Below are 114,170 nucleotides of genomic sequence, written 5' to 3' on the forward strand. Positions count from 1 at the left end.
TATCGGACCGCTGATCGCCTCACTGAGGCACCACCCCGTTGAACTGATGGAAGCGCCTGGCCAGCAGATGCTACGCAGCGCCGACGGGCTGGTGATGCACATTAAGGTGGATACTGCCAATCGCCACATCGACGTGCTGCGCCTGCAGCACGCCAACGGCAATGGCATCGCCCGTAGCAAGGGCTGGCTGGCGGACAGCATGCTGAAGATACGCGTGTCCCATCCACCCGCGCAGCAACAGGTACGCAAAAGCAAAGGACAACGATCATGAACCCTGAAAAAATCAGCGTATCGTGGGTATCGTTCAATAACGATCCCTACCGCCGTGAAAGGGACGGCTACTATAGCTATCAAAACAACGAGCGTGAAGCCGGTCCAACACTGGAGTTCCTGCTGAATCTGGGCTCTCCTGTGGCCGGCCAGATTAAGAAACACTATTTGCTGGTGCGCCGCCGGCGCACGCCCGAGGCTGGCGGACGGGACTTCCAACCATCTGAGGTGGACGTGGCCAAGGAGCTGATGCGAGAGATAGGCCAGCAGAAAGGCCCCGAAGTGGAGCTGGTCTACTGGGACACGGACGTCGCACCGACTAACCATCAGGAATTGTTCCGCTTTACCGCGCCGGCGCTTGCGAAGATTAGACGCACCCATCCAAAGGCGCAGATCATCGTCAATCTCAGCCCTGGCACGCCGGCGGCGCAGACGGTGATGCTGGTCGCGTTGCAGGCTCGGATATTGGGCGACAATGTCCGCGCCTATCAGGGCATTCCAAGGGATAAGAGGCAAACTGGGGAGGTCCTGCAGGAAGTTCACTGGAACCTGCTTGCCGAACTAGCAAGGAGCGGCGAAGATGATACTGCCTGTGAAGAATGGAGCATCGCTAATGCTCAATCGGAAAGCCTGCGAAAGGTCGCCGGGCTGGTGCAACGCTACGGTAAAGTGCCGTTTCCAGTATTGATTATCGGCAGCCGCGGATCCGGCAAGACCCATATCGCCGAAAGCCTGCGCCAGAACTATCTTGAGTGGAAGATGAAGCCCGTAAAGGAGTGGCACTACCAGATGAACTGTGCCGAGTTCCGTGGCGATCCGACGATACTGCGCAGCAGCCTGTTCGGCTATGCCAAGGGTTCCCACAGCACCGCCAGCAAGGACAGCAACGGCTTGCTGCAGCTGGCCCAAGGTGATTGCGTGTTTCTGGACGAGATCCACTGGATGGACCCACAGGCGCAGGGCGCCCTGCTGCTCGCGCTGCAACGCAACGGCAGCTTCCGCAAGATAGGCGGTGAGGAAATCATCAAGTCTAACTTCCGGCTTATTGCCGCCACCAATAAGTCGCGCGGCGCGCTGCGGGAGGTCCTAGCGCCGGATTTCCTCGACCGTATCTCGGAACTGGTCATCGAGTTGCCAGACTTGCGCGATTGTCGCGAGGATCTGGAAAACATATGGAAATCCGTGGTACGCCGCGCCTGTGAACAACTGGTGGAGCGCGATCCGGAGCTGGTGGTCAAGAGCGACAGCAGCGCCCCACTCATCAGGGACTACATCGAACAGTTCCGTCCGCACCAGCACTATATCGCTCGAGCGCTCCGGTCCATGCGGCTGGAGGGCAATTTCCGGGATCTGGAACGGCTGGCCAGACGCCTACTGGTGGGTGGTTTGCAGGAAGGGCGTCTGCTGTCGATTAGCCGCGAACTGGTCAATTCAGAATTGGAAATTCTAAGAAAGGAAGAGCTGGCCGAGGATGAACAAAGCGCTCGATCGCCCGTGTCACTGCAGGATGAGCTACCCACCATCTCTCGTTGTACAAGCTACCTGGGCGAAATGCGAGACAAAGGCAGGGTGCTGGCAGGTCCGGACTTGGTTGCAGAATGGGAGCGGCGACTGCTAGTGGCAGCCCAAAAAGCCACTAGCAGCGGCACGAAGGCTGCAGAGCTTCTGGGCATGAATCCCCGGACTTTTAATGCCAAGATGAAGGAGATCCAGCAAGACTGATTGTGGTGCCATACCGAGGATATGGGAATCTCACAGCTGGGTGGTCCGGTGTTTTTGGTCATCCCCCCTGTGTCAGCATAGATGTCGCGTCACTTGAATCACTTAATCCATCCGGGGGCGGAACAAAGACATGCAGTGAATCAGTATCCAGCCGAACGCAAGGAGGCCATCCTTCGGCAAATGATGCCGCTACACAACAAGCCGGTATCGACCTCGCAATTTGGAATGTAATGAAGTTGTAGCTTTCTGCCAAACGGAAAAACGTGCGCCAGCGTGACGGACGCAGAATCCACGGCTACTAGGATCACGTCAGGCTATTCTCCGGCGGAACTGTAAAGGTCGAGGAACATGTCGCCGTTGAAATGGATGAGGTGAGTCTGGTCGGACGAAAAGTTCTTGTTAATCCGTTTTATCACCGATCCGGTAGTACCGGCGGCAGTTATAAGTTTTTGTCGAACCGTATTAAAAAAATTTTAGCTGCGGCGTTTCATTAAATGTTTGATTTATAAGGAACTGCGTTGTCAAACCGTTTTAATTGTCCACATCTGGCGGCGTGGTGCTGCCAGAGAGGCGCTCGTCACACCGGATGCTCAAGGGCCTGGGCCGTTGTGGGAACGGTACTGCTCGATCCACTTGACGGATTGTGCGATGCCGCCGAAGGGAAAGAAATGCAGGCTGACCTCGCCGTGTGCCGCTGTCAGCCCGGCGGCCAGGCGCTCGACAAACAGGTCCGGCCCCGCCGTGCCGAACAGCTTGCCGATGGATACGCCGTACTTGGACCACATCGATGCGCAGGCGCTCACGCCGCACACTGCGGCATAACGGGCCAGCACCGCGATGCTGGCGGGACCCGGCACGCCCACGCGCACGGGATGCTCAATGCCGCGCGCGCGCAGCGCTTTGAGCCACGTCAACACGATGTCGGCATCAAACGCAAATTGCGTGACGGTCAAGGGCGTCATGCCGCGCTGCGCGATGCTGCGGCACTTGCGTTCGAGCACATCCCACTGCTCGGCCTTGTTCATGACCGGATGGCCTTCCGGGTGACCACCCACGCCGATCACCTTCATGCCCGCGCGCTCGAACACGCCTGTGTCGATCAGCGCGGCACTGTCGGAAAACGGCCCCATCGCGGTGGATGGATCGCCGGCGATCACGAAGCAGCGCTCGACGCCCGCTTCGGCGACGGCGCGCTGGATGAATGACTCAAACTCGGCGAACGAGGCAATACGACGCGCGGACAGGTGCGGCATGGGTTCGAAGCCGAGCGTGCGCACGGTGCGGGCCGCGGCCAGCCGCGCGGCGTCGTCCTCGCGCGGCAGGTAGGGAATGGCAATGGTGGACGCGGGCGCTATCCGCGGCGCCGCCGCGCTCAACGCCGGCATGTCCTTGGCACTGACTTCCAGGGAATAGGCGTGCGTGATGTTGCCGGCGGACCCGAGCTGAGCGGGATGCATCAAGAGATGACCCATGGCGTCGCTGCGGTCACTGCGCACTGGCGCTGGCAGGCTGGCGCGCCAGTGCGATGAAGGCGCGCACGTAGTCGATGGCGGTGTCCGTCTCGCGTGCTCCCAGGAAAATCTGCTTGGCGATGCCGCGCTCGCCCAGCCGCACAGGCACCACGTCCATCTTGGCTGCGTACTCCTCGACCAGCCAGCGCGGCAGGGCGGCCACGCCGCGGCCGCTGGCCACCATCTGCAGCATGATGTCGGTGGTTTCGATGGCTTTGTGGCGCTTGGGTGTGACACCGGCCGGCAAGAGGAACTGGTTATAGATATCCAGGCGTTCGATGTCCACGGGGTAGCTGATCAGCACTTCCTGCGTCAGTTGCTGAGGCTGCACATAGGCCGCCGCCGCCAGCGCATGGCCCTTGGCCACGACGAGCACCTGCTCGTAGTCGAACACGGGTTCGAACGTCAGTCCCGGCTTGTACAGCGGGTCGGGCGTGACGAGCAAGTCGATCTCGTAGCCGAAGAGCGCGCCGATTCCGCCGAACTGGAACTTCTGCTTGACGTCCACATCCACGTCGGGCCATGCGGTCAGATACGGCGACACCACCTTCAGCAGCCACTGGTAGCAAGGGTGGCATTCCATGCCGATGCGCAGCGCGCCGCGCTCGCCCTGCGCGAACTGGCCCAGGCGTTCTTCGGCCAGGTCCAGTTGCGGCAGCACCCGGTTCGCCACCGCCAGCAGATACTGGCCGGCCTGCGTCAGGCGCAGGTTGCGCCCTTCGCGCAGCCAGACGTCGGTGCCCAGTTGCTGCTCCAGCTTCTTCATGCTGTGGCTCAGGGCCGACTGGGTCAGGTGCAGCACGCCTGCGGCGGCCGTCAGCGACCCTTGTTTCTCGACCTGCTGGACGATGCTGAGGTGGATGCGTTCAAGCATTGAGATGAGCCATGTTCATGGATGTATGAAATAAGACCATTATACTTCATCGATTCCCGCCGCTATCATCGATCCCCTTGTTGCCTGCACTTTTACGGCCCTGGCGCATCCATTCACATGAAAGCAAACATGACACGTCCACTTCGTTTAGTCGCGGTTTCCGGCGGGCTGCAACGCCCTTCCAAGGCGGCCGCCCTGGCCGAGCACCTGATGGACCTGATCGCCGAGGAAGTGCTGTGCGAACAACGCCTGGTCGAACTGGGCCAGCTCGCACCACAGCTGGCCGGCGCGGTCTGGCGCTCCCACCTGCCCGAGGCGGTGGAGCGGGACCTTGTTGCCGTCGAGCAAGCCGACATCCTGGTGGTGACAACGCCGGTCTACCGCGGTTCCTACACGGGACTGTTCAAGCATTTCTTCGACTTCATTCATCAGGATGCCCTGATCGACAAGCCCATCCTGCTGGCGGCGACGGGCGGCAGCGAGCGCCATGCCCTGATGATCGACCACCAGTTGCGTCCGCTGTTCAGCTTTTTCCAGGCGCGCACATTGCCGCTGGGCGTGTATGCCACCGACAAGGATTTCGCCGACTACCGCGTGCAGGACGAGGCCCTGATCCAGCGGGCCGCGCTGGCCGTGCAACGGGCATTGCCATTGATCGCATTGACGCGCCATGCGAGCCCGGTCACCGCTGAAGAGGTGGTCGCAGCCTGATACGCATCGCCACGGTCACCAAGCAATTACCCCATTCATCCTTTCGCAGAATTCAGGACACCAGATCACCATGAGCAAAGATTTTGCATTCAGCATTAAAAGCATTATTTTCGATGAAAACTATCATCCATCGGACAATACGCGCCTGACGACCAACTTTGCCAATTTGGCCAGGGGAACGAGCCGCCAGGAGAACTTGCGCAATACCCTGAAAATGATCGACAGCCGCTTCAACAGCCTGGCGCATTGGGATAACCCGAAGGCGGACCGCTACTCTGTCGAGCTTGAAATCATTTCCGTCGAATTGAATATTGATGTCAAAGGCGGCAATATCCCCTTGATCGAGATATTAAAGCCGACCATCATCGACAAAAAAACCGGCGAACGCATCGCCGGCATTGCAGGAAATAACTTTTCCTCTTACGTCCGCGATTACGACTTCAGCGTGTTGCTGCCAGAGCACAACAACAATCAATCTGCATTCAGCGCACCGGAGGATTTCGGCGATTTTCATGGCAAGCTGTTCAAGCACTTTGTCGGGTCAAATACTTACAAGGAACACTTCAACAAGGCGCCCGTGATCTGCATCAGCGCCTCGAGCAGCAAGACCTACCAGCGCACTGAAAATCAGCACCCCATCCTGGGCGTCGAGTATCAACAAAATGAATTTTCGTCGACGGATGAATATTTCGAAAAAATGGGGATGCAAGTTCGCTATTTCATGCCGCCAAACAGTGCCGCGCCCCTGGCTTTCTATTTTATCGGCGACCTGCTGGGCGACTACAGCAATCTTGAGCTGATCGGCACCATCAGCACGATGGAAACGTTTCAAAAGATTTATCGGCCCGAAATCTACAATGCCAATTCAGCGGCGGGAAAAGTTTATCAGCCTAGCCTGAAGAATCAGGATTATTCGCTGACGCAAATTGTCTATGACCGCGAAGAGCGCAGCCAGCTGGCCGTCAAGCAGGGAAAATATACGGAAGAGCATTTCATCAAGCCGTACAAGCATATTCTGGAACAATGGGCTGCCAATTACGCTCTCTGATTAATCAAATACACGACATCAATCATCATGAAAAAATTATTGCCTACTTCAACTGCCGGCAGCTTGCCCAAACCTTCCTGGCTGGCGCAGCCTGAAAAGCTGTGGTCGCCCTGGAAATTACAGGACGAGGAATTAATCGAGGGCAAACAGGATGCCTTGCGTTTGTCGCTGCAGGAGCAACAGTATGCCGGCATCGATATCGTCAGTGATGGCGAGCAAACGCGCCAGCATTTCGTCACCACGTTTATCGAGCATCTGAGCGGCGTCGATTTTGACAAACGCGAGACCGTCAGAATCCGCGACCGCTACGATGCGAGCGTGCCGACCGTCGTTGGCGCCGTAAGCCGTCCGAAACCGGTGTTTGTCGACGACGCCAGGTTTTTACGCCAGCAAACCACGCAGCCGATCAAATGGGCGCTGCCAGGCCCGATGACGATGATCGATACGCTGTATGACAGCCACTACAAGAGCCGCGAAAAACTGGCCTGGGAATTCGCCAAGATCCTCAATCAGGAAGCCAGGGAACTGGAGGCGGCCGGCGTCGACATCATCCAGTTTGACGAACCGGCATTCAATGTTTTCTTTGATGAAGTCAATGACTGGGGGATTGCCACCCTGGAGCGGGCGATCGAAGGGCTCAAATGCGAAACGGCCGTGCATATTTGCTATGGTTACGGCATCAAGGCCAATACGGACTGGAAAAATACGCTGGGCTCCGAATGGCGTCAATATGAGGAATCGTTCCCCAAGCTGCAGCAATCGAATATCGACATCATCTCGCTGGAATGCCACAACTCGCGTGTGCCCATCGACCTGATTGAACTCATCCGCGGCAAAAAAGTGATGGTCGGGGCCATCGACGTGGCCAACAATGCCATTGAAACGCCGGAAGAAGTGGCCGACACCCTGCGCAAGGCGCTGCGGTTTGTCGATGCCGACAAACTCTACCCGAGCACCAACTGCGGCATGGCGCCCTTGTCGCGTCGCGTAGCCAGAGGCAAGTTGCATGCGCTCAGTGCCGGCGCGGACATCATCCGCAGAGAACTCTCGGCCTAGCCGCGCCGTGTCAAACTGGATTGTTGATTGACATGGATCAGGTCGCGTAACAGGAAGCAGCCCATGCTGCATGACGCCACAGGCGCCGAGAGGCACCTGTGGCGTTGCTGTCTTAGAACTCTTCCCAGCCGGATGACGCCGTTGCTGCCGGTGCAGCTTTGCTGGCGGCCGGCATGCGCAGGGCGACGGCTTGCTGGCGCGGTACGGTTGTCGCGGCGATTGCCGGCTTGCTTGCCGGCGCGCCGGCTTCCAGCTTGAAGGCGCTCACCACCTGCGCCAGGGTAGCCGCCTGCTCCTGCATGGCGGCCGCCGCGGCCGCCGATTCTTCCACCAGGGCTGCGTTTTGCTGGGTGACATTGTCCATTTCGCTGATGGCCTGGTTGATTTGCTCGATGCCGGCCGTCTGCTCCGCGCTGGCGGACGTGATCTCTTCCATGATGTCGGTGACGCGGCGCACGCTGTCGACCAGGTCGCTCATGGTGTCGCCCGCTTGGTGCACGAGCTCGCTGCCGGCCGCCACGGTTTGGGTCGAGTCGTCGATCAGGGTCTTGATTTCCTTGGCCGCGGCGGCCGAGCGGTGCGCCAGGCTGCGCACTTCCGTGGCCACGACGGCAAAGCCGCGGCCCTGTTCGCCCGCGCGCGCCGCTTCCACGGCCGCGTTCAAGGCCAGAATGTTGGTCTGGAAGGCGATGCCGTCGATGACGCCGATGATGTCGGCGATCTTGTTCGACGAGGCGTCGATTTGCCGCATGGTCGCCACCACTTGCGCGATGACGGCGCCGCCGCGCTGCGCCACGCCGGAAGCCGTGTCGGCCAGCACGTGCGCCTGGCGCGCATTGTCGGCATTTTGCTTGACGGTCGAGGTCAGCTCTTCCATCGACGACGCGGTCTCTTCCAGCGAGCTGGCTTGCTGCTCCGTGCGCGCAGACAGGTCCAGGCTGCCCGCCGCCACTTCGGACGAGGCCGAGGCGATCGTTTCCGTGCCGGCGCGCACCGTGCCCACCGTTTGCGCCAGGTTGTCGTTCATGCGCTTGAGCGCCTGCAACAGTTGCCCCATTTCATCGCTCGATTGCACGGTGATCTGGCTGCGCAAATCGCCAGCGGCCACCGTGTTGGCCACCTGCAGCGCCGTGGTGACGGGGCCGGTGATCGAGCGCGTGATGCCATACGCCAACGCCGCCGCGATGGCCAGCGCCGCCAGCGACATGCCGATCAGCAAGGTACGCGTGTTGGCATAGGTGGCATTCGCGTTGTCGCCCGCCGTGTTGGCCAGGGTATTTTGCAAGCTGATCTGTTCAGCAATCAATTGTTTGTAGACGAGCAATACGGGGCGCAGCTGGCCGTACAGGTAGGCGCTGCTGTCGTCCGGCGTGCCGCTACGGATCAGTTCAAGCAAGGCTTCCTGCCCCTGCGCATAGCGCGTGTTGGCGTCGTTCATCTTGGCCAGCAAGGCGCGTTCGCGGTCGGAATCGAGCATGCGGGCGAGCTTGCCGAGATTGCCGGCCGCCGCCTGGCGCGCGGCCAGGATGGCGTCCGTTTGCTTGCGCTGGTCGGCCGGATCGGCGCTGAGCATCATGTTGCGCAGCGCGATGGCGATGTCGTTGATGTTGGCCGACACGCTGTTGGCGAGCTCGATCTTCGGCATGCTGTCATGCACGATATGGCCGGTGCCCTGGTTGATCTTGCCCAGCATGGCGATGCCCAGGCAAGAGATGATGATCAGCATGGCGCCGATGGCGCCAAAGCCTGTGGCGAGGCGTGTGCCGATGGTCAGGTTGGATAAAAACTTCATGGCTGTCTCAATACGGAGGGAATGGTGAAAAGGTCGGCGGCGTGCAGATGGGTGCCGCGCCGCCAAGCGGACGACGATCCTAGACCTTTTTGAATGATATTTCCATAGGGCAATATGCCTAGTCGCGCCTGGAGGCACACGCCAGTTCCGCTGATCCTGTGGCTTGCCGGTGTTTTCAGCTATATTGGCAGGCACCCGCCGGGCGGCACGCCATGACCGGCGCCGCCGCCAGTCCGGCAGTTTTTCTCATTTTCAGGCATAGGTCCGCATGACTTCTTTCCGTCTCCGTTTCTTCCCTTTCCTGCTGGCATTGTTGCTGGCGTGCTCGCTATCCGCGCCGCCCGCCTGGTCGCAGCCCGTCGATGACGCCGCCACGGCCGACCAGCGCCTCGACGGCTTGCGCAAGCAGATTACCGGCATCCAGAAGGCGCTCGATGGCGAGGCCGATCTCGATGACGCGACCCTGTCGCAGATGCGCGCCGATGCGCTGGCGGCCAGCACCGAAGCGGACAAGGTGGCCGATGCGCTCGCGCCGACATTGTCGAGCGTGCAGGCGCGGCTGGCCGAGCTGGGCAAGCCGGCGGCGGGGGTAAAAGATGCGCCCGACGTGGCGGCGCAGCGCAGCCAGCTGGACCGCACCAGCAGCGCGCTCGATGCGCAGGTGAAACTGGCGCGCTTGCTGGCCGTGGAAGCGGCGCAGGCGTCGGAGCAGGTGTCGACGGTGCGCCGCGCGCAGTTGCAGGCGCGCCTGGGCGAGCGCACGGCGTCGATTTTGGCTGGTTCTTTCTGGAAACAGCTGCATGCGGAATTGCCGCAGAACTTGCAGCGCCTGCGGGCGCTGGAGCTGGAGTTGGCGAACGCGGCCAGCGCCACGCCATGGTCGGCCTGGGGCGGCTTGCTGGCCGCCATCGTGGCCGTGATCGGCGCCAGCGTCTGGGCTTCGCGTTACCTGCTGGTGGTGACGGCCACGCGCGTGCCGCATGGCCGCCTGCGCCGTTCCTTGCATGCGCTGGCCGTGCTGGTGCTGGCGCTGGCCACGCCGGGACTGGTGGCGGAATTGCTGGCCATGGGCTTGCGCTGGGAGGGCGGCCTGTCGGACAAAACCTCGACTTTCCTCAGCAGCTTGATCGGCATCATCTGTTTTGCCGGTTTTACGGCGGGACTGGGTCACGCGCTGCTGTCGCCACGGCGCGTGTCGTGGCGTTTGCTGCCCCTGCCCGACGCGCTGGCGCACCGCATGCGCAACTTCCCATCGATGTTTTCCTTCATCGTCGTGCTCGTGTGGGCGACGGAACGGGTCACCATCGTCATCAATGCGGGCCTGTCGACGGCCGTGGCCGTCAACTGCATCGTCGCCCTGGTGATGAGCACGACCATCGCCTACGGCTTGATGCGCGCCGAGCGCTGCTGGCGCCAGTTGCGCGAGGCCGATCCCGCCACCCTGGTCACGCCGCTGTGGCTGCGCTGCGTCACGGTGCTGCTGTGGCTGGCGCTGGCGTCCAGCGTCATCAGCTTGCTGGTCGGCTATGTGGCGTTCGGCAGCTTTGTCGCCAAGCAAATCGCCTGGGTCATCGTGGTGCTGTGCAGCACCTATCTGCTGACGGTGCTGGTCGACGATATCTGCATGCTGCTGGCTTCCACCCCGCCGCCGCCGGATGTGGCCAACCCCGTGCTGGCCACGCCCAAGGCGCGCGACCAGGCGGCCGTGTTGCTGTCGGGCATAGGCCGCGCCATCGTCGTGCTGCTGGCCCTGATGCTGCTGCTGGCGCCGTTCGGCGAAGGGCCGGGCGAGCTGTTCCAGCGGGTCGGCAAGCTGCAGGATGGCCTGGCCATCGGCGAGGTGGCGATCCGCCCTGCCGCGCTGATCCAGGCCCTGCTGGTGCTGCTCGCCGGTTTTGTTGCGCTGGGCCTGTTCAAGCGCTGGCTGCAAAACAGTTACTTGCCGACTACCAACCTTGATTCCGGCATGCAAGTGTCGTTCATCACGCTGTTTGGCTACATCGGCGGCGTGCTGGCCGTGGCGCTGGCCCTGTCGGCCGCCGGCATCGGCCTGGAACGCATCGCGTGGGTAGCGTCGGCCTTGTCGGTGGGTATCGGCTTCGGCTTGCAGGCGGTGGTGCAGAACTTCGTCTCCGGCCTGATTTTATTGGCCGAACGTCCGGTGAAAGTGGGCGACTGGGTGTCACTCGGCGGTGTGGAGGGCGACATTCGCCGCATCAACGTGCGCGCCACGGAAATTCAACTGAGCGACCGCTCGACGGTGATCGTGCCGAACTCGGAATTCATCACCAAGACGGTGCGCAACGTCACCCTGGCCAATCCGCTGGGCCTGGTGCAAGTCAAGCTGCCGTTGCCGCTGGGCACGGATGCGCAAGCGGCGCGCGCGCTGATCCTGTCCACCTTTGTCGACAATCCCGATGTGCTCGACACGCCGGCGCCCAGCGTACAGCTCGATGGCATCGACAATGGCTTGTTGCTGTTCAACGCCACCGGCTATGCCTCGTCGCCGCGTCTGACCTCGGGCATCCGCAGCGCGCTGCTGTTCGAACTGCTCAAGCGCCTGGACGCGGCGCATATCGCGATCGCCAAGCCCAGCACGATGGTGCTGAGCACGGTGCCGGCCCAGCCCGAGGCGCCGGCCATGTCGGCGGTGGCAGCCGCGCCGGCGCCCGCACCCGTGCCGCCGCTGACGTCCTAGCGGACCGTCGACCACAGCAGCGCCGCCAGGTACAGGCCGATGCCGAACGCCGTGTGGGCCATCAGGCTGCGCAGGCGGGCGGCCGTCGGATGCGGCGTCTTGCTGGCAGCCAGGCCGGCGCCCATGCCCGGCTGCAAGATGCAAAACGGCGCGGCCACGCTGACGAGGCCCGCCAGCAGGGCTGGCGCGAACGTCGGCGCTTGCACCCACTTCTCCCCTACCAGCGCCAGCAGCACGGCTGCAAACAGCACGCCGATCGCATAGTGAGCCGTCCAGCCCAGGATGGCTTCATCGCGCACGGGCGCCGCCTGGGCGATATTGGCGTGGGTAAAAGTGCCGCGCGGCAGATGGCCCAGCCAGCGTCCCACCATCGCAAAGTTCAGCGAGGGAATGCACCAGAAGCGTTTTAACGCCACCGCCCACACATCCATGACCGCCGTCGCGCCCACGCCGATCGCCAGCGCATCGAGCCAGAGTATTTGCATTGCTGTTCCTAACATTCAATTGATTGCTTGAATGTTATAAGGGTGCTAGCATCGTGTCAATGAAAAATGCCGATATCGAACTTCTCACCGGTTCCGCCGGGTTTGCCCATATTTTAGGCAGCGCGCCGCGCCTGCGCCTGCTCGAGCAGATCGTGCACGGCGAGTATGCGGTGGAGCAATTGGTGGAGTTGACGGGCCTGTCCGTGGCGAATACCTCCCAGCATTTGCAGCAGTTGCGGCGCGCCGGTTTCGTGCTGGCGCGGCGCGACGGCAAGCGCGTGCTGTACCGGCTGGGCAGCGGCCCCATCGTGCAACTGCTGGCCGCGCTGGACGTGTATGCGCAGCACCAGCGCAGCGAATTGCAGGCGCTGGGCCGGGGCGACCACGTGGAAGCGATCACGGGCGACGAGTTGCTGGAACGCATGCGTGAAGCCAGCATCACCGTGCTCGACGTGCGGCCGGCGCAGGAATTTGCGGCCGGCCATTTGCCCGGTGCGGTCAATATTCCCTTTGATGACTTGCAGCGCCGCCTGGGCGAATTGCCGGAGAATGCAGAAATCGCCGCGTATTGCCGCGGCCCGTATTGCGTGCTGTCCGTGCAGGCCGTGGCGGCCCTGCGCCAGCACGGCTTGCATGCGCGCCGTCTCGGCAGCGGCTACGACGATTGGCAGGCGGCCGGCTTGCCGGTGGTGAAGGCGGCCTGATGGCGATCCCCGACAGCAAGCAGGCACTGATAGCCGCCATCGACAGCACGTATGCGAAGTTGATGCAGGAACTGGCGCGCGTGCCGCCCACGCTGGCGCGGGAACCCGTGCTGGAAGGGCAAGTGGCGGGCACGCGCATGAGCGTGTGCGACTTGCTCGCCTACCTGGTCGGCTGGAACGAGCTGGTCTTGCACTGGCACGCGCAGCTGCGCGACGGCAAACGCATCGAGGACATCGCCTTTCCCGCCGAAGGTTTCACGTGGAACGCTCTGGGAAAACTGGCGCAGCGCTTCTATGCCGACTATGCTGACTTGAATATGGACGACTTGCTGCAGCGCCTGGCACGGGCGAAAGACCAGCTGCTGGCGCTGATTGACAGCCACGACGACGCGCAATTGTATGGCCAGCCCTGGTACACGCATTACACGATGGGACGCATGATCCAGTTCAATACGGCGTCGCCGTATGCGAATGCGCGCACGCGCTTGCGGGCCTGGCTCAAGACTTTGTAGCACCCTGATCGGCAGGCTTGCACGATTGCATCAGTACGCTCAGAAAATTTTTCAGGCAGGATAGTGGTTTCAAGCGTAACCAATGAAGGATCGCCATGCTGACCATCGCCCTCGCCCAGATGAATCCTACCGTGGGCGACTTCGACGCCAATTGTGCCGCCATCATCGCGCGCATGGGCCGCGCCAGCAGCGATGGCGCCGACTTGCTCGTGTGCCCCGAGTTGTCGCTGTGCGCGTATTACCCGGGCGACCTGTTCGAGGACGCCGCCTTCCTGCGCGGCATGCAGCAGGCGCTGGATCAGCTGCTGGAAGCGTCCACGCGCTGGCCTGCACTCGTCACCGTCATCGGCACGGCGCGGCCGAATCCCGGCGTCGGCAAGCCCCTGTACAACGCCCTGCTGGCGATGCGCGACGGGCGCATCGTGGCCGAATACTACAAGCAGCTGCTGCCGACCTACGGCATCTTCGACGAGGGCCGCCATTTCGAGCCGGGGCCGCCCGGCGCCTGCACCCTCGATATCGCCGGCTGTAAAGTCGGTTTCATGATTTGCGAGGATGGCTGGAACGACGATGGCCGCGCCTACGCCGTCAACCCGTTCGACGCCCTGCACGCGGCGCTGCCCGACCTGGTCGTCAGCATCAACGCCAGCCCGTCCGACATCGGCAAGCGCGCGCAGCGCCATGCCGTGTTTGGCGCCGCCTGCGCACGCGTGAACTTGCCTTTGCTCTTCGTCAACCAGGTGGGTGGCCAGGATCAACTCGTGTTCGACGGCGCCTCGTTCGCCATCTCGCCCACCCTCGGCGTGCAATTCGAGGCGGCCCGCTTCGTCGAGGATGATCCATTGCTGCGCTTTGCCGACGGCCGTTTTACGCGACCTGATGGCGCGGCGTTTCCCGTGCCCGACCCGGACGGCATCCCCGCCGTGGAATTTGCGCGCCGTCAAATCGTGCTCGGTTTGCGCGACTATGCGCGCCGCTGCCGCTTTGCGAAAGTCGTCGTCGGCTGCTCGGGCGGCATCGATTCGGCGCTGACCCTGGCCCTGGCCGTGGAAGCCCTGGGCGCGGACAACGTGGTGGGCATCACCATGCCGTCCGTGTTTTCCAGCGCCGGCTCCGTCACCGATTCCGTCGCCCTGTGCGCCAACCTGGGCATCGTCCTGCACACGCATGCCATCCGCGACATCGTGGCGCAATACGAAGCGGGCTATGCCCAAGCCTTCGACGGCAAGCTGCAGGGGCTGCCGCTGGAAAACCTGCAGGCGCGGGTGCGCGGCACCATCCTGATGGAATACTCGAACGCCTTCGGCGCCCTGCTGCTCACCACCGGCAACAAGAGCGAAATCTCGGTGGGCTACTGCACCCTGTATGGCGACACGAACGGGGGACTGGGATTGATCGGCGACCTGTATAAAACGGAGGTGTTCGCCCTGTCGCGCCACCTCAACGCCAGTGCCGGGCGCGAGCTGATCCCCGTCGCCGTGCTCGACAAACCCCCGTCGGCGGAACTGGCGCCGGGCCAGCGCGACACCGACAGTTTGCCGCCCTATCCCGTGCTCGATGAAATCTTGAAATGGCATATCGAGGGACGTCGCCTGCCGGCGCAAGAAAGCGCGCAAGCCTTGACCCTGGTCGACCAGCTGCGCGAGACGGACGAGGGGCGCGCACTGGTGACGCGCATCCTCGGCATGGTTGCCCGCAATGAATACAAACGGCGCCAGGCGGCGCCCATCATCCGCGTGCGTTCGCGCGCCTTTGGCAGCGGGCGTCAATTGCCGATCGCCGCCCACTACCCCACCGGAGACGACGCATGAGCTCATCCTATCCTGCCGACGCGGCCATCCTGATCGGCCGCTTCCAGCCTTTTCACAATGGCCATGCGGGCTTGCTGCAAAAGGCGCTGGCCACCGCCGCCAGCGTCGTGGTGGTGCTCGGTTCCGCCTTCCATGCGCGCAGTCCGAAGAACCCGTTTACGTGGCAGGAGCGGGCCGCCATGATCGCCGCCACCCTGCCCGAGGCGCAGCGCGCGCGCGTGCATTACGTGGCCGTGCGCGATTACTACGACGATGGCCTGTGGGCCGATGCCGTGCGGCGCGCCGTGGCGGGCGCCGTGCCCGCGGTGCAGCGCGTCACCCTGGTGGCCTGTTTCAAGGACGCCACCAGTTACTACCTGCACCACTTCCCGCACTGGCAGTTGCTCAACCTGGAGATCGATCCCGGTGCGCCCATCGGCGCGACGGCGATCCGCAACGTGCTGTTCGAGGCGGAGGACGTGGACGTGTCGCTGAGCGCCGTGGCGCAGCTGCTGCCGGCAGCCATCGGCCAGTATCTGAAGGCGTGGACCTTGCTGCCGTGGTACGCGCCGCTGGTGCAGGAATACCGCGCCATCGAAGCGTACAAGGCGCGCTGGCGCACGGCGCCGTATGCGCCCATCTTTTGCACCGTCGATGCGCTGGTGCAGACGGGCGGCCACGTCTTGCTGGTGCGCCGCGGCGGCTATCCGGGCAAGGGCTCGTGGGCGCTGCCGGGCGGCTTCCTGGAGCCGCGCGAACGCCTGCTGCAGGGCGCCCTGCGCGAACTGGCGGAAGAAACCCAGCTGGGCGTGCTGGCGCCCACCCTGGTCGAGGCGCTGGTCGGCGTGGCCGTGTTCGACCATCCGGACCGCAGCCAGCGGGGGCGCACCATCACGCATGCGCATTACTTCGACTTGAAGACGCGCCAGCTGCCGGCCGTGACGGCGGCCGACGATGCGGCGCTGGCGCAGTGGGTGCCGGTGAGCGCCCTGCCGGCCATGGAAGAGCAGTTCTTCGAAGACCACTTCCACATCCTGAACCACTTCCTCAAGCTCACGCACGAGGGGCGCTGACAGAGCCATCCCCTCGCCGCGCGTCAGGACGTGATGCGCTCCCAGCCATGTTTGATGGCCGCCTTGAAGTTGTCCCACGCCGATTGCGGATACGTGTGCTCCCACGTGGAACGCAGCTCCGCTTCCACTTCATCCCACGGGCGGCCCCGGTAGCTGTCGCTGTTCGCCATCGAATGGCCATAGCGGTAGGCGGGATCGTAGTCCTCGAAGCGCGCGCCGGTGGCGACATAGGTGGCGCTCCAGTGGTTGCGGTAGTACTGTTCGTCGTCGTAGCTGGTGCCCGGCAGGTTGTCGGCGCTGGGGTAGCGGCGCGCGTTGGCGCCCGCGCCGGATGACGGCGGCGCCATGCCGCCCGCAAATTGCTGCGATGCTGCCGTCTCGTTCAGGTTGCCGGCCGACGCGCCCTGCTGCATGCTGGCGCCCTGGCGCCGCGCGCTGTCGTCTTGCGGCGCGCCCTGCCAGCCGCCGGTGCGCCAGTGCTCGGCGTGCGCATCGATGTCGAGCGGCGCGTAGCGCTCGACGAGGTCGGTGGCGCGCTGGATATCGGCGTCGCTCGCCCCTTCCAGGGTCAGCACGACATGCCCGCGCCGCACGGCTTCCGCATAGATGTGGCGGTCGGCGTGGCTGCCGAACAGGTCCGTGAAGAAATGTTTGACGCTGTCGAGCAGGCTGTCGCTGTCGTCGCGGCGGATGTTTTCCGTGGCGGAAAAGTCGTCACTGCCCGCATCGTGCAGGCGGATGTTGGCGCCGGGAAAGCCCGCCGTGATCAGGTCGTGCCGGGCGCGCTCGGCCATGTCGCGCACGGCGAAAACTGCTGCCAATGTATGTGCCATGATGGTCTCCAATCGGTGAACAACGTCCTTCCAGTGTAGGCCGTGAAAAGCGAAATGGGCGCTCGTTTGCCCTTTGGAAATCGTTGTATTCAACAAGTATTGACGACGTGACATGGGCGCCGTGGCGCCACGTGAAACCTCAGGCGGGCGTGCCCACGAACGCGCGCAAGAAGTCGATAAACGCGCGCACTTTTTCCGCAATATGCTGGGTGTTCGGATACACGGCATACACGCCCTGTTCCGGGAAGACGACGTCGGGCAGCAGGCGGCGCAAACGTCCCGCGCGCACGTCCCCTTCCACCTGCCATTGCGGCAGCAGGGCCACGCCGCAGCCGCCCAGGGCAAAGCCCAGCAGGGCCGAGGCGGAGTCGGAATGGATGGCGGCGTCGTCCTGCGCGACGAAGACGGCGGGGCCGTCGGGCGTGTGCACGTCCCAGCGCAGGGGCGTAGCGAGGCGGCTGTGCGCCAGCCAGCGCGCGCGCTGCAGGTCGGGCAAGGTGGCGATGTCCCGGCCGGGCAGGCTGGCCAGGTAGGCAGGCGAGGCGACGGGCCAGATCGCATACGGCTCGATCAGCGCGGCGCGGTAGCTCGAATCGTTGAGGGAACCCATGCGGATGGCCAGGTCGTAGCCGCCCGAGATCAGGTCTTCATGCGAGGACGACGAGGAATGCTGGATCTGCAATTGCGGGTGGGCGGCGGCAAAGGCGATCAGCGCGGGGATCACCGTGCGGCTGCCGTATTCGACGGTGGTGGTCAGGCGCAGGGTGCCGCGCAAGCCCTGGTGCCCCTGGCGCGCCGTCTCGATGGCGCCCTGGGCTTCGCTCAGCACGCGCTGGCAATCCTCATAAAAGCGCCGCCCCACGTCGGTCAGCGCCAGGCTGCGCGTGCTGCGCGTCAGCAGCGACACGCCCAGCTCCGCTTCCAGCTGTTTCAAGTTAAAACTGACGACGGCTTTGCTCTGGCCCAGCACGGCGGCGGCCGCCGTCAGCGAGCCGGCGTCGACGATGGCGATAAAAATACCCAAACGGTCAAGACTGATCATAAATAAATATGAGGATACATGCGGGTTGCGGGAGTTTGTCAAAATTTCTTTGACAGTGTAATCGGGGCTGGCCCGTTACGCAAATGGCGCTAGGCGCTTAAGCTGGCCGTTTGCCATTCGGAGCACCATGGACTATCGCAAAAAGGTCGCGGCCATCTATCTGCTGGGGTTTTTCGTCGACCTGATCAACATGTTCATCACCAGCGTCGCCTATCCCGACATCGGCCATGCCCTGCACGCCTCGGTGGCGCAGCTGGCCTGGATCAGCACGGCCTACATCCTTGGCCTGACCATCGTCATCCCCGCCAGCGCCTGGCTGGCTGCCTATTATGGCAGCAAAACCGTGTTCATGGCATCGTTGCTAACATTTTTATGCGCCAGCATCGGCGCCGGCCTGGCGCCCTCGATCGAGGCGCTGATCGCCTGGCGCTGCGTGCAGGGCCTGGGCGGCGGCTTGCTGATCCCGCTGGGGCAAAGCATGACTTACCAGCTGTATCAACCCGCCGAGCGTCCCGGCCTGTCCTCCGTCATCATGCTGGTGGGCTTGCTGGCGCCCGCCCTGTCGCCCGCCTTGGGCGGCGTGATCGTCGACAGCCTGTCGTGGCGCTGGATTTTTTATCTGAACGTACCGTTTGCCGCGCTGGCGCTGCTGCTGGCCGCCTGCTGGCTGCGCCCCGACCCGCCGCGCGCGCAAGTGCCCCGGCTCGACACGGGCGGCCTTGTGGCGGGCAGCACAGCCATCCTTTTGCTGTTGCTGGGCTTGACCATGATGGGTACACCGGGCGAGCTGCTTGCCGGCGCCGGTGTGCTGGCGCTGGGCGCCGCCTGCGCGTGGGGCTATGTGCGCGGCGCGCTGCGCAAATCCACGCCCCTGCTCAACCTGCGCCTGGCTACCGAACCGCTGCTGCGCATCGCCATGCTGATGTATCTGCTGGTGCCGGGCGTGTTCATGGGCGTGAGCCTGCTGGCCATGCTGTATTTGCAGGGCGTGCTGGGCATGTCGGCATCGACGGCGGGCGCGCTGATGCTGCCGTGGGCGCTGGCCTCGTTTGCGGCCATCTCGCTCACGGGGAAAAGCTATCGCCGCGTGGGACCGCAACCGCTGTTCATCGCTGGTGCGCTGCTGCAGGCGGCGGGCATGCTGATGCTGCTGCGGGTGGATGCGGCGGGCCAGTTGTTCTGGTTGGCCGGCGCGTATGCCGTGATGGGCTTTGGCGGCGGCTTGTGCAGCAGCACGGCGCAAAGCACGGCCTTCCTGCGCACGCCGGACGGGCAGCTGAGCCAGGCCAGCGCCGTGTGGAATATCAACCGTCAGCTGGGCTTTTGCCTGGGCGTGGCGCTGCTCAGCGTACTGCTGAATGGCTTGCTGGCGGCGCAGGGAATTACGTCGCTCGACGACCCCGCCCAGCACCTGCGCGCGGCGCAGGTTTTTCACTGGTGCTTTGCGCTGGCCGCCAGCGCGTGCGTGCTGCCTTTGGCGCTGTGCGCGCGCATCGATAACCGCGCCGTTCTCGACCTTTTACATCACCATGGAGCAGCAAAAAAATGAAGACAACGAACCCCTGTTTTGACGACGTGTTATCCACGCATGTGCTGATCCGCGAATGGCTCTCCGGCGTAGCCACGGCGCCCGAACATTGCGCCGATTTGCTCGCGCGTTTTTCGCCCGGTTTCACGATGGTGTCCCCCGGCGGCAAGCAGCTCGATCATGCCGGCTTGACGGCATTTTTCCAGGGCGCCGGCGGCAGCCGTCCGGGCCTCATCATGCGTATTTCCGACCTGGCATTGATCCAGGACAACGCCACCGGCGCCACCGTGTCCTACCGTGAGTTCCAGTCGCTGCCGGGCGCGGAAAACACGGAGCGCCTGTCGACCGTCGTGTATGAGAAGACACCGGCTGGAACGCTGCTGTGGCGCCATTTGCACGAGACGTGGAGCGCTTGATCTAACTCAAATCGTGCAAGTCTTTTTGTTGCGCCGGGCCGATGGAAAAGCGGGAAAACACCACCTCCAGGCCACCCCGTTCCGGCGTGCAGCACATGGGGCCGACGCGGTAGCTGCCGGCCTCGGGAAATGGCGCCAGGCGCAGCAGCGGCCAGCGCTGGCCATCGGTCGAATACTGCACGCGGATCGCGCCTTGCGCCACCGTCACGCGCAGCCAGAAACCGTCCGGCATGGCGGGAGCGCTGCTGACGGCCCAGTCGGATTTGTCCTGCGTCAATACCGTGCTCAATAAGAGCTGGCCGTCGGAAAATTCGACGCCGCACTTGATCCAGTTTTGCTCGTCGATGCGCACCATCATGCCGGCCTGGTCGTACAGCGCCGCGTACTGCGCCGCCACGTGCAGCTGCGCCGTGAAATCGCCGTCGATTTGCGTGCCGAAAAAATGGCCGCTGTCGCGGATAAAACCATAGTGAGTCTTGCGCCAGAAATCCGTATTTGCATCCGTCGTCACGCGCAATTGCGCGCCGTCGGCGGACCAGTTTTCCGGTGGATTGAGCCAGCTGCCTTGCGTGAACATCGCGTGCCTTTCCGAGCTAAAAAGATCACATAGTGTGCCCCCATCCCAGCGCCTTGTACAGGGCGATCGCATCGATGTAGGACGCCGTTTCCGCCAGCAGCGCTTCGCGCCGGATATCGTATAAGGCGCGCTGGTTTTCCAGCACGGCCTGGTAGCTGCCGGCACCGCCCGCATAGCGCGTGCTGGCGATGCCGAGGGCCGCGTTGCCGTGGCGCGCCGATTCCAGCAGCGAGGCCAATCGCGTCTGGTTTTCCGCCAGCTGCGTAACGGCGTTTTCCACCTCTTCCTGCGCCAACAGCATCGTTTGCGCATAGCGCGCCAGCGCGCCCTGCGCTTCGGCCTGCGTACCGCGCAAGCGCGCCTTGACGCTGCCCAGGCGGAAGGCCGGATGGCTGACGGAAGGCGCCACGTCGAAGGCGCGCGCGCCGCCGTCGAATACGCCGCTGCCGCGCAGCGCAAAGAAGCCCAAAAAGCCGCCCAGGCTGAGGCGCGGATACAGGTCCGCCGTTGCCGCCCCCACGTCTTCGCTGGAAGCGGCCAGCAGGCGCTCGGCGCGCACCACGTCGGGACGCTGCCTGATCAGGCGGTTCACGTCGCCCAGCGGCAGCTGGCCGGCCAGCGGCGCCTGCTGCCGTGGCTGAGTGGCCAGAGCGATGGCGCCCGGCGCTTGGCCGCTCAGCACATCGAGCCGGTACTGCGCCTGGCGCAAGCCGGCCTGCAACGGCGGCAAGGCCGCCTCGCTGCGCGCCAGGTTGGCCAGCGCGTTGTGGCGCTCTTCCGGCAAGCCGCTGCCGGCGCGGATGCGCGCGTCGATCAGGGCGATGGTGTCGCGCCAGCTGTGCACCTGCGCCTGCGTCAGCGCCAGGTTTTGCTGGTAGCCCAGCGCCTCGTAGTAATTGCGCGCCACTTCGGCGGCGATCGTCAGCTGCACTTGCCGCAAATCGGCCTGCGCCGCGTCGGCGCGCGCCTGCGCCGAGCGGCTGATATGCGCGAGGCGGCCGAACAGGTCGATCTCCCACTGCGCGTCGAAACCCACGCGCGTGCTCGTGCCGGCGGCGCGACTATCGGGGGTGTCTTGCTGCACGCTGCGCTGCCACCCCGCCTGGCCTGTGACGGCGGGCAGTTCGTCGAGGCGGCGCTCGTCGAAGGTGGCGCGCGCGGCCAGCAGATTCGCTTGTGCCTGCGCGATATCGAGGTTGTGGGTCAACGCGCTGGCGATCAGCCGCGACAGGCGCGCATCGTCGAAAAACGTCCACCAGCCAGCATCGCTGGCAGCCGTTTGACCTGGCGCAAACTTCGCCTGCTGCGGACTGGCCAGGGCGATGGCGGGCGTGCCCGGCGTGACGTAGGCGGGGCTGACGGCGCAGCCGGCCAGCAGGGGGAAAAGGGAGACGAGATAGTGGTAATTTTTCATGGGGATTCCTTCAGCGCGTGCGACAGATCGCGCGCGCGCGGCGTGGCATGGTCGGCCGTGTGGCGGCGGGCCAGAAAGGTGTACACGGTGGGCAGCACGAACAGGGTAAAGAAGGTGCCGATCAACATGCCCGAAACGATCACCACGCCCAGGCCGAAACGGCTGTTTGCGCCCGCGCCGGACGCGAACAGCAGCGGCACCAGGCCCACCACCATGGCCGCCGTCGTCATCAGAATCGGGCGCAAGCGGATTTGCGCCGCCTTGCGGATGGCGCTGAGGCGGTCCAGCCGTTCATGCACCTGCAATTCGTTGGCGAATTCCACCATCAAAATCCCGTGTTTGCTGATCAAGCCGATCAGGGTCACGAGGCCGATCTGCGTGTAGATGTTGACGGTGGCGTAGCCCAGCGCCAGCGGGATCAGCGCGCCGCAGATCGACAGCGGCACCGTGATCAGGATGATCAAAGGGTCCGTCAGGCTTTCATATTGTGCCGCCAGCACCAGGTAAATCACGACGACGGCCGCCAGGAAGGCCAGCAGCAGCGCATTGCCTTCCGTGGCGAACTGGCGCGCATCGGATTGCCAGTCGTAGCTGAAGCCCGGCGGCAGGGTTTTCGCCACGCCGTCGAGGAAGGCGACGGCGTCGCCCAGGGTCACGCCCGGCGCCGGCACGCCCTGGAAGGTGGCCGCATTTTGCTGGTTGAACTGCGTCAGCATGTTCGGCTCGATCTGTTCCGTCACCGAGACGACGGCGGACAGGGGCAGCAGGCTGCCATCGTCGGCGCGCACGTACTGCTGCGTCAGGGCCTGCGCCGTCAATCGCTGCTCGCGCGGGCTTTGCGCGATGACGTCGTAGGCGCGGCCATCCATGCCGAAGCGGTTCAGGTAATTCTCGCCCACCAGCACGGCCAGCGATTCGCCGATGTCCTGCATGCGGATGCCCAGGCTGTTCGCCTTGGAGCGGTCCACGCGCACCTTGACGACGGGGTTGTTGTAATCGAGGTCGCTGTCGACGACGGCAAACAGGCCGCTGTCGCGCGCGCGCTGCTTGACGTCTTCCATCGTGCGGAACAGGGTGGCGTAATCCTGCGCGCTGCGCAGCACCATTTGCACGGGCAAGCCGCCGCTCGATCCGGGCAAGGGCGCCAGCTGGAAGGCGAAGATGCTGGTGCCTTCCACGTCGCCCGCGGCGTGCTGCAATTCGGCCTGGATGACGGCCGCATTGCGTGAGCGTTCGGCCCATGGCGTCAGGTTGATGCCGCCGATGCTCGATGCCGGGCCTTCGCCGCCATTGATGATCCAGCGCGAGTCCGTTTCGGGGATATTTTTGTAGATCTCATCGAGCTTGTACGAAAAGCGTTCCACGTAATCGAGGTTGGCATGCTGCGGCGCCTTGATCGCCGTCAAGACGCTGGCCTGGTCTTCCGCCGGCGCCAGTTCGCGCTGCGGCAGCAGGTACAAAAACGGCAGACTGACCATCACCAGCGCGGCGAAACCGGCACTCCACCAGCGGTGGTGCAGCGAGCGATCCAGCAGGCGCGCGTAGCGGCTGGTGAGGCCTTCGAAGAAATGCTCGGCGGCGCGCGCCATGCGCCCTTCCGCTTGTTTCGGCTGCAGCAGCAGGGAGCTCATCACGGGAGACAAGGTCAGCGCCACCACGCCCGACACCACCACGGCGCCGGCCAAAGTCAGCGCGAATTCCTTGAACAGCGCGCCCGTTAATCCCCCCATCATGCCGATCGGCGCATACACGGCCGCCAGCGTGATGGTCATGGCGATCACGGGGCCGGCCACTTCGCGCGCGCCCACCAGGGCGGCCGCCACGGGCGTCTTGCCTTCCTCGATATGCCGGTGCACGTTTTCCACCACGACGATGGCGTCGTCGACCACCAGGCCCACGGCCAGCACCATCGCCAGCAGGGTCAGTAAATTGATGCTGAAGCCGAAGGCCAGCATCAGCGCCGCCGCACCCAGCATCGACAGCGGGATCGTCACGACGGGAATCAGCACGGAGCGCAGGGAACCCATGCACAGGTAGATGACGATGACGACGATGAGCAGCGCTTCGAGCAGGGTGTGCGCCACTTCGTCGATGGACGACTGGATGAAGCGCGCCGTCTCGAATGCCAGCTCGACCTTCACGCCCGGTGGCAGGGTTTTCTGGATTTCCGGCAGCAGCTTCTTGATGCCGTCGACGATCACCAGCGGGTTGCCGCCGGGCGTGGGCGACAGGCCCAGATACACGGCCGGCACGCCGTCCATGATGCCGCTCGTTTCCGTGGCGGCCGCGCCCAGTTCCACCGTGCCCACGTCCTTCAGGCGCACGAGGGCCGCGCTGTCTTTTTCATCGCCGCCCTTCTTGACGACCATGTCGCGAAATTGCTCCACGCTGGTCAGGTCCGTGTTGACGCTGATGTTCGCGACGACGAATTGTCCCTTCACCTTGCCGGGCGCCGCCTGGTAGTTATTGCGCCGCACGGCGTCGGCCACGTCGGCCGCCGTCAAGCCGCGCGCGGCCAGTTTCGCCGGGTCGATCCACAAACGCATGGCCAGCTGCTGGCCGCCATACACGTCGACTTTCGCCACGCCGTCGATGGTGGCGAACATGGGCTGCACCACGCGCGCCAGGTAATCCGTCAGCGCGGGCGCGGACACGCTCTCGCTGGCAAAGCCGACGTACGCCACGGCCGAGGAATCGCCGGCCGCGCGCTCGATGACGGGGTCGAAAGCGCCTTCCGGTAATTTATAGCGGACCTGGTTGACCTTGGCCATGACTTCCGTCAACGCTTGCGTGGAATCGCGGTTCAATTCCATGCGCACGGTGACGGTGCTGCTGCCCTGCACCGACGACGACGTCAGGTAATCGATGCCTTCCACCGACGATACGGCTTGCGCGATGGGCTGCGTCACGAAACCCTGCATCAGTTCCGCCGAGGCGCCCGGATAGTTGGTCGTGACGGTGATGGTGGACGATTCGAGCATCGGGTATTGGCGGATCGGCAGCTGCAGGATGGCGATCACGCCCAGCATCAGAATCAAGGTGCTGATCACCAGCGCCAGCACGGGGCGGCGCACGAATAAATCGGTAAATTTCATGGTGCTGGCCTTTCCTCAAGAACCGGCCTTGGGCGCGGCGCGTTTCGCCTCGTCCAGGGTATTGGCCACGGCCTGCACGGCCATGCCGTCGGCCAGTTTCAGCTGGCCCGAGGCGACCACGCGCTGCCCTTCGCGCAAGCCGTCGAGGATGGCCACGCGGCCCCCGGCCCGCTCGCCCAGTTTGACGCCCACGCGCTTGACGGTGAGCGGCTGTTTTCCTTCCTGCTGCGCCACAAACACCGTATCGCCATACGCGCTGTAGGTCACGGCCGTTTCCGGTACCGTCAGCTGTTGGCCAGCCTCGCGGGCCACGCGCACGTTCGCATACATGCCCGCTTTCAGCGCACCGCGGGGATGGCTCAATGCCGCCTGCACCTGCACCATGCGCGAGCGGGCGACCAGCGGGTCGATGGCGTTGATCTTCGCCGTGAAGATTTCATGCGGATACGCGTCCACCAGCACTTGCACGGCCTGTCCCGGCGCCAGTGTTGCGCTGCTCTGCTCATCGAGGGCGAAGTTCACCAGCAAGGCCTTCGTGTCGATCAGGCTGGCCACCGTGTCGGCCGCGTTCAGGTACTGGCCCGCGTGCACCTTGCGGATGCCCAGCTGCCCGGCGAACGGCGCGCGGATGGTCTTTTGCGCGATCAGCGCTTCCGTCTGGCGCACGTCGCCCAGGGCCGCGTCGCGCGCGGCCAGCGCCGCATCGAGCTGCTCCTGCGTAGCGGCCTTTTCCCTGACCATCTGCACGGTGCGGGCATGGCTGCTTTCCGCGTTTTTCAGCTGTGCGCGCTGGCGCAGCAGCATTGCCTGTTCCTGGGCGTCATTGAGCTGTACCAGCACGGCGCCGGCCGCCACGCTCTGGCCCGATTCGAAGCGGATCTGCGTGACGCGCCCGCCCGTTTCGGCCGCCACCTGCACCTGGCGCGCCGCTTCCAGTTCGCCCACGCCCGCAAAAAAGCGTTCCTGCGTGCCCAGCACGACGGGGACCAGCGCCACCTTGGTGGCGGGGTAGGCGGCGGCATCGGCCGCATGCGAGTTGGCGCGCGGATACAGCGCGGCGCCCGCGACGGCCAGGGCGATGGCCAGCGCGGAAACGCCGACGAGTTTCGTATTCATGATGAAGTCCTTTACTGCATTGAAAGGGAGAAAGAAGAAGAGGCGCAGCGGAGGCTGGTCAGGTCCGCTGCGCGTTGAAAAGTACAAACAGGGCGATGGTCCACAGCAGCAGCACCAGGTGCGTCGTCTGCAAGCTTTCTTGGGCAATCCAGTAACCGAACCACAGGCCGCCCAGGTGCATCAGCAGCAGGAAGGCGGCCATGGCGCACAGGGCCAGGTTCAGCCAGGGCAGCGCTTGCGTCAGGGAAGCGCCGAGCAACAGCGCCACGCCCGTCCAGGCGGCGATGGCGGCCAGCAGTTGCAGCGCCAGCACCGTCAACAGGCTCAGGCGGTGCAGGGTCAGCGAGGTGAGCGCGCGGCGCAGCAGCGGCGTCTGGATGGTCGGGTCCTGGCGCAGCGGGTCCATGCGCATGGTGTTGCCGATGGCCCAGACGGCGCCGTGGAAGGCGTGCAGATTGTTGAGGGCGGCCAGGGTGAGCCAGAGGGCTAGGCCGGTGGCGAGGATGGCGTGAAACAGCCAGATCGAGTGAGACAGTTGCATGGGAAAATCCTGTCAAAAGAGTACCTTGCCGGCATGCGGACGTGGAAACTCCTCGACAGCGGGGAGCTACCGGCCTATTATGCAAGCAATTAGTTGGTTAACTGGCCCCATGATAGTTGAGCGAAATGAATTACACAAGTAAACGTTTGGATAATAGCGAGGCGCCGCAAACGACGGAGCGCATCCTGTATTTCATCAAGACCAAGGGACCCGTCTCCACGGCGACCCTGGCCAAGACCCTGGACATGACGGGCGAGGCGGCGCGCCAGCAAGTGCAAAAGCTGGTGGCGGCGGGCCTCATCGAGGGGCGCCAGGAAGCGCAGGCGGGCGCCGGGCGGCCGCGCCAGAACTGGGTCTTGACGGAGGCGGGCAATGCGCGCTTTCCCGACACGCATGCGCAGCTGACGATCAAGCTGATCGGTTCCGTGCGCCAGCTGTTCGGCGAAGCGGGCCTGGATAAACTGATCACGCAGCGCGAAGAGGAAAGCCGCAGCGCGTACGCACTGGCGTGCTCGGCGCCGGACTTGCCCACGCGCTTGCAGCAGCTGGCGGCCGTGCGCGATGAAGAGGGTTATATGGCGCGCGTGGAAGCGGATGGCGACGACTGGCTGCTGATCGAAGACCACTGCCCCATCTGCGCCGCCGCGCGCACCTGCCAGGGTTTTTGCCGCTCCGAATTGCAGCTGTTCCAGGAAGTGGTGGGACCGAACGCCAGCATCGTGCGCGAGCAGCATGTGCTGACGAATGCGATGCGCTGCATCTACCGCATTTCGCCGCTGCCCGAGTTAAATTAAGCTTTCGGAAACAGGGGCCGCGTGGCCAGCGCCACCAGCCCCGCCAGCCACCACACGACGGGCCAGCTGCTGGCCGCCAGCAAGTGCGGGATGGCGATCGGCGTGAGGAACAGGCCCGCGTAGACGGCCGTGTTCGCCATGCCCAGGGCCGTGCCCGCGTTGGCGCCGCCCGCTTCCGTGGCCAGCTCCGTGTAGGCCACGCCATGCCAGGCGGACACGGCGATGCCGGCGGCCACCACGGCGGCCATCAGCAGCCAGCCCGGCGCCTGCAGCCAGGCGATGCATCCCAGCACAATGAACGACGCCAGCGCCACCAGGGCCGAGCCGCGCAGATAGGCGGGCCGGTTCGCGTGGCGGTCCGTGTGGCGTCCGCTCCAGATGCGCATCACCATGGCGCCCGCCTGCAGGGCCACCATCACGGCCGTGATGGCGGCCAGGCCCAGGCGGCCATGGTCGTGCAGGAAGACGGTGGCATAGCTGAGCACGGCAAACTGGGGCACGCACAGCAAGCCGATGGCGGCCACCATGCGCCACACTTTGCGGTTTTTGAGTGGACCTTGCAGCGGCGGAGGCGGCTTGATCCCAAACAGGCCCGTGGACGCGTTTTGCGGCTCCGTGGCGGCCTCGGCAGAGAAATCGGGCTCATGCATCCATCGCCACGTAAAAAACGCCGACAGGCCGCATACGAGGGCCAGGGCGCCAAACACGGGCATGAAGCCGTAACGTGACGCCAGGCTGGGCAGGACGAGGGCGCCGAGGCCGCCGCCGAGCGGCACGGCCGTCTGGCGGATGCTCATGGCGAAACCCCGTTCGCCCGCGCCGAACCAGCGCATCACGGCGCGCCCGCTGGCGCCATTCACGCTGCCGCCCAGCACGCCGACCAGCGCCAGCCCGGCCGCCAGCGCCCATAACGGCGGCACGGCGCCGTCAGCGGGTGTGATCCACAGCAGCAAGGTCAATAGGGCCAGCATGGTGCCCAGCAAGCCTGTCAGCAGCACGGGGCGGTCGCCCCAGCGGTCGGTGGCCATGCCCCATGGCAATTCTGTCAGGGCCACGCCCAGGCCCATGGCGCCCAGCGCCACCCCCAGTTGCGTATTGCTCAGGTGATAGCCGCTGCGCAGCCAGATGGCCGTCGTGGGCATGCCGTTGGCGGCGGCGGAAAAGCTGGCATTGGCCGCCACGCCGACGGCCAGCACCTTCCAGCGGTGGGCATCGCCCAGCGCGGGCGCGGTGGCGGGGACAGGAACAGGAACGGCTGGGCAGCTGGTGGTCATGGCAGGGAGGGGAAAGTGGTTGACCCTGACAGTGTTGCGCAGTACGATCGTTCTGAATATCAGATAATTTACCAGTTACCATCCCATAAAACAGGACGATTGCATTTGCGCCATGAGCTTGCTGAATTTTGACATCGCCTTCTTGCGCAGCTATGTGGCTGGCATCGAGCTGGGCAGCTTTGCCCGCGCGGCGGACAAGGTGGGCCGCTCCACCTCGGCCGTCAGCGCGCAGCTGAAAAAACTCGAGGAGCAGGCGGGCATGCCCCTGTTCCGCAAGGATGGCCGGGGCCTGGCGCTGACGCCGGCCGGCGAAGTCTTGCTCGGCTATGCACGCCGCCTGCTGGAACTCAACGACGAGGCGGCCGTCGCCTTGCGCGGCGCGGAACTGGAAGGCTGGATACGGCTCGGTTTGCAGGAGGATTTCGGTGAAGCCTTGCTGCCCGACGTGCTGGGGCGCTTTGCCCGCGCGCATCCGAAAGTGCGCATCGAAGCGCACGTGGCGCGCAACACGGCCCTGATGCAAGGGCTGGCCATGGGCCAGCTGGACCTGGCCCTGCTGTGGGGCGGCGCCTGCATCGCCGACGTGGCCGAGTATCCGCTGCCGCAGCGCCAGCATATTGCCGAGCCGGCCATGCGCTGGATCGCCTCGTCCAGCCTGGCCTGGCAGCCCGAATCGGGCGAGCCCTTGCCGCTCATTACCTTCGACCGCGACTGCCTGTTCCAGCGCTGCGCCACGCAGGCGCTGGACCATGCGGGCATCGCCTGGCGCACGGCGTTTACCAGTCCCAGCCTGGCGGGACTGTGGGCGGCGGCCGCGGCCGGGCTGGGCGTGACGGTGCGCACCAGCCTGGGCTTGCCGTCTTCCGTCTGCGCGCTCGATCACGTGGCGGCGGGCTTGCCCGCCTTGCCCCCGCTGTCGCTGGAACTGCTGCGCGCCTCCAGCGTGTCCAGGCCGCCCGTCGAGCGGCTGGCTGGCCTGATCATCGACGCGTTGCGGGACAGTCCCGCTTGATACCGGCGAGCGGGAACGGGCGCCGTGGGCTATCGGCATGCATCGGTCCCGGTGCAGGTTTACCGAGGCCGTTCCCAGCTTGCTCGCCAATGGAAACAGATTCCATCTTGCATGATCTGCACATCAGCTATGTTCCGCTGCATGCCGCTGTGCGTATCGAGTACGCAAAAATCGCATGACTGAATTTCCTGCTCCAACCGGTCTGCCTCGACGAAAAGCTGATCGTTGGCGGCTTGTTCCAGATTCTTGAACAAGGTCGCGTATGCGGCAAAGGCAGCCGTGGGAAGAAAAGTCCCGAGAACAAGCGCATTCTCGGACAAGACGACAATTTCTCCGAGGATCGTTCCAGAACGATCAGATAGTGTCAGGCTCATAGGGCGATGGACATTTTGGTGCTATCTCAGGTGCGTGATGCGGGGTTTGTCATGGTTCAGTGTTCAGCGCCATCGCTGCGCAGCCAGTATTCAACCACATGGGCGCAGCGCTTGCCATGCGATGCATCAAATGGCGCTTGCGGCAGCGCGCTGCGCGCGGGCGGATTCACGCTCCATCCTTGCGCGCAATCAACACCTGCACGGGCGCCATGGGGAAATCGCTGGCGCTGTATTGTTCCACTTGCCGCCAGCCCGTGTCGCGCAGCAATTGTGCCAATTCTCCCTGCTGGGTTACCGTGCGGCCCAGCATGCGCATCGGCAAGTAATACGGCAGCACGCGCGCCGCGTCGCCGGCTGCCGGGGCGATTTCCGCCTGCACGCAAACGAAGACGCCACCGGGTGTCAACGCCGCATGGATCTTGCGCAAGGCCGCCGCCATGTCGGGCACGAAATGCAGCACGGACGAGCACCAGATGAGGTCGTAGCCGTTGCCGATATCGTCGCTGGCCAGGTCGCCGCCCACAGTCTCCAGGCGGTCAGACAGTTGCGCATGGGCGATGTTCGCGGCCGCCACGGCCACCGTTTCCGGCCAGTCGAAGACGCCGCCGTGCAAGCCCGCATGGGCTTGCGCCAGCGCAATGGCAACCCAGCCCGGTCCGCCGCCCAGGTCGAGCAGGCGCAGCGGCGTGTGGCCGTCTGCAAACGGGGCGATGCGCTGCATCACGGACAGGGCTGCGCGCATGGTGACGGCGCGTTGTTCCTGGCCAATCTGCTGCTGCGCGGCAATGGCCCAGTTGATGCCACTTGCCGTGCTGTAGGGCGCGGCCTTGCCGCCCTCGCGCACCAGCGTGCTCAGCTGGGTGGCGAAATGGCGCAGCGCATGCAGCCGGTACAGCCAGGCGTCGCCGCAAAAGGCCACGGAGTCGCGGCAGAAATACTGCAAGGTGGCGGCCGTGCAGCGGTAGCGCCGCGCATCAGCATCGGCCGCATCGCGTTCCAGCACCTGCATGCTCCACAGTAATTCCAGCAGCAGCGCCGTGTGCGGCGCGTGCAACGACAGGGCGTCGGCCAGCTGCGCCGGCGTGTGCGGCGTGGCCAGCAGTTCGAGAATGCCCAATTCCAGGGCGGCGGCCAGTCCATCGGCCTGGACGGGCGCGACGGCCAGGTCCCAATACGGTTGCAAGGCGTGTTGTGTGCTGAATGGCATGGTGCTTCCTTTCGGTGAGGTGGGCAAGAGCACCTATTTTATGCAACAATGAGAATAATTATCATTTGCATTTGTATGCGACACGGCGCATTTCGTATGCGCGACGGCGCGCGGAAAAACAGGGGGAGCGATGAGGGAACAGGACAGGGAAGCGGCAGGCTGGACGCGGCGCCAGCTGGACCCCGGGATGGGCGAGTGCCGCGCGGACCAGCGCCAGGTCGACCAGGGCTTGCTGCTCGTGCATTCCGATTACCGTCCGCGCCTTGCGCTCGTCGAGCAATCGAAGCATGACGATGCGGGCGGCATGGTGATCACCATCGGCCTGGAAGGCGTGTCCGGCTACACCACGCGCGATGGCGAACAATTGCGTTTCCGGGCCGGCCATACGACGGTGACGGCCTTTCGGCACGTCAGCGGCGAGCGCCGTTTCGAAGCGAATCAGCGGGCGGCGCAATTGCGCGTGCTGGTCGATGAAGACGCGCTGGCGCGCTACTGGCCGCAAGGCCTGGCGTCATTGTTACCCCACGGCGGCGCGCGCCAGCTGGCACATGCGGCCACCACGGCGGCGTCCGCCCAGCAGGCGCGGGCGCTGCTGCGCGCGACGGACCCGCTGGCCGTGCACATCGGCGTGCTCAGTGTCCTGGCGGAACAGTTGCGGGTGCTGCGGCCGGCGCCCGCGCCCGCTTCCATCCCGCGCTGGTCCGAGGCCGAGATGATCAAGCTGGAGCGCGTCCATGCGCTGATGCAGGAGCAGATGGCGCAAGACCTGACGCTCGATTACCTGTGCGCGCAAGCGGGCCTGAGCTTGTTCAAACTCAAGCAGGGATGGCGCTACCGCTACAACGACAGTCCGCAGCGTACCCTGCTGGCGTTGCGCATGCAGCGGGCAAAGTTACTGCTGGAAAATGGTTGCCAGGTGGCGCAGGCGGGCTGGCAAACCGGTTATCGCCATCCGTCCAATTTCAGCGCCGCGTTCAGCCGCTATTTCGGCTACGTGCCGAAGACCGTGGGACGCGCTGGCGCGTAAAAAGCCGGTGTAGAATCGGCGGGCAGCATTTTTCATCTCACTTGAAGGAGACATGATGGCCCGCAAAATATTTGTCAATCTGCCCGTCCAGTCGCTGGAACGCTCCGTGGCGTTTTTCACGGCACTGGGTTTCAGTTTCAATGCCCATTTCACCGATGAAACGGCAACGTGCATGATCGTCGCCGACGACATTTTCGTGATGCTGTTGACGCACGATAAATTCAAGCAATTCACGCCCAAGCAATTGTGCGATACCAAGGTGGCGACGGAAGTGCTCGTGTGCCTGTCGGCGGAGAGCCGCGGCGAAGTCGATGCGCTGGTGGCGAAGGCCGTCCAGGCGGGCGGCAGCATCTACAAGGAGCCGATGGATTTCGGCTTCATGTATGGCCACAGTTTCCAGGACCTGGATGGACATCAATGGGAGTTGATGTTCATGGAGCCGAACGCCGTACCTGGAAACGCCTGACCAAACCTACTGCGCGTCGCGCTTTGCGGCCGGCGATGCTCACCGTACTAGAGTACGGTTGCGCTTCTCGGCCACAAATCACTGCCGCTCGCTACGGTTTTGTCAGGCGTTGCAACAGCCAAGTCAAAACACTTGTTAAGCCCACGCCTTAGCTGGCCAGCGCCAATAAATCGACCACGTCCAGCCCGGCCAGGTCTTGCGTCGTGTTACCCGCAAACGCGGCGCGGCTCTGCTGGCCGTTTTTCAGCCAGGTGCGCGTGACTTCCTTGATCTGGCTCAGGGTGCAAGTCAATACACCCGTGCGGAATTGCTGGCGCACGGCTTCCGTCGTGCCGCGCTGCTGCATGTTCCACGCCGTCAGCGCTTCCGCGTACGGCGAATGGGGCTTGTCGAGGCCCTTGATGACGCAGATGATGGCTTCTTCCACTTGTTCCTGCGAGAAATCGCCGTCGAGGATCTGATCCAGGGTCGTGCCGAAGTCGGCGTACGTGCCGGCCAGGCGCGGATCGCGGTAGGAACTGAGGGTAAACGTGCCGGCGCCGGCCGCATAGCTGGCGCTGCCGCCATACGCGCCGCCTTTTTCGCGCAGGGCCGTATGCAGCACCTGGTTGGTCATCAGTTCGGCGGCCACGGCCAGGGCGGACGCGTCCGGATTGTGTACGCCAGGCACGGCCCAGGACACGAAACAATGGTTGATCTGGCTCGTCGCATGCAGGGCCGTGTTGGCCAGCGGCAAGGCTGCCGGCGCTGGCGTTTCAGTTGCTGCGGCCGCGTCCGTGTTGGCTGCCGGCAATTCCAGCAAGCGGGCCAGGGTGATGCCATCTTGCTCCAGGCCGGCGCACAGCACGGTCGGCTGCTGGGCGATGATGTGCGCGTGCAGGGTGTCGAGCTCGCGCGCGATTTCCTGCAAGCCATCGGAGGTCTTGCTCAGCTGCTGCAGACGGCGGTAGAACGGCAAGGCCGCCGGGCCGCCCACGATGTCGTCGAAGCGGCGCGTGGGCGACAGCGGTGCCGCCGCGGCCAGCATGGCGTAGCGGTTGCCCGATTCGGACAGGCTGCTCAATTTGTCTTGCACCAGGCTTTCGATCAGGAAAGCCAGGCGCTCTTCCTCATCGAAGCGGGGCTTGGCGATCCAGGCCGACAGCACGGCGGCGATCGCCGCGTGTTCTTCGCGCAAGCCGCTGGCCGAGAACGACAATTCCACGCGCATCGCTTGTTGCGGGCGGGGAATGGCTTCCAGGCCGATGTGGAACGATGGCACCATGCTCTGGCGCCAGGCGCTGGCGTCGTCGAACGACATGTCGCCCACGCCCAGTTCCGGCGCCAGGTCCGTGTAGAGGCGCAGCCAGGGCCACGACGCTTCCGGCAAGCCCGACACGTCGTACAGCACGTTGGCATAGCTGATGCCGTTCGAGGCAATGCTGAACGCCACGGCGCCGTCGACGGCCGGGGGAATCGGCAGTGCCGGGCGCGGCAGCGCGCTGACGTCGCCGGGGCGGATGCGCGGCAAGACTTCGGAATTCGACGGCAGCTGCTGATGCGCTTCCAGCGCGGCGGACTCGGCGATGATGTGCTCGCGCTCGGCGTCCGTCAGCTTCGCTTGCAAGGCCGCCAGCCTAGCGTCTTCCAGGGCGGCGCGGTCCGTGAAGTAGGCGCTGTCGGGCACCACGTGGGTCGTCAAACGGGTTGGATTGGCGATCAGCTCGCGCACCAGCTGCTTGAAGAATTCCGGGTCTTCGATCTGCTGTTCCAGGGTTTCCAGGATGTCCGCATTGTCGAAGGCATCCATGACGTTGCCGTCATACATGGCCAGCGGCAAGGCGTGCAGCAGGCGGCCCAGGCCGTAAGGCATGCGGCCGCTGCTGATTTCGCGCTGGCTGTATTTGATATCGCGCAAGGCCGCGTGCAGCACGGCGGCGGGGATGCCCTCTTGCGCCGTCTCTTCCAGGGCCGTCCAGATGCGCTGGTGCGCGTCGGCGATCTGTTCCTGCGTCAAGCCTTCCATGCCGATGTGGAACACCATCTGGCGGATGCCCGCGTCGCGGCCATTCATGTCCGATGGGCGGCCATAGCCGGCCGATTCCATGGCGCGCATGACGGGCGCCGACGATTCGCCCAGCAAGCCGTGCGACAGCAAATGCGCGTGGTAGTAGGCGATGGGATCGCTCGACTCGCCCATCAGCCAGGCGAATTGCAGGCCGAATTCATCGTCGCGCGCTTCCTGCGATGGAATTTTCACCACGTTTTCCTGCGGCGCCGTCCACGTGGGCGCCAGTTGCGGCAGGCGGCGCGGGCTGAAGCCGCTGAGCTTGGACAGCACGCGTTCGGCCACCTGCTCCTGCACGGCCGACGCTTCGATATTGCCGGCGGTCATGATCACGGCTTGCGAAGGGTGATAGTGGCTGGCGTGGAATTCTTTCAGCATCTCATGCGTCAGTTCGGGGATCACCAGCGGATCGCCGCCCGATTCCACTTCATACGTCGTGCCCTTGAGCAAGGCGCTGGCGATGCCGCTGTCGAGCGCGCGCATGGGGCTGTTGAAGGCGCCCTTCATTTCATTGAAGACGATGCCCTGGTACACCAGCTTGTCGCCTTCGAACGCGTGGCGCCAACCTTCCTGGCGGAAATTCAGATAATCGAGATTCGGGAAGAAGGCCGCGTCCAGGTAGACGTCGAGCAGGTTGAAGAAATCCTTGCGGTCGGTGCTGGCGAACGGATACACGGTGCGGTCCGGGTAGGTCATCGCATTCATGAAGGTGGCCGTCGAGCGGCGCAGCATCGAAAAGAAGGGGTCGCGCACCGGGTAGCGGGCCGAGCCGCACAAGGCCAGGTGCTCGAGGATGTGGGCGCGCCCGTCGCTTACTTCCGGCACAGTGGGAAAGGCCACCAGGAACACCATCTCAGCCTGCTCGGTATGCATGTGGATATGGCGCATGCCCGTTGCTGGCTCGACATATTGCTCGATGGTTGCCTGCAAGACTGGAATGAAGTTGCTGCTGACTTTTTCAAATGTGCTCATGCGGTATGGGATCTCTGCGGTAGGTGATTCGGAGTGTCGGTGGGGCTGCATCACATGTGGGGGCAAAGTGGCGTAATGCCAGGGCCGGGGCCACTTTGATGCCTGTATGAAGCTTTTCTCTATTGTACTAGGAGTATCTGCGCGCCGCCGCCGTGGCTTGCTTGCCGATCGCAAAAGCAACAATATTGCCAGATTGGCTATTTTTTGACAGGTGGCGCCCCGCGATGAACGCTTAGCGTACCATGCGCCTTTTGCACTCCAGACTGAACCGAAGGCGCCCACCTTGTCCCGACTTTCCTTTCGCCAACTGCTATTTGCCGCCTTCATTTTGACGACGGGCATTTTGACGGCCACCTCCGTGCAAGCCCTGCTGACCCTGGAACACCTGGCGCGGCTGGGGCGCGAGACGGCGGCGCAGGCGATTGCCTTGACGGAACAGTCGCAGCGCCTGTCCGAGCGCACGCTGGCCATGGAGCGCAGCGCGCGCCAATTCCTCGTGCTCGACGATCCAGTCTTCCGCGAGCGCTACGCGGCGGCCCGCGACGAAGCGACGGCGGCGCTGCAAGTGCTGAACCGGGCCACGCCCGAGTTCGCCCCGCAGCTGGCCGACGAATGGACGGTGCAGGCGCAAGCGGCGTGGGAAGTCTTGCAAGCGGGTAAGCGCCGCAAGCGCGATGGCCACGCCGTCGTGTACCGCGCGTTTGCCCGCATGACGCAGATCAATGACAGCCTGGCGCGCGAAAGCAAGACGGAAATCGGCAGCCGCAACGACGCCCTGCTGGCCGAGCTGGAACGCCAGCGCCGCCTGCTGGGCGTGCTGGTGGGGGGCGCCGTGCTGCTGGCGGGCGTGCTGGCCACCTGCTTCGGCTTTCTGTTGTCGCGCCCGCTGCGCCGCATCGAGACGGCCATCGAGCGCTTGGGCGACAAGCGCTACGACCAGCCCATCGTCGTCGGCGGCCCGGCCGACACGCGCCGCCTGGGCCAGCAGCTCGACTGGCTGCGCCAGCGCCTGGCCGATCTCGATGCCGACAAGGAACGTTTTCTGCGCCATATCTCGCATGAGCTGAAAACCCCGCTGGCGGCCCTGCGCGAAGGCGTGGCCTTGCTGGAAGACGAGGTGGCGGGCAAGCTCAGCGACGGCCAGCGCGAAATCGCCGGCATCCTGCAGCAAAACACGGCGTCCCTGCAAACCCAGATCGAAGACTTGCTGCGCTACAATACCGCCGCTTTTGATGCCCAGCATTTGGCGCGCAGCAAGGTGGACTTGCTGGTCTTGCTGCAAGATGTGGTGGCCGGGCAGCGCCTGCAATGGCTGGCGCGCCGTTTGACGGTCGAGGTGCAGGGCGCGTCGCTGATCGTGCAGGCCGACCGCGACAAGCTGGCCACGGCCCTGGCGAACCTGCTGTCGAATGCCGTGCGCTTCAGCCCGGAAGGCGGCACCGTGCGTTTCACCCTGTCTGGCGAAGGCGGCCGCGTGCGCATCGATTGCACCGACGAGGGCGCCGGCGTGGCGCCCGAGGACGCCGCGCGCATCTTCGAGCCGTTTTACCAGGGCGTGCGCCAGGCGGCCGGCGCGCGCAACGGCAATGGCATCGGCCTGTCCATCGTGCGCGAATATATCGCCGCCCACGATGGCAGCGTCACTCTTTTACCGCGCCCCGCCGGTGCGCATTTTCGGATAGAACTGCCCTTATGATGACGAGAATTCCCCTGGCCGGCATGGCCGCCTGCGCGCTGCTGCTGGGCGCTTGCGCCGCCAAGCCCCCCACCCAGACGCCCGTGCTGGTGCAGACGCCGCCGCGCGTGGTGGTGGTGGCCGATCCCCAGCTGACGGAACTGCTGGTGTATCAGGGCGCCTTGCGCCTGATGACGCCGTCGGAACTGGTGAAGGCGCAGCTGGACCTGGCGAAGGCCGATCACGCGCCGCACAACACGCTGCGCCGCGCCATGCTGCAGGCGGCCTTGCGCGGTCCCGGCGACCTGGCCCGCGCGCAAGCCTTGCTGGAACCGCTGGCCACGGCCACGGGCAAGGACGCGCAACTGCTGGTGCCGCTGGCGCAATTGCTGGGCAGCCAGTATGCGGAACTGCGCCGCCAGGACGAGGGCATCGACAAGCTCAACACGCAGCTGCGCGACGCCCAGCGCCGCATCGACCAGCTCAATGAAAAGCTGGAAGCACTGAAAAACATCGAGCGCAGCCTGTCCGTGCGCCCCGCCGCGGGAGCGCCGAAATGAGCGAGCACGCCCACATCTTGCTGGTCGACGACGATCCCGATCTGTTGCGCCTGCTGACCATCCGCTTGAAGGCGGGTAACTATCGCGTGACGGCCGTGGGCAGCGCGGAAGCGGCGCTGGCGCGCCTGGCCGTGGAATTGCCCGCCCTGGTTATTACCGACGTGCAATTGCCGGGCCGCGACGGCCTGGCCCTGTTCGATGAAATCCGCCGCCAGCATGCGGCCCTGCCCGTCATTTTGCTCACAGCCCACGGCACCATTCCCGACGCCGTCGACGCGACGGCGCGCGGCGCGTTTGCCTACCTGACGAAACCGTTCGACGGCAAGCTGCTGATGGAAAAAGTGGCGTATGCCATCAACTTGTCCACCGTCATGCCGACGCCCGCGTCCGGCGACGAGAGCTGGCGTGCCGAGCTGATCAGCCGCAGCGCGCAGATGGCCGAGCTGCTGGCCGAAGCCCAGCTGGTGGCCGGGTCCGACGCCAGCATCCTGATTCGCGGCCCCAGCGGCACGGGCAAGGAATTGCTGGCGCGCGCGCTGCACAATGCCAGCCGCCGCGCCAAGGCGCCGTTTATCGCCGTCAACTGCGGTGCCATTCCCGAGCAGTTGCTGGAATCGGAATTGTTTGGCCACGTCAAAGGCTCGTTTACGGGCGCCGTCGGCAACCGCGAAGGCTTGTTCCAGGCGGCCGATGGCGGCACCCTGTTTTTAGATGAGATCGGCGACATGCCGCTGCCGCTGCAGGTGAAACTGCTGCGGGTGCTGCAGGAGCGGGCCGTGCGCCCCGTGGGCGCCGACCAGACGCGTCCGGTGGACGTGCGCTTGTTGTCCGCCACGCACCGCGACCTGGACGTGGCGATGACCGAGGGGCAATTCCGCGAAGACCTGTATTACCGCCTCAACGTCGTAACCTTGACCTTGCCGCCGCTGGCCGAGCGCCGCGAAGACATCGCCTTGCTGGCGAACCATTTCCTGCAGAAGCTGGCGGCCAAGTATGAGAAACCCCTGAACGGCTTTGCGCCCGACGCCTTGACGGCCCTGGTGGCGGCGCCATGGCCCGGCAATGTGCGCCAGCTGGTCAATGTCGTCGAGCAAGTGTGCGCGCTGGCCACGGCGCCGCTGGTGCCCTTGAGCCTGGTGCAGCGGGCCTTGCGCGTGCCCTCGCTGGAAGCGCTCAGCTACAACGAAGCGAAGCAGCGCTTCGAGCGCGACTACCTGATACAACTGTTGCGCCTGACGGATGGCAACGTGGCCGATGCAGCCCGCCTGGCCGACCGCAACCGCACGGAGTTCTACCGTTTATTGCAGAAATACGAGCTGACGCCGGCCCTGTTCCGCGGCGAAGGCGACCCTGTCGCTGAATAGCGACAAAAATAAAGTATTAATAATCAACGACTTATTGTAAAACATTGATATTGTTGCCACAGGCTGTCGCTGGCAGACGACAAAAAGCCCGGATTTTCGGCCCGGAACGCCGCGAAACGGACAGGAAAAATCGAGTCTAAAGCTAAGTCGTTGATTTTGAATGGAAATTAAAAGCTGGCACGGCGCTTGCTGTATGGGTAGATGTGACGCTTCAAAGTGTTGCTTTATCCAAGTAAGAAGCTTTTAACTTCATTGAGAGGAACTACCATGCAAACATCGAAACTGTTCAATACCCTGGTTGCCGCTATCGTACTGTCGGGCGCCTCGATCACCGCTTCGCATGCAGCTGACTCCGCACCAAAAGCACAAGCTCCTGCTGACACTGTCGTGGCCGCCAATGCCGCCGCTGCCGTCCCTGATGAAACCATCACTTCCTCGGCCAAGGCCGCCCTGAGCGCCGATGCGCAAGCCGCTGCCCTGCCCGTCAAGGTAGCAACCCAGCAAGGTGTGGTCGTCCTGTCGGGCGACGTGCCGAGCGCCGAAGCGGGTGACCGCGTCGTGCAGATCGTCGCTTCCGTGAGCGGCGTGAAAGAAATCAAGAACGAGCTGAAAGTCAAAGCCGCCGGCTAAGCCCTCGCGCTGTACTTTACTCCGGGTTGCCCTGTCTGCGGACAGGGCATTTTTTTGTCCGCACGGTTTGACCCGGCCAGCCATGCCGATGCCGCCAGGCAAGGAGCAGGGAAATACAAGTAGAATAGCCAGCACTGGCGCCGCTCCCGGCGCTGTTTGTCATCCCCGGCACAGCATTCTGTTGCAAGGCTGCGCCGTTACCAGGCTACCGCATGTCTTCTTTTTCTCCCGCTGCCCTGTTGCGCAATCTGAAACCCGATAACTTCACCATCGCCCTGCTCGTCACCGTGGCGCTGGCCACTTTCCTGCCCTGCACGGGCCAGACGGCCGTGGTCTTCGGCAATATCACCACCGTCGCCATCGGCGCCCTGTTCTTCCTGCACGGCGCCAAGCTGTCGCGCGAAGCCGTGGTGGCAGGCGCCATGCACTGGCGCCTGCACTTGCTGGTGCTGGCCAGCACCTTTGTCCTGTTTCCTCTGCTGGGCCTTGCACTGCGCCCGCTGGCGCTGACCTTCCTCACGCCTGACCTGTACATGGGCATCTTGTTCCTGTGCGCCTTGCCGTCCACCGTGCAGTCTTCCATTGCCATGACCGCCATGGCGCGCGGCAACGTGCCGGCCGCCATCTGCAGCGCTTCGGCCTCGAACTTCATCGGCATTTTCCTCGCCCCCCTCCTGGTGGGCTTGCTGGTGGCCAAGGGCGCGGAAAGCAAGTCGTCGGTGGACGCCGTGCTGTCCATCGTCCTGCAACTGCTGCTGCCCTTCCTGGCCGGCCAGTTCCTGCGCCGCTGGATCGGCCGCTGGGTCGACCGCCACAAGGCCACCCTGAAATACGTCGACCAGGGTTCGATCTTGCTGGTGGTCTACACGGCCTTCAGCGAAGCCGTCAGCGAAGGCCTGTGGCATACGATTTCGGTGGAAACGCTGGTGGCCCTGGGCCTGATCAGCCTGCTGCTGCTGGCGCTGGTGCTGGGTATTTCGACCTTTGTCAGCCGCCGCCTGGGTTTCAACAAGGAAGATGAAATCGCCATCGTCTTTTGCGCCTCGAAGAAAAGCCTGGCCAGCGGCGTGCCCATGGCCAAGGTGCTGTTTTCCACGCGTTCGCTGGGCATGGTGATCTTGCCGCTGATGCTGTTCCACCAGATTCAGCTGATGATTTGCGCCGTGATCGCGCAAAAGTATGCGCGGCGCGACGAGGCGGCGGCGGTGCGCGTCTAGGGGATGGACGGGGCCTTGCTGCGCACCGGCCACGTCAGCGCGTCAAGCAAGGTGCCCGGCGCCTTGCCCGTGTCCAGCCCCGTCGGGGGATATTCTCCCGCGCGGGGAATATGGTGGGTGCCGAACAGCCAGTCGAAGACGGGGAACAGCCCCGCGAAATTGCAGTTGAAATGCTCGGCTTGCACCGAGTGATGAACGCGATGGTACTGCGGTGAATTGCATAACATCCAGTAACGGCCAAAGCCGACCCGGACATTCATGTGCGGGAAAACATGATACAAGCTCAGTATTCCGTACATTCCCAGAATCACCATATTGGTCTTGAATAAGATCCCCGCCAGCAGATAGATACTGAGTGCCTTGATGCCCGCTTCGGCCCAATAGTGCCGCGTCGTTGTGCTGGCATTCATGGCCGTATCGCTGTGATGGAAGGAATGCATGGCCCACATGGCGGGTACGCGGTGTTGCACGCGATGAAAGACGTATTCCAGAAAATCCATGGTCAGGGCATACGCGAGGAAGGCCGGCGCCAGCATCCAGCCTGAAGAGGCTAGATTGATGAGCCCGCCGCCGGCCGCATTGACAAGCTGTACCGTGACGATGGCCGTGAGCGGGGCCAGCATGGCGCCGCTGGCGGCATAGATGAGCATATACGCAAGATTGAAGCGTGACGCCCCCGAAGGCTGTTGCTGCAGGGGATGCCGCCTCTCGATGAGCAATGCCAGAAGAATGACCGCCAGGAGCATCAGGGGGCCAAGCAGTAGCGCTGCGTATCCCATCGTTTACCCCTGGAAAGTAGTGGATAGTTGTCTCTTGTTAAAAATAGTCCGCCCATTCCCGTCTGTCAATGTCATTGGCATTGCCTTGACCCATGCAATGGCAGAACGCTATATATAAGTGTATATTACGCTCCTTGTTCACCGTTCACTTTACAAGGATACGATCATGCGCCTCACCTCCCTCGCCCGCCTGCTTGGCACCGCCCTGCTGGCCACCGCCGCCACCTCCGCCCTTGCCGGTGAAGTGGTGGTGTCGGCCGCGGCCAGCCTGACGAACGCGTTCAAGGATGCGGCGCAGAGCTACGAGGCGCAGTATCCGGGCAGCAAGGTTTCCCTGAACTTCGCCGCCTCGGGCGTGCTGCTGCAACAGATCGTCAAGGGCGCGCCCGTGGACGTGTTTGCCTCGGCCGACCAGGAAACCATGGATGCGGCGCAAAAGCAGGGCTTCGTCCTGCCGGCCGACCGCATGGATTTCGTCGGCAACAGCCTGGTGCTGATCGTGCCGCACGATAGCAAGCTGGGCATCAAGAACTTGAGCGACCTGACGCACAAGAGCGTGACCCGCGTGGCCATCGCCAATCCGGCCAGCGTGCCCGTCGGCCGTTACTCCGAAGGCGCGCTGAAGAAGGCGAAGCTGTGGGACGCCGTGCAGCCCAAGGCCATCGGCACGCAGAACGTGCGCCAGTCGCTCGACTACGTGGCGCGCGGCGAAGTCGATGCGGGCTTTGTCTACGCCACCGACGCGGCCATCATGAAAGACAAGGTGAACGTGGTGCTGGACGTGCCATTGGACGCGCCCGTGCTGTACCCGATCGCCACCATCAAGGACAGCGCGAACCAGGCTGAAGCGAAGCGCTTCGTCAGCTACCTGCAGACGGCGCCGGCGCAAGCCATCCTCGCCAAGTACGGTTTCAAGAAGCCATAAGGTAAACGAACGCGCATGGATATCGCCTGGACCGCGCTGGCCCTGTCGCTCAAGGTAGCGGCGTGGGCCACGGCGCTCAATTTGCTGCTCGGCATCGGTACGGGCTATGTGCTGGCGCGCACGCGTTTTCCCGGGCGCGAGCTGCTCGACGCCCTCATGACCCTGCCGATGGTGATGCCGCCCACCGTGCTCGGCTATTACCTGCTGGTGCTGCTGGGCCGGCGCGGCACGATGGGCATCTGGCTGCAGGACAACTTCGGCATCAACCTCATCTTTACCTGGCAGGGTGCCGTGATCGCCTCCACGGTGGTCGCCTTTCCCCTCGTCTTCAAGCCCGCGCGCGCCGCCTTCGAAGCGGTCGACGGCCAGCTGGAGCAGGCGGCCCGCGTGCTGGGCATCTCGGAAATGGCGATCTTTTTCCGCGTGACCTTGCCGCTGGCCTGGCGCGGCATCCTCGCCGGCGTGCTGCTGGGCTTTGTGCGCGCGCTGGGCGAGTTCGGCGCCACCTTGATGGTGGCCGGCAGCATCCCTGGCAAGACGCAGACCCTGTCGGTGGCCGTGTTTGAAGCCGTGCAGGCGGGCCAGGACGAGGTGGCCAATACGCTGGTCCTGATTATTTCCCTGGTCTGCATCGTGGTGCTGCTGTCGGCGGGCCGCCTGGCGCCCGGACGCATCGCGCACAAATGATGCAGATGATGACGCCTATGCAACTCGACCTCGACCTCCGCGCCACCTTGCGCTCCGGCAAACGCCGCTTCGACCTGCAGGTGCAATGCACTTCCAGCAGCCAGCGCATCGCCATGTATGGCCCGTCCGGTGCCGGCAAGAGCATGACCCTGAAAGCCATTGCCGGCCTCTTCACGCCGGAGGCGGGCCATATCCGCCTGAACGGGCGCACCCTGTTCGATTCCGCCGCCGGCATCAATTTGCCGCCGCAGCAGCGCAATGTCGCCTATCTGTTCCAGGATTACGCGCTGTTCCCGCACCTGACGGTGCGCCAGAACGTGGGCTTTGGCCTGCGCCGCGGCTGGTTCAACCCGCGCGCGCGCGAAAAATTGCAGAAGGTCGAGCATTGGCTCGACGCCTTCCACCTGCAGGAACTGGCGCACCAGTTTCCCGACGAGTTGTCCGGCGGCCAGCGCCAAAGGGTGGCGCTGGCGAGGGCGCTCGTGGCCGAACCGGCCGCGCTGCTGCTCGATGAGCCGTTTGCCGCCCTCGATCCGGCCCTGCGTGTCAAAATGCGCCTGGAGTTGAGCCAGTGGCAGCAGCGCCTGGACGTGCCCATGATCCTGATCACACATGATCCGGAAGATGCGCGCATTCTGGGTGAACATGTGCTTTACTTGCGTGACGGACAAATTGACAGCATGGAAGAGACATTGGGTGAACGCATTGGATAAATCAGCGGCAGCGGAAATCGGCCTGCAAGGCTCGGTATGGATGACGGTGGGCGGAGAAAACCTGGGCGGCGCCGGCCGGGTGGAATTGCTGGGCGCCATCGCCGAATGCGGCTCCATCACGCAGGCGGCCAAGCTTGTGAAGATGAGCTACAAGGCGGCCTGGGACGCCATCGACGCGATGAACAACCTGGCCGGCGAACCGCTGGTCGAGCGCTTGACGGGCGGCAAGGGCGGCGGCGGCACGCGGCTGACGCCAAGGGGGCGCCAGCTGGTCGACAATTTCCGTATCATCGAGCGCGAGCATGCCCGCTACCTGCGCCAGCTGGGCAGCCAGGCGGAAGGCATCGCCGACGATCTTTTACTCATACGGAGAATGGCCATGAAAACCACGGCACGCAATCAATTCCTGGGCAAGGTGACCGAACTGAAACAGGGCGCCGTCAACGATGAAGTCACCCTGGAATTGCCCGGTGGCCAGCACATCGTGGCCATCGTCACGCAGGGCAGCAGCGCAAGCCTGGGCCTGGTGCCGGGCGCGGAAGCGTTTGCGCTGATCAAGGCGTCGTCCATCATCCTCGTGACGGACAGCCAGGGCGCGCGCTTTTCCGCGCGCAACCAGCTGGCCGGGGTCGTGACGCGCGTGCAGACGGGCGCCGTCAACACGGAAGTGGTGCTGGACTTGCCGCGCGGCGGCACGATTGCCGCCATCATCACCAACCAGAGCAGCACCGACCTGGGCATCGAGCTTGGCAGCAACGTGACGGCCATCTTCAAGGCGTCCAGCGTGATTCTGGGCGTGCCCGCCTGATTTAATCCTGCAGGCGCGACAACCAATCCGCCGCCGCCGCCAGCGCCTGTTCCAGTTCCTGCGCCGTGTGCGCCAGCAGCGCCGGCACCTCGTCCAGGCGGCCCGCATCGATGGCTTCCTCGGTGGCGAACGCGGCGCGGATCAGGCGTTTCGTGCCCAGGGTGCCGACGGAGCCGCGCACGCTGTGCAGGATGCGTGCCACGTCGCTGTGGCGGCCCGCCTGCAACGCCGTTTCGGCCTCGTGCACGGGCGTCATGCCCTTGTTCAGCGCGTCTTCCACCATGCGCCGCAGCACGCCGCGCCCCTTCGCATCGCGTCCCATCACGCGCATCAGCGGCGCCATGGAAAACACTTCTTCATCGGCGACGCGTGCCGGCTCGGCCGTCTGTACTTGCGGGCGCTTGGGCAGGTGGCGCAGGATGACTTCCATCATCTCTTCCACCACCACGGGCTTGGCGATGAAATCGCTGATGCCGGCCGTCATGCAGCGCTCGCGCTCGGACGCCAGCACGCCGGCCGTCATGGCGATCACGGGCAGGTGCAAGCGCAGTTCCGTGCGGATGATGTGGGTGGCGCTGAAACCGTCCATGACGGGCATCTGCATGTCCATCAGCACGATGTCGTAGCGCAGCGCTTCCGTGCGCAGCCGTTCCACGGCTTGCAAGCCGTCGCCCACCACGTCCAGGGTGGCGCCCATGTGTTCGAGGATGCCGCGCGCCACGGCCTGGTTCAGGTGGTTGTCTTCCACCAGCAGGAAATGCACGCCGGCCAGTTCCGTGCCCAGCGGCTGGTGCAGCATGCGCTGCTCGCCGCCGTCGTCCTTGGCGATCAGCGCCTGGTGCAGGGCGTCGAACAGGCTCGATCCCGTGATCGGCTTCATCAGCACGACATCGGCCTCGGCTGCGCTGGAGATTTCTTCCAGGTGGTTGCGGGCGAAGGCGTTGACCATCACGACGATGGGCTGGCGCTGGCCGCTGGCCGCCTGGCGGATGGCCTTGGCCGTGGCCAGGCCATCCATGACGGGCATGTGCCAGTCGGCCAGCACCACGTCGTACGGTTGCTGCTGCGCCAGGCGTTCGCGGTACAGTTCGATGGCGGCAAAACCGGAGTCCACTTCGTCGGCCAGCCAGCCCCACGCCTCGATCAGCTTGACGATCAGTTCGCGCGTGGTGCGGTTGTCGTCGGCCACCAGCAGGCGCAGCTGGCCCAGCGCCGGCGTGCGCCGCGTTTCGGCCGGCTGCGCCAGCATTTCGAAGGGCACGCTGAACCAGAAGCGGCTGCCCTTGCCTTCGCTGCTGGCGACGGCGATGTCGCCGCCCATCATGTGGATCAGCTGCTTGCTGATGGCCAGGCCCAGGCCCGTGCCGCCGAAGCGCCGCGTGATGCTCTGGTCGCCCTGGGAAAACGCGGCAAACAGCTGCTGTTGCTGCAGTTCCGTCATGCCGATGCCCGTGTCGCGCACTTCGAAGCGCAGCCAGGCGCGGCCGCTCTCGCTCTCGGCCAGGCTGACGGCCACCACCACTTCGCCGCTCTCCGTGAACTTGATGGCGTTGCCGGCCAGGTTGACGAGGATTTGCTGCAGGCGCTGGGCGTCGCCCACGAGGCGCCGCGGCACGTCGGGCTCGACGGCGATGGCCAGTTCCAGCTCCTTTTCGCCCGCATTCATCGTCATCGTCGTGGCCAGGGTATTCATGACTTCATCGAGGTCGAATTCGACGGGCGACAATTCCATGCGCCGCGCCTCGATCTTCGAATAGTCGAGCACGTCATTGAGGATGCCCAGCAGCGACTGGCCCGCCACTCTGACCATGGTCAGATACTTGCGCTGTTCCGTGTCGAGCTTGGTATTGCCCAGCAGATACACCATGCCCAGCACGGCATTGAGGGGCGTGCGGATTTCATGGCTCATGTTGGCCACGAAATCGCTCTTCGCGCGGTTGGCCGCCTCGGCCCGGTCGCGTTCCTGTTCCAGCTCCGCCGCGCGCGATTCGAGTTCCTGCTGCAGGCGGTCGCGTTCGCTCATCAGGCCGTTGAACGCTTCCGTCAGTTCGCCGATCTCGTCGCGCTGCTGCACCGGCACGGGCGTGAAGCGGCTGCCGCTGGTGCGCAGGGCCAGCAGGGTGTCGCGCAGGCGCACCAGCGGCGACAGCAGGCGCACGGTGACCCAGCCCAGAACAAAGGCGGCCAGCAGCGAGGCGAGGATGCTCCACAGCACCAATCGGTACAGCACGCCATCGAACGGTTCGAAGGCATCCTCGACGGGGAGCGAGGCGGCCAGCAGCCAGTTCACGGATTTCAGGCGCTTGAAGCTGTTAACGGCCGTGATGCCGCGGCTGTTGGTGCTGACCATGCTGCCTTCGCCATCTTCCTTCAGCAGCCGGGTCGTCGTCAGGTTGGCGTTCGGCTTGCGCGGTTGCAGCAAGCGGCTGGTATCGGGGTGCAGCACGTAGCGCGGCACGGCGCCGCGCGTGAGAATGAAGTAATAGCCGTTCTTGCCGATCTTTTCCGAGCGCAGGCGGCCCAGCAGGTTGTCCTTGTACAGGCGCAGCACGCCGATCACCACGCCGGCCACCTGGCCATCGGCGGCCAGCACGGGCGCCACCATCTGCACGATGGGCATGCCGCTCGACTTGCCCAGCATCGGTTCGGTGATCATGGGCTGGCGCGTGCGCAGGACGGTCTGGAAATACTCGCGCTCGGCGACGTTGATGCCGGCGCGCCCCGCTACCTCCGGCATGTCGGCCACGACGGCGCCATGCGCGTCGAGCACCAGCACGTCATCGAACAGCACCAGCATCGAGCGGCGCGAATAGTATTCGCGCAATTGGGCGGGCCGGGCGATCAATTCCGGCGGCTGCTGCCTGGCCGTCAGGGTGACGATCTGCAGCAGCATGCCCAGCTTGTCGTCGAGCTCGGCAGCGGTGCGGGTGATCAGGGACGATTGCTGGCTCAGCAGTACTCGGGTGAAGTCGTCGCGCATGTGCTGCACCTGGATCATGGTGACCAGCGCGATCATGGCGATCGAGGTCAGGCTGGTGGCCAGCGCGACTTTTGCTTTAATGCCGAGAGGCTTCATGATTTCCTTTTCAGTACCGGGCGGCACAGGCGGCAGATAATGCTGTCAGGAATTTTCCTATCAATGCCCCAGCTTGGCAAGCGCCGCCGCGCAAATTGCCCGTCCCGGATGGGCTTTTGACGATGTTGCCATATAATTAAAGGCTGGACGTCGTTTATTCGCCGAATTTACGGTGAAATTGGCATACGGCAACCCTGTATGCGGCTGTATGCAGTAAACTTGTTGTTGCATTTTCTAAAAGGTACCGACATGACTGAAGCGCTACTCACTCCAACCTTGCCCACCGTGAACGTGGAGGCGTTGCGTGCGCGATGCTCGACCTGCAGCATGCATCAATTGTGCCTGCCGATGGGCCTCGATGTGGGCGATATGGACAGGCTGGATCAGATCATCGGCCGCCGCCGCAAGATCGTGCGCGGCGCCTCGCTGTTCCGTATCGGCGACTCGTTCCAGAACCTGTATGCGATCCGCCTGGGGCATTTCAAGACGTACCAGATCAATCCGGGCGGCGAAGAGCAGGTGACGGGCTTCCAGATGGCGGGTGAACTGCTGGGCATGGACGCCATCAGCGCCGACCGCCACCACTGTAATGCGGTGGCTCTGGAAGACAGCGAAGTGTGTGAAATCCCGTTTTCCAGCCTGGAACAATTGCTGGGCAATATGCCGACCCTGCTGCGCCATTTCCACCGCATGATGAGCCAGGAAATCACGCGCGAGCAAAGCGTCATGCTGTTGCTGGGCAATATGCAGGCGACGCAGCGCTTTGCCGCCTTCATCGTCAACCTGGCGTCGCGCTATGAAGCGCGCGGCTATTCGGGCAGCAATTTCCAGCTGCGCATGTCGCGCGAGGAAATCGGCAACTACCTGGGCCTGACCATCGAGAGCGTCAGCCGCCTGCTGTCGAAGTTCAAGAAGGAAGGCTGGCTGCGCGTCTCCAATCGGGAAATTGAAATCCTGCAGCCGGCCAAGTTAAAAGCCATTACGGCCGGCACGGACGTCTGCAAGTAAGACTTACAGTTCCTCGTCCGCATGCAGCGCGATGCTGCGCTGCAGGGGCCAGGTCCAGATGCCGGACAGGCGCCACTCGCGTTTGTCGTTTTCCACCAGCACTTGCCAGCGGCTGCGCTCGAGCATCGGCAGCGCCACGGAAAAATTGCCGGCTGCGTCGGGCTGCACCAGCACCTTGATATCCTTTTCCGGCAGGGTCGCATGCGCCAGGTGCAGCTGCAAAGGCGCCTGATAGGCCTTGCCGAAGCTGTGCACGGAACCGGTCAGGCGTGCTTGCGCCACGTCATACGACAGGCGCGTATCCATCGCCAGGTCGCTGGCGATCGTGTCGCGCTTCAAATCCTGGTTGATCGCCTTGCCCTGCTTGTAATAATCGCCCACCACCAGCGCATCGGGCTGCGTAAACGCGATATAGCCCATGAAGCTGCCGACGACCACGGACAGGCCGGGGCCGATCATCAGCAGCCATGGCCAGCGATGCTTGTACCACGGTGCAACGGGTGCTTGCAGTTTCAGACTGTCGGACATGGTATTTCTCCTGTGTAAACGGCCAATCCCCGTGCGGGGACCGGCCTTCCTGCAACTTCGTGGCGGCGGCGAGGGCACCCGGTCCCCGTCCGCCTTTCCTTGTTAACGTGGCACGATGAATACCGCGCTTTCACGCACATGCAGCGATGGGTCGTCCAGCGATTGCAATTCGATCGCAATCTTGTTCGAGCCCTTCTCTCCCACGCCGTGCGGCACGCGCAGGCGGATGGGCCAACCCAGCGTTTCCGTCGGCTGCAAGGTCACTTCTTCGCGCGTCAGCAAGGTCAGGCCCGGCAAGCCGGAAGCGCTGATTTTGAAATGCTGGCTTTGCTCCGACGTGTTCATGATCTGCAGGCGGTAGACGTTTTCGATCATGCCGTCTTCCACTTCGCGTCCCATGGAACCGCGGTCGCGGATCACGTCCATTTTCAGGGGCGTGCGCAGGGCCAGCGAAGTACACACGGCGATGATGATCAGGGCCAGGATGGAAGTGTAGATCAAGACGCGCGGGCGCATGGCGCGCTGGCGTATCTGCTTCGAATTGAAGTTGTTTTCCATCGCATGGTCGGTACTGTAGCGTACCAGTCCCCGTGGCCGGTCGACCTTGTCCATCACGCTGTTGCAGGCATCGACGCAAGCGGCGCAACCGATGCATTCATACTGCAGGCCGTTACGGATATCGATACCGGTCGGACACACCTGCACGCACAGGGTACAGTCGATGCAATCGCCCAGCTTGTCGTTGTTGCCGGCCTTCTTGCTCATGGCGCCACGTGGTTCACCGCGCTTGGCATCGTAGGTGATGATCAAAGTGTCCTGGTCGAACATGGCGCTCTGGAAGCGCGCGTAGGGGCACATGTATTTGCACACCTGCTCGCGCAGCCAGCCCGCGTTGCCGTAGGTTGCCAGACTGTAGAACAAGACCCAGAACCATTCCCAGGGACCGAAGTTCAGCGTGGTCACCGACTGCGCCAGTTCCTTGATCGGCGTGAAGTAGCCGACAAAGGTAAAGCCCGTCCACAGGGCGATGGCGCCCCATACCAGGTGCTTGGCCGTCTTCTTGAACGCCTTGCGCACGGAGGGGCCCTGCTTGTCGAGGGCCATGCGCGCACTGCGCGTGCCCTCGATGCGGCGTTCGACCCACAGGAAAATTTCCGTGTATACCGTTTGCGGGCAAGAGAACCCGCACCACACCCGCCCGGCAATGGCCGTGACGAGGAACAACAAATACGCACAGATGATCAGCAGGGCCGCCAGATAGATGAAATCCTGGGGCCACAGCACGACGCCGAAAATGTAGAACTTGCGCGTGGTCAAATCGAACAGCAGGGCTTGCCTGCCATTCCAGGTCAACCACGGCAAGCCGTAGAACGCGAGCTGGGTAAGCCATACGCATACCCATCGCCAGGTAGCGTAGCGTCCTTTGGCCTCGCGAGGGTAGATTTGCTCGCGGGCCGCATACATCTTGATGACTTGAGGTTCCATTTTTACTTTGCGGGTGCCTGCGGATTCGACAGGCTCCAGACATACGCCGACAGCACGTGTACCTTGGATTCGCCGAGGAAATCGCTGAAGGCCGGCATGGTGTTGCTGCGTCCCTTGCGTACGGTTTCCATGATGGTGTCGGCGCTGCCGCCGTACAGCCAGGTCTTGTCCGTCAGGTTTGGCGCGCCCAGCATCTGGTTACCCTTGGCATCGGCACCATGACAGGCCATGCAGGCGCCGAACTTGGCCTTGCCCAGCACGGACTTGACGGGATCCGAGGTCGAGCCGGACAGGCTCAGCACATAATGGGCCACGTTCTCGACATCCTTTTCGGACCCTAGGGCGGCGCCCATCGGTGGCATTTGCCCATTGCGGCCGTGCATGATGGTGGTCTTGATGATGTCGGGTTCGCCGCCATACAGCCAGTCCTTGTCGGTCAGGTTGGGGAAGCCCTTGTTGCCGCGCGCATCCGAACCGTGGCATTGCGCGCAGTAGGTCAGGAACAGGCGCTGGCCGATGGCTTGCGCCTGCGGATCGGCGGCCACCGTCTTCAAGTCCTGGCTCAGGTACTTGTTGAACAGGGGACCGTAGTCGGCTTCCGCCTTCTTCAGCTCTTCCTCGTACTGGCCCGTCGATTTCCAGCCCAGGCTGCCGGCATAGTTGCCCAGGCCCGGATACAGGAACAGGTAGGCCAGCGAGAAGACGATGGTGATGTAGAACAACCACATCCACCAGCGCGGCATCGGCGTATTGAGTTCCTTCAAGTCCTCGTCCCAGACGTGGCCCGTGGTGCCGTCAGCAGGGGCGCCCTCGACCACTTTGATTTTCGACTGCGAGTACAGCAGCACGCCGCAGCCGATGATGCCCAGCAGGGACAGCACGATGATGTAGATATTCCAGAAGCCATTGGTAAAGTCAGCCATGGTTATGCTCCTTCGCCAGGGTCATTTCGGCTTCGGCCGGATAGTCGAGCGCGTCGTCGGCGAACGGCAGGCGTGCCGCCGCGTCGAAGTCGCTGTTGCTGCGGCTGAACGTCCACCACAGGATGCCCACGAACGTCGTAAAGGAAACCACCGTCATGACGCTGCTGGCGCTGTCAAACAGGTTTTCGATTGCCATGCTAATTCCTTGTTTTGATTAATGTACCGAGGCCTTGCAGATAGGCGACCAGGGCGTCTTCTTCCGTCTTGTCCTGCAGCTGCGCGGGGCCGGCGGCGATCTCTTCATCGCTGTACGGCTGGCCCAGGCGTTTCAGGGCGCGCATCTTCGGCATGATGTCGTCAGGCACCAGCTTGGTCTTCGCCAGCCAGGGGTAGGACGGCATGTTCGACTCGGGCACCACGTCGCGCGGGTTGTTCAAGTGCGTGCGGTGCCATTCGTCGCTGTAGCGCGCGCCCACGCGGGCCAGGTCGGGCCCCGTGCGCTTGGAACCCCACTGGAACGGACGGTCGTAGACGAATTCGCCGGCGACCGAATAGTGGCCATAGCGTTCCGTTTCCGCGCGCAGCGGACGCACCATCTGCGAGTGGCAGTTGTAGCAGCCTTCGCGCACGTAGATGTCGCGGCCCGCCAGGCGCAGCGGCGAGTACGGCTTCAGGCCGGCGACGGGTTCCGTCGTGCTCTTCTGGAAGAACAGGGGGACGATCTCGACGGCGCCGCCGATGCTGATCACCACCGTGACCAGGGCGATCAGCAGCCAGGGGTTTCTTTCAATCCATGCATGTGAAAATTTCATTTGCTTTCGCTCCTATCAGGCGTGCGCCGCGTTCAGTTCCGGAATGCGGGCGACGGGGAGTTTGCTGCCGCGCAGCGTCATCCAGGTGTTGTAGCCCATGATGCACATACCCGACAGGTACAGCAGGCCACCGGCCACGCGCACCACGTAGTACGGATACGTCGCTTTCACGCTCTCGACAAAGGTGTAGGTCAGGGTGCCGTCCGGATTGACCGCGCGCCACATCAGGCCCTGCATCACGCCGGCGATCCACATTGCGGCGATGTACAGCACGATGCCGATGGTGGCCACCCAGAAGTGCACGTCGACCAGGCGCGTGCTGTGCATCTGCGTGCGGCCCGCCAGGCGCGGCAGCAGGTAGTAGATCGAACCCATGGTGATGAAGCCCACCCAGCCCAGGGCGCCCGCATGCACGTGGGCAACGGTCCAGTCGGTGTAGTGCGACAGCGAGTTGATGGTCTTGATCGACATCATCGGACCTTCGAAGGTGGCGATGCCGTAGAACGACAGCGAAACGATCATGAATTTCAGGATCGGGTCGGTGCGCAGCTTGTGCCAGGCGCCCGACAGGGTCATGATGCCGTTGATCATGCCGCCCCAGCTTGGTGCCAGGAGGACCAGCGAGAAGACCATGCCGATCGATTGCGTCCAGTCAGGCAATGCCGTGTAGTGCAGGTGATGCGGGCCCGCCCACATGTAGGTGAAGATCAGCGCCCAGAAGTGGACGATCGACAGACGATACGAGTACACGGGGCGCTCGGCCTGTTTCGGAATGAAGTAGTAGACCATGCCCAGGTAGCCGGCGGTCAGGATGAAACCCACCGCGTTATGGCCGTACCACCACTGGATCATGGCGTCCTGCACGCCCGCATAAGCGGAATACGACTTGGTGAACGAGGCTGGCATGACGGCACCATTGACCACGTGCAGAATCGTCACGGCCAGGATGTAGGCGCCGAAGAACCAGTTGGCCACGTAGATGTGCTTGACCTTGCGCTTGATCAAGGTGCCGAAGAAAACGATGGCGTAGGCGATCCAGACGACGGCGATGAGGATGGCGATAGGCCATTCCAGTTCCGCGTATTCCTTGCCGCGTGTCATGCCCAAGGGCAGGGTGACGACGGCGCACAGGATCACCGCTTGCCAGCCCCAGAACGTGAAGGCGGCCAGTTTGTCGGAAAACAGGCGCACCTGGCAGGTGCGTTGGACAACGTAGTACGAAGTAGCGAACAGGCCGCAGATGCCGAAGGCGAAAATCACCGCATTCGTGTGCAGCGGACGCAAGCGTCCGTATGTCAGCCATGGTATGTCGAGGTTCAGGGCAGGCCAGGCCAGCTGAGCGGCGATGATAACGCCAACCAGCATGCCGATGATGCCCCATACCACAGTAGCGACCGCGAATTGCTTCACGATCTTGTAGTTATAGTTCAGCGATTGATCCACAAAGACTCTCCCTGGAATTACTATTTATGATGGTGGCCAGAGAGTAAGTGTTTGACCGGGAAAAAACTTTGATGTGGATCAAAATTCCCCGGATGAAATAAGCGTAGCGAACTGGCATCGAAATAAAGTGATATTTCGATCAAAAAAGCCGGATAAGATCCCTGCAAGCGCTGCTTGACCTGTGTCAAAAGACGCTTGCCGGCGCTGGCGGGCGCCAGCGTATTGCGTGAGAAAAAGTCAGGCCGGCGGTTCGCCGGGTGCTGGCTTGGCCGGCGTATCGTCATCCTGCAGCACGCGCAGGCCAGGTCCGACGAGGTCGTCGAACTGGCCGCTGTCCGAGGCCGTGAAGTACACCCACAGGGCGATGAAGACGACCACGACGCTTAAGGGGATGAGGAGGTAGAGAGCTTCCATTAGACTTTCCGCAGGCGCAGGGCGTTGGCGATGACGACGGCCGAGCTGGCAGCCATGCCGACGCCGGACAGCCAGGGGTTGAGGAAACCCAACGCGGCGGCCGGGATGGCCGTCAGATTGTACAGGGTTGCCCAGCCCAGGTTTTCGCGGATGATGCGCATGCTACGCGCCGCCGTTTTCGCCGTGTCGAGCACGGAAACCAGTTGGCTCGACAGTAGCACCGTGTCCGCATGCGCCTGCGCCAGCGCGGCGCCGGAACCCATGGCGAAGGACACGTCGGCGCCGCTCAGCACGGCGGCGTCGTTGATGCCGTCGCCGACCATCGCCACCACGGCGCCCGTGGCCTGCAATTGCTGGACGAAATCGAGCTTTTCATCGGGCAGGCATTCGCCGCACGCCGTGTTGATGCCCAGTTCCGTCGCCACGCTTTGCGTCAGCGCTTCCTGGTCGCCGCTGAGCAGCACGACTTGCTTGCCGCGCCGGTGGAAATACGCGACGACGTCAGCCGCTTCCGGGCGCAACGCGTCGCTGAGCAGGAAACGCGTCAGCCAGCGCCCCTGCGTGCCCAGGTACAGCGGCGTCATGCCCTGCATGCCGACGGCCGTGTCGCCCAGCGGCGGCCCGGCGAGGGCGGCAACAAAAGCCGCATTGCCCAGGCGGTAGCGCACGCCGTCAACGATGCCTTCCAGGCCCTGGCCTTGCACTTCTTGCAATTGTTCCGCATGCGCGCGCGGCGGCTGTCCTGGCAAGCCCTCTGCCGCTGCCAGGATGGCCTGCGCCAGCGGATGGGCGCTGCCCGCTTCCAGCGCGGCGGCCACCTGCAGGCAAGCGTCCTCGCCCATGCTGCCGAGCCCCTCGGTTTGCCGCAGCACGGGCCGGCCCAGGGTCAGGGTGCCCGTCTTGTCGAAGACGATGTGGGTGGCGCGGTGCAAGGTTTCCAGCACATGCGGCTGGACGATCAGCACGCCGCGCCGCAGCAGGCTGTCGGTGGCGGCCGCCAGCGCCGTCGGCGTGGCGAGAGACAGCGCGCAGGGGCAGGACACGACCAGCACGGCGATGGCCACGGGCCACGCTTGCGACGGGTCATGCCAGCTCCAGAAGGCGAACACGGCGATGGCAAACAGCAGCAAGCCCAGCACGAACCAGGCGGCAACCTTGTCGGCCCATTGGGCGATCTGCGGCTTGCCGCTGCCGGCCCGCTCGATCAGTTTCAACAGGTCGGACAGGGTGCTTTCGCGCGCCGGTTTGAGCACGCGCAAGATGAGCGCCGCGCTGGCGTTGATCGCCCCGCCCGGCACCCGTTCTCCCGTTTTTCTCCGTTGCGCCGCGCTCTCGCCCGTCAACAGGGACAAATCGAGCGCGCTCGTGCCTTCGATGATGACGCTGTCGGCGGCGATCGCCTCGCCCGGTTTGACCAGAATCACGTCACCGACGGCCAGGCTGCCGGCCGGCACCAGGGTGGTGGCGCGGTCGTCCGGGAAGCCCGCCATCAGCGAGGCGGACGCGGGCAAGGCGTGCTGCAGGCGTTCGAGGGCCGAGGCGGCCTTGCGGCGCGCCTGCAGCTCGAAATAGCGGCTGCACAGCAGCAGGAAGATGAACATCGTGGCCGAGTCGTAATACACCTCGCCGCGGCCCGTGAAGGTCGCCACCACGCTGCCGAAGAAGGCCGCCAGGATGCCCAGCGCTACGGGCACGTCCATGCCCAGGGTGCGCGCGCGCAGGCTGGCCCAGGCGCCCTGGAAGAAGGGCATGGCCGAATAGCAGATGGCGGGCAAGGTCAGCAGCAAACTGGCCCAGCGCATCAGGCTGGCCATATTGTCATCCAGCGTGCCATCCTCGGCCAGGTAGGCGGGCGCCACGTACATCATCACCTGCATCATCGACAGGCCGGCGACGAACAGCTGGCGGCCCAGGGTCTTGCTGGCCTTTTGCAGGCGCTCGCCATGGCGCACGGCATCATACGGATAGGCCGTGTAGCCGACCTGGCGCACGGCTTGCAGGATGTCGCCCGGTTCGCATTCGGCACGGCTCCAGCGCACGTACAGGCGCTCCGTGGCGACGTTCAGGCTGGCCGCCTGCACGCCGGGCAGGCGCGTCAATTGACGCTCGATCAGCCAGACGCAGGCGGCGCAACGGATGCCTTCGACGGACAGGGTCGCTTCGCAGCTGCTGGCGTCGCGCGCGAATTGCGCGTCGTCATTGCTGTACAGGCGCAGCTCGGGCGGCATCAGGGTGGCATCAAACGCGTTGACGGCGTATTCATCGCGGTCGCGGTAGTACGCGCTCTGGCCGATGTCGACGATGGTTTGCGCCACCGCTTCGCAGCCGGGGCAGCACATGGCGCGCGGCACGTCGTCGATGGTGACGTTCCAGCTGGAACCACTCGGGACGGGCAAGCCGCAATGGAAGCAGGCGGAGGGTTGTAAAACAGCATTCATAGGTGTGGTTTCATGCGTCTGTTCATGGATGGCCCGTGACGCACAGGGCGTCGAGCCAGCCCAGCGACACGCCATTGGCGGCGCGCAGCAGGCCCAGCACGCCAAAGCCCAGCACCAGCAAGCCGCTGGCGATGCGCACGGGACGGCGCTGCATCTGCGCGCGCAGGCGCGTGCCCAGCAAGCCCATGCCCAGCAGGGTGGGCAGGGTGCCCAGGCCGAAGGCGGCCATGGCGGCCGCGCCGTTCAGGGCCGAGCCTTGCATCATGGCCGTCAGCAGGGCGCTGTAGACCATGCCGCACGGCACCCAGCCCCACAGACCGCCCACGGCCAGCGCCTTGAATGGCGTATCCATCGGCATCAGCGGCTTCAACAGGGGGCGCACGCGGCGCCAGATCACGTTGCCGGCCGCTTCCAGGTGCGCCAGGCCGCGCCAGGCATCCATCAGGTACAGGCCCAGGGCGACGAGCATCAGGTTGGCCAGCCAGTAGCCGGCCACTTGCAGGGACGCCAGGTGCAGCATGCCGGCGCCCGCCAGGCTGCCGGCCAGGGCGCCGGCCAGCATGTAGCTGCCTATGCGCCCGCCGTTGTAGGCCAGCACGCGCAGCACGTTCGTCTGCACGTTGGTCTGCAATGCGGGGCGCGCCACGGCGATGGCAATGACGGGGCGCGCGGGCGCAGCGCCACCGCCCAGCGACAGGGCGCCCACGATGCCGCCGCACATGCCGATGCAGTGCACGCTGCCGGCCAGGCCGACCAGGAACATGGGCACGAGGCTCAGGGCGTTCATCGCGCGGCGCTACACCGTTTTCGAGTAGCGCAGCGGCTGCACGGCGTCCGGCGCCGTATTGGCGCGCGCCAGGGTCAGGTAGCGGTCGAAGACCATGCAGATATTGCGGATCAACAAGCGCCCTTTCGGCGTCACCGTCAGCCAGTCTTCCTCGATGACGAGCAAGCCGTCGCGCGCCAGTTCGCGCAGCTTGTCCAGCTCGGCGGCGAAGTAGCTGCGGAATTTGACGGGGTGCGCTTGCTCGATGGTGGCGATCGACAGTTCGAAATTGCACATCAGCATCTGGATGATGATACGGCGCAACAAATCGTCCGTATCGAGCTTGATGCCGCGCGCGATCGGCAGCACGCCTTCGTCGAGCTTTTCATAGTACGCGTCGAGCGTCTTTTCATTCTGGCTGTACACGGCGCCCACGGAACTGATGGCCGACACGCCGCAGGCGATCAGGTCCGCCTCCGCGCGCGTGGAATAGCCCTGGAAGTTGCGGTGCAGGCGGCCCTGGCGCTGCGCCACGGCCAGGTCGTCCGTCGGCTTGGCGAAATGGTCCATGCCGATGTACACATAGCCGGCGGCCGTCAGGCGCGCGATGCACAGGCCCAGCATGGCCAGCTTGGTGGCGCTGTCGGGCATGTCCGCGTCGAGGATGCGGCGCTGCGGCTTGAACAGGTGCGGCATGTGCGCGTAGTGGTACAGGGCGATGCGGTCGGGGCTGGCATTGATCACCTTGCGCAGGGTTTCCGTCATGGTGTCCAGGTTCTGTTTCGGCAAGCCGTAGATCAGGTCGATGCTGATCGAGCGGAAACCGGCGTCGCGCGCCGCCTGCATGATGGCCACCGTTTCCGCTTCCGGCTGGATGCGGTTGACGGCTTTTTGCACGTCGGCGTCGAAATCCTGCACGCCCAGGCTGATGCGGTTGAAACCTTGCGCGCGCAGCGAAAACACGCGCTCGCGAGACACGGTGCGCGGGTCGATTTCGATCGAATATTCGCCGTCTTCATCGGACGCGAATTCGAAATGCTGGCGCAGGTGCGCCATCAGCTCATCCATCTGCTTTTCGCTCAGGTAGGTGGGCGTGCCGCCGCCGAAATGCAGCTGTTCGATCTGGTTCATGCCGGCAAACAGCTTGCCCTGCATGGCGATTTCCTGCTTTAAATAGCTGAGGTAGGTGGCCGCCTTGCTGCGGTCTTTCGTGATGATCTTGTTGCAGGCGCAGTAGTAGCACAGGGTGTCGCAGAATGGCACGTGCACGTACAGCGACAGGGGACGGCGGCCGCCGCGCATGCGCAGGGCGGCCAGCGCTTCGAGGAAGTTGCCGTAGCCAAATTCCGCATTGAAACGGTCGGCGGTCGGGTAAGACGTGTAGCGCGGGCCGGACTGGCTCATCTTGCCGATGATGACCGGGTCGAATTCGACGACGGCGTCCAGGTCGGCGGAAGCACTGCTGAGTAGTGTAGGCATGATGTGTGTAAAGTCTTGAAAGGTTTAGGCGGCCAGGCGTTTCATGGCGGGCTTGCCGGCGTTCGCGGCGCCAGACTTGCCGCCAGGCATGGCGACGCGGCGCGGTGGCGGCATCTTGCCGAAATTGAACAGGCTCACGGCTTGCGACAGGCTGGCCGCTTCTTCCGCCAGGCGCGTGGCGGCCGCAGCGGCTTCTTCCACCAGGGCCGCGTTCTGTTGCGTCACCTGGTCCATGTGGGCGATGGCCTGGTTGACCTGGTCGACGCCGATGCTCTGTTCGCGCGAGGCGATGGAAATTTCCTGCATGATGGCCGTCACCTGCTTGACGGAGCTGACCACCTGTTCCATGGTGGCGCCGGCGCGGTTGACCTGCAGCATGCCGGCGCCCACCTTGCCGACGGAAATTTCAATGAGTTGCTTGATATCCTTGGCTGCCACGGACGAGCGCTGCGCCAGGTTACGCACTTCGCCCGCCACCACGGCGAACCCCCTGCCCTGCTCGCCGGCGCGGGCCGCTTCCACGGCCGCGTTCAAGGCCAGGATGTTGGTCTGGAAGGCGATGCCTTCGATCAAGCCGATGATGTCGACGATTTTCTTCGACGAGGTGTTGATCTCGTCCATGGTGGTGATCACTTCGGAAACGATCTCGCCGCCCTGCACGGCCACTTTCGAGGCGGCCACGGCCAGTTCATTCGCCTGCACCGAGTTGTCCGCATTCTGTTTCACCGTCGACGAGAATTCCTCGATGCTCGAGGCCGTCTCTTCCAGGCTGGCCGCCTGCGATTCCGTGCGGCCCGACAAGTCCATATTGCCGACGGCGATTTGCTTGGTGGCCACGGCCATGGTTTCCACGTTGATGCGCACGTCGCGGATGGTGGCGATCAGGTTGCTGTTCATCTGTTGCAGCGCGCGCAGCAGTTGTCCCACTTCATCCGTGCTCTCCGTTTCAAAACTGCCCGACAGGTCGCCCGCGGCGATCGCCCGCGCGCCGTTCAGGGCCTTGCCCAGCGGCTTGAGCACGGACATGCGCAATGTGTACCAGAGGAAAACGTTGATCAGGAAACCGAACAGGGTGGCGCCGAAGATGGCGTAATTGGTGATCTGGCCGCCGCTGGCGAACAGGCTGATGACGCACACCAGCAGTTGCAGGCAGTTGACGATGGAGGTGGCGGCCCAGATGCGCAGGTTGAGCGACATGTGCGTCAGGCTGTGCAGCAGGTGCGCCAGGCCCGGGCGCACGATCTGCCCGTTCTTGATGACGATGTTGCCGCCTTCCTTGTTGCGGATGGCCGCGTAGGCTTCTTCGGCGGCCTTGACCTGGTCCTTGTCCGCCTTGACGCGCACGGACATGTAGCCGATGGTCTTGCCCGCTTCGCGGATGGGGGTGACGTTGGCGCGCACCCAGTAGAAATCGCCGTTCTTGCAGCGGTTCTTGACCAGGCCCGTCCACGGCGTGCCGGCCTGGATCGAGGTCCACAGGTCGGCGAACGCTTCGGCCGGCATGTCCGGGTGGCGCACGATGTTCTGGGGCGAACCGAGCAGCTCGGCCTCGCTGAAGCCGCTGACCTGACTGAAGTAGGGGTTCACATACACGATATTGCCGTTCATATCCGTTTTCGACACGATAGCCTGATCGTCCAAGACGAGGACTTCACGGTTAGTCACTGGCAAATTTTGTCGCATGGTCGCGGCTTCCTGATCAGTTAAATAGGCAATTGGTGAGTAAGACTTGCACGATTGCAAGAATGGAGATCAGTGTAAGGAGTCGCCTGCGCAAATTTATTGATGTAGATCAAAATCCTCAAGATTGGTCGTGCTTGCACGCATTTAGCGATAGCAATGCGGCATTGTTTTAAAGATATTGGTTGCCGTCGGCGCTTAATCTGCGCCCGCCGTCAGCGGCCGCAGGCTGCCCACGGCGTAGCCTTGCGCATAGTCGATGCCCAGTTCGCGGATGACGGCCAGGGTGGCTGCGTCTTCCACGTATTCGGCCACCGTTTCCAGGCCCATCACGTGGCCCACTTCATTGATGGCCTTGACCATGGCGCGGTTGATGGCATTGGTGGCGATGTCGCGCACGAAGACGCCGTCGATCTTCAAATAGTCGACGGGCAGGGCTTTCAGGTAGCCGAACGAGGAAAAGCCGCTGCCGAAGTCATCGAGCGAGAAGCGGCAGCCCAGGGCCTTGAGCTGGCGCATGAACACTTGTGCCTTGGGCAGGTTGGCGATGACGGCCGTTTCCGTGATTTCAAAGCAGATTTGCTCGGGCGCAATCGCGAATGCCACGAATTGCTCGGTGATGTAGTCGTGCAAGCCGGCATCGGCCAGCGACATGCCCGACAGGTTGACGGAATACAGGGCCGGTGCGCGGCGCCGGCTTTCCGCCAGCGCGGCCAACGGCGGCAGGCTGTCGCGCACGCTCTGGATATGCGCGCAGACGGCGCGGATGACCCAGCGGTCGATGGACAGCATCATGTCGTAGCGTTCGGCGGCCGGGATGAAGGCGCCCGGCAAGATCAGGTCGCCCTTGCTGTTGCGGATGCGGATCAGCACTTCGTCGTGGTGTTCCGGGCTGTCGCGCAGGTGCACGATGGGCATGGCGTACAGGCGGAAATAATCGTGGACGAACGCTTCGTTCAGGCGCGAGATCCACAGCATTTCGCCATGCCGCTGCGCCAGCATGACGTCGGACTCCTGATAGATATGGATGCGGTTGCGGCCCTGCTCCTTGGCCAGGTAGCAAGCCTGGTCGGCCGCGCTCAGCAGCTCGCTCATGGACTTGCTGTCCTGGCTGATTTCCACGATGCCGATGCTCACGCCCAGCTCGAAGCTGCGTTCGTCCCAGGCGAAACGGAATTCGCGCACGGACTGGCGCAGCTGGTCGCCGATCAGGCGCGCATGTTCGAGCGGACAGTGCGGCAGCAGCACGCCCAGCTCGTCGCCGCCCAGGCGCGCCAGGATATCGCTGTCGCGCATCCGCCCCTGCAGCATCTTGGCCAGCAGCTGCAGCAGCATGTCGCCGGCGCCGTGGCCGCAGGTGTCGTTGATGACCTTGAACTGGTCCAGGTCCAGGTACAGCAGCGCATGCGCGTGGCCATCCTGCTTGGCCGTGCGCAGGGCACCGGCCACCAGGTGTTCGAATTCGCGCCGGTTGATCAGGCCCGTCAGGGTGTCGTGCGTGGCTTGCCACGACAGTTCCTGGCTCAGCTTACGCTCGTGGCTGACGTCGCGGAACACGACGACGGCGCCGAGGATGTGGCCGTCGCGCGACCAGATGGGCGCGGCCGATTCCTCGACGGCGATGCGCCGCCCGTCGCGCGTGACCAGTTGCGAGCGGGGCGAAATGCCGATGGCCTGGCGCTGTTGCAGGCAGCGCATGGCCACGTGCTCGCGCGCTTCGCCCGTGCGTTCATCGGCCAGCGGCATGGTCAGGCCGATGTCCAGGCCCTGCGCCAGCTCGTTGCTCCAGCCCGTCAATTGCTCGGCCACCCGGTTCAGGTAACGCGTCTTGCCCTGCGGATCGGTGGTGATGACGCCGTCGCCGATGGAGCTGAGCGTCACTTCGGCCAGTTCCTTGCGCTCGGCGATCATCAGTTCGCGCGCCATGTGCTCGGTGATATCCCAGATGATGCCCAGGGTGCGGTCGGCCTTGCCGCCGGCATTGACGAAGACTTGTGCCTTGGCCGCCAGCCAGTGCTCGCTGCCGTCGGGCCAGACGACGCGGTATTGCAGGGCGTAGCCGCCGCGCCGGCGCACGCCGTCCTGCAGCACGTTGACCACCTTGTCGCGGTCGCCGGCGTGCACGCAGTCGAGAAAGCTGCGGAATGGCTGCGTCAGCGCGCGTTCTTCCAGGCCCAGCAAGGTGGCGCCCTTGGCCGACCAGCTGACCGTGCCGTCGATGACCTGGCCAGCGACGATGCGCGAATCCCAGATCGCCATGTGCGCCGCCTCCAGCGCCATCTGCAAACGTTTCTGCTGGTCGCCCATCATCCTCTCCCGACATGGATACAGGAATAGACGCGCCGCTGGTGTTTAAGTTCCCGGCAGCTCGGCGGGTGTGCTGGCCGAGGCGCGCGCCACGTCGCGCACGTTCTTTTGCACGGCCACGGCAGCAAACAGGCTGAGCAGGAACGCCATGGCATAAAACCCTTTCTCGCTGTTTTGCAGGGTGGCGTTCCACAGGCCCACGGTCAATAACAGCAAGGCCAGCAGCACGGAAATCCAACACAGGCCGAAATAGATGCCCGTCACGGCGATGCCTTCGCTGCGGTCGCGCACGGATTTCTGCAGCGAGATGGCGGCGAACAGGCCATACATGAGGATGGTGAAGTAATAGCCCTTCTCGTTGAGGGCCATCGTGGCGTTCCACAGGCCGGACAGATAGGTGACGATGCCGATCAGCAATGCCGCCCAGGAGGCGCCGATGAAGGCGCTGCTGGGGCGTGGGGCGGGGGAAGTCTGCATAGGGTCTCCATGGGCAGCGGGCGCCGCCGGCATGGCCGGGGCGGCAGGCACGGATGCGCCTGCCGCTCCATCAGACCAGAAAGCTTATTTGCTTGGCTTGATCATGCGCAACAAAGCCGACACGGCCGTGACGCCGGCCAGCACCAGGCCGCCGGCGATGAGGCCGGCCACCGCGTTGATCAGGCTGGGCGTGACGGCGGCCAGCACGGGGCCGATGCCGGCCACGCCGCCGACGGCTTCCTCGACGTGGTGCAGCATGCCGCTGGCCCACGGCCAGCCGTGCGTCAGGATGCCGCCGCCGACCATGAACATGGCCAGGGTGCCCACCACGGAGAGAAACTTCATCAGTTTCGGCGCCGCCGAGACGAGCATGCGGCCAAAGCCGCGCACGCCGTCCATCAGCGCGCCCGCGCCCTTGCGCGCCGCCAGGTAAAAGCCCGCGTCGTCGAGCTTGACGATGCCGGCCACCAGGCCATACACGCCCACCGTCATGATGATGGCGATGCCGACGACGACGGCTACCTGCTCGGCGAAGGTGGCGGCGGCCACCGTGCCCAGGGCGATGACGATGATTTCCGCCGACAAAATGAAGTCGGTGCGGATGGCGCCCTTGATCTTGTCCTTTTCCAGCGCCACCAGGTCCACCTTCGGGTCGCGCAGCGCCTGCGCCAGCTCGGCCTTGTGGCTGTCGTCCGGGTGCAGGTATTTGTGGGCGATCTTTTCGAAGCCCTCGAAGCACAGGTAGGCGCCGCCCACCATCAGCAGCGGCGTGATGGCCCATGGCGCAAACGCGCTGATGGCCAGCGCGGCGGGCACGAGGATGGCCTTGTTCTTCAGCGAACCGACGGCGACGGCCCACACGACGGGCAGTTCGCGCTCGGCGCGCACGCCGGCCACCTGCTGCGCGTTCAGGGCCAGGTCGTCACCGAGCACGCCGGCCGTCTTCTTGGCGGCCACCTTGGTCATCAGGGAAACGTCGTCGAGGATACTGGCGATGTCGTCGAGCAGGGCCAGCAGGCTGGAGCCGGCCATCTCAGCGCACTCCCGCGGTGGTGGCAGGGAATCGTGGAGCGAGGAAAGTGTTGTTTTTCATGATGTTATTCTTGGTTGTACGGCAAGGGGTGACGTGGGTCAGGCATGACCGCGATCTTACCTCAGGCAGGGCCGGCAGGGCCGCACGGGCCGGGTTAAAATTGCCTCTCGTCCTCATTTTTGGAAACCGCATGCCCTTTGCCACCTGGATCACCTTTGTCGTCGCCGCCTCCATCATCGCCGTCTCGCCCGGCTCGGGCGCCGTGCTGTCGATGTCGCATGGCTTGTCGTACGGGGTGAAAAAGGCCAGCGCCACGATTCTCGGCCTGCAACTGGGCCTGCTGGTGGTGCTGGGCATCGCCGGCGCCGGCGTGGGTTCCCTGCTGCTCGCTTCCGAAGTGGCCTTCAATATCGTCAAGACGGTGGGCGCCTTGTACCTGATCTACCTGGGCCTGTCGCAATGGCGCGCCAAGGTGGCGGTGACGGGCGACCTGCATGCCGACGCCGTGGTGCCGTCCATGGGCCGGCGCGTGCTGACGGGTTTCTTGACCAATGTGACGAATCCGAAGGGCATCATCTTCATGGTGGCGGTGTTGCCGCAATTCATCAGCCCGACGTCTCCGCTGCTGCCGCAATTGCTGATCCTGGCCGTCACCATGTGCACGATCGACCAGATCGTCATGCACAGCTACGCCTTTCTCGCCTCGTCGATGCAGCGCTTCTTCCGCGACGCGCGCGCCGTGAAAAAGCAGAACCGCTTCTTTGGCGGCTTGCTGATGGCCGTCGGCGCCGCCCTGTTCTTCGTCAAGCGCGGCGGCCAGGCGGCCCCCTGAGCCAGAGCAATATGCAAACATTTGTAAGCCCGCTTGCGATGTCCGCCCGATGCGGATGTAATCGGTAGCATGTCATCCTTGTAAGTCCTGCCTGGAGCGCTGCCATGCGTCCGACCCTGTCTTTCCCCTTCTTGAACACCGTGTGCGCCGTGCTGCTGTCGTCGGCGTGCTCCCTGGCTCTGGCGCAGGACCCGCCCGCCCGCGTGGGCCGCATTTCCACCGTCGAAGGGCAGGTGCTGGTGCGCGCCGGCGATGGCGAGGCGCAAAATGCCCTGCTGAACTGGCCCGTCACGACGGATAACCGCTTGACCACCCGGCGCGGCGCGCTGGCGGAGTTGCGCGTGGGCGCGGCCGCCGTGCGCCTCGATGGCGATTCCGAGCTGGAAGTGAGCGAGCTCGATGACGACAGTTTCAAATTGCACCTGGGCTATGGCACGGTCAGCGTGCGCGTACGCAATCCCGATGCGCTGCGCGGCTTCGAGCTGACCACCGCCCAGGCCCGCGTGATCCTGACACAGCCGGGCTGGGTGCGCATCGAGGCGGGGCGTCAGCCCGGCACCAGTGTCGTCAGCGTGCTCGATGGCGCGGCCGACGTGGATGGCGCGACGGGCAGCGTGACCTTGCGTGCCGGCAAGCGCGCCGAGTTGACGGACGAGGAATTGCGCACAGGCGCCTTGCAGAGGATCGCCTTCGACAACTGGCCCGAAGCCTTGCCCGCCGCCGCGCCGGCCTTGCGCTATGTCACGGACGATACCACCGGCTATGAAGAGCTGGACCGCTACGGCGCCTGGCAGGACGATGCGGAATACGGCCCCCTGTGGCTGCCTGCCAGCGTGCCGCTGGGCTGGGCGCCGTACAGCGACGGGCGCTGGACGTGGATCGCGCCGTGGGGCTGGACCTGGGTCGACAATGCGCCGTGGGGCTATGCGCCCTCGCATTACGGCCGCTGGGTGCTGCTGGGCCAGCGTTGGGGCTGGGCCCCGGGCCGTGAGCGCGGCCGCGTGCCCTGGGCGCCTGCGCTGGTGGGCTGGGTGGGCGGCAATCACGCGACAAATCACGGCCAGCATCCCGGCGTGGGCTGGTTCCCCCTGTCGCCGCACGAGCGCTACGTGCCCGGCTACCGCGCCAGCGCGGAGTATGAACGCCGCATCAACCGCGTGGCCGAAGGCCGGCGTTCCGTGGCGGGCGAGCGCGAACGCCGCGAGGGTATGACGATGCTGCCGAGCGAGCGTTTTGGCGGCGCCCGCACGGTCGACGTGCCGCGCCGCAACCGCACCATCATGCCGGCCCCCGTGCTGCAAAGCATGCCCTTGAGCACGCCACCTGCGCCGGCGGGCAACTGGCAGCGCCACGTCGATGCGCCGCGCCAGCAAGATGGATTCCGGCGCGACTGGGTCAACCGCCCTGGCCGTTTGCAGACGGACGATGGCCAGACGCACCTGGCGCCGCGTCCCATGCAGCCGAACCGGCCGCCCGTGCCGCAACAGCCACCGATGCCGGCCCAGCCCCGGATGCCGGCGGTGCCTGCCTTGCCGCCCGTGCAAGACCCGGTGGCCCATCCCGGTTGGCGCGGCGAGGAGCGGCACCGCGCCGAACGGCCGCAGCCGCGGCCGGACGGCAGGGAGCATGCAGAGCGTGGCGGCCGTCGCGAAGTGCTGCAGACGGCGCCGCCGCCTGCCATGCCTGCGCCACCGCCCGTGGCCCAGCCACGGCCCGCGCCGCCGATGCCGGCCCCTGCGGCGCGTCCGGCACAGGAGGCGCGCGGTGGCGAACGCAGCGGGCCGCCACGTGAACGGGGCAATGACAGGGCCAATGAGCGCGGCGGTCCCGGCCGCAATGGCCGGATGCAGGAAACGGAGCGCTGAAGGGGGCGCTGGCGCTGGCCGCCTGTCCGTTCGGGCATGGATTATCGACGTTCAAGCCGCCAAAGCGACCGTTCATCACATGCCGGAGGTAAAGTCGCCGTGTTTTGTCTACAGTGGCGTCATTGCAGCACAGCGCAATGCCTGACTGGCTGACAGCACCGATTTTCCGGCTATTTTGTCCAAACGAAATAGTTTTCGCCAGCTTACAAAGCTGGCTTTTTTTTTCCGCGCCCCTGGTGCCATGGCAACGGCGCAGGCGCTGCCAAAGTTGGCTACAATACGTCTTTACGCAGCCGCCGCGCGCCATGCGCCGCGCCGTCTGTTCTGACCGGCACTGATAGGATTTCCCATGCAAACGACCCCACCCACCGAAGTGACGATTCCTCCCAGCGAATCGCTGATCGAATACCCGAGCGACTTTCCCATCAAGATCATGGGTCCGACGCATGTCGATTTCGCCCCCACCATGCTGGAACTGGTGATCAGCCACGATCCGACCTTCCACGTGGGCCGCATGGAAGAGCGCCCATCGGGCAAGGGCAATTACACGGGCCTGACCGTCACCGTGCGCGCCATCAGCCGCGAACAGCTCGATGCCCTGTACATGGCGCTGTCGGGCCACCCGATGGTCAAGATCGTCATGTAAGGCTGGCTGCCGCCACGCTGGCCCGGCTCTTCGTGAGCAGCCAGACGGCGGCAAAGGCGCCACTGGCCGCCGCCGTCACCCACAGCAACGGCTTTGCGCTGCCGTCCGTGATGGCCGCGATGACGGCGCCGCAGGCGGCCGTGATGAGCATTTGCACGAAGAAGAACAGGCCCGAGGCGCTGCCCGCTTGGGCGCCATACGGCTGCAGCACGGCCAGTTGGCAGGCGGGAATCGCCATGCCCACCGACACCATCACCAGCAGCATCGGCGCCACCAGCGACGCCACGTGTTGCGGCGCCAGAGTCCCCGCCAGCAACAGGCTGGCCGCACCCGCCACATTGATCAGCACCGCCATGCCCAGCATGTAGTCGGCACCCAGGCGCGGTCCCAGCGCGCGGAACAGGCTCGATCCCGCGATATAGCCGCTGACCGTCAGCGCGAACACCAGCGCATACTCGTGCGACGACAGGTGCATGCCCCTTTGCAATAGCACGGACGATTCCGCGATGAATGGGAAATACGTGCAATACACGCAGCCGATGGCCAGCGCATAGCGCAGGAAATACGCGTCGCCCAGCAGGCGGCGGTACAGCGCCAGGGTATTTCCCTGTGGTACGACGCTGGCCGGTCTGGTTTCCGGCACCCAGGCGGCGATCAGCCCCAGCGACAGCGCGCCCAGCAGGCACAGCACGCCAAACACGGCGCGCCAGCCGAACGCCGCGTCAATCACGCTGCCAGCCAGCGGCGCCAGGATCGGCGACAAACCCATCACCATCGAGATTTTGCCCAGCATGCGCGCCTGCGTGGCGGGGTCGAAGCGGTCGCGCACCATGACCCGGCCGATGATGGTGCCGCTGCAACCGCCGAACGCCTGCAGCACCCGCGCGGCGATCAGCACGTGGACGTCGGAGGTCACGCTGCAGACGATGCTGGCGAGCACATAAATGCCCGTGCCGGCCAGCAGCACGGGCCGGCGTCCGTAACGGTCGGCCAGCGGCCCGCAGGCGAGCATCGAGGCGGCCGAGCCGGCCATGAACAGGCTCAGTGTCAGTTGCAACTGGGCATCGCTGGCATGCAGGGCATCGGCCATGGCCGGCAGCGAAGGCAAATAGATGTCGATGCTGATGCGCGACAGGCAGACCAGCAGCAGCACGATGCCGCCCCAGGCCCATAAAGCGAGTTGTTTCTGCATTGTTTTACACGATCCAGGCAAGCGTGCGCCCCGCTGGCGCACCGGAACGGTGAGAGTAGAATGTTTGTGGTGTAATGCGAAGTGCCAGTCATCAGAAAATTCATTGGACCACTTGGACGATTATTATGCCGCGAGGAAAATCACCGCACGCCCTGGACTTGCCTCGCCCCACCAGCTGGCTCGACAAGGCGGGCGTCAACAAGCAGGATGGCGCGTATGAAGCGCTGCGCTCGGCCATCCTGACGAAGATGTTGCCGGCGGGCAGCCGTTTGCCATCCAGCCGCACCCTGGCGGAACGGTGGGAGTTGTCGCGCGGCACCATCGAAACCGTGTTCGACCGCCTGCACGCGGAAGCGTACGTGACGCGCGTGCCCGGTTCCGGCACGCGCGTGTGCGCCGTCGTGCCGGAGCGCTTCCTGATGGCGGGCCTGGGCGACGCCGTTCCCGCCCCGCTGGCCGTGGCGCCCGCGCCTGCCTCGGATACGGGCGTGCGCGACGGCTTGCCCTTCGTGGCGCGGCGCGCCGACGCCAGCCTGTTTCCCATGGCCGCCTGGTCCAAGTGCGCCACGCGGGCGCTGGCCGCCGCCACGCCGGAGCAGCTGTGCAGCGCCGATCCCGCCGGCTTGCCCGAACTGCGCCAGCAGATCGCCGATTTCCTCGCCAAGTACCGCGGCGTGCGCTGCGACCCGCAAGACATCCTTGTCACGACCGGCATCCGCCACGCGATCGACTTGCTGGCGCGCAGCATCGTGCGCGAGGGCGACAAGGTGTGCCTGGAGGAACCGGGCTATCCGGCCGCGCGCGCCCTGTTCGCCCTCGCGGGCGCCGTGCCGGTGGACATAGCCGTCGACGCCGAGGGCATCGATGGCGCCGCCCTGGCCGCGCACGCGGATGCCCGCCTCGCCTACGTGACGCCGGCGCACCAGTCGCCGCTGGGCGTGACCATGTCCGTCACGCGCCGCCTGGCCTTGCTGGAATGGGCGAACGACCACGGCGCGTGGGTGCTGGAAGACGATTACGACAGCGAATTCAATTACCAGAGCGCGCCGCTGGCAGCCTTGAAGGCGCTGGACCAGTACCAGCGCGTGATTTACTGTGGTAGTTTTAACAAGACCCTGTTTGCCGGCCTGCGCGTGGGCTTCATGGTGCTGCCGCCCGCCTTGCGGCCGCAGTTGCTGCGCACCCTGCAGTTGACGGGCAGGTCCGTGGGCGTGACGGAGCAGCTGGCGCTGTCCGCCTGGATGGAGGATGGCGCTTTCGTGCGCCATTTGCGCCAGGCGCGGCTGGCCTACAAGGAGCGGCGCGACCTGCTGCTGGCCTGCCTCGAGCAGATTGCCCCCGGGCGCTACGCTATTTCCGGCCAGCAAGCGGGTTTTCATTGCGTGCTGTGGTTGCCGCCGGGCAGCGACGAGCGGGCGTTTTGCGCGCGCGCGGCGCACGAGGGGCTGGCGCTGCAGCCGCTCGGTGATTTTTGTCACAGCGCACAATTGGCGCCAGCCGTGCTGCTGGGCTACACGGCCTTGAATGGGCCCCAGATACGCCATGCTGCACAAAAATTGGGCAGATTGCTGCTGTTGCCGGAGTCTGCCCCGGAATGAAACGGCGGCCTGGCTTATAATCACGGCTTCGCCGCAGCGTCCGCAGGGCGCCGGCAGCTGATTACAGAATCCGTCATGACCACCACCCGAACCGAAACGGCGCTGATCCGCGAGCTGGGCCGCGTCGATTACGAGCCGACCTTTGCCGCCATGCGCGCCTTTACCGACGCGCGCACGACGGACACGCGCGACGAACTGTGGGTCGTCGAGCATCCGCCCGTATTCACCCTGGGCCTGGCGGCCGACCGCGGCCACCTGCTGGCCGGCGCGGAGAATGTGCCCGTGGTGCAGACGGACCGTGGCGGCGAAGTGACGTTCCACGGCCCCGGCCAGGTGGTGATTTACCTGCTGATGGACTTGCGCCGCAACAAGCCGGGCGGCAAGCTGTATGCGCGCCAGTTCGTGCATAAAATCGAGCAAGCCATCATCAACGTGCTGGCGGCGTATAATCTCGCTGGCGAACGCATCGATGGCGCGCCTGGCATCTATATTGCCGGCGGACCAGACAAGGGTGCGAAGATCGCCGCGCTGGGCTTGAAAGTGCGCGGCAACGGCTGCACCTACCATGGCGTGTCGCTCAACGTGGCGATGGACTTGGCACCGTTTTCCTGGATTAACCCTTGCGGCTATTCCGGCCTGAAGACGGTGGACATGCGCAGCATGGGCGTGTTGGCGCCGCTGGCCGACGTGCAGCGGGCCCTGGCCCACGAATTGACCGTATTACTCGATGTAAGCGAAGTAAACAGCGCCGCAGGCGCGCCTCAGGCAGCGGATGCCTGAGCAAACAAACCAACATGCCCCTCAAGGGCTTGCAGCCATGACTTCTGAGACCATTTCCAGCACCGCCCCCGCCGCTCCCGCCGCCTACAACCCGAGCGAAAAGCAAAAAGGCGCCAGCAAGACTTCGCGTATCCCGATCAAGATCATTCCGATCGAGCAAGTCGAGCGCCTGAAAAAGCCGGACTGGATCCGCGTCAAGGCCGCTTCGGCATCGACCCGCTTCTATGAAATCAAGGACATCCTGCGCGAAAACAAACTCGTGACGGTGTGCGAGGAAGCCAGCTGCCCGAACATCGGCGAATGCTTCGGCAAGGGCACGGCCACCTTCATGATCATGGGCGACAAGTGCACGCGCCGCTGCCCGTTCTGCGACGTCGGCCATGGCCGCCCGGACCCGCTGGACAAGGAAGAGCCGGCCAACCTGTCGAAAACCATCGCCAAGCTGCGCCTGAACTACGTCGTCATCACCTCCGTCGACCGCGATGACTTGCGCGACGGCGGCGCCGGCCATTTCGTCGAGTGCATCCAGCAAACGCGCGCCCTGTCGCCGAACACCCGCATCGAAGTGCTGGTGCCCGACTTCCGCGGCCGCCTGGAAAAAGCCCTGAACCTGTTCAAGGATGGCTTGCCTGATGTCATGAACCACAACCTGGAAACGGCGCCGCGCCTGTACAAGGAAGCCCGTCCCGGTTCCGACTACATGCACTCGCTGAAGCTGCTGAAAGACTTCAAGGCCATGTACCCGGACGTGAAGACCAAGTCCGGCATCATGGTGGGCCTGGGCGAGACGGACGAGGAAATCCTGCAAGTCATGCGCGACATGCGCGAGCACGATATCGACATGCTGACCATCGGCCAATACCTGGCCCCATCGAACAGCCACTTGCCCGTGCGCCGCTACGTGCACCCGGACGTGTTCAAAATGTTCGAGGAAGAAGCCTATAAAATGGGCTTCACCCACGCCGCCGTGGGCGCCATGGTGCGCAGCTCGTACCACGCGGATGAACAGGCGCACAGCGCCGGCGTGGAATCGGCGCTGAATTTCTAAGCACCTTTCGCTGTATCAAAGCCGCCCGCTCGCGCTGGCGGCTTTTTTTTGCCTGTTCGAATCGTATGCGTCTCATCCGGCCGGGCGTTCTATACTATCGTGCTGAAAATGCATGGTTGACGAATAGGCTATGAGGTGAGGCATGGACGTACGCATCGACGCATCGTGGAAGGCGCGGCTGGAGGCGGATTTCGCCGACCCTTACTGGAAACGCCTGGCCGCCTTCGTGAAGGCGGAATATGCGGCGGGGCCGTGCTGTCCACCCGGAAAAACCATCTTCCGGGCGTTCGACCTGACGCCGTTCGAGCAGGTGAAAGTCGTGATCCTGGGGCAAGACCCGTATCACACGCCGGGCGCGGCCATGGGACTGTGCTTTTCCATCCCCGACGGCACGCCGCCGCAGCCCAGCCTGCAGAATATTTTCAAGGAATTACAGAGCGACGTCGGTATCGAACGTACCCGCACGGATTTGTCCGACTGGGCGCAGCAAGGGGTATTTTTGCTCAACAGCGTGCTGACGGTGCGCGCGGGGGCGGCCGGTACGCATGCGGGCAAGGGGTGGGAAAAGCTGACGGACAGCGCCATCCGCCACCTGTCCGCCGAGCGCAGCAATCTCGTCTTCATCCTGTGGGGTGGCTACGCGCAAGCCAAGCGGTCCCTGATCGACCCCGGCAAGCATTTGGTGCTGACGGCGCCCCATCCATCTCCCTTGTCGGCGAATAAAGGTTTCTTTGGCAGCAAGCCGTTCAGCCTGGCAAATGCGTATTTGCAAGCGCACGGCCAGACGGCCATCGCCTGGGGATAAGGCATGACACGGTACGGCAACCGACAGCGGCAGGCGTTGCTCCCTGCCGCTGTCTTCGCGCGTAACTCTTAGAAGCTTGTTGATAAACCCGCATAGATGCTGCGGCGGGCGCCGTACTGCGGCGCTCCCACGCCCACGCCGGAACCGTCGCGCAGCAGGTAGGACTTGTCGAACAGGTTGATCAGGGCCAAACGTCCTTCCACCTTGCCGACCGGCGTATTTTTCCACGTGTGCGTGAGCGCCGTGTTGACGGTGAAGTAACTCGGCAAATGGCCGGAATTCGGCGCGCCGCCATCCGGCGTCATGCGCAGGCCGCTGCCGTAGAGGAAGTCAGCGCTCACTTGCGAATCGCCGAAGTGATAATGGCCGCCGCCGGACAGCGTGTATTTCTGGTCATGATCGAGATAGACATAGTTCTTGCTGATGTAGTTCAACTCATCGGCGCCAAACAGGGCCTGGCCCGAATTGATGTTGCGGCCCTGCGCCTTTTGCGTGCTGGCGTTGAGGAACAGGCCCCAGTTTTTCTCGCTGTAGATGGCCGATAATTCCAGGCCCTTGGCGTAGCCATCCGCATAGTTGAACGGCGTCAAGATCAATGCCTGGCCGAACTGGCCTTCGTCGAGCAGGTTGTTGATCTTTTTATAGTACACATCGGCCGTCACGGTCAGCTTCGGACTCACCTGGTGGCTGATGCCCACGTCGTAATAATGCGTGCGTTCGGCCTTGACGTTGTCCGACTGGCCGATTTCCGGCGCATTCGTCGTGTTCGCGTACAGGTCGATGCTGCCTTGTGCCGCCAGTTCCTGCGGCGGCGGCGTGAAGTAGCGCGAATAGCCCGCGTGCAGGGCCGTGCCCGGCGCCAGCTGGTATGCCAGGTTCACGCGCGGGCTCCATTGCTGCTCGCTCGTGTAGGCCGACACCTTGTCGAAGCGGGCGCCATAGTTCAGGGTCAAGGGTTTGCTGATATGCCATTCATCCTGCAGGTAGAAACTGGCCAGGGTGCCCGTCTTGCCGCTGTTGTCGACGATGGAAACCGGCGTGGTGGCGCTTTGCGCGCCGTCCAGCGCCGGGAAGACGGCCACCGTGTTGTCGCTCGTCGTCTTCTGGCGCGTGTAGGCCAGGCCGGCGCGCACGGTATGGTCCTGGTGCAACTTGTAGCTGATATCGAACTGGGCACCCGAGGCGCTGTTCGCGCGGCGCGAATCCGACGCCACGCCGTTGTAGATCAAGTCGCCGATGGCATCGGGCGTGAAGTGCAGCTCCGAATACTGGTGGAAGGCGGAGACCTGGTAATTGAGGTCGCCCAGGCTCTTTTGCAGCGACAGCACGAGGAAGCGGTTCACTTCGCGCTGGTTTTCATTCAGCTGCGACGACGGCAAGGTGGACGTGCCCGCCTGCGCATCGCTGTGATCGGCCAGCGAGAAGCCTGGCGCCTGGTCCGGATTGTTCGGGATCTGGAAACGGCCGTTATACGTGCCGAACATGGCGCCCAGGCGCGTGTTGTCATCGAGGAAATACGACAGGCTGCCGAACGATTTGTTCTGGCGCGTCTTGTCGTGCAGGGCGCTGCGCGTGTCCTGCGGGTTTTCCACGCCCAGGGAATTGCCCAGGTAGCTGCCGGACAGGTAGTAATTGAACTTGCCCACGCTGCCGAAAAATTCGGCACTCGGCTCCACATGGTCGTGGCTGCCGACCATGACGCCGATGCGCCCGCCCGGCGTCATGCCGCCCTCCTTCGTTTCGATGTCGACGATGCCGGCCGTGCGCAGGCCGAACTGGGCCGGCAAGGCGCCCGTCATGAAATCCGTCTTGTCGATCAGGCGCGTGTCGATCGACTGGCCAAAGCCGCTGATGCTTTCCGGCAATTGCACGCCATTGATGCGGTATTGCACGTTGGCATGGTCGTCGCGCACGTGCAGGGCGCCGGAACCCTTCGAATCCTGCGATACGCCCGGCAGGCGCAGCAGTACTTCGTTGAATGGTGTGTTGTCGCCCTGGCCCAGCATGTCGACCATGTGGCTGTCGATGCTGTAGATGGTGGTGCCGACTTTCGGCGACAGTTCGATGCGCGCGCTTTTCAAATGGGCGGACGTGACTTCCACTTTTTGCATCTCTTGCGGCGCAGCATCGGCGCCGGACGCTGCCGGGCTGGCATCCGCGGGCTCGGCGGCATGGGCGGAAAAGCTGAACAGGCTGGCAAGGGCGAGCGATAGCGCGCTCAGGCGTGGTGTGTGTTGCATGGTGAACCTCGAAAATAGTCTACGCCAGGCGGCCCGGCGCGCATGAGGGCGCGGCGGTGCAGCCTGAAAAAAGGATAAAAACAGTGTGGGAACTACAACGAGGCGGCAGGCGGGCCGCGCACGGGCGGCAGGATGAGGGCGGCGGCGGGCGCCAGGGTGGCGGGCGCGATGGCCAGCAAGCGGTACGGCAATAACTGGGCGGGCGGCTCGGTGACGGCCGGCGGCACGGCGAGATCGGCCACCTTGTCGATGGCCGTGGCGCACAGCGCACACTCTTCCGCGTCGAGGGTCGTCTTGTGCAGGTGCGACGCGGCCGTCGACAGCAGGAACACGAGGGCCAGCGCACTGAACAGCGCCACGCACAGCCGCCACGGCGTGCGCGCGAGGGCGGAAGCACCGTGATGAGCAAGCTTGCGGGTGGGCTGGCGGGAAGACATGGGCGCATAGTAGCAAGAAAATCGCCCCGCTGTCAGCGCTTGTTGCGTCATTTGCGCCGGAGCGAGCTTACAGGGTGGCGCGCAAGTCGCGCGGCGACAGGCCGTAATGCTGGCGAAAACGGGCCGCGAAGCGCGAGGGCGAGGCGTAGCCGCAGGCGGCGGCGATGTCGCCAATGGGTAAGATGCCAGATTGCAATTCTTGCAAGGCCAGGCCCAGGCGCACGTCTTCCAGGATGGCGCGGAAGTGACGTTGTTCCAGGGCCAGCTGGCGGCGCAGCGTGGACGCGCCCAGGTGCAGCTGGCTGGCGACCTTGGCCACGCTCCAGTCGGCGGCCGGGTCCAGCAGCAGCACTTGCTGCACGCGCGCGGCCAGCGGGTCGCGGCGGTCCAGCAGCAAGGGGCCGCAGTGGCCGCCCAGGGCCAGGGCCAGCAGCAAGCCTTCGGCCTGGTGCGCCAGCAGCGCGGGCGGGCTACCGGCAGCCAGGCTGGCCATCAGCTGGTCCCAGGCCAGCGCCGCGTGGTCATCGAGCGGCACGCACAAGCTGGCCGTGGCCGCCTGGCGCAGCTGGCCATCGACCAGGCTGCCATGGCGCGCGCGGAAACGGGCGATCAGGGCTGGCGAAAAACTCAGCACTTCGGCCCGGTAGCCTTGCGTGCCGGGCAGGTTGGCCACGCCCAGTTCCTGGCCCGCCGGCATCAGCACCACGTCGTGCGTCCCGGCGCGCGCCTGGCGAGCGCCCCATTCCAGCAGTTTTACTCCCTGCCGCACGCGGCACAGGGCGCTCTGGAAGACGGGTACGCGGCGCAGGGTTTGCGCGCGGCGCGCCTCGATGGTGCCGTGGGCGATGCGCAGTTCGCTCAGGGCCACCGCTTCCATCTTATCTTCCATACAGTCCCGTCAGCTGTGCCTTGCCCAGCACGTTGGCGTTGAGCATGTAGCCGAGCATGGCGCCGCTGGCCTGTTGATCCAGGGGCAGCTTGTCCACGCCCAAGGCCCAGACCGTGATCTGATAGCGGTGCGCCTTGTCGCCGGGCGGTGGGCAGGCGCCGCCGTAGGCGCTGTCGCCGAAATCGTTGCGTCCTTGGATGGCGCCCGCTGGCAGGGTGCCGGCCGTGGCGCCGCCCGGCAAGGAAGTGGTGCCGGCGGGCAGATTGAATACGCTCCAGTGCCACCAGCCGCTGCCCGTCGGCGCGTCCGGGTCGTACAGGGTGACGGCGTAGCTTTTGGTGCCGGCCGGCGCGCCGTGCCACGACAGCTGCGGCGCCAGGTTGCCGCCCGTGCAGCCGAAGCCCTGGAACACTTGCGCAGGTGCCAGGGTCTGGCCAGGGGCGATGTCGGTGCTCGATACCGTGAAATCGGCCGCGTGGGCGCCCAGGTGCAGAGCGAGGCCCAAGGTGGCGGCGAAGAGGCGGGCAGTGGTCATGGTTTTCCTTTCGATGAAGTATAGGGGAAAGTGTATGCCTTGCAACATTCCTCCGCGATGCCGATGCGCTCGCTGATGGTGCCGAAACGCTCGGTTTCCTCCAATTCGCGCGTTCTGATGAGCGTGTTGTATGGTTCTTCCCTTTCTTGCCGCACGTGATTTTCACTGCAGGGCTTTCATGCTATCGTTTCGCAGCCTAAAATTCCCAGAGTCCTCCCTTCATGTCCAAGCGCCCGATCCCATGGCTGTTAGCCAAGCTGCACCTGTATGCGGGCCTGTGGTTCGGCGCCCTGTTCGTCCTGCTGGGCTTGACGGGGTCCGCCATCGCCTGGATGCCGGAACTCGATGCGTATCTGAACCCTAATTTGTTGCAGGCGAGCACGCCCGCGCCCGGCCAGGTGTTCCAGGTGACGCCGCGCACGCTGCAAGCGGTGGTCGACCAGCTGACTGCCGACCCTGCCTACGGCCAGCCTTCGCAGCTCAATCCGCCCGCCGATGCGCGCGACGTGTACGTGGCGTCGTACCGCCAGGCCGGCAAGCCGTCGCCCTTCAGCCAGGCCATCGTGCGCCAGGTGATGGTCGACCCCTACACCCTGCAAGTGAAAGGCGAGCGCGACTGGGGCCGTTTCGGCCTCACGCGCCCGCTGTTGATGTCGGGCATGTTTCATTTGCACCGCTATGTATTGTCCGGCGAAGTGGGCAAGACCATTACCGGCATTTCCGGCGTGATGCTGCTGCTGATGGCGCTCACCGGCATCTATCTGTGGTGGCCGCGCCTGCAGTGGACGGCGATCAAGCGCGCGCTGACGGTGTCGCATGGCGGTTCCTGGCCCCGTTTTCATTACACGTTGCACAAGGCGGCGGGCTTCTTTGCCGCGCCCGTGCTGGCTGTGCTCGCCTTTTCCGGCATCTATTTCAATTTGCCGCAATTGATCGTGCCGCTGGTGGAGCTGGTGTCGACGGTGCCGGATACGGCAAAATTGAAGAATGTGGCGCAGGACGGCGCCGTGCTCGATGCGGGCCAGGCCATGGCCGCCGCGCAGCTGCTGTATCCGCAGGCGCGCGTGTCGCGCATCGTGCTGCCGGCGAAAAAGGACCAGCCGTATGACGTGCGCGTGCGCCAGCCCGGCGAAATCGCCCACGGCGACGGCGCCACGCGCATCACCCTGGACGCGCGCAGCGGCTTGCCCTTGCGCATACGCGATCCCTTGCGGGCGCCGGCCGGCGACGTTTTCCTCGGCTGGCAATTCCCCCTGCATTCGGGCCAGGCGTTCGGCGTGGCCGGGCGCGCCTTCATTACCGTCTTCGGTTTGATGCCGCTGCTGTTCTTGCTGACGGGCAGTTTGGTGTGGTGGAAACGGCGGCGTGGCCGGAAATAGGCGGTTGCCAAACCGATGCGGGGAAAGTTGCTATCATCATAGTATTTTCCGGCAGATCCGCTGTCCGGATTCACCCGCACAAGGACCCGCATGAGCAATCCCGACATCACCGTAGCAATGTTGAATGAACGCGGCACCGGCCGCCTGCCCGGCCACCTGGGCATCGTCATCACGGCAGTGGGCGACGGCCAGCTGACGGCGGAATTGCCCGTGCTGCCGCACTTGCTGGCGCCGAATGGCTACCTGCATGCGGGCAGCGTGGTGACCCTGGCCGACACGGCTTCCGGCTATGGCTGCATCGTCAACCTGCCCGAAGGCGCGAGCAATTTTACGACCATCGAGTTGAAATCGAACCACCTGGGCACGGCCCGCGAAGGCACGCTCACCTGCACGGCGAAAGTCGAGCACAAGGGCCGCAACACGCAAGTGTGGGATGCCGTGGTGAAAAGCAAGGAAACGGGCAAGACGATTGCCCTGTTCCGCTGCACGCAGATGATTCTGTATCCTAAATAAGCTTAGATTTTCACCCAGTTACCCTTGTACAAGATTGGTCCCGTCGGTCCGTTCGGATCCGGCGAACCGCCTTTCGGCTCCAGGGTGACGGCCAGCAAGGCCACGTCGCTGCCGAGGGCGCGCTGCGACAGGGCCAGTTTCACGTTGCCCTTGTCTGCCAATAAACCCAGCGAACGTGGGTTGCCGCTCTTCGGCACGGCCCACAGTTCCAGATCGCGATCAGCAGGCACGGGCGCGTTGCCCACCATGCGCACCTCGAGCGCGCCGTGGCGGCTGTCGGCCGTCAGCAGCAGGGCCGTTTGCGCTTTCTCGTCCGTCAGGCTGGCCACATAGCTGATCTGCGGCGCATCCATCACGCGCGTGGCCACGACAATCACCAGCAGCGCGGCGATGGCGCTCGACGCCATGCCCAGGCCACGCCAGAACGCCAGCGAATCGCGCAGCCAGGACTTGCCGCCCTGCGGACGCAGGTGCAGGCGCTGCTCGATCTGTTGCCACACGCGCTTGGGCGGCGCCACGGGCGTGGCGAATTCCGCCATTGGTTCCAGGCGCTGGCGCCATTCGGCCGTGATATTGCGCAAGTCGGCGTCGTTGTGCAGCCAGCCTTCGAAACGCCGCCGCGCGCCCCCTTTCAGGGTGCCCAGCACGTATTCGGACGCCAGTTTCTGGCGCAGCACGTCATTGCCGCGGATATTCATGATGCCTCCCGTTTCGCCAGGCACGTGCGCAGCCGTTCCAGGCTGCGCCGTATCCAGGTCTTCACGGTGCCGATCGGCAGCGACATCTGCTGCGCCACTTCGCTATGCGACAGGTCGTGATAGAACGCCAGGGCGACCACCTGCCGGTGCAGCCCTTCCAGGGCGGACATGCAAAACGCCAGCGCCTTAGCGTCACCGCTCAGTTGCAGTGACTCGATCGGCGTGGCCTGGGGGTCTCGGAGTGCATTCATGACTTCGCTATCAAACTGTTCGGCATCGATTTCCACGGTATCGTCGCTGCGCCGCAGCACATCGAACGCCTTGTTGCGCACGATGGTGGCCATCCAGGTCATCGGCGCCGCCAGATGGCTCTGGTAAGCGGCGGCGTTGTTCCAGATGGCGACGAACCCCTCTTGCAAGGCTTCTTCAGCGAGCTCTTGCTTATGCAATATACGCAGCGCGAAGCCAAACAGTTTCGATGAGGTGGAGTTATATAGCTGGCGGAACGCGGTGGCGTCCTTGTTGCCGGCGGCGAGCAGCCAGGTTTTCAGTTGCTGCGGGTCGAGCGATTGGGCGGCTGGGGACACGGCTGGCCTTCACAAGGTGAGTGGGATCACGCAAGGGAAGGTTATAACAGATTGGCAACACCTGGCAACAGGGTTTTGTGCGGTGCTCCCCTCGTCTTCAACGCCTCACAGAAGCGTAGCGAGCGGAAGTGAGTTGCGGCGGAGAAGCGGAACTGTGCTTGAGCACAGTGAGCATCGCAGGCTGCAAATCGCGACGCGCAGTAGCTTATGTGAGACGTTTAGCCGGCGATGGCGGATTCGAGCAGCTTGTGCAGTTCAGCGAATTCCGGCTTGCCCACGTAGCGCTTGAGGATCTTGCCCTGTTTGTCCAGGACGAAGGTGGTGGGCGTGAGGGCCACGTCGCCGTAGGCCTTGGCCGCCTCGCCCGTCACGTCGAGCGCCACCTTGAACGGCAGCTGGCGCGTTTCGGCGAAGTTCAGCACGTAGTTGGCCGGATCGTATTTCATGGCCACGGCCACGAATTCCAGTCCCTGCCCCTTGTACTTGTTGTAGGTGTCGACCATTTCCGGCATTTCCGCCACGCAAGTCGTACACGAGGTGGCCCAGAAATTGACCATCACCACCTTGCCGCGCAGGCTGTTTGACGTGATTTTCTCGCCATGGATGCCGTGGAAGGTCACGTCCGGCGCGCTTTGCTTGTCATTCAGCGACAGGTAAGCTGCCGCCGCCACGCCCGCCACGACGACGGCGATCAGGGCTGGCTTGATCCAGGACTTGCTTGCGGATGGCGAAGTTGACATGGTTTTCACTTGAAAAGCGGGGCGATGCGGCCACGATGCGACTATTATAGCCGCCGCATCGTTGGCGCGCCCTAGGTCGGATGGCGGAGGCGCTTACTGCTGTACCGTGTCGCTGACGGTGCTCGTCGTGCGTTGCTGCGGCGGGTCCGGCTGCAATTGCTTCAGTTCCGCTTCCGAAATGTAGTCGAACAGCTTGACCACTTTCTGCACGCCGCCCACGCCGCGCGCCACGTCGGCCGCGACCGTGCCTTCGCGCTGGGTGACTCTGCCCATCAGGAAGACGGTGGCGTTCTCGGTGACGACCTTGAACGAGGCAGCCGAGATGGTTTTCATGTCGACCAGGCTGGCCTTGACCTTGGTGGTGATCAGCGCGTCGTTCGAGCGCGAGGTATAGCTGGCCGGGCCGGCGATGATCAATTCATTCGCCACCGATTCCACGCCCTCGATATTGCGCACTTCGCGCTCGACGGCATTTTTCATCGCCTCGTCGCGCACTTCGCCCGTCAGCAGGACGCGGCGGTTGAAACTGGTGACGTTCACGTGGCCCACGTCGCCCACGATGGAGGGGATGCGCGACTCGCCTTTCAGGGCGATCGACTTGTCTTCGGTCTGCGCGCCCAGGGTGCGGCGGTCCGCTGCGGCAACGCCGCCCATCACCGCGCCGCCGACCATCAGTTCGATGCAGCCGGTGAGCGAGGTGAGCATGGCGCCGCACAGCAGTGCGGTGGCCAGCGGGCGTTGTACGCGTTTCCAGCCTGGGCCAGTACCGAATTTAGTCATTCACGTCTCCTCCGAATAGGGCGACATCGATGCCGTCGCAGATGCAATGTATGGTGGTCAGATGGACTTCCTGGATGCGCGCCGTACGCTCGGCCGGTACGCAGATATGCACGTCGGCGTCCGTCAGCATCTTGCCGATGGCGCCGCCGTCCTTGCCCGTCAGCGCCACGACGCGCATTTCGCGCTCGAGCGCCGCTTCCACGGCCGCCATCACGTTGGCCGAATTGCCCGACGTGGAGATGGCCAGCAGGATGTCGCCGGCCTGGCCGAACGCCTGCACCTGCTTCGAGAAGATCTCGCGGTAGCTGTAATCGTTCGCCACGGCCGTCAGGATGGACGTATCCGTCGTCAGCGCCAGGGCCGGCAGCGGAAAGCGCTCGCGTTCGAAGCGTCCGACCAGCTCGGCCGCGAAATGCTGGCAGTCGGCGGCGGAACCGCCGTTGCCGCAGGCGAGGATCTTGTTGCCGTTGGACAATGCATAAAACATCAGGTCGATCGCCTGCGCAATCGGTTGCGCCAGTACGGTGGCGGCCTGGATCTTGAGTTCGGCACTTTCGTGGAAGTGCGAGAGGATGCGTTGATTATTCATAGTCTGCCGATTATAGTGCAGGCGCGCGGCATGGCGGACAAGCACTGTTAAAAATGCTTACATATCGAGGATGTTCTTCAGCCAGCTGATGCGCCCGCCATCGATGGCCAGCGCGTCGAAGCGGCATGGCGGCAGCGTTTTTTGCCCCAGCAGCCAGGTTTGCGCGGCCAGCACCATGCGCCGCTGCTTGGCCGGCGTGATGCTGGCCAGGGCGCCGCCGTAGGCTGTACTGCTGCGCAGCCGCACTTCGACGAAAACGATGGCGGCGCCGTCGCGCATGATCAGGTCGAGTTCCCCGCCCTTGCACAGATAGTTGCGTTGCAGCAGCACCAAGCCTTGCAGCAACAGATACGCGAGCGCATCGTCTTCCCCTTGCCGTCCCCGTTCCCGTTTGTTCCAGAAAGCGAAGGGCGGCATGGCGTGTCCTTATTGGGCCGGCGGCAAGGCGGCCGGTGTTGTTGCCGTGGCCGGCGGCCAGGTACCCAGCACGCCTTGCTGGTAGGTGGCGGCCTGTTCCGTGCGTTCGAACACGCTTTGATCACCGTCGAAGCGCACGGCCAGGCGGCCCGTCACGCCATCGAGGGTAAATGGCGCGTTCGGCCGCAGCGCCACTTCGCGCGCCACGCGGAAGGCATCGATGCCCAGCGCGTACAGGCGTTCCATGTCGGCCGTCAGCCGGCGTTCGGCAGGCTGCTCGGGCTGTGGATACACCATCACTTGCGGATGGTCGCGCTGGACTTGCCATGGCAAGTCCAGCAGGCGCGCGCCGTCGAGTTCCGGGCCGCTGGCGCCGCGTCCGGCGCCGGGATTCAAGGACGAGGTGCCATACAGGGGCAGATCGCTGCCGATGGCCACGCGCAACTGGCGCGCCTGGTCGGCGTCGAGCGCGGCAAACAGCAGGCCCGGCGGCGTGGCGGCCAGGCGCGCGCGCAGCTGCACCAGCTCGGCATCGCTCAGGTAGCCATTCGTGGCCGTCAAGTCCATGGTCTCGATCTTGCCGCCCTGGCGCAGCCATTCCTGCTTGAAGGCGGCGCTGATGCGGCGCTGCGAGGGCGAACCGGCCGACAGGACCAGCGCGCTGGCGCCCGGCTGTTCGCTGGCGGCCCAGGCGGCGACCTGGCGCGCTTCCGCCTCGATCGACAAGCCCATCACCAGCAGCTTGGCCGGCAGGCGCGCGTCGCCGCGGTTGTCCGGGTGGTTCAGGGCGATCGTCGGCTTACGCACCAGGTCGCTGTTCGCCACGGCCGTGACGGCCGAACGCGACAACGGCCCCACGACGATGTCCTGTTCTTCCTGCGCTTGCGCAAACTTGTTCAGGACGTCGCTGCTGCCATCGCCCGTATCGATCACCGTCACTTCAAAGCCGCTGCGGTCGCGCTCGTACGCGGCCATGAAGCCGGCGCGCAGCAATTCGGCGGCCGGGCCCAGGGAAGCCGAGCGCAGCGGCAGCAGCAGGCCGATGTGGTGGACATTGCCGTCGGATGGCGCCGGTGCCGTGGCGGCCGGCATGTCGAGCGGCGTGCCGGTGGCCGGTTTGTTCTTGATGGGCGCCAGCGGCGCGCCGTTGCCGTCGTACGCGGTAATATCGGGCACGGCCACGGCGAAAGTGACGGGTTCGGGTGCGGGCGGCTTCGGCGGCAGGGGCGGTGGCAGCGGCTTCGGTGGCGGCAGCGCCCTTGTGTTAGATTCAATAGGCGCGCACAATTGCCCGGGCGCGTCGCAAGGCGTGCTGCAAGCGCTCAGCATGCCGGTCGCGGCACAAACAAGCAGTAACTTCACACTATTAGCAAGCATTTAACCTCCAAAATGACCGTACAAGAAATCAGTTCCATCGCCAGCCTGCCCATCATGACAGAGGCGGCGCACCAGGTCTATCCTATCGCAACATTGTATATAGTGGCCACGCCGATCGGCAATGTGACCGATATCAGCCTGCGCGCGCTGCATTTGCTGAGCCTTGCCGATGCCGTCGCCTGTGAAGATACGCGCAATACGGCGCACCTGCTGACGCGCTTTGGCTTGAACAAGCCGTTGATTGCGGCGCATCAACATAATGAACGCGAAGTGGCGCAAACTTTGATTGCCCGCCTGCACGCCGGCGAGCGCATCGCCCTCGTCTCCGACGCCGGCACGCCCGCCGTGTCCGACCCGGGCGCGCGCATCGTCGACGCCGTGCGTGCGGCCGGCTTGCGCGTGCTGCCCCTGCCCGGTCCATCGGCGGCGATCACGGCCATTTCCGCCAGCGGCTTGCTGAATGACCAGTTTTACTTTGTCGGCTTCCTGCCAGCCAAGGCCAAGCAGCGTGAAAACATGCTGCACAGCCTGCGCGGCGTGACGGCCACCATGGTGTTCTATGAGGCGCCGCACCGCATCCTCGATTGCGCCACGGCCCTGGCGGCGGCGTTCGAGCCGACGCGCCAGGTGGTGTTCGCGCGCGAACTGACGAAACTGTTCGAGGAAATCCACCGCTGCCCCCTGTCCGAGGCGGCGGCGTGGATACGCGCCGACGCGCACCGCGAAAAGGGAGAGTTCGTCGTCCTGCTGGAAGGCGCCACGGAAGCGCAGGACGCGGAAGACGTGGAAGCGGAACGCATCCTGAATATCTTATTGGCCGAATGCAGCGTCAAGCAGGCGGCGAATTTGACGGCGCAAATCACGGGCCGCAAGAAAAACGCCCTGTATGAGCGGGCGCTGCAGTTGAAGGGGCAGGAATAAGGCGATCAGGACGGTGGCTGGACATCGAGCGCCTGTGCCGCCGCGAGCAGTTGTTGCACATGTTCGATCAACTCGTCGACAAAGCCCTGCGTGACATCCAGCTCGCCCTCGTATTCCGCCAGGTTGCGCTTCTTGTGCGCCTGGCTTAACAGCAGCCATTGCTGTGGCGTGAAACCCAGCGTGTGTTCCAGGCTTTGAAAGACGAGATAGCGATTGTCGCTGCGATAACCATGTTGACGCAGCGCAGACAAGGCAGCTGCATGCGCGGCGTTATATGCCAGGTCGAAGCGACTTTCCAGCGACAGTATCGACTGCCTGGCATCGCGCAGGCGCACGGTGGCCGAGCGCAGCAAGCCGGCCCGTTCGCGTGCGTCCGGTGGCTCAGCCTTGAGCTGGCCGATGCGTGCCAGGTTCGCCAGCGCCGGTGAGCTTGATGAAGTCATCATTGGCTCCTTTGACAAAAATCCTGGGCTGGTCGAGGACCCGCACCACGAACGACTTGCCGTCGTCTATTCTTTGCCGCCATTCTGCCGGCGTGTACAAGGTGGGATTGATGCTGCGTCCCAATTGTTGCTCTGCCGGTTGCAGCGCCGCCAGTAGCTGGGCGTTCGATGCCATGCTGCCGATCACCATCAGGTCGATATCGCTGTGTGCGTGTTCCGTTCCCTTGGCCATCGAACCGTACACGAAGGCCAGGTCGATTTCCTGCCAGTATGGCTGTAGCGCCACGCGCAGCACGTCGGCGACGCCAAAGGTTTTCAGTACGATGCTGCGCAGTTCGTCGAAGATGGGTGCCGCGTGATTCGCCTGATAATGCTTTTGGTTGCCCACTTTTTTCACCGTGACCAGGGCCGACTTCTCCAGCTTGGCCAGCTCGCGCTGCACGGCGCCCGACCCCATGGCTGCGAAGGCGATGATTTCATTCGCATAGAAAGAGCGTTGCGCCTGGCCAAAGAGCAAGGCCAGTACGCGTTGCTGTGTCTTGGAAAACAATGTGTCTGCATAAATACCCATATTGGGTATGATAGTACCCAATATGGGTAGAGTCAATCACGTCATCACCACTTGCAGCCGCTATCCTTCTTGTCCAGTAGCATCAGCACGGGCGCCAGCAAGCCCGCGCCGGAATAGGCCGTGCGGCAATCGCCGCGCTTGCCTTGTGCGATGTCGCGCGCCAGCTGGGTTTCCGTTTGCAGCGGCTTGTCGGGGATTTGCCCCACGGCCGTGCCCACCTTGGACGGATCGCGTTCGCCCGCCATCTTGCGCGCCGTTTTTCTGGCCGCTTCCATGTCGAATTTCGGCGTTTCCGGGGTTTCTTGCCTGAAGGTATCGGCACTGGCCGCCGGCGTGGCCGGTGATGCCGGCACGACCGTGATGGCTTGCGGGCTGGCCGCTGGCGTCACGGTGGCCGCCGGCGTTTCCCGGACCGTGGCGAGTTTCGGCTTGCTGATGGGCTTGGGTTCGCGTTTCGGCTTGACCACTTCGGCGGGCGGCGGGGGAGGCTTGGCGGCCAGCGGACGTATCCACACGGCGATCGATTCCACGCGCGGGGCCATGTCCATCCGCGCGGCCGGCTGCACATGGCGCCATAGATAGATCAAGGCGCCATGCAGCAGCAGGGACACGGCGATGCCCAGCACGATGCCGCGGCGGTTCGGCAGGGGCCGGCCACCGTCGCTTCTTTCTATCCTGAACTCCATTGCCGTCGTCACCTTCATGTCTGATCGGGAAAACTTGCCAAGCCAGTGTCGCATACTTCAATCGTTTTGAAAAATACATGGATTCCAGTGCCGCGCGTAAATAATTTACACAGAGTTTCACCTGACCCTTGACCGAAATCGATACGGCCTGTATTATCTTGGTCTTCGGAGTGTGGCGCAGCCCGGTAGCGCACCTGGTTTGGGACCAGGGGGTCCAAGGTTCGAATCCTTGTACTCCGACCAAATTTGTAGAAAAAAACCCAAGAGTTTAGGCTCTTGGGTTTTTTTTCGTCTGTAGCGCCTGCGGCGCGAGGCCGGCAGCAGGGGCCGCAGCCCCTTTGCATTTACCCCAGGCGTTTCGCCGCGATGGCGTTGCCGGCCCGGCTAGAACCCTTGCGCCCCAGCTGCTGCGAGATGAACTGCCCCGCATCGACGACCAGGTCCAGGTCGATGTCGGTGGCAATGCCCAGCCCCTGCATCATATACAGCACGTCTTCGGTGGCCACGTTGCCGGTGGCGCCCTTGGCGTACGGGCAGCCGCCCAGGCCGGAGACGGACGAGTGATAGATCGCGATGCCCGTTTCCAGGCTGGCGTAGATGTTCGCCAGCGCCTGGCCATAGGTGTCGTGGAAGTGGCCGGACAGGCCTCCCACGTGGAAAGCCTGGATCGCGCGCTCCATTACCGCCTGCGTCTTGCGCGGCGTGGCCACGCCGATGGTGTCGGCGATGTCGATTTCGTCGCAGCCCAGGTCGCGCATGCGTTTCACCACGTCGGCCACGGCGTCGAGCGGCACGTCGCCCTGGTAGGGGCAGCCGAAGGCGCAGCTGATGCTGCCGCGCAGGCGCAGGCCGTGTTCCTTGGCCGCTTTCGCCACGCCTTCGAAGCGGGCGATCGATTCGGCGATGGAGCAGTTGATGTTCTTTTGCGAGAACGCCTCGGAAGCGGAGCCGAAGATCACCACTTCATCGGCCTTCGCCGCCAGCGCCGCATCGAAACCCTGCATGTTCGGCGTCAGCGCCGAATAAATGGTGCCGGGGCGGCGCGCGATTTTCTGCATGACTTCCGCGCTGGTGGCCATCTGCGGCACCCATTTCGGCGACACGAAGGACGCCGCCTCGATATTGGCGAAGCCGGCCAACGTCAGGCGGTCGACCAGTTCGATCTTGACGGCGGCGCTGATGGTTTCCTTCTCGTTTTGCAGGCCGTCGCGCGGACCCACTTCGACGATCTTGACCTGCTTGGGCAGACTGGTAGTAGGGCTCATCTCAATATCCTTGCAAACGGTTGACGATGCCGGCGACAGAGTCGCCGGCGTGCAGGCGGCGCATTTTGGCGGCGATTTGCGCCACGCTTTCGCGGCGCAGGGTGGCGGCCGAAATATGCGGCGTGATGGTGATGCGCGGTTCTTGCCAGAACGGGTGCTGCTGCGGCAGCGGCTCGTTGCGGAACACGTCCAGGGTCGCTCCGGCGATGTGCCCGGAGCGGATCAGGGTCAGCAAATCCGGTTCGGCGAGATGCGCACCGCGCGCCACGTTGATGATGTAGGCGCCCGGCAGCAGCATCGACAGGCGCGCGCGGTCGAGCAGGTTGTGCGTGTCCGGCGTGAGCGGCAGCATGCAGACCAGCACGCGCGTGCCGCGTAAAAAGGCTTCCAGCTCCTCTTCGCCCGCAAAGCACTGCACGCCATCGACGTGTTTCTGGCTGCGGCTCCAGCCGCGCAGGGGAAATTCGAACTGCGCCAGCGCTTGCAGCACGCGGGTGCCCAGCACGCCCATGCCAAGCACGCCGACGGGGAAATCCCCCTTGTCGAATGCGGGCAGCGGTTGCCAGATGCCGGCGCGGCCCTGCGCCTCGTAGTCGTCGAAACGGCGGAAGTGGCGCAGCACGGCGTGGCTCACATATTCGGCCATCTGCACGCCCATGCCTGCGTCATCGAGGCGCACCAGCGGCACGTGGGCCGGCAGCGCCTCGCCGAATTTCAGCAGCGCGTCGACGCCCGCGCCCGTGTTGAAGATGGCTTTGACTTCGCTCAATACGGGCAGCATGGCGGCGGGCGGCTGCCACACGACGGCATAGTCGCAGGGCGCGAACGACTCGCCCTCGCGCCAGAAGACAATCTCGGCTTCGGGCAGCAAGTCACGGAAGTCGCTGATCCACGCCGCTTCCTTGCCGTCCGCGCGCTGTAACAGGATGCGCATCGAGGTTTCCAAGAGCGCTCCTCAGGCGGCGGCCTTGAAGGCCAGCAGCGGCGCGCCATCGGCCACCTGGTCGCCGACCGCGTACAGCACCTCTTCCACCAGGCCGTCGTGCGGCGCGGCGATCGTGTGCTCCATCTTCATCGCTTCCATGATGACCAGCGGCTCGCCCTTCTTGACGTCCTGGCCTTGGTTGACCAGCACGGCGACGACCTTGCCCGGCATCGGCGCCGTCAGGCGGCCGCCTTCCGCTTCCGTTTCGCCCGCATGCGCCATCGGGTCGCTGTAGTGCAGGGTGTGGTGCAAGCCGCTGGTGAACACGTGGAATTGCTCGCCGTCGCGCAGCACGGTGCCATGCACGGCACGCTCGCCCAGCTTGATGTGCAGCTCGTTGCCTTTGCGCGCCGTCAATGTCAGGGGCTGGCCGTTGAACAGCCAGCCATCCGTCTGGTAGGCGATGCGCGCGGCATAGGCCTTGCTGTCGCCGGCCAGCGCGAATTCGTCGGCAAACGCCAGGCTGCGTCCCAGGGTGCTGTTCAAGCGCCAGCCCAGGGCATTGCCCCATGGGTCGGCGCGGTTGGCCGATTGCGCTTCGGCGGCCGCTTTTTCTTCCAGCAGCAGGGCCACGGACGCCAGCGCCAGGGCCGTGTCGGGCGCCGCCTGCAGGGCGGGGAACAGCGACGCTTGATTGCGCTCGATCAAACCCGTGTCCAGGTCCGCGCTGGAAAATGCCTGGCCTTCGACCAGGCGTTTCAGGAAGGCGATATTGCTGGCGAGGCCGACGATCTGGTATTCCGACAGCGCTTGCGCCATGCGCGCCAGCGCTTCGCGGCGGTCCTCGCCCCAGACGATCAGCTTGGCGATCATCGGGTCGTAGAATGGCGAAATGGCGTCGCCTTCGCGCACGCCCGAATCGATGCGCACGGACGCCGGAACCACCGTGCCACCCAGTTCGAACGTGACGGCCGATGGCGACTGCATGTGGCGCAGGGTGCCGATCGACGGCAGGAAGCCCTTCTCCGGATTTTCCGCGTAGATGCGCGCCTCGATGGCGTGGCCGTGGATCGCCAGTTCGCTCTGTTTTTTCGGCAGCGGCTCGCCAAAGGCGACGCGCAACTGCCATTCCACCAGGTCGGTGCCGGTGATCATTTCCGTCACCGGATGCTCGACCTGCAGGCGCGTGTTCATCTCCATGAAGTAGAACGAGCCATCCTGGTTGGCGATGAATTCCACCGTGCCCGCGCCCACGTAGCCGACGGCCTTGGCGGCGGCGACGGCCGCTTCGCCCATGGCTGCGCGGCGCTCGGCCGGCATGCCCGGCGCCGGCGCTTCTTCCAGCACCTTTTGATGGCGGCGCTGCACCGAGCAATCGCGCTCGAACAGGTAGATGCAGTTGCCGAGCGTGTCGGCGAACACCTGGATTTCGATATGCCGCGGGCGCGACAGGTATTTTTCGGCCAGCACCTTGTCGTCGCCGAAAGAGCTGATCGCTTCGCGCTTGCACGAGGCCAGCGCGGCCTTGAAGTCGGCGCTGTTGTCGATGACGCGCATGCCCTTGCCGCCGCCGCCGGCCGAAGCCTTCAGCAGGACGGGGTAGCCGATCTTGTCGGCTTGCGTGTGCAAAAAGTCCGCATCCTGTTCCTCGCCATGGTAGCCGGGCACCAGCGGCACGTTGGCTTTTTCCATCAGCGACTTGGCGGCCGATTTGGAGCCCATGGCGCGCATGGCGGACGCCGGCGGGCCGATGAAGACCAGGCCCGCCGCGTGGCAGGCGTCGGCGAAATCCGCGTTTTCGGACAGGAAGCCGTAGCCGGGGTGGATCGCTTGCGCGCCAGTGGCCAGCGCCACGGCGATGATCTTGTCGCCGCACAGATAGCTTTCCTTGGCCGGCGCGGGGCCGATCAGGACGGCTTCGTCGCACACGGCGACGTGCTTGGCGTTGGCGTCCGCTTCCGAATACACGGCGACGGTCTGGATGCCCATGCGGCGCGCGGTAGCGGCGACACGGCAAGCGATTTCGCCGCGGTTGGCGATCAGGATTTTAGTGAACATGGTCTCTCTCTTTGCAGCTCGTGGCTGGAAGTTTTTTATCTGAGGTGTCGCGATGAAGGAATGCGCCCTGGTGGGGCGCATTCCGATGGCTGGATCAGCAGCCGCACTTCTCTTTCTGTACCGAGTCCAGCATGGCGCCGCGCGTTTGCAGGCCCAGCTTGTTCAACAGGACGCGGTCGTCTTCCGCTTCCGGGTTGTCGGTGGTGAGCAGCTTGTCGCCGTAGAAGATGGAATTGGCGCCGGCCAGGAAGCACATGGCTTGCACGGCTTCGCCCATCTGGCGGCGACCGGCCGACAGGCGCACGCGCGCCTTCGGCATGGTGATGCGGGCCACGGCGATGGTGCGCACGAATTCGAACGGATCGAGCGCTTCCATGCCGTACAGTGGCGTGCCTTCCACCTGCACCAGGTGGTTGACGGGCACCGATTCCGGATACGGATTCAGATTGGCCAGCTGGGCGATCAGGCCCGCGCGCTGCAAGCGCGTTTCACCCATGCCGACGATGCCGCCGCAGCATACTTTCAAGCCTGCTTCGCGCACGCGGCCCAGGGTGTCCAGGCGGTCCTGGTATTCGCGCGTCGAGATGACGTTGTCGTAGAACTCGGGTGCCGTATCGAGGTTATGGTTGTAGAAGTCGAGGCCCGCGTTCTTCAGGCGGTCCGCTTGTCCTTCTTCCAGCATACCCAAAGTAGCGCATGTTTCCAGGCCCAGCGCCTTGACCTTGGTCACCATCTCTTCGACTTTTTCCATGTCGCGCTCTTTCGGGCTGCGCCAGGCGGCGCCCATGCAGAAGCGCGTGGCGCCGTTGGCTTTTGCCTGGCGCGCCGCGTCGAGCACCGTGTCGATGTCGAGGATTTTTTTTGCTTCCACGCCCGTGTCGTAGCGGGCCGCCTGCGGGCAGTAGCCGCAGTCTTCCTCGCAGCCGCCCGTCTTGATCGACAACAGGGTCGCCAGTTCCACGTCGCCGTCGGGGAAGTTGACGCGGTGGGTTTGCTGGGCCTTGAACATCAGGTCATTGAATGGCAGGTCGAACAGGGCCAGCACGTCGGCGACGGGCCAGGTGGCCGCTTCCGGCACGGTGATGCGCGCCGCAGGGCGGTGCAGTTCGACGGTTTTTGCTGCTTCTTGGACTAAAGACATGGTGATTCCTTCGCTTCTATTTTTTAGCTACATTAAGTGTTGGGATGCTGCGCCGGCCAGTTGGGCAAGCCGGTGAAATCGAGATACGCCGCCGCCGCTTGCGCGCTCGGCTGCGCCAGGCGCGGCACCCTGCCCAGCAGCGGCGCCGGGATGCGCTCGATCAGCGCATCGATATTTTCGTCGAGGAAGCGCATTTCCACTTCCAGCGTGTTGGCGACCCAGCCGACGACCGTCAAGCCGCGCGCTTCGACGGCTTCCACCGTCAGCAAGGCCTGGCTGATGCAGCCCAGGCGCATGCCGACCACGAGGATCACGGGCAGGTCGAGTTGCTGCGCCAGGTCGGCCGAGTCGAAACCGGGCGACAGCGGCACGCGGAAACCGCCCACGCCTTCGACCACCACGGCGTCCGAGGCGGCGGCGATTTCCAGGTAGGCGGCCAGGATGGGCACCGATTCGATGCTCACGCCTTCGAGCGCGGCGGCGATGTGCGGCGCCGCCGGTTCCTTCAGCATGTAGGGCGTCGTCAGGCTGCGCAGCATGGTGACGTTGCCGGCGGCGATCAGGCTGTCGGCGTCTTCATTATGCAGCTCGCCGTCGCGCATTTCGGCGCCGGCGGCGACCGGTTTCATGCCGCAGGCGCGCACGCCGCGCGCGACCAGCGCGTGCAGCAGGGCCGACGACGTCAATGTCTTGCCGATTTCCGTGTCGGTGCCGGTGACGAAACAGGCAAAGCGCGAGGGCAGGCCGGCAATGGCCGGAGCCGGCTGCACGGCCGGCGCCAGGTCCGCCAGCACTTCCGCCACGATAGGATCATCAAGGCTCATGGCGAGTCCTTTCCAGGGTGTTGACTGCGTTGATCAATTGCGCCACTTCCTGCGCCGTGTGGCCGGCCGACAGGGTGACGCGCAGGCGCGCCGACCCCGCCGGCACGGTGGGCGGGCGGATCGCGCCGACCCACAGGCCCTGTTCATACAGGGTGGCGGCGATGTCCAGCATGTCCGCGTTCTCGCCGATGATGACGGGCTGGATGGCGGTCACCGAGGGCAAGGCTTGCCAGCGTTGCAGCTTCAGGCCGTCGTTCCATTGCGCCACCAGCGCCGCCAGGTGGGCGCGGCGCTGCCGGCCTTCCTCGCCGGCGATGATGTCCAGGCTGGCCAAGAGCGCATGCGCCAGCGCGGGCGCGGCCGCCGTGGTGAAGATGTAGGGGCGCGCCTTTTGTATCAGGGTGTCGATCACGGCTTCGTGCGCGCACACAAACGCGCCGCCCACGCCGGCCGACTTGCCCAGGGTGCCCACGTAGACGAGGTAGGGCGAATGCAGGTCGAAGTGTTCGAGCGCGCCGCGGCCGTTGGCTCCCAGCGCGCCGAAACCGTGCGCGTCGTCGACCACCAGCCAGGCGCCGTATTGTTCGCACAGGGCCAGCAGCGCGGGCAGCGGCGCCAGGTCGCCATCCATGCTGAAGACGCTGTCGGTGACGACGATCTTGGTTTTCGCCGTGCTGGCCGCCAGCAGGCCCGACAGGGCATCGAGGTCCGCGTGCGGATACACGCACGTTTTCACGCGGGCCAGGCGCGTGCCGTCGATCAGCGAGGCGTGGTTCAGCGCTTCCGAGAAAATCTCCGCGTCCGCGTCGCCCGCCGACAGGGCCGTCAGCACGGCCAGATTAGCCATGTAGCCGGTGCAGAAATACAGGGCGCGGGCGTTTTCCAGGTTGGCGCCCACGAAATTGGCCAGGCGCTCTTCCAGCTGCGCGTGGGCGCGGCCATGGCCGCTGATCAGGTGCGACGCGCCGCTGCCGGCGCCATACAGGTCGGCGCCCTCTTTCAGCGCCGCGACGATGCGCGGATGCGACGCCAGGCCCAGGTAGTCATTGCTGCAAAAGGCCAGCATGGCGCGGCCATCGACCGTCAGGCGCGGCGCGCACGGCGTGTCGACGGTGCGGCGGCGGCGGATCAGGCTGCGCTCTTCCAGCCCTTGCAGCTGCTGTTGTAATCGGGCGATCAGTTCCATCTCAGGCCCCGATCACATGATTGAAGACGGCCAGGGTCTGCTGGCCCAGGCCCGCGATCTCCGCGTCGTCGAGTATGTACGGCGGCATCAGGTAGACGGTGGAACCGATGGGGCGCATCAGCAGTTCATGTTCCAGCGCCGTGCTGAAGAAGCGGCGCGAGAAATCGGGCGCTGCGTCGACGGCGTCAAACGCCCAGATCATGCCCTGCTGCCTGAAGTTTTTTACCTTGTTATGCTGCGCCAGCGGCGCCAGCGCTTGCGTGATCTTCTCGGCGCGCACGCGGTTGGTGGCCAGCACATCATCTTCCTCGAAGATGGACAGCGTCGCCAGCGCGGCGCGGCAAGCCAGCGGGTTGCCCGTGTACGAGTGCGAATGCAAAAAGCCGCGGCGCACGTCGGTGCTGTAGAACGCCTGGTAGATGTCTTCGCGCGTCATCACCAGCGATAAAGGCAGATAGCCGCCGCTGATGCCTTTCGACAGGCAGACGAAATCGGGCCAGATGCCGGCCTGTTCGCAGGCAAAGAAGGTGCCCGTGCGGCCGCAGCCGACGGCGATTTCATCGAGGATCAGATGGACTTGATAACGATCGCATAGGGCGCGCACCAGCGCCAGGTACAGCGGGTCGTGCATGGCCATGCCCGTGGCGCATTGCACCAGCGGTTCGATGATGATGGCGGCGATCTTGTCGGCCTTTTGCTGGAACAGCTGTTCCACGTCAGCGGCGGCGCGGCGCGCCACGTCCTGCGCTGATTCGCCCTCGGCCGCCTGGCGGAAGTCGGGCGACATCACCGTCTGCGTTGCCCGCAGCAAGGGGCCGTAGGCATCCTTGAACAGGGCGACGTCCGTGACGGCCAGCGCGCCGATGGTTTCGCCGTGGTAGCTGCCTTTCAGGCAGACGAATTCCTGTTTTTCACCCTTGCCGCTGTTGCGCCAGGCGTGAAAACTCATTTTCAGGGCGATTTCCACGGCCGACGCCCCGTCGGACGCGTAAAAGCTGTGGCCAAGCACGCCGCCCGTCAAGGCGGAGAGCTTTTCCGACAGCTCGATCACCGGTTCATGCGTAAAGCCGGCCAGCATCGCGTGTTCCAGCCGGTCCAGCTGGTCCTTCAGCTCCGCATTGATGCGCGGATTCGCGTGGCCGAACAGGTTCACCCACCAGGAGCTGATGGCGTCCAGGTAGCGTCGTCCTTCGTGATCATACAGCCAGGCGCCGCGGCCGTGGCTGACGGGGATCAATGGGACCGTCTCGTGGTGCTGCATCTGTGTGCACGGATGCCACACGCTGCGCAGACTGCGTTCGACCCAGCCCGATTGTTTTTCTGCTTTCAAAACTGCTCCAATGATATTGCTAGCCCATGAGCCAACTCGGCTTGCGCTTGTCGAGGAACGATTGCACGCCTTCGCGTCCCTGCTCCGAGGCGCGGATCTGCGCGATGCGCTCGGCGGTGTCCGCCAGCAGCGCCTCGTCGACCGGTTGGCCGACGATTTCGCGCACCAGCGTTTTCGCTTGCGCCACGGCGTGCGGGCTGTTGCCCGTCAGCGCTTTGAGCACCTCGGCCGTTTTCGCGTCCAGCGCGTCTGCCTCGACTACCTCGTGGGCAAAGCCGATGCGCAGCGCTTCCTGAGCGGAGAATCGCTCGGCGGTCAGGAAATAGCGGCGTGCCGCGTTTTCGCCCATGGCCTTGATGACATACGGTGAAATAGTGGCGGGAATCAGTCCCAGCCGCACTTCGCTCAGGCAGAAATGCACGTCTTCCGCAACCAGAATGATATCGCATGCGGCGACGAGGCCCATGCCGCCCGCATAGCAGTCGCCCTGGACCTTCGCCACCACGGGTTTCGGACACAGGTAAATCGTGCGCAGCATCTGCGCCAGCTGCAGCGCGTCGGCCTGGTTTTCGGCATGCGTGTAGCCTGCCATCTTCTTCATCCAGTTCAAGTCCGCGCCGGCGCAAAAGGCGGCGCCATTGGCGGCCAGCACGATGGCGCGCACCATGTCGCTGCGTCCCAGGCCCTCGAAGGCGCGCGCCAGTTCGGCGATCGTCGTCTCGTTGAAGGCGTTGCGCACGTCGGGGCGGTTCAGGGTCACGGTGGCGACATTGCCTTCGATGACCAACTTTAAGGTTTCAAATTCCATTCTCTTCTCCCTGAATGCCGCTTACATGCGGAATACGCCGAACTTCGTGTCCGGGATTTCCGCGTTCAAGGCGGCCGACAGGCCCAGGCCCAGCACCATGCGGGTGTCGGCCGGGTCGATCACGCCATCGTCCCACAGGCGCGCGGTGGCGTAGTACGGGTGGCCCTGGTGTTCGTATTGCTCCTTGATCGGCTGCTTGAAGGCCGCTTCCTCGTCCGCGCTCCACTGCCCGCCCTTGCCTTCGATGCCGTCGCGCTTGACGGTGGCCAGCACGGATGCGGCCTGGTCGCCGCCCATGACGGAAATGCGGGCATTCGGCCACATCCACATGAACCGCGGCGAAAACGCGCGGCCGCACATGCCGTAATTGCCGGCGCCGAAACTGCCGCCGATGATCACCGTGAATTTCGGCACGGCCGCGGTGGCAACGGCAGTCACCATCTTGGCGCCATTGCGGGCGATGCCCTCGTTTTCGTATTTGCGGCCCACCATGAAGCCCGTGATGTTTTGCAGGAAGACGAGCGGGATCTTGCGCTGGCAGCACAATTCGATGAAATGCGTGCCTTTCAGGGCCGATTCGGAGAACAAGATGCCGTTATTGGCGATGATGCCGACTTTGACGCCATAGATGTGCGCGAAGCCGCAGATCAGGGTGGTGCCGTAGCGGGCCTTGAATTCGTCGAAATCGCTGCCGTCGACGATGCGCGCGATCACCTCGCGCACGTCGAACGGTTTGCGCGTATCGACGGGGATCACGCCATACAGTTCCTGCGTCGGGTATTTCGGTTCGACGGAGTCGCGCAAGGCCATCTGCTGCGGTTTTTTACGGTTCAGGTTTGAGACGATGGTGCGCGCCAGCGACAGCGCGTGCAAGTCGTTCTGTGCCAGGTGGTCGACCACGCCGGACAAGCGCGTGTGCACGTCGCCGCCGCCCAGGTCTTCGGCCGTCACCACTTCGCCGGTGGCCGCTTTCACCAGCGGCGGGCCGCCGAGGAAAATCGTGCCCTGTTCTTTGACGATGATCGATTCGTCGCTCATGGCCGGCACGTAGGCGCCGCCCGCCGTGCAAGAGCCCATCACGACGGCGATCTGCGGGATGCCCTTGGCCGACAGGTTCGCCTGGTTGTAGAAGATGCGGCCGAAATGGTCGCGGTCGGGGAAGACGTCGTCCTGATTCGGCAGGTTGGCGCCGCCCGAATCGACCAAATAAATGCAGGGCAGGTTGTTCTGGTCGGCGATTTCCTGGGCGCGCAAATGCTTTTTCACCGTCATCGGGTAATACGTGCCGCCCTTGACGGTGGCGTCGTTGCAGACGATGACGCATTCCTGGCCCGAGACCCTGCCGATGCCCGTGATGATGCCGGCGGCGGGCGCCGCATCGACGCCCTTGGCGTCCTGGTACATGGCGTAGGCCGCCATCTGGGAAAACTCGAGGAAGGGCGTGCCGGGATCGAGCAGCATCTGCACGCGGTCGCGCGGCAGCAGCTTGCCGCGCGCCAGGTGCTTGGCGGCCGCCGCCTCGCCGCCGCCGGCCGCGATTTTCTCGACCTTGTCGCGCAAATCGTCGACGATGGCTTGCATGGCCGCGGCATTGGCCTTGAAATCTTCACTGCGCGGATTGAGTTTGCTTTCGATGTGCGGCATTGCGGTTCCTTTTTATTATCGCCCGGTCTCTCGGGTCGCGCTATTCGGGAAAACTGCCGTCGAGATAAAACCAGCGCAGGGCGCCACCACCGCGCTTGTCCGCCTCGCGCACGAAGCGGCTCACTTCATGCAGGCGGTGCGCGCGGCCGTTGACCTTGTAGCGGGCCACGAATTCCACGCTGTCGCGCTGTATCTCTTCGGCTTGATCTGCTGATTCTGCTTTACGTTGACGTAAACGTAAAGCAGATTTTACCTCAAGTCCCAGCCAGTGGACTTTTTCTTCTTCGGCGAATAAGGCGTCGGCGGGACAGGTGCTGGCGTGCCAGGTGGCGCGCAGATAGGGCTCGTCGCGCAAGGTGAAGGCCGTGTAGCGCGAGCGCATCAGGGCTTCGGCCGTGGGCGGCACGGCGTCGCCCGCGATATACGGGCCGCAGCAACTGGCGTAGGAGGCGCCGCCACAGGGGCAGGCGGCAGAGGTCGAGGGTGTGGGCATGCGCTGGCAGACAGGAGAACTGAAAAGTTCCGCAATTATCCGCCATAACGGCAGCGGCGCGTGCGCGCCGCCTTGGGCAGCTATTTTTTCGGGCTGAGGAAGTCCAGCGCGAACGGCGGCGCCTTGTTCTGCATCAGGTCGGCCAGGATGCGCGCCGTGCCGGCGGCAAAGGTAAAGCCCAGCGGACCATGGCCCACGTTGAGCCACAGATTGCCGACTTTGCTGGCGCCCACCAGCGGCGCGCTGTTCGGCGTGGCGGGGCGCAGGCCGGCCCAGGCCGTGGCCTGGTCGTAGTCGGCGCCGTGCGGCATGGCTTCGCGCGCCAGCCGCGTCAGGCCGGCGATGCGGTTCCAGTCGATGCTGTTGTCGGCGCCCACCATGTCGACCATGGCGGCCACGCGCAGGTCGCCGCCTATGCGCGCATACAGCACCTTGCGTTCGAAATCCGTGATGCTGATCTCGGGCGCCTGGTCCTGCGCGCGGATGGGCGCCGTCAGGCTGTAGCCCTTCAGCGGGTACAGGGGCAGGTAGACGCCCGCCGTGGCGGCCAGGTCGCGGCTCTGGATGCCGGCCGCCAGCACATAGTGATCCGCTTGCAGCAAGCCCAGGCTGGTGTCGACGCCCGTGATCCTGCCCTTGTGCGTGACGAGGCGGCGCGCCTCGCCTTTTAATAAGAGCGAACAATTCGGGTGCTGCAGTAGGCGCGCTTCCAGCGCCAGGCAAAAGGCGTGGCAATCGGCCACGGCTTCTCCTTCGGTAAAGATACCGCCCGCCAGGGCACCCTGCAAGGCCGCCAGCGCCGGTTCGCGCTGCACGGCTTCCAGCGGCGACAGGACGATGCGCGCCTCTTCCGATTCGGGCCGCGCCACGGCCCGCTGAAAGATGGCGGGCGTGCGGTAGACGATGAGTTTACCTGCATCGCGCCAGGCATACGCTTCCGGCGGCACCGTCAATTCCAGCTGCGCCATGCCGGCGCGGCTCCATTCGCCCAGTTGCAGCAGCTTGGCCGTCGTGCGGGCATTGCTGGCGCTGTTGCAATTGCGCAAGAAACTGGCCATCCAGCGCCATTGGCGCCAGTCCGCCTCGGGACGGAAGCGCAGCGGACCGTCTTTTTGCAGCAGCCACTGCAGGGCTTTGAAGGGCACGCCCGCGTCCGCCAAGGGCGCCACATAGCGATAGCTGAGCTGGCCGCCATTGCGGTAGCTGGCGGCGATCGCAACCTGTTCATTGCGTTCCAGTACAGTGACCCTGTAGCCGGCCTCGGCCAGCCACCAGGCCGATGTCAGACCGACGATGCCGCCGCCGATGATGATGACTTGTTGCTGCATGTTGCCTCGCTGCGTTGCGCTCCCATGGTGCGGGAGCATTCGGGAAGAGCTTAGAGGCTGGCCGGTCGGGGAGCCAATGAAACATCATGGTGCAGCCATAACTTTCAGGAATGCACTATTTCAGTGCAAATTATTCATGCTTGTCAATCGCACCACGGTATAGGGTGCTGAGTATCAATTCCTCGCTGCGGCCCATGGCGGAATACGTGCCCGGATAGCGTTCGGGATCGCTGCCCGTGCCGCCCACCAGCATCACCATGCCGTTCCTGTTCTTGAAATCGAGCACGAAGGCGGACACCAGGCCATACGCGTCGCCCAAATGGCCCACGGCCGTGAAGCCGGCGCCCTCGACCAGGCCATTGCCCTGCCCCGCCACCGCGTCGAATTGCTGGTTGCCCAGCCCCCAGGCGCGGTACAGGCCCCGCTCGCTGTCGCCATTGCTGGCGTCTGGCGCCAATTGCCATTGCCGGCCAAACATCAGCGCAATGCTGGCCGGCTGCAATAGTTGCTGATCCTGGTAGCGGCCCCCGTCGAGCAGCATTTGCATGACCTTGCCCAGTCCCGCGGCGGAAATGCGCAAGCCGCCCGTGGGACTGAAGACGGTGGCGTTGCTGCCGATCACATAGCTGGCCATGCCGGCCGGTGGGCGCTGGTAAAAATCGTCGGCCTGGGCGATCCATGGCCCGTGCGGCTGCCACACTTCCGTCTCCAGCGTGCGCTTGCGGTACAGGGTGGCCGTATTGGCGACCTCTTCCGGGGAAAAGGCGGCCGGGTTGTAGCCGCCGCGCACATCGAGGGGATCGAGCAGCAGGCGCCGCATCAGCAAATCGAAGCGCTCGCCCGTGACTTTTTCCATCACCGTGCCGATCACGCCCCAGTTCAGGTTGGCATACGTAAAGTAGCGGCCCGGCGCTGCGGCGCGATCCCACATGCTGTCGCCGCCGGCCGTAAACACGTCGCGCAGGCTGCGTTCCGGCCCCCAGGCGTAGCCGCCCGCGTCGCGCAGCGAGGAGGTATGGCTGAGCAAGCTGCGCAGGGTCAACGGTTGCTGGGGGAAATGCGGGTTGCGCAGGGAAAAGCCCAGATAAATGCCCACGTCCTGGTCCAGGCTCAGCTTGCCCTGCTCGACCAGCCGCATCAGGCCCAGCGTGGTCATCATCTTCGAGACGGAAGCGATGCGGAACAGGGTGGCCGGCGTCACGGGCAAGCTGTCCGCCGGCGTGGCGCCGATGTGCCGGTAGCCGAATTGTTGCTGATAAGACACCTTTCCATGGCGGATGGCCAGCACGGACAGGCTGGCCAGCGGGTGGGCCGCATCGTCGACGATGGCGGCCAGCGTGGCATCGAGCGCGCGCTGCCCTGCGTTTTGAGAGACCAAGTCGCTGCCGCTGCCGGGCGGGGCGGCCAGCGCGCTCCAGGTCGTGCCCAGCAGCAGCAAGCCCAGTAAACCCGTCATTTTATTGTGCATGTTTCCCTGTTGTCCGATGTGGTGGAGGCGTCACCAGCATAGGGCGCGATGGTTTACATGGCTAATGAAAATTGCTTATTTATCTATAATGCAAAGCTATACGTACGGTAAAACATTGTTTTTTTAAGTGTATAACCGTTATTTATGGTCATTTTCCATTTATTCATGGGTGGACGGGCTACGCGCAGGCGCCATCGCTATTACACTAGGAGGACAAGGAGAACTGTATGAGCCAGACCAGCGTAGAACTCAAGGTCGATTTAAATGACAATTCGCCTTTATATATGCAGATCGCCCGCAAGCTGAGCGATGACGTACGCAACGGCCGCTACCAGGTAGACCAGGCCCTGCCATCCGAACGTACCCTGTCCGAACTGCTTGACGTATCGCGCGTGACTGCCCGCAAGGCCATCGACCAGCTCGTCGAGCAAGGCCTCGTCGTGCGCCGCCGTGGTTCGGGCAACTATATTGCCCCGCGCATCGAGCAGCCGCTGTCGAACCTGTCGAGCTTTTCCGAGCAACTGCAGCAGCGCGGCTACCGCCCCGGTTCGCGCTGGCTCAAGCGCGAAGTCGTCATCGCCAGCAGCGATGAACAGCTGAGCCTGGGCCTGGCGCAGAACACGAAAGTGGCGCGCCTGGAGCGCTTGCGCCTGGCCGACGACGTCGTGATGGCGTATGAAGTGAGCGTGCTGCCGTTCAGCGTGGTGCCGGACCCGGATACCATGGGCGACTCGCTGTATGAATACTTGAGCAGCATCAAGAAGGCCCCCGTGCGCGCCTTGCAGCACATCCGCGCCATGAATGCGACGGACGTGCTGGCCAAGCAGCTGGGCATCCCCGATGGCCAGGCCGTGCTGTTCATCACGCGCATCGCCTACCTGGAGTCGGGCGAAGCGGTGGAACTCACGCATTCGTATTGCCGCAGCGATCATTACGATTTTGTGGCGGAAATGCGCCGCGCTCCGTAAATCTACTGCTCGATCAGGCGGATCATGGATTCCGCCACGCCGACGGACGATTCCCAGCTCATGCCCGTCACCAGCCGGCCGTCGACCTCGACGTGGCTCTTGCCGTTGGCGCCGTGCCTGAATATGCCGCCATGGCCCTTGATGCTGGCTTCTGCCGAAAAGGGGTAGGCCTTGTATACCGGCGATTCCTTGTTGAGAAACGCATCGGGGAACGAGGTGAGCACCTTGCCCTGGATCAGGAAAGTACCGTCACGCAGCTTCAGATTCTTGATGCCCTCGGTGCCATGGCAGATGGCCGCAATCACCCCGCCCTGTTGTTCGTAGATACGCAAGGCGATGTCCTGCAGCGGCTTGTTGTCCGGGATGCCGACGATGGCCGCGCCGCCGCCGACGAAAGCCATGCCCGCATAGTCGTCTGCCCTGACCTCGGCGACGGGCTTGGTATGGGCCAGCGCCCACATGAAATCACTGTCGTACAGATGTTTCTTGAGCAGCTCGTCCGACGTGACGATCATTTCCAGGGGAATGGCGCCCCCCTCGGGACTGACGAAGTCGACGGTATACCCTGCTTTGCGAAAGACATCATAGGTATACGCGATCTCGGGAAAATTATTGCCAGCGTTAACCTTTGTGCCGGGATATTGATGCACATTCGACACCACCAGCAGCACCTTGCGTGCCTGGCGCGGGGCTGCCGGCTCGCGATCTGCCGACTTGCTGATGATCTTCCAGTTGCCAGCGATCTTTTTCAACAGAAAGACATCCACATAGCGCACCCCTTGCTGGGGAATGTGGATCTCGGCCTTGGCGGTGGCCACCTTGCCGCTCACATCCACCTTGATCAGCCGCCCGTGGCGCCCATTGAATTGCCCAATTTTCTCTTGGGAAAAGAGTTTGGCGTATTCCGGACCGCTCAACTCCCATTCCGCATCGTTTTTGCCGTCCAGGTAAAGGCGGGCATTGGCATAAAAGGCCTGGTTGATCTCGCTCTGCACGTTAAAGCTGGTGCCATGCATATACAAGCGCACGGTTTCCCGGATGGCATTTTCGTCCTGGTCCGCGGTTGCGGCAGAGCCCACGGCGGTGATGCTTAACAAGCAACAGGCGAGTATCGTTCGCAATAAAAACTGAATCATGGATGTACCCTGCATGTAGAACTGCGTTTATCGGAGCAACGACTATTTCAGATCGCTGGTGCTCGATAATTTATCGAAGTGCAGGGTAATGGATGTCGCCAAACGCGATTTCAGACTCCGGAATGGCGATTCCGGAGTGGTTTTACGCGGAAATGGCCCTGGCCGCCTGGCTGGATTGGGCCCGGAAGCTGGCGGGAGTCTGGCCAGCCACTTTCTTGAAGGTCGAGTAGAAGGTGGAACTGGAATTGAACCCGCAGCGCTCGGCGACGCTATCCATGTTCCATTGCGGTTCGTCGCTCAATACCTGTTTCGCTTCGGCGATACGGTATTCGTTGACGTAGGTAGTGAAGCTCTTGCCCAGCTTGTCATTCAATACCTGCGACACCTGCGCCTGCGTGCATCCCGCCCGCTTGGCGAGTTGGGCCAGGGTCAGGTTCGGATTCAGATAGGATTTCTGCCCGCTCATCTGTTGTTCCAGCGCGGCGAGCACGGCAAGCGTATCTTCGTGCGTCAGGCGGCTATTCCGGTACTTTTGCTGCGGGTCGGCAGGCGCCAGGATTTCCTTTCTCAGCAGAAAGACCATCACCGCCACATGCAGCGAGAAGGTGAACGACAAGGCGCCGACAATATAGGACGTGAACGGCGTGCTTGCGTAGGCCGCCAGCATGAGACAACTGCCTGCAAAGACGCTCAGCAGGAGCACGCTGCTGGTCGCCATCCGCTGTCCCTCGTTCCACCATGCACGGCGGCTTTGCCACAGCAGCCTGGCGGTTGCCAGCAGGTAGCATAGCCAAAACACATGAATGGCATGGCTCGACTGGTTCCATACAGCACGATACGCGGAATACGGAAAGGCAACGCCAATGCCGATCAGCAGGAAGGACAAGCCCAGATGCCAGCGCCATGCTTGTCCGGCAGGCCGTTGCGCCAGCCCGGCGATGAAGGCGCGTACATAGAGATAGGTCAGGGGACCGATCAGCAGGCAGGCCGACAGGCCCAGCTGGCGGAATTCGATGGCGATCGCAGGATTGAAGTAGAGGAAAGCGGACTTGGCGGTGCGCACCCCGACGGCAAGCAGCAATGCCCCCAGCATGCAGTCGGCGAGGCAGCGTGGCCGGCGGCTGAAAAAATAGACGGCCAGGAAAATGCCGTTGATGGCGCCGAGGGCGCTAAACAGGAACAGCAATTGGCGAGCGATCATGGGGCGTGTCGTGGATGTTGGCGTCGAACTGAAGTATAGACATAAACGGGTCTGAAACTTGCCTCTGGGCCACTGAATGAACAAATTCAGCAACTGGTTTGCCGCCGTAGCGAAGTACGCCTGGTTGCACTGGCCATAAACTCCCGTTATGCCCGCCCGCCATCCTTTCATGGTTGATCCCGCTCGTTGGTATTAAACTGGTTTCACGGTCAACCATGTTCTGAAATCATGTTGAAAACTGAAACCCCGAGCCGGCGGCATCCGGACCTGGACCTGTATCCGGTGGAGCAACTGGTGGCGGCGCTGGTCGACGACCAGTTCTGGGCCGTCGAAGCCGTGCGGCTGGCGTCGCCCGGCATCGCTGCCGCCATCACGGCTGCCCTGCCCCGCATCGCGGCCGGCGGACGCCTGCTGTACGTGGGCGCGGGCACGTCGGGACGCCTGGGCGTGCTCGACAGCGTTGAACTCAATCCCACGTTTTCCTGGCCGCCCGAGCGGGCCGTCGCCATCCTGGCCGGTGGCGCGGGCGCCATGTTCACGGCCGTCGAAGGGGCGGAAGATGATTTACAGCAAGGTGAGGCGGACTTGCTGGCCCTGCAGCCGCAGAGCAATGACGTGGTGATCCTGCTGGCCGCGTCCGGCGCCACGCCGTATGTGCTGGGCGCGCTGCTGGCCGCGCGCAAGGCGGGCGCCTTGACCATCGGCATCGCCAACAATGTGGACACCCCCGTGGCGCACGAGGCGCAATGCGGCATCGTGCTCGACACAGGCACGGAAGTCATTTCCGGCAGCACGCGCCTGAAAGCGGGCACGGCGCAAAAAATCACCTTGAACACGATTTCCAGCGCCCTGATGGTCGGTTTGCACAAAACTTACGGAAACTTGATGGTAGACTTGAAGCCGACCAACGCCAAGCTGATCTGGCGGGCGGTGCGTCTGACCATGCACGCCACAGGCGCCAGCGAAGTGCAGGCCAGGACCGTGCTGGAGCAATGCCACTATCACGTCAAGGTGGCGATTGTTGCCTTGATCAAAAAAATCAACACAAACCAGGCACAGGCATTGTTGGCCGGCGCGGACGGCAGTGTGCGGGCGGCACTGGCGGCGTGATCCGATGGCGCGGCATTCTTCTGTCTGGGAGACAAAGAAGGATGTATGGAGCTTGTGAAACAAACCGCCCCGGCGCGCGCGAATAAGCCGTCAAATAAGCCATGGCTGTGGATCCCTTCCCTGTATTTTGGCCAGGGCATCCCCTATGTTGTTGTCATGACACTGTCCGTGATCATGTACAAGAACTACGGCTTTTCCAATACGGATATCGCGCTGTATACGAGCTGGTTGTACTTGCCCTGGGTTATCAAGCCCCTGTGGTCGCCTTTCATCGATATGTACCGCACCAAGCGCTTCTGGATCGTCGGCTTGCAGCTGGTGATCGGCGCCGCGCTGGCGCTGGTGGCCCTGACGACGTCCCTACCCCACTTTTTCCAGATCAGCCTGGCCATCTTCTGGCTGATGGCTTTCAGTTCTGCCACGCATGATATTGCCGCCGACGGCTTTTATATGCTGGGGCTGGAAGAGCACCAGCAGGCGGCCTTCGTCGGCGTGCGCAGCACGTTTTACCGCCTGGCCATGATCGCCGGCCAGGGCGGCCTCGTGTACCTGGCCGGCTATCTGACGCATGCGACGGGCAATGTGCAGCTGGCCTGGTCCGTCGTGTTTGCGATTTTGGCGGGCCTGTTCATCGCCCTCTTCCTATACCACTATTTTGTCCTGCCGAAACCGAAGGATGACCGGCCCAGCATCCAGGGCGCCGGTATTTCTCCTCTGCAAGAGTTCGTCGCCACCTTTGCCTCCTTCTTCAAGAAGAAGGATATTCTCGTCATCCTGGGCTTTTTGCTGCTGTTCCGCCTGGGCGAAGCGCAACTGTTGAAGCTGGCCGCACCCTTCCTGCTCGACCCCGTCGCCAAGGGCGGCCTGGGCCTCAGCACGGAACAGGTGGGCCTCGTCTACGGCACCATCGGCGTCATCGCCCTGACTCTGGGCGGCTTGCTGGGCGGATTCATCATTTCCCGCTTCGGCTTGAAACGCTGCCTGTGGATCATGGTGCTGTCCGTCCACTTGCCCGACCTGGTCTTCGTTTACCTGGCCACGGCCTTGCCCAGCAGCATTTATGTGATCGCCGGCGGTATTGCGTTGGAGCAATTTGGCTATGGCTTCGGTTTTGCGTCCTACATGCTGTACATGATCATGGTCTCCGATGGCGCGCATAAAACGGCCCATTACGCCATTTGCACGGGGTTCATGGCCCTGGGCATGATGCTGCCGGGCATGGCCAGCGGCTGGATACAGCAAATGCTCGGCTACCAGCACTTCTTCATCTGGGTGTGCATCGCCACGATTCCCGCCTTCATCATGGCCGCGCTGGTCAAGATCGATCCCGAATTCGGCAAGAAGGCCGAGGCCTGATTCTTTTGAACCGTGCGCCCGCAAGGATGGCGGGCGCACAGTAAAATGCCCCACCGATAGACCTGCGCTCCACCACTGCAAGGAATTGTTTTGTTGTCTACTTTTAAAAAACGCCTGGGCGCCAGCGCCGGCGTATTGGCCGCGTTGGCCACCGCCACATTGCTCAGCAGCTGTACCAGCACCAAGCTGCCTTCCGCAGTGACGCCGGGTGAAGCGGGTTTGCCGGCCGTGCCGCCCGTGCAGCACATCACGGGCGAAGTGCCGCCGCCGGCGCCGCGCGAGTTCCGCGCCGCCTGGGTGTCAACCGTGGCGAATATCGACTGGCCCAGCCGCAGCAATTTGCCGGTCGCCAAGCAGCAAGCGGAAGCACTGGCCATCCTCGACCGCGCCAAGTCCTTGAATTTGAACGCGATTGTGCTGCAAGTGCGGCCCAGCGCCGACACCATTTACCCGTCGCAGCTGGAGCCATGGTCGGAATACCTGACCGGCAAGCAAGGCCAGCCGCCATTGCCCATGTATGACCCGCTGGCCTTCTGGGTGGCGCAGGCGCATGCGCGCGGCCTGGAATTGCACGCCTGGTTCAATCCGTACCGGGCCCGTCACGCGACGGCCAAGTCGCCGCTGGCGCGCGACAGTTTCGCGTCCACCAACCCGGCGTCCGTCAAACAATACGGCCGCTACCTGTGGATGGACCCGGGCGACGCCGCCGCTTCCAAGCACACGACGGACGTGGTGCTCGACGTGGTGCGCCGCTACGATATCGATGGCGTACACATCGACGATTACTTTTACCCGTATCCGATCGACGCGCCAGGCGCCGGCGCCGGTGCGGAAACGGCCGCGCTGGACGCGGGCAATGGCGGCGCCAAGCGCGAACTGCCGTTTCCCGATGAGCCTTCCTGGCAGCAATATCTGCTGGCTGGCGGTCAGCTGGATCGTCCGTCCTGGCGCCGCCAGAACGTCAACCAGTTGATCGAAGCGTTATATACAGGCATTCACCGCGAAAAGAGCTGGGTGCGCTTCGGCATCAGCCCGTTCGGCATCGGCCGTCCCGACCGCCGCCCTGCCGGCATCGTCGGTTTCAGCCAGTACGACAAATTGTATGCGGATGCGGAACTGTGGCTGGCCAAGGGCTGGCTCGATTACCTGTCGCCGCAGCTGTACTGGCCCGTGGCGCAGGCGCCGCAAGCGTTTGGCGTGCTGCTCGACTACTGGCTGGCGCAAAACCCGTATGGCCGCCACGTGTGGCCCGGTTTGTATACGAGCCGCATCGACAATTCCGCCAAGTCCTTCACGCCGCAAGAGATCATCAAGCAGATCGAAGTGACGCGCACGCGCCCCGGCGCGAATGGCCAGGTGCATTTCAGCATGGTGCCCCTGATGCAGAACCGCAAGGGTGTCAGCGACCAGCTCAAGGCGAGCGTGTATCAAAGCCCTGCCCTGATTCCCGCCACGCCATGGCTGGGCAAGGAAGCGCCCGGCACGCCCGTGCTGGCCTTGCGCCGCGATTCCACCAGCCTGAACGTCAAATTGGCGGCGGGCGGCGGCAAACCCGTGGCGCAGTACGCCGTCTGGGCCCGCTATGGCGAAGACTGGCGCTTTACCGTGGTCACGGGCGTGCAGGGCGAACTGACCCTGGTCGACGATGCCACCGGCAAAGTCAATGCGGTGGTGGTCAGCGCCGTCGACCGCCTCGGCAATGAAAGCCCCCGCGTCAGCGTGCGCGAACCGTTTGCGGCCCCCGCCAAATAGTTGCTGAGCGTTTATCCGTAGTCCATAACCTGCAGGCATGAAACATGCGCAAGCTTTCATGCCTGCAAGCTCCGCTTGGCTTTACACTCATGCCATGATTTTCTCCCCTGCAACCCATATTGATACTGCCGTGCTCGGGCTGGGCATCGACGCGGGCGGCACGCAGACGCGCTGGGCCCTGGCCAACGGGGACGGCGCCATCGTGGCCGACGGCGTCGTGGAAGGCTTGTCTGCCTTGCAAATGAGCAGCGATGCGGGCCGCGCAGCCGTGCACGCCACGTTTACCCGGCTGTGCCAGGCCGTGCTGGCTGTCGGCCAGCCCCGCGCCGTGGTGGCGGGCTTGACGGGTTTTGGCGGTGACGATGCGGCGCTGGCGCCCATGCTGGCAGAGTTGCTGGCGCTGGACGCCGGCGACGTGCGCTTGGGCAACGATATCGATATCGCTTATCGCGACAGTTTTGAACCCGGCGAAGGTTATCTGGTCTACGCTGGCACGGGCTCGATTGCCGCCTGGATCGATGCGGACGGCGACTTTCACCGCGCAGGCGGGCGCGGCGTGCTGCTCGACGATGGCGGCGGCGGCTACTGGATCGCGCGTGAAGCCTTGCGCCACATCTGGCGCCGCGAAGACGAGGCGCCGGGCAGCTGGCAAGGCTCGCCCATGGCCGAGGCCGTATTTGCGCAACTGGGTGGCAGCGACTGGTCGCTGTCGCGCGCCTTCATGTATGGCCAGGACCGGGGCGCCATCGGCCGCCTGGCGCTGGCCGTGGCTGCCAGCGCGGATGCCGACCCGCTGGCGCTGGACATCTTGCAGCGCGCGGGACAGGAATTGGCGCGCCTGGCGCTGGCTCTGACGGCGCGCCATGGTGCGCGTCCCGTCGTGCTGGCGGGCCGCGCGGCGCAGTTGCACCCGGCCATCGCGGCTGCCATGCGCGCCGCTTTGCCTGTATCGTTGACGCTGGAACAGAAAGTTGCCCGTCCACATGAAGCGGCGGCCAGGATCGCCGTCAAGACGGCTGCCAAGACACAGGCCAGCACTGAACATTTTATTAACCCGAACATGGATCTTTCATGAAAAAAATCGCCCTCGCCCTGCTGGTGGCCCTGCTCTCCGCCTGTACCACGCCCGCGCCGCACCTCGACCACAGTTTGACGGCGCGCAGCCAGAGCCCGCGCGTGAAATTCATCGTCATCCATTACACGGTCAGCGACCTGCCCCGCTCGATCAAGATCCTGACGGAACAAGTGGTCAGCAGCCATTACTTGCTGACGGACACGGACAAGCCGAAGTTTTACGTGCTGGTCGACGAATCGCGCCAGGCCAATCACGCGGGTGTGAGTAACTGGAAGACTTATACACAGTTGAATGTCAGCTCGATCGGCATCGAGATCGTCAACCCAGGCTACAAGGATACGCCGGAAGGCCGCCTCTGGTATCCGTTTCCCCAGGCACAGATCGATGAACTGATTCCCCTGTTGAAAGATATCCAGGCCCGCTACAACATCGCGCCGGAAAATATCCTCGGCCACAACGAGATCGCCCCCCAGCGCAAGCAGGATCCGGGCCCATTGTTCCCTTGGCGCCAGCTGGCCGATGCGGGCTTGATCGTCTGGCCGGACGCCAACCGTGTCGCTACGCAGCGCCTGATTTTTGAGCAGCAAGTGCCGGATGCCGTCTGGTTCCAGAAGAAGCTGGCCCAGCACGGTTATGCGACGCCGAATACGGGCGTGTTCGACGAAGCGACGCGTAATGTGCTGATCGCTTTCCAGATGAAATACCGCAACAAGCTGTTCGATGGCACGCCCGATGGCGAAACGGCGGCCTTGCTGGAAGTGCTGACGACGCCGTCCCCGGCTGTTGCAACAAAGTAGCATGACCGTTCCAGCCCATGACTTTTTCTTATATGCTGAACATTGACGGCCCTGGCGGCCACGGCAAGGTAAAGGAATAGCTCATGCGGTTGCGTCATATCGAAGTGTTTCACGCCATCATGCAAGTTGGCACCATCAGCGGCGCCGCCCAGGTGCTGCATATCTCGCAGCCGGCCGTGACCAAGGTCTTGCAGCATTGCGAATTGCAACTGGGCATGCCGCTGTTCGAGCGCGTGCGGGGCAAGCTGTACCCGAAACCGGAAGCGCACCGCTTGTTTGTCGAGACGGAAAAGCTCAACCGCGATTTATTGGGCATCCGTCGCCTGGCTGCCAGCCTGAAGGGCCATGCGGTGGAAACCATCCGCCTGGTGTCCACGCCGACGATCGCCATCAGCGTCTTGCCGTTCGCCATGACGGAGTGGCGGCGCGACTTTCCCCACACGCGTTGCCAGCTGGCTACCCACCACACGGGCGAGATCGTCAATACCTTGCGCCTCGGCGAAGCGGACCTGGCCGTGTCCCTGCAAGACCCGCGCCATCCGGGCATCGTGGCCGAACCGCTCGCGCATGGCGTCATGACGGTGATCGCGCCCGCCGGCACCTGGCATGCGGCCGATTGCGGCACGCCCTTGACGGCGCATGGCCTGAATGGCGAGCTGATCGGCCATGCCGACAACGATCCGCTGGGCGAACTGGTGGTGGCCGCCTGCGAAGTGCAGGACATTCACCCCGTGTTTTCCACCGTGGTGCAAACCTATCAAATTGCCCGTTCCCTGGTGGAAGCGGGCGCCGGCATGGCCGTGGTCGACCCGTTTACGGCCGCCTCCGGCTCGCCCGAGCGCCTGCAGCGCCGTCCCTGGGCGCCAGCTATCCCCATCCAACTGTATTTATTGACGGCCAGCCACTCGCCGCTGTCGCATGGCGCGCGGCGCCTGGCCGACAGCATCGGCGTGGCGGCGCGTAATTGCCTGGAAAGAGGAGTCTGATGTCTGTTGCAAGTTTGCAATTGGAAGCGGTTGGCAACGATCCGCAATTTCGCCACCTGAGCAGCATCGCCGGCATTGCCGTCGACTTGCGCTATGCCACGCCCGATAATTTCGTCGGCCGCGACTTGTACAGCCCCATCGATTGCGCCTGGCTGCACCGCGATGCGGCCGCCGCGCTGGAACGGGCCGTGGCGTGGCTGGCCGCGCGGCGCCCCGATCACCATTTATTGGTGCTCGACGCCTTGCGCCCGCAACGGGTGCAGCAGCAACTGTGGGACGCGTTGCAGGGTACGGAGTTGCTCGGTTATATCGCGGAGCCGTCGCGCGGTTCGATCCACTCGTTCGGCATGGCGCTCGACATCACCATCGTCGGGCCCGACGGAGAGGAATTGGATATGGGCACAGGCTTTGACGACCTGAGTGAGCGCTCGCACCCGGCGCTGGAGCTGGTTTTGCTGGAAAAGGGGGAAATTACGCAGGAGCATGTGGCACATCGCCGATTGTTGCGCGACGCCATGTTCCAGGCGGGCTTCTTCGGCATTAACAGCGAATGGTGGCATTTCGATTGCGGCGACCGGGTGCTGGTGCGCCAGACCTACACCCGGGTACTCTGATTAAAAGACCTTTAATCCCTTCAGCATCACGATCAGGATCAATACGGGCGAGACAAAGCGCAGCAGGAATAGCAGCACATGCGCCAAGGTTGTATTGTGCAACTGGCCGTGATTGCTGATCGCCTCGATGAAATGCTGCTTGCCCCAGGCCCAGCCGGTAAACAAGGCAATCGCGATGCCGCCCACGGGCAGGAAGATATTCGACGAGACAAAGTCGAACAGATCAAACATATTCAAATCGAATAACTTGAAGTCCGCCAGGGTGCTGTTACTGAGGGCGCACACGGAACCGAGCACGGCCAGCAGCAGCATGGTCACGACGGTGGCCTTGGTGCGCGCCCAGCCAAAGCGTTCATGGAAAATGACCACGGGCACTTCCATCAGCGACAGCATCGCGCCCGTGGCGGCCACGGCGGCCAGGATGAAGAACACCACCATCAGGGCTTGCCCCATGGGAATTTGCGAAAACACGGCAGGAATCGTGATGAACACCAGCGACGGTCCCGCGCTGGGGGCGAAGCCAAACGTGAACACGGCGGGGAAGATGGCGATGCCGGCCAGCATCGATACGCCGAGGTCGGCCGCCATCACGCGCAAGGTCGTGACGGGGATATTCTGGTCATCGCGGAAATAGCTGCCGTACGTCATCATCGTGCCCATGCCGACGGACAATTTAAAGAAGGCCAGGCCCATGGCCGTCAGCACGACGGACGCCGTCAGTTTGGAAAAATCAGGACGGAACAGAAACGCCAGGCCTTCACCTGCTTTATCGAGCGACAGGCTGACCGCGCACAGCAGGAGCAGCAGCAGGAACAGCAGTGGCATCAGTTTCTTGGCAATCGCCTCGATGCCCTTGGTCACGCCCAGCATCAATATGCCGCCGATAAACAGCAGCACGCCCCATTGCCACAACAGCGATTGCAAAGGAT

105 protein-coding genes and 1 tRNA gene (2 of these 106 only partly in view) are annotated in these 114,170 nt (G+C 64.0%); 45 read left to right on the top strand and 61 right to left on the bottom strand.

Annotated elements, in window-relative coordinates:
- Positions 1-271, top strand: partial view of a phospholipase D-like domain-containing protein gene (locus OX460_RS20195; protein WP_289899703.1) — the end only. It extends 1,295 nt beyond the left edge of the window; 271 of the gene's 1,566 nt are visible here — the last part of the coding sequence; the start codon falls outside the window, past its left edge; it ends in the stop codon at positions 269-271.
- On the top strand, positions 268-1,992 hold the full coding sequence (locus OX460_RS20200) for a sigma 54-interacting transcriptional regulator (protein WP_070283019.1): 1,725 nt from the start codon (positions 268-270) through the stop codon (positions 1,990-1,992). Before OX460_RS20195 ends, OX460_RS20200 begins: the two co-directional genes overlap by 4 nt.
- Before the next feature lie 590 nt (positions 1,993-2,582).
- On the opposite strand, the gene OX460_RS20205 is transcribed toward OX460_RS20200, so the two are convergent.
- Positions 2,583-3,464: a methylenetetrahydrofolate reductase gene (locus OX460_RS20205; RefSeq protein ID WP_289899704.1), complete on the bottom strand. Its 882-nt coding sequence runs from the start codon at positions 3,462-3,464 to the stop codon at positions 2,583-2,585.
- A 13-nt stretch (positions 3,465-3,477) separates the two neighbouring features.
- Positions 3,478-4,377, bottom strand: coding sequence for a LysR family transcriptional regulator (locus tag OX460_RS20210; RefSeq protein WP_289899705.1), 900 nt, complete (start codon positions 4,375-4,377; stop codon positions 3,478-3,480).
- 129 nt (positions 4,378-4,506) lie between these two features.
- Between OX460_RS20210 and msuE the strand changes: the two genes are divergently transcribed.
- From msuE to OX460_RS20225, 3 genes are all read left to right on the top strand, one after another.
- Complete coding sequence (gene msuE, locus OX460_RS20215; RefSeq protein WP_289899706.1) at positions 4,507-5,088, top strand: FMN reductase; 582 nt, start codon at positions 4,507-4,509, stop codon at positions 5,086-5,088.
- Positions 5,089-5,158: 70 nt separating this feature from the next.
- Positions 5,159-6,136, top strand: coding sequence for a DUF1852 domain-containing protein (locus tag OX460_RS20220; RefSeq protein WP_289899707.1), 978 nt, complete (start codon positions 5,159-5,161; stop codon positions 6,134-6,136).
- Between the two features lie 27 nt (positions 6,137-6,163).
- Positions 6,164-7,192, top strand: a complete 1,029-nt coding sequence (locus OX460_RS20225) for a methionine synthase (RefSeq protein ID WP_289899708.1) — start codon at positions 6,164-6,166, stop codon at positions 7,190-7,192.
- Between the two features lie 112 nt (positions 7,193-7,304).
- Here OX460_RS20225 and OX460_RS20230 read toward each other — a convergent pair whose 3' ends face one another.
- A complete protein-coding gene (locus tag OX460_RS20230) occupies positions 7,305-8,984 on the bottom strand; it encodes a methyl-accepting chemotaxis protein (protein ID WP_289899709.1) in 1,680 nt (559 codons plus the stop codon).
- Between the two features lie 268 nt (positions 8,985-9,252).
- Between OX460_RS20230 and OX460_RS20235 the strand changes: the two genes are divergently transcribed.
- Positions 9,253-11,682 (top strand): DUF3772 domain-containing protein, encoded by a 2,430-nt coding sequence (locus OX460_RS20235; RefSeq protein WP_289899710.1) that lies wholly within the window; start codon positions 9,253-9,255, stop codon positions 11,680-11,682.
- Here the strand turns inward: OX460_RS20235 and OX460_RS20240 are convergent.
- Complete coding sequence (locus OX460_RS20240; RefSeq protein ID WP_289899711.1) at positions 11,679-12,167, bottom strand: DUF2938 domain-containing protein; 489 nt, start codon at positions 12,165-12,167, stop codon at positions 11,679-11,681. The two genes, OX460_RS20235 and OX460_RS20240, sit on opposite strands and share 4 nt — an antisense overlap.
- A gap of 59 nt (positions 12,168-12,226) precedes the next feature.
- On the opposite strand from OX460_RS20240, the gene OX460_RS20245 reads away from it, so the two are divergent.
- The 4 genes from OX460_RS20245 (at position 12,227) to OX460_RS20260 (ending at position 16,246) form a co-directional block, all read left to right on the top strand.
- Positions 12,227-12,871, top strand: a complete 645-nt coding sequence (locus OX460_RS20245; protein ID WP_099665973.1) for a metalloregulator ArsR/SmtB family transcription factor — start codon at positions 12,227-12,229, stop codon at positions 12,869-12,871.
- Positions 12,871-13,383 (top strand): ClbS/DfsB family four-helix bundle protein, encoded by a 513-nt coding sequence (locus OX460_RS20250; protein ID WP_289899712.1) that lies wholly within the window; start codon positions 12,871-12,873, stop codon positions 13,381-13,383. The genes OX460_RS20245 and OX460_RS20250 overlap by 1 nt, the downstream gene beginning before the upstream one ends.
- A gap of 95 nt (positions 13,384-13,478) precedes the next feature.
- Positions 13,479-15,194, top strand: coding sequence for an NAD+ synthase (locus tag OX460_RS20255; protein ID WP_289899713.1), 1,716 nt, complete (start codon positions 13,479-13,481; stop codon positions 15,192-15,194).
- On the top strand, positions 15,191-16,246 hold the full coding sequence (locus OX460_RS20260; RefSeq protein WP_289899714.1) for a bifunctional nicotinamide-nucleotide adenylyltransferase/Nudix hydroxylase: 1,056 nt from the start codon (positions 15,191-15,193) through the stop codon (positions 16,244-16,246). The genes OX460_RS20255 and OX460_RS20260 overlap by 4 nt, the downstream gene beginning before the upstream one ends.
- A 23-nt stretch (positions 16,247-16,269) precedes the next feature.
- Here the strand turns inward: OX460_RS20260 and OX460_RS20265 are convergent, their stop codons facing one another.
- Together OX460_RS20265 and OX460_RS20270 are read right to left on the bottom strand one after the other, a co-directional pair.
- Positions 16,270-17,079, bottom strand: coding sequence for a hypothetical protein (locus OX460_RS20265; protein WP_289899715.1), 810 nt, complete (start codon positions 17,077-17,079; stop codon positions 16,270-16,272).
- Between the two features lie 139 nt (positions 17,080-17,218).
- Positions 17,219-18,121: a LysR family transcriptional regulator gene (locus OX460_RS20270; protein ID WP_289899716.1), complete on the bottom strand. Its 903-nt coding sequence runs from the start codon at positions 18,119-18,121 to the stop codon at positions 17,219-17,221.
- Between the two features lie 127 nt (positions 18,122-18,248).
- Between OX460_RS20270 and OX460_RS20275 the strand changes: the two genes are divergently transcribed.
- Both OX460_RS20275 and OX460_RS20280 read left to right on the top strand, forming a co-directional pair.
- Entirely contained in the window at positions 18,249-19,670 is a 1,422-nt protein-coding gene (locus OX460_RS20275; protein WP_289899717.1) for an MFS transporter, read from the top strand.
- The gene (locus tag OX460_RS20280; protein WP_251349625.1) at positions 19,667-20,065 is read left to right on the top strand and encodes a DUF4440 domain-containing protein; all 399 of its coding nucleotides are present in this window, start codon (positions 19,667-19,669) and stop codon (positions 20,063-20,065) included. The genes OX460_RS20275 and OX460_RS20280 overlap by 4 nt, the downstream gene beginning before the upstream one ends.
- A gap of 1 nt (position 20,066) precedes the next feature.
- Here the strand turns inward: OX460_RS20280 and OX460_RS20285 are convergent, their stop codons facing one another.
- From OX460_RS20285 to OX460_RS20305, 5 genes are read right to left on the bottom strand one after another with little or no spacing between them, the layout of a single operon-like run.
- Entirely contained in the window at positions 20,067-20,642 is a 576-nt protein-coding gene (locus OX460_RS20285) for a DUF1349 domain-containing protein (RefSeq protein ID WP_251349627.1), read from the bottom strand.
- 25 nt (positions 20,643-20,667) lie between these two features.
- A complete protein-coding gene (locus OX460_RS20290) occupies positions 20,668-22,056 on the bottom strand; it encodes a TolC family protein (RefSeq protein WP_289899718.1) in 1,389 nt (462 codons plus the stop codon).
- Positions 22,053-25,151: a MexW/MexI family multidrug efflux RND transporter permease subunit gene (locus OX460_RS20295; RefSeq protein WP_289899719.1), complete on the bottom strand. Its 3,099-nt coding sequence runs from the start codon at positions 25,149-25,151 to the stop codon at positions 22,053-22,055. The genes OX460_RS20290 and OX460_RS20295 overlap by 4 nt, the downstream gene beginning before the upstream one ends.
- A 15-nt stretch (positions 25,152-25,166) precedes the next feature.
- Complete coding sequence (locus tag OX460_RS20300) at positions 25,167-26,267, bottom strand: efflux RND transporter periplasmic adaptor subunit (RefSeq protein WP_289899720.1); 1,101 nt, start codon at positions 26,265-26,267, stop codon at positions 25,167-25,169.
- Between the two features lie 58 nt (positions 26,268-26,325).
- Positions 26,326-26,808 carry a DUF2165 family protein gene (locus OX460_RS20305; protein WP_289899721.1) on the bottom strand — a complete coding sequence of 161 codons (483 nt, stop codon included), beginning with the start codon at positions 26,806-26,808 and terminating at the stop codon, positions 26,326-26,328.
- A 125-nt stretch (positions 26,809-26,933) separates the two neighbouring features.
- Here OX460_RS20305 and OX460_RS20310 point away from each other — a divergent pair, with 125 nt between their 5' ends.
- Positions 26,934-27,602 carry a MarR family transcriptional regulator gene (locus OX460_RS20310; RefSeq protein ID WP_289899722.1) on the top strand — a complete coding sequence of 223 codons (669 nt, stop codon included), beginning with the start codon at positions 26,934-26,936 and terminating at the stop codon, positions 27,600-27,602.
- Here the strand turns inward: OX460_RS20310 and OX460_RS20315 are convergent.
- Positions 27,599-28,876, bottom strand: a complete 1,278-nt coding sequence (locus tag OX460_RS20315; protein ID WP_251349639.1) for an MFS transporter — start codon at positions 28,874-28,876, stop codon at positions 27,599-27,601. The two genes, OX460_RS20310 and OX460_RS20315, sit on opposite strands and share 4 nt — an antisense overlap.
- 112 nt (positions 28,877-28,988) lie before the next feature.
- Between OX460_RS20315 and OX460_RS20320 the strand changes: the two genes are divergently transcribed.
- A complete protein-coding gene (locus OX460_RS20320; protein ID WP_289899723.1) occupies positions 28,989-29,888 on the top strand; it encodes a LysR substrate-binding domain-containing protein in 900 nt (299 codons plus the stop codon).
- A 59-nt stretch (positions 29,889-29,947) separates the two neighbouring features.
- Here OX460_RS20320 and OX460_RS20325 read toward each other — a convergent pair whose 3' ends face one another.
- On the bottom strand, positions 29,948-30,262 hold the full coding sequence (locus OX460_RS20325) for a hypothetical protein (protein WP_289899724.1): 315 nt from the start codon (positions 30,260-30,262) through the stop codon (positions 29,948-29,950).
- Positions 30,263-30,428: 166 nt separating this feature from the next.
- Positions 30,429-31,469 (bottom strand): class I SAM-dependent methyltransferase, encoded by a 1,041-nt coding sequence (locus OX460_RS20330; protein ID WP_289899725.1) that lies wholly within the window; start codon positions 31,467-31,469, stop codon positions 30,429-30,431.
- 130 nt (positions 31,470-31,599) lie between these two features.
- Here OX460_RS20330 and OX460_RS20335 point away from each other — a divergent pair, with 130 nt between their 5' ends.
- On the top strand, positions 31,600-32,496 hold the full coding sequence (locus OX460_RS20335; protein ID WP_289899726.1) for an AraC family transcriptional regulator: 897 nt from the start codon (positions 31,600-31,602) through the stop codon (positions 32,494-32,496).
- 55 nt (positions 32,497-32,551) lie between these two features.
- The gene (locus tag OX460_RS20340) at positions 32,552-32,962 is read left to right on the top strand and encodes a VOC family protein (protein WP_099668299.1); all 411 of its coding nucleotides are present in this window, start codon (positions 32,552-32,554) and stop codon (positions 32,960-32,962) included.
- A 148-nt stretch (positions 32,963-33,110) separates the two neighbouring features.
- Here the strand turns inward: OX460_RS20340 and OX460_RS20345 are convergent, their stop codons facing one another.
- On the bottom strand, positions 33,111-35,981 hold the full coding sequence (locus tag OX460_RS20345) for an insulinase family protein (RefSeq protein WP_289899727.1): 2,871 nt from the start codon (positions 35,979-35,981) through the stop codon (positions 33,111-33,113).
- A 283-nt stretch (positions 35,982-36,264) separates the two neighbouring features.
- Between OX460_RS20345 and OX460_RS20350 the strand changes: the two genes are divergently transcribed.
- The 5 genes from OX460_RS20350 (at position 36,265) to OX460_RS20370 (ending at position 41,427) form a co-directional block, all read left to right on the top strand.
- Entirely contained in the window at positions 36,265-37,677 is a 1,413-nt protein-coding gene (locus OX460_RS20350; protein ID WP_289899728.1) for an ATP-binding protein, read from the top strand.
- Positions 37,674-38,216 (top strand): hypothetical protein, encoded by a 543-nt coding sequence (locus OX460_RS20355; protein ID WP_289899729.1) that lies wholly within the window; start codon positions 37,674-37,676, stop codon positions 38,214-38,216. Before OX460_RS20350 ends, OX460_RS20355 begins: the two co-directional genes overlap by 4 nt.
- The gene (locus OX460_RS20360) at positions 38,213-39,580 is read left to right on the top strand and encodes a sigma 54-interacting transcriptional regulator (RefSeq protein WP_289899730.1); all 1,368 of its coding nucleotides are present in this window, start codon (positions 38,213-38,215) and stop codon (positions 39,578-39,580) included. The genes OX460_RS20355 and OX460_RS20360 overlap by 4 nt, the downstream gene beginning before the upstream one ends.
- A 267-nt stretch (positions 39,581-39,847) precedes the next feature.
- Entirely contained in the window at positions 39,848-40,210 is a 363-nt protein-coding gene (locus OX460_RS20365; RefSeq protein ID WP_034752546.1) for a BON domain-containing protein, read from the top strand.
- 212 nt (positions 40,211-40,422) lie between these two features.
- On the top strand, positions 40,423-41,427 hold the full coding sequence (locus OX460_RS20370; RefSeq protein WP_099665995.1) for a bile acid:sodium symporter family protein: 1,005 nt from the start codon (positions 40,423-40,425) through the stop codon (positions 41,425-41,427).
- On the opposite strand, the gene OX460_RS20375 is transcribed toward OX460_RS20370, so the two are convergent.
- Positions 41,424-42,206 (bottom strand): sterol desaturase family protein, encoded by a 783-nt coding sequence (locus OX460_RS20375; RefSeq protein WP_289899731.1) that lies wholly within the window; start codon positions 42,204-42,206, stop codon positions 41,424-41,426. The two genes, OX460_RS20370 and OX460_RS20375, sit on opposite strands and share 4 nt — an antisense overlap.
- Positions 42,207-42,372: 166 nt before the next feature.
- Between OX460_RS20375 and modA the strand changes: the two genes are divergently transcribed.
- Genes modA through OX460_RS20395 form a run of 4 tightly spaced genes read left to right on the top strand, consistent with a single transcriptional unit; the run spans position 42,373 to position 45,339 of the window.
- Entirely contained in the window at positions 42,373-43,131 is a 759-nt protein-coding gene (gene modA / locus OX460_RS20380; protein ID WP_099665997.1) for a molybdate ABC transporter substrate-binding protein, read from the top strand.
- Positions 43,132-43,146: 15 nt separating this feature from the next.
- Positions 43,147-43,818 carry a molybdate ABC transporter permease subunit gene (gene modB / locus OX460_RS20385; protein WP_099665998.1) on the top strand — a complete coding sequence of 224 codons (672 nt, stop codon included), beginning with the start codon at positions 43,147-43,149 and terminating at the stop codon, positions 43,816-43,818.
- 8 nt (positions 43,819-43,826) lie between these two features.
- Positions 43,827-44,531, top strand: a complete 705-nt coding sequence (locus OX460_RS20390) for an ATP-binding cassette domain-containing protein (protein WP_257219068.1) — start codon at positions 43,827-43,829, stop codon at positions 44,529-44,531.
- Positions 44,532-44,571: 40 nt separating this feature from the next.
- Entirely contained in the window at positions 44,572-45,339 is a 768-nt protein-coding gene (locus OX460_RS20395) for a TOBE domain-containing protein (protein WP_099665999.1), read from the top strand.
- A gap of 1 nt (position 45,340) precedes the next feature.
- Here the strand turns inward: OX460_RS20395 and OX460_RS20400 are convergent, their stop codons facing one another.
- Positions 45,341-48,415 carry a response regulator gene (locus OX460_RS20400; protein WP_289899732.1) on the bottom strand — a complete coding sequence of 1,025 codons (3,075 nt, stop codon included), beginning with the start codon at positions 48,413-48,415 and terminating at the stop codon, positions 45,341-45,343.
- A gap of 249 nt (positions 48,416-48,664) precedes the next feature.
- Between OX460_RS20400 and fnr the strand changes: the two genes are divergently transcribed.
- Complete coding sequence (gene fnr, locus OX460_RS20405) at positions 48,665-49,423, top strand: fumarate/nitrate reduction transcriptional regulator Fnr (RefSeq protein ID WP_034782711.1); 759 nt, start codon at positions 48,665-48,667, stop codon at positions 49,421-49,423.
- A gap of 3 nt (positions 49,424-49,426) precedes the next feature.
- On the opposite strand, the gene OX460_RS20410 is transcribed toward fnr, so the two are convergent.
- From OX460_RS20410 to OX460_RS20475, 14 genes are all read right to left on the bottom strand, one after another.
- Positions 49,427-49,951, bottom strand: coding sequence for a FixH family protein (locus OX460_RS20410; protein WP_251349655.1), 525 nt, complete (start codon positions 49,949-49,951; stop codon positions 49,427-49,429).
- Positions 49,952-50,053: 102 nt separating this feature from the next.
- A complete protein-coding gene (gene ccoG / locus OX460_RS20415) occupies positions 50,054-51,436 on the bottom strand; it encodes a cytochrome c oxidase accessory protein CcoG (RefSeq protein WP_099666002.1) in 1,383 nt (460 codons plus the stop codon).
- A 2-nt stretch (positions 51,437-51,438) separates the two neighbouring features.
- Positions 51,439-52,359, bottom strand: coding sequence for a cytochrome-c oxidase, cbb3-type subunit III (gene ccoP / locus OX460_RS20420; protein ID WP_070278469.1), 921 nt, complete (start codon positions 52,357-52,359; stop codon positions 51,439-51,441).
- The gene (locus OX460_RS20425) at positions 52,352-52,555 is read right to left on the bottom strand and encodes a cbb3-type cytochrome c oxidase subunit 3 (protein ID WP_034782719.1); all 204 of its coding nucleotides are present in this window, start codon (positions 52,553-52,555) and stop codon (positions 52,352-52,354) included. Before OX460_RS20425 ends, ccoP begins: the two co-directional genes overlap by 8 nt.
- Before the next feature lies 1 nt (position 52,556).
- Positions 52,557-53,171 carry a cytochrome-c oxidase, cbb3-type subunit II gene (gene ccoO, locus OX460_RS20430; protein WP_070278467.1) on the bottom strand — a complete coding sequence of 205 codons (615 nt, stop codon included), beginning with the start codon at positions 53,169-53,171 and terminating at the stop codon, positions 52,557-52,559.
- Between the two features lie 15 nt (positions 53,172-53,186).
- Positions 53,187-54,614, bottom strand: coding sequence for a cytochrome-c oxidase, cbb3-type subunit I (ccoN, locus tag OX460_RS20435; RefSeq protein WP_034782722.1), 1,428 nt, complete (start codon positions 54,612-54,614; stop codon positions 53,187-53,189).
- 237 nt (positions 54,615-54,851) lie between these two features.
- The gene (gene ccoS, locus OX460_RS20440) at positions 54,852-55,028 is read right to left on the bottom strand and encodes a cbb3-type cytochrome oxidase assembly protein CcoS (RefSeq protein WP_251349659.1); all 177 of its coding nucleotides are present in this window, start codon (positions 55,026-55,028) and stop codon (positions 54,852-54,854) included.
- On the bottom strand, positions 55,028-57,466 hold the full coding sequence (locus OX460_RS20445) for a heavy metal translocating P-type ATPase (RefSeq protein ID WP_289899733.1): 2,439 nt from the start codon (positions 57,464-57,466) through the stop codon (positions 55,028-55,030). Before OX460_RS20445 ends, ccoS begins: the two co-directional genes overlap by 1 nt.
- Before the next feature lie 22 nt (positions 57,467-57,488).
- Positions 57,489-58,253 (bottom strand): sulfite exporter TauE/SafE family protein, encoded by a 765-nt coding sequence (locus tag OX460_RS20450; protein WP_289899734.1) that lies wholly within the window; start codon positions 58,251-58,253, stop codon positions 57,489-57,491.
- Positions 58,254-58,262: 9 nt separating this feature from the next.
- Positions 58,263-59,711: an oxygen-independent coproporphyrinogen III oxidase gene (gene hemN / locus OX460_RS20455; RefSeq protein ID WP_099666007.1), complete on the bottom strand. Its 1,449-nt coding sequence runs from the start codon at positions 59,709-59,711 to the stop codon at positions 58,263-58,265.
- 24 nt (positions 59,712-59,735) lie between these two features.
- Positions 59,736-61,394, bottom strand: a complete 1,659-nt coding sequence (locus OX460_RS20460) for a PAS domain-containing methyl-accepting chemotaxis protein (RefSeq protein ID WP_289899735.1) — start codon at positions 61,392-61,394, stop codon at positions 59,736-59,738.
- A 195-nt stretch (positions 61,395-61,589) separates the two neighbouring features.
- A complete protein-coding gene (locus OX460_RS20465) occupies positions 61,590-63,701 on the bottom strand; it encodes an EAL domain-containing protein (protein ID WP_289899736.1) in 2,112 nt (703 codons plus the stop codon).
- Positions 63,702-63,743: 42 nt separating this feature from the next.
- Positions 63,744-64,175 (bottom strand): inner membrane protein YiaA, encoded by a 432-nt coding sequence (gene yiaA, locus OX460_RS20470; RefSeq protein WP_251349664.1) that lies wholly within the window; start codon positions 64,173-64,175, stop codon positions 63,744-63,746.
- A gap of 84 nt (positions 64,176-64,259) precedes the next feature.
- Positions 64,260-65,207 (bottom strand): DUF808 domain-containing protein, encoded by a 948-nt coding sequence (locus OX460_RS20475; RefSeq protein ID WP_289899737.1) that lies wholly within the window; start codon positions 65,205-65,207, stop codon positions 64,260-64,262.
- Between the two features lie 191 nt (positions 65,208-65,398).
- Here OX460_RS20475 and OX460_RS20480 point away from each other — a divergent pair, with 191 nt between their 5' ends.
- From OX460_RS20480 to OX460_RS20490, 3 genes are all read left to right on the top strand, one after another.
- Positions 65,399-66,040: a LysE family transporter gene (locus OX460_RS20480; RefSeq protein WP_289899738.1), complete on the top strand. Its 642-nt coding sequence runs from the start codon at positions 65,399-65,401 to the stop codon at positions 66,038-66,040.
- A 104-nt stretch (positions 66,041-66,144) separates the two neighbouring features.
- The gene (locus OX460_RS20485; protein WP_289899739.1) at positions 66,145-67,905 is read left to right on the top strand and encodes a DUF6600 domain-containing protein; all 1,761 of its coding nucleotides are present in this window, start codon (positions 66,145-66,147) and stop codon (positions 67,903-67,905) included.
- A 349-nt stretch (positions 67,906-68,254) separates the two neighbouring features.
- Positions 68,255-68,551, top strand: a complete 297-nt coding sequence (locus tag OX460_RS20490) for a DUF493 family protein (protein ID WP_070223235.1) — start codon at positions 68,255-68,257, stop codon at positions 68,549-68,551.
- Here OX460_RS20490 and OX460_RS20495 read toward each other — a convergent pair.
- The gene (locus OX460_RS20495) at positions 68,544-69,743 is read right to left on the bottom strand and encodes a multidrug effflux MFS transporter (RefSeq protein WP_289899740.1); all 1,200 of its coding nucleotides are present in this window, start codon (positions 69,741-69,743) and stop codon (positions 68,544-68,546) included. The genes OX460_RS20490 and OX460_RS20495 overlap by 8 nt on opposite strands.
- Positions 69,744-69,868: 125 nt before the next feature.
- Here OX460_RS20495 and OX460_RS20500 point away from each other — a divergent pair, with 125 nt between their 5' ends.
- The 4 genes from OX460_RS20500 (at position 69,869) to OX460_RS20515 (ending at position 73,974) form a co-directional block, all read left to right on the top strand.
- Positions 69,869-71,341: a PLP-dependent aminotransferase family protein gene (locus tag OX460_RS20500; RefSeq protein ID WP_289899741.1), complete on the top strand. Its 1,473-nt coding sequence runs from the start codon at positions 69,869-69,871 to the stop codon at positions 71,339-71,341.
- A gap of 75 nt (positions 71,342-71,416) precedes the next feature.
- Positions 71,417-72,121, top strand: coding sequence for a lipoyl(octanoyl) transferase LipB (gene lipB, locus OX460_RS20505; RefSeq protein ID WP_099666016.1), 705 nt, complete (start codon positions 71,417-71,419; stop codon positions 72,119-72,121).
- 37 nt (positions 72,122-72,158) lie between these two features.
- Positions 72,159-73,169, top strand: a complete 1,011-nt coding sequence (gene lipA, locus OX460_RS20510) for a lipoyl synthase (RefSeq protein ID WP_077398299.1) — start codon at positions 72,159-72,161, stop codon at positions 73,167-73,169.
- A gap of 142 nt (positions 73,170-73,311) precedes the next feature.
- On the top strand, positions 73,312-73,974 hold the full coding sequence (locus OX460_RS20515) for a uracil-DNA glycosylase (RefSeq protein WP_289899742.1): 663 nt from the start codon (positions 73,312-73,314) through the stop codon (positions 73,972-73,974).
- 68 nt (positions 73,975-74,042) lie between these two features.
- Here the strand turns inward: OX460_RS20515 and OX460_RS20520 are convergent, their stop codons facing one another.
- From OX460_RS20520 to OX460_RS20535, 4 genes are all read right to left on the bottom strand, one after another.
- Entirely contained in the window at positions 74,043-76,214 is a 2,172-nt protein-coding gene (locus OX460_RS20520) for a TonB-dependent receptor (RefSeq protein ID WP_289899743.1), read from the bottom strand.
- Between the two features lie 92 nt (positions 76,215-76,306).
- Complete coding sequence (locus OX460_RS20525; RefSeq protein ID WP_289899744.1) at positions 76,307-76,651, bottom strand: hypothetical protein; 345 nt, start codon at positions 76,649-76,651, stop codon at positions 76,307-76,309.
- A gap of 67 nt (positions 76,652-76,718) precedes the next feature.
- Positions 76,719-77,540, bottom strand: a complete 822-nt coding sequence (locus tag OX460_RS20530) for a helix-turn-helix transcriptional regulator (RefSeq protein ID WP_289899745.1) — start codon at positions 77,538-77,540, stop codon at positions 76,719-76,721.
- Positions 77,530-78,075: a YbhB/YbcL family Raf kinase inhibitor-like protein gene (locus tag OX460_RS20535; RefSeq protein ID WP_289899746.1), complete on the bottom strand. Its 546-nt coding sequence runs from the start codon at positions 78,073-78,075 to the stop codon at positions 77,530-77,532. The genes OX460_RS20530 and OX460_RS20535 overlap by 11 nt, the downstream gene beginning before the upstream one ends.
- A gap of 221 nt (positions 78,076-78,296) precedes the next feature.
- On the opposite strand from OX460_RS20535, the gene OX460_RS20540 reads away from it, so the two are divergent.
- The gene (locus OX460_RS20540; RefSeq protein WP_289899747.1) at positions 78,297-79,454 is read left to right on the top strand and encodes a PepSY-associated TM helix domain-containing protein; all 1,158 of its coding nucleotides are present in this window, start codon (positions 78,297-78,299) and stop codon (positions 79,452-79,454) included.
- A 90-nt stretch (positions 79,455-79,544) separates the two neighbouring features.
- On the top strand, positions 79,545-79,967 hold the full coding sequence (locus OX460_RS20545) for a PaaI family thioesterase (RefSeq protein ID WP_076564607.1): 423 nt from the start codon (positions 79,545-79,547) through the stop codon (positions 79,965-79,967).
- 2 nt (positions 79,968-79,969) lie between these two features.
- Here the strand turns inward: OX460_RS20545 and OX460_RS20550 are convergent, their stop codons facing one another.
- The 7 genes from OX460_RS20550 to OX460_RS20580 form a co-directional block, all read right to left on the bottom strand.
- Positions 79,970-80,665: an anti-sigma factor gene (locus OX460_RS20550; RefSeq protein WP_289899748.1), complete on the bottom strand. Its 696-nt coding sequence runs from the start codon at positions 80,663-80,665 to the stop codon at positions 79,970-79,972.
- Entirely contained in the window at positions 80,662-81,252 is a 591-nt protein-coding gene (locus OX460_RS20555; RefSeq protein WP_077398290.1) for a sigma-70 family RNA polymerase sigma factor, read from the bottom strand. Before OX460_RS20555 ends, OX460_RS20550 begins: the two co-directional genes overlap by 4 nt.
- A gap of 218 nt (positions 81,253-81,470) precedes the next feature.
- The gene (locus OX460_RS20560) at positions 81,471-81,992 is read right to left on the bottom strand and encodes a TlpA disulfide reductase family protein (protein WP_289899749.1); all 522 of its coding nucleotides are present in this window, start codon (positions 81,990-81,992) and stop codon (positions 81,471-81,473) included.
- 93 nt (positions 81,993-82,085) lie between these two features.
- A complete protein-coding gene (locus OX460_RS20565; RefSeq protein WP_077398288.1) occupies positions 82,086-82,772 on the bottom strand; it encodes a BON domain-containing protein in 687 nt (228 codons plus the stop codon).
- A complete protein-coding gene (locus tag OX460_RS20570) occupies positions 82,765-83,361 on the bottom strand; it encodes a phosphoheptose isomerase (RefSeq protein WP_034752465.1) in 597 nt (198 codons plus the stop codon). The genes OX460_RS20565 and OX460_RS20570 overlap by 8 nt, the downstream gene beginning before the upstream one ends.
- 57 nt (positions 83,362-83,418) lie before the next feature.
- Positions 83,419-83,778, bottom strand: coding sequence for a YraN family protein (locus OX460_RS20575; protein ID WP_289899750.1), 360 nt, complete (start codon positions 83,776-83,778; stop codon positions 83,419-83,421).
- Positions 83,779-83,787: 9 nt separating this feature from the next.
- On the bottom strand, positions 83,788-84,954 hold the full coding sequence (locus tag OX460_RS20580; RefSeq protein ID WP_251349677.1) for a penicillin-binding protein activator: 1,167 nt from the start codon (positions 84,952-84,954) through the stop codon (positions 83,788-83,790).
- A 213-nt stretch (positions 84,955-85,167) separates the two neighbouring features.
- Here OX460_RS20580 and rsmI point away from each other — a divergent pair, with 213 nt between their 5' ends.
- Entirely contained in the window at positions 85,168-86,076 is a 909-nt protein-coding gene (gene rsmI / locus OX460_RS20585; RefSeq protein WP_251349678.1) for a 16S rRNA (cytidine(1402)-2'-O)-methyltransferase, read from the top strand.
- Between the two features lie 5 nt (positions 86,077-86,081).
- Here rsmI and OX460_RS20590 read toward each other — a convergent pair whose 3' ends face one another.
- From OX460_RS20590 to OX460_RS20600, 3 genes are all read right to left on the bottom strand, one after another.
- Positions 86,082-86,519 (bottom strand): hypothetical protein, encoded by a 438-nt coding sequence (locus OX460_RS20590; protein WP_099666028.1) that lies wholly within the window; start codon positions 86,517-86,519, stop codon positions 86,082-86,084.
- Positions 86,458-87,069, bottom strand: a complete 612-nt coding sequence (locus tag OX460_RS20595; protein WP_257218798.1) for a nucleotidyltransferase domain-containing protein — start codon at positions 87,067-87,069, stop codon at positions 86,458-86,460. Before OX460_RS20595 ends, OX460_RS20590 begins: the two co-directional genes overlap by 62 nt.
- Before the next feature lie 65 nt (positions 87,070-87,134).
- A complete protein-coding gene (locus OX460_RS20600) occupies positions 87,135-87,830 on the bottom strand; it encodes a hypothetical protein (protein ID WP_289899751.1) in 696 nt (231 codons plus the stop codon).
- 112 nt (positions 87,831-87,942) lie between these two features.
- Here OX460_RS20600 and OX460_RS20605 point away from each other — a divergent pair.
- Positions 87,943-88,019: transfer RNA gene (locus OX460_RS20605), tRNA-Pro, on the top strand.
- A 101-nt stretch (positions 88,020-88,120) separates the two neighbouring features.
- Here OX460_RS20605 and OX460_RS20610 read toward each other — a convergent pair.
- The 12 genes from OX460_RS20610 to OX460_RS20675 form a co-directional block, all read right to left on the bottom strand.
- Entirely contained in the window at positions 88,121-89,041 is a 921-nt protein-coding gene (locus OX460_RS20610; RefSeq protein ID WP_289899752.1) for a hydroxymethylglutaryl-CoA lyase, read from the bottom strand.
- A gap of 1 nt (position 89,042) precedes the next feature.
- Positions 89,043-89,975, bottom strand: a complete 933-nt coding sequence (locus OX460_RS20615; protein ID WP_289899776.1) for a glyoxylate/hydroxypyruvate reductase A — start codon at positions 89,973-89,975, stop codon at positions 89,043-89,045.
- Between the two features lie 21 nt (positions 89,976-89,996).
- Positions 89,997-92,024: an acetyl/propionyl/methylcrotonyl-CoA carboxylase subunit alpha gene (locus OX460_RS28510; protein WP_354669835.1), complete on the bottom strand. Its 2,028-nt coding sequence runs from the start codon at positions 92,022-92,024 to the stop codon at positions 89,997-89,999.
- Between the two features lie 94 nt (positions 92,025-92,118).
- On the bottom strand, positions 92,119-93,165 hold the full coding sequence (bioB, locus tag OX460_RS20635; protein ID WP_099666034.1) for a biotin synthase BioB: 1,047 nt from the start codon (positions 93,163-93,165) through the stop codon (positions 92,119-92,121).
- 32 nt (positions 93,166-93,197) lie between these two features.
- Positions 93,198-93,989 carry a dethiobiotin synthase gene (gene bioD / locus OX460_RS20640; RefSeq protein WP_099666035.1) on the bottom strand — a complete coding sequence of 264 codons (792 nt, stop codon included), beginning with the start codon at positions 93,987-93,989 and terminating at the stop codon, positions 93,198-93,200.
- Positions 93,979-95,175 carry an 8-amino-7-oxononanoate synthase gene (bioF, locus tag OX460_RS20645; RefSeq protein WP_289899753.1) on the bottom strand — a complete coding sequence of 399 codons (1,197 nt, stop codon included), beginning with the start codon at positions 95,173-95,175 and terminating at the stop codon, positions 93,979-93,981. Before bioF ends, bioD begins: the two co-directional genes overlap by 11 nt.
- 1 nt (position 95,176) lies before the next feature.
- Complete coding sequence (bioA, locus tag OX460_RS20650) at positions 95,177-96,505, bottom strand: adenosylmethionine--8-amino-7-oxononanoate transaminase (RefSeq protein ID WP_289899754.1); 1,329 nt, start codon at positions 96,503-96,505, stop codon at positions 95,177-95,179.
- A gap of 19 nt (positions 96,506-96,524) precedes the next feature.
- Positions 96,525-97,313: an enoyl-CoA hydratase/isomerase family protein gene (locus OX460_RS20655; RefSeq protein ID WP_251349686.1), complete on the bottom strand. Its 789-nt coding sequence runs from the start codon at positions 97,311-97,313 to the stop codon at positions 96,525-96,527.
- Between the two features lie 21 nt (positions 97,314-97,334).
- A complete protein-coding gene (locus OX460_RS20660; RefSeq protein ID WP_251349687.1) occupies positions 97,335-98,957 on the bottom strand; it encodes a carboxyl transferase domain-containing protein in 1,623 nt (540 codons plus the stop codon).
- Positions 98,958-98,997: 40 nt separating this feature from the next.
- Entirely contained in the window at positions 98,998-99,450 is a 453-nt protein-coding gene (locus OX460_RS20665) for a YchJ family metal-binding protein (RefSeq protein WP_289899755.1), read from the bottom strand.
- An 80-nt stretch (positions 99,451-99,530) separates the two neighbouring features.
- Entirely contained in the window at positions 99,531-100,817 is a 1,287-nt protein-coding gene (locus OX460_RS20670) for a D-amino acid dehydrogenase (protein WP_289899756.1), read from the bottom strand.
- Positions 100,818-100,908: 91 nt separating this feature from the next.
- Positions 100,909-102,234, bottom strand: a complete 1,326-nt coding sequence (locus tag OX460_RS20675) for a serine hydrolase (protein ID WP_289899757.1) — start codon at positions 102,232-102,234, stop codon at positions 100,909-100,911.
- Positions 102,235-102,473: 239 nt separating this feature from the next.
- Here OX460_RS20675 and OX460_RS20680 point away from each other — a divergent pair, with 239 nt between their 5' ends.
- Positions 102,474-103,214 (top strand): GntR family transcriptional regulator, encoded by a 741-nt coding sequence (locus OX460_RS20680; RefSeq protein WP_077398269.1) that lies wholly within the window; start codon positions 102,474-102,476, stop codon positions 103,212-103,214.
- Between the two features lie 2 nt (positions 103,215-103,216).
- On the opposite strand, the gene OX460_RS20685 is transcribed toward OX460_RS20680, so the two are convergent.
- Both OX460_RS20685 and OX460_RS20690 read right to left on the bottom strand, forming a co-directional pair.
- The gene (locus OX460_RS20685) at positions 103,217-104,350 is read right to left on the bottom strand and encodes a nuclear transport factor 2 family protein (protein WP_289899758.1); all 1,134 of its coding nucleotides are present in this window, start codon (positions 104,348-104,350) and stop codon (positions 103,217-103,219) included.
- A gap of 142 nt (positions 104,351-104,492) precedes the next feature.
- Positions 104,493-105,551: a helix-turn-helix transcriptional regulator gene (locus tag OX460_RS20690; RefSeq protein WP_289899759.1), complete on the bottom strand. Its 1,059-nt coding sequence runs from the start codon at positions 105,549-105,551 to the stop codon at positions 104,493-104,495.
- 228 nt (positions 105,552-105,779) lie between these two features.
- Here OX460_RS20690 and OX460_RS20695 point away from each other — a divergent pair, with 228 nt between their 5' ends.
- The 7 genes from OX460_RS20695 to OX460_RS20725 all read left to right on the top strand — a co-directional run bounded on the left by OX460_RS20695 (position 105,780) and on the right by OX460_RS20725 (position 113,241).
- A complete protein-coding gene (locus OX460_RS20695) occupies positions 105,780-106,661 on the top strand; it encodes an N-acetylmuramic acid 6-phosphate etherase (protein WP_289899760.1) in 882 nt (293 codons plus the stop codon).
- A gap of 45 nt (positions 106,662-106,706) precedes the next feature.
- On the top strand, positions 106,707-108,017 hold the full coding sequence (locus OX460_RS20700) for an MFS transporter (RefSeq protein ID WP_289899761.1): 1,311 nt from the start codon (positions 106,707-106,709) through the stop codon (positions 108,015-108,017).
- A gap of 90 nt (positions 108,018-108,107) precedes the next feature.
- Positions 108,108-109,769 (top strand): family 10 glycosylhydrolase, encoded by a 1,662-nt coding sequence (locus OX460_RS20705; RefSeq protein WP_289899762.1) that lies wholly within the window; start codon positions 108,108-108,110, stop codon positions 109,767-109,769.
- 94 nt (positions 109,770-109,863) lie between these two features.
- A complete protein-coding gene (locus OX460_RS20710; protein ID WP_289899763.1) occupies positions 109,864-110,844 on the top strand; it encodes a BadF/BadG/BcrA/BcrD ATPase family protein in 981 nt (326 codons plus the stop codon).
- Positions 110,841-111,641: an N-acetylmuramoyl-L-alanine amidase gene (locus tag OX460_RS20715; protein WP_289899764.1), complete on the top strand. Its 801-nt coding sequence runs from the start codon at positions 110,841-110,843 to the stop codon at positions 111,639-111,641. The genes OX460_RS20710 and OX460_RS20715 overlap by 4 nt, the downstream gene beginning before the upstream one ends.
- An 83-nt stretch (positions 111,642-111,724) precedes the next feature.
- On the top strand, positions 111,725-112,627 hold the full coding sequence (locus OX460_RS20720) for a LysR substrate-binding domain-containing protein (protein ID WP_289899765.1): 903 nt from the start codon (positions 111,725-111,727) through the stop codon (positions 112,625-112,627).
- Positions 112,627-113,241: a M15 family metallopeptidase gene (locus OX460_RS20725; protein ID WP_289899766.1), complete on the top strand. Its 615-nt coding sequence runs from the start codon at positions 112,627-112,629 to the stop codon at positions 113,239-113,241. The genes OX460_RS20720 and OX460_RS20725 overlap by 1 nt, the downstream gene beginning before the upstream one ends.
- Here the strand turns inward: OX460_RS20725 and OX460_RS20730 are convergent, their stop codons facing one another.
- Positions 113,242-114,170: the 3' portion of a sodium-dependent transporter gene (locus OX460_RS20730; protein ID WP_289899767.1), read on the bottom strand. It continues 451 nt past the right edge of the window; the window shows 929 of its 1,380 coding nt (coding positions 452-1,380); its start codon lies off the right edge, out of view — the gene reads right to left on this strand; it ends in the stop codon at positions 113,242-113,244. It lies immediately after the preceding gene.

Origin of the sequence: Janthinobacterium sp. SUN033 (assembly GCF_030397595.1) — a bacterium.
In the GTDB taxonomy this organism is placed as follows: domain Bacteria; phylum Pseudomonadota; class Gammaproteobacteria; order Burkholderiales; family Burkholderiaceae_D; genus Janthinobacterium; species Janthinobacterium kumbetense.

Coding starts and splice junctions, on each gene's coding strand:
- OX460_RS20495 (WP_289899740.1), bottom strand. CDS start 69,743: ATGCAGAAACAACTCGCTTTATGGGCCTGGGGCGGCATCGTGCTGCTG.
- ccoG (WP_099666002.1), bottom strand. CDS start 51,436: ATGGAACCTCAAGTCATCAAGATGTATGCGGCCCGCGAGCAAATCTAC.
- lipA (WP_077398299.1), top strand. CDS start 72,159: ATGACTTCTGAGACCATTTCCAGCACCGCCCCCGCCGCTCCCGCCGCC.
- OX460_RS20525 (WP_289899744.1), bottom strand. CDS start 76,651: ATGTCTTCCCGCCAGCCCACCCGCAAGCTTGCTCATCACGGTGCTTCC.
- OX460_RS20375 (WP_289899731.1), bottom strand. CDS start 42,206: ATGGGATACGCAGCGCTACTGCTTGGCCCCCTGATGCTCCTGGCGGTC.
- lipB (WP_099666016.1), top strand. CDS start 71,417: ATGACCACCACCCGAACCGAAACGGCGCTGATCCGCGAGCTGGGCCGC.
- OX460_RS20475 (WP_289899737.1), bottom strand. CDS start 65,207: ATGGCCGGCTCCAGCCTGCTGGCCCTGCTCGACGACATCGCCAGTATC.
- bioF (WP_289899753.1), bottom strand. CDS start 95,175: ATGGAACTGATCGCCCGATTACAACAGCAGCTGCAAGGGCTGGAAGAG.
- OX460_RS20340 (WP_099668299.1), top strand. CDS start 32,552: ATGGCCCGCAAAATATTTGTCAATCTGCCCGTCCAGTCGCTGGAACGC.
- OX460_RS20330 (WP_289899725.1), bottom strand. CDS start 31,469: ATGCCATTCAGCACACAACACGCCTTGCAACCGTATTGGGACCTGGCC.
- OX460_RS20485 (WP_289899739.1), top strand. CDS start 66,145: ATGCGTCCGACCCTGTCTTTCCCCTTCTTGAACACCGTGTGCGCCGTG.
- OX460_RS20540 (WP_289899747.1), top strand. CDS start 78,297: ATGTCCAAGCGCCCGATCCCATGGCTGTTAGCCAAGCTGCACCTGTAT.
- OX460_RS20710 (WP_289899763.1), top strand. CDS start 109,864: ATGATTTTCTCCCCTGCAACCCATATTGATACTGCCGTGCTCGGGCTG.
- OX460_RS20715 (WP_289899764.1), top strand. CDS start 110,841: ATGAAAAAAATCGCCCTCGCCCTGCTGGTGGCCCTGCTCTCCGCCTGT.
- OX460_RS20365 (WP_034752546.1), top strand. CDS start 39,848: ATGCAAACATCGAAACTGTTCAATACCCTGGTTGCCGCTATCGTACTG.
- modA (WP_099665997.1), top strand. CDS start 42,373: ATGCGCCTCACCTCCCTCGCCCGCCTGCTTGGCACCGCCCTGCTGGCC.
- OX460_RS20530 (WP_289899745.1), bottom strand. CDS start 77,540: ATGGAAGATAAGATGGAAGCGGTGGCCCTGAGCGAACTGCGCATCGCC.
- OX460_RS20210 (WP_289899705.1), bottom strand. CDS start 4,377: ATGCTTGAACGCATCCACCTCAGCATCGTCCAGCAGGTCGAGAAACAA.
- OX460_RS20285 (WP_251349627.1), bottom strand. CDS start 20,642: ATGTTCACGCAAGGCAGCTGGCTCAATCCACCGGAAAACTGGTCCGCC.
- OX460_RS20205 (WP_289899704.1), bottom strand. CDS start 3,464: ATGGGTCATCTCTTGATGCATCCCGCTCAGCTCGGGTCCGCCGGCAAC.
- modB (WP_099665998.1), top strand. CDS start 43,147: ATGGATATCGCCTGGACCGCGCTGGCCCTGTCGCTCAAGGTAGCGGCG.
- OX460_RS20720 (WP_289899765.1), top strand. CDS start 111,725: ATGCGGTTGCGTCATATCGAAGTGTTTCACGCCATCATGCAAGTTGGC.
- OX460_RS20390 (WP_257219068.1), top strand. CDS start 43,827: ATGACGCCTATGCAACTCGACCTCGACCTCCGCGCCACCTTGCGCTCC.
- OX460_RS20550 (WP_289899748.1), bottom strand. CDS start 80,665: ATGAATATCCGCGGCAATGACGTGCTGCGCCAGAAACTGGCGTCCGAA.
- OX460_RS20480 (WP_289899738.1), top strand. CDS start 65,399: ATGCCCTTTGCCACCTGGATCACCTTTGTCGTCGCCGCCTCCATCATC.
- OX460_RS20460 (WP_289899735.1), bottom strand. CDS start 61,394: ATGCGACAAAATTTGCCAGTGACTAACCGTGAAGTCCTCGTCTTGGAC.
- OX460_RS20370 (WP_099665995.1), top strand. CDS start 40,423: ATGTCTTCTTTTTCTCCCGCTGCCCTGTTGCGCAATCTGAAACCCGAT.
- OX460_RS20295 (WP_289899719.1), bottom strand. CDS start 25,151: ATGAAATTTACCGATTTATTCGTGCGCCGCCCCGTGCTGGCGCTGGTG.
- OX460_RS20600 (WP_289899751.1), bottom strand. CDS start 87,830: ATGCGACACTGGCTTGGCAAGTTTTCCCGATCAGACATGAAGGTGACG.
- ccoO (WP_070278467.1), bottom strand. CDS start 53,171: ATGAAATTTTCACATGCATGGATTGAAAGAAACCCCTGGCTGCTGATC.
- OX460_RS20425 (WP_034782719.1), bottom strand. CDS start 52,555: ATGGCAATCGAAAACCTGTTTGACAGCGCCAGCAGCGTCATGACGGTG.
- OX460_RS20700 (WP_289899761.1), top strand. CDS start 106,707: ATGGAGCTTGTGAAACAAACCGCCCCGGCGCGCGCGAATAAGCCGTCA.
- OX460_RS20675 (WP_289899757.1), bottom strand. CDS start 102,234: ATGACGGGTTTACTGGGCTTGCTGCTGCTGGGCACGACCTGGAGCGCG.
- OX460_RS20695 (WP_289899760.1), top strand. CDS start 105,780: ATGTTGAAAACTGAAACCCCGAGCCGGCGGCATCCGGACCTGGACCTG.
- OX460_RS20520 (WP_289899743.1), bottom strand. CDS start 76,214: ATGCAACACACACCACGCCTGAGCGCGCTATCGCTCGCCCTTGCCAGC.
- ccoS (WP_251349659.1), bottom strand. CDS start 55,028: ATGGAAGCTCTCTACCTCCTCATCCCCTTAAGCGTCGTGGTCGTCTTC.
- OX460_RS20300 (WP_289899720.1), bottom strand. CDS start 26,267: ATGAATACGAAACTCGTCGGCGTTTCCGCGCTGGCCATCGCCCTGGCC.
- OX460_RS20400 (WP_289899732.1), bottom strand. CDS start 48,415: ATGAAGCCTCTCGGCATTAAAGCAAAAGTCGCGCTGGCCACCAGCCTG.
- msuE (WP_289899706.1), top strand. CDS start 4,507: ATGACACGTCCACTTCGTTTAGTCGCGGTTTCCGGCGGGCTGCAACGC.
- fnr (WP_034782711.1), top strand. CDS start 48,665: ATGACTGAAGCGCTACTCACTCCAACCTTGCCCACCGTGAACGTGGAG.
- OX460_RS20670 (WP_289899756.1), bottom strand. CDS start 100,817: ATGCTCCCGCACCATGGGAGCGCAACGCAGCGAGGCAACATGCAGCAA.
- OX460_RS20325 (WP_289899724.1), bottom strand. CDS start 30,262: ATGAGCCTGACACTATCTGATCGTTCTGGAACGATCCTCGGAGAAATT.
- OX460_RS20265 (WP_289899715.1), bottom strand. CDS start 17,079: ATGGCACATACATTGGCAGCAGTTTTCGCCGTGCGCGACATGGCCGAG.
- rsmI (WP_251349678.1), top strand. CDS start 85,168: ATGACCGTACAAGAAATCAGTTCCATCGCCAGCCTGCCCATCATGACA.
- OX460_RS20450 (WP_289899734.1), bottom strand. CDS start 58,253: ATGAACGCCCTGAGCCTCGTGCCCATGTTCCTGGTCGGCCTGGCCGGC.
- OX460_RS20225 (WP_289899708.1), top strand. CDS start 6,164: ATGAAAAAATTATTGCCTACTTCAACTGCCGGCAGCTTGCCCAAACCT.
- OX460_RS20725 (WP_289899766.1), top strand. CDS start 112,627: ATGTCTGTTGCAAGTTTGCAATTGGAAGCGGTTGGCAACGATCCGCAA.
- OX460_RS20655 (WP_251349686.1), bottom strand. CDS start 97,313: ATGGAATTTGAAACCTTAAAGTTGGTCATCGAAGGCAATGTCGCCACC.
- OX460_RS20310 (WP_289899722.1), top strand. CDS start 26,934: ATGAATTACACAAGTAAACGTTTGGATAATAGCGAGGCGCCGCAAACG.
- OX460_RS20270 (WP_289899716.1), bottom strand. CDS start 18,121: ATGATCAGTCTTGACCGTTTGGGTATTTTTATCGCCATCGTCGACGCC.
- OX460_RS20685 (WP_289899758.1), bottom strand. CDS start 104,350: ATGATTCAGTTTTTATTGCGAACGATACTCGCCTGTTGCTTGTTAAGC.
- OX460_RS20335 (WP_289899726.1), top strand. CDS start 31,600: ATGAGGGAACAGGACAGGGAAGCGGCAGGCTGGACGCGGCGCCAGCTG.
- OX460_RS20250 (WP_289899712.1), top strand. CDS start 12,871: ATGGCGATCCCCGACAGCAAGCAGGCACTGATAGCCGCCATCGACAGC.
- OX460_RS20255 (WP_289899713.1), top strand. CDS start 13,479: ATGCTGACCATCGCCCTCGCCCAGATGAATCCTACCGTGGGCGACTTC.
- OX460_RS20200 (WP_070283019.1), top strand. CDS start 268: ATGAACCCTGAAAAAATCAGCGTATCGTGGGTATCGTTCAATAACGAT.
- OX460_RS20500 (WP_289899741.1), top strand. CDS start 69,869: ATGCCGCGAGGAAAATCACCGCACGCCCTGGACTTGCCTCGCCCCACC.
- OX460_RS20410 (WP_251349655.1), bottom strand. CDS start 49,951: ATGTCCGACAGTCTGAAACTGCAAGCACCCGTTGCACCGTGGTACAAG.
- OX460_RS20660 (WP_251349687.1), bottom strand. CDS start 98,957: ATGCCGCACATCGAAAGCAAACTCAATCCGCGCAGTGAAGATTTCAAG.
- OX460_RS20610 (WP_289899752.1), bottom strand. CDS start 89,041: ATGAGCCCTACTACCAGTCTGCCCAAGCAGGTCAAGATCGTCGAAGTG.
- OX460_RS20565 (WP_077398288.1), bottom strand. CDS start 82,772: ATGACTAAATTCGGTACTGGCCCAGGCTGGAAACGCGTACAACGCCCG.
- ccoP (WP_070278469.1), bottom strand. CDS start 52,359: ATGGCTGACTTTACCAATGGCTTCTGGAATATCTACATCATCGTGCTG.
- OX460_RS20345 (WP_289899727.1), bottom strand. CDS start 35,981: ATGAGCACATTTGAAAAAGTCAGCAGCAACTTCATTCCAGTCTTGCAG.
- OX460_RS20575 (WP_289899750.1), bottom strand. CDS start 83,778: ATGCCGCCCTTCGCTTTCTGGAACAAACGGGAACGGGGACGGCAAGGG.
- bioD (WP_099666035.1), bottom strand. CDS start 93,989: ATGAGCCTTGATGATCCTATCGTGGCGGAAGTGCTGGCGGACCTGGCG.
- OX460_RS20515 (WP_289899742.1), top strand. CDS start 73,312: ATGGACGTACGCATCGACGCATCGTGGAAGGCGCGGCTGGAGGCGGAT.
- OX460_RS20560 (WP_289899749.1), bottom strand. CDS start 81,992: ATGTCAACTTCGCCATCCGCAAGCAAGTCCTGGATCAAGCCAGCCCTG.
- OX460_RS20290 (WP_289899718.1), bottom strand. CDS start 22,056: ATGAAAAATTACCACTATCTCGTCTCCCTTTTCCCCCTGCTGGCCGGC.
- OX460_RS28510 (WP_354669835.1), bottom strand. CDS start 92,024: ATGTTCACTAAAATCCTGATCGCCAACCGCGGCGAAATCGCTTGCCGT.
- OX460_RS20280 (WP_251349625.1), top strand. CDS start 19,667: ATGAAGACAACGAACCCCTGTTTTGACGACGTGTTATCCACGCATGTG.
- OX460_RS20680 (WP_077398269.1), top strand. CDS start 102,474: ATGAGCCAGACCAGCGTAGAACTCAAGGTCGATTTAAATGACAATTCG.
- yiaA (WP_251349664.1), bottom strand. CDS start 64,175: ATGCAGACTTCCCCCGCCCCACGCCCCAGCAGCGCCTTCATCGGCGCC.
- OX460_RS20320 (WP_289899723.1), top strand. CDS start 28,989: ATGAGCTTGCTGAATTTTGACATCGCCTTCTTGCGCAGCTATGTGGCT.
- OX460_RS20275 (WP_289899717.1), top strand. CDS start 18,249: ATGGACTATCGCAAAAAGGTCGCGGCCATCTATCTGCTGGGGTTTTTC.
- OX460_RS20665 (WP_289899755.1), bottom strand. CDS start 99,450: ATGCCCACACCCTCGACCTCTGCCGCCTGCCCCTGTGGCGGCGCCTCC.
- OX460_RS20220 (WP_289899707.1), top strand. CDS start 5,159: ATGAGCAAAGATTTTGCATTCAGCATTAAAAGCATTATTTTCGATGAA.
- OX460_RS20260 (WP_289899714.1), top strand. CDS start 15,191: ATGAGCTCATCCTATCCTGCCGACGCGGCCATCCTGATCGGCCGCTTC.
- OX460_RS20490 (WP_070223235.1), top strand. CDS start 68,255: ATGCAAACGACCCCACCCACCGAAGTGACGATTCCTCCCAGCGAATCG.
- OX460_RS20465 (WP_289899736.1), bottom strand. CDS start 63,701: ATGATGGGCGACCAGCAGAAACGTTTGCAGATGGCGCTGGAGGCGGCG.
- OX460_RS20240 (WP_289899711.1), bottom strand. CDS start 12,167: ATGCAAATACTCTGGCTCGATGCGCTGGCGATCGGCGTGGGCGCGACG.
- OX460_RS20570 (WP_034752465.1), bottom strand. CDS start 83,361: ATGAATAATCAACGCATCCTCTCGCACTTCCACGAAAGTGCCGAACTC.
- OX460_RS20535 (WP_289899746.1), bottom strand. CDS start 78,075: ATGACCACTGCCCGCCTCTTCGCCGCCACCTTGGGCCTCGCTCTGCAC.
- OX460_RS20590 (WP_099666028.1), bottom strand. CDS start 86,519: ATGACTTCATCAAGCTCACCGGCGCTGGCGAACCTGGCACGCATCGGC.
- OX460_RS20690 (WP_289899759.1), bottom strand. CDS start 105,551: ATGATCGCTCGCCAATTGCTGTTCCTGTTTAGCGCCCTCGGCGCCATC.
- OX460_RS20230 (WP_289899709.1), bottom strand. CDS start 8,984: ATGAAGTTTTTATCCAACCTGACCATCGGCACACGCCTCGCCACAGGC.
- OX460_RS20545 (WP_076564607.1), top strand. CDS start 79,545: ATGAGCAATCCCGACATCACCGTAGCAATGTTGAATGAACGCGGCACC.
- OX460_RS20315 (WP_251349639.1), bottom strand. CDS start 28,876: ATGACCACCAGCTGCCCAGCCGTTCCTGTTCCTGTCCCCGCCACCGCG.
- OX460_RS20615 (WP_289899776.1), bottom strand. CDS start 89,975: ATGCGCATCCTGTTACAGCGCGCGGACGGCAAGGAAGCGGCGTGGATC.
- OX460_RS20395 (WP_099665999.1), top strand. CDS start 44,572: ATGACGGTGGGCGGAGAAAACCTGGGCGGCGCCGGCCGGGTGGAATTG.
- OX460_RS20245 (WP_099665973.1), top strand. CDS start 12,227: ATGAAAAATGCCGATATCGAACTTCTCACCGGTTCCGCCGGGTTTGCC.
- hemN (WP_099666007.1), bottom strand. CDS start 59,711: ATGCCTACACTACTCAGCAGTGCTTCCGCCGACCTGGACGCCGTCGTC.
- OX460_RS20355 (WP_289899729.1), top strand. CDS start 37,674: ATGATGACGAGAATTCCCCTGGCCGGCATGGCCGCCTGCGCGCTGCTG.
- OX460_RS20235 (WP_289899710.1), top strand. CDS start 9,253: ATGACTTCTTTCCGTCTCCGTTTCTTCCCTTTCCTGCTGGCATTGTTG.
- OX460_RS20445 (WP_289899733.1), bottom strand. CDS start 57,466: ATGAATGCTGTTTTACAACCCTCCGCCTGCTTCCATTGCGGCTTGCCC.
- bioB (WP_099666034.1), bottom strand. CDS start 93,165: ATGTCTTTAGTCCAAGAAGCAGCAAAAACCGTCGAACTGCACCGCCCT.
- OX460_RS20305 (WP_289899721.1), bottom strand. CDS start 26,808: ATGCAACTGTCTCACTCGATCTGGCTGTTTCACGCCATCCTCGCCACC.
- OX460_RS20360 (WP_289899730.1), top strand. CDS start 38,213: ATGAGCGAGCACGCCCACATCTTGCTGGTCGACGACGATCCCGATCTG.